This window comes from Microbacterium sp. LEMMJ01 (assembly GCF_002114135.1).
Lineage (GTDB): Bacteria > Actinomycetota > Actinomycetes > Actinomycetales > Microbacteriaceae > Microbacterium.
Window position 1 is genome coordinate 56,523 of sequence record NZ_NCTV01000024.1, and the last position, 111,843, is coordinate 168,365.

General features: G+C 71.4%; 110 protein-coding genes and 1 riboswitch (2 of these 111 running past the window's edge). Of the genes, 50 read left to right on the forward strand and 60 right to left on the reverse strand.

Annotated features, from left to right (window positions below; translation table 11 throughout):
• On the forward strand, positions 1-792 hold the 3' portion of the coding sequence (locus tag B7W94_RS06980) for a LacI family DNA-binding transcriptional regulator (protein WP_025105388.1). The gene continues 96 nt to the left of window position 1, outside the view; the window shows 792 of its 888 coding nt (coding positions 97-888); its start codon lies beyond the left edge, outside the window; it ends in the stop codon at positions 790-792.
• Between the two features lie 11 nt (positions 793-803).
• Here the strand turns inward: B7W94_RS06980 and B7W94_RS06985 are convergent, their stop codons facing one another.
• Complete coding sequence (locus B7W94_RS06985; RefSeq protein ID WP_025105387.1) at positions 804-1,613, reverse strand: DeoR/GlpR family DNA-binding transcription regulator; 810 nt, start codon at positions 1,611-1,613, stop codon at positions 804-806.
• Between the two features lie 80 nt (positions 1,614-1,693).
• Between B7W94_RS06985 and B7W94_RS06990 the strand changes: the two genes are divergently transcribed.
• From B7W94_RS06990 to B7W94_RS07020, 7 genes are all read left to right on the forward strand, one after another.
• The gene (locus B7W94_RS06990) at positions 1,694-2,668 is read left to right on the forward strand and encodes an acetylxylan esterase (RefSeq protein ID WP_025105386.1); all 975 of its coding nucleotides are present in this window, start codon (positions 1,694-1,696) and stop codon (positions 2,666-2,668) included.
• A gap of 123 nt (positions 2,669-2,791) precedes the next feature.
• Entirely contained in the window at positions 2,792-3,367 is a 576-nt protein-coding gene (locus tag B7W94_RS06995; protein ID WP_025105385.1) for a glucose-6-phosphate isomerase family protein, read from the forward strand.
• 9 nt (positions 3,368-3,376) lie between these two features.
• A complete protein-coding gene (xylB, locus tag B7W94_RS07000; RefSeq protein WP_085605523.1) occupies positions 3,377-4,867 on the forward strand; it encodes a xylulokinase in 1,491 nt (496 codons plus the stop codon).
• Positions 4,867-5,844: a phosphoglycerate dehydrogenase gene (locus B7W94_RS07005; RefSeq protein WP_238695653.1), complete on the forward strand. Its 978-nt coding sequence runs from the start codon at positions 4,867-4,869 to the stop codon at positions 5,842-5,844. Before xylB ends, B7W94_RS07005 begins: the two co-directional genes overlap by 1 nt.
• Positions 5,841-6,797: a shikimate dehydrogenase gene (locus tag B7W94_RS07010; protein WP_085605527.1), complete on the forward strand. Its 957-nt coding sequence runs from the start codon at positions 5,841-5,843 to the stop codon at positions 6,795-6,797. Before B7W94_RS07005 ends, B7W94_RS07010 begins: the two co-directional genes overlap by 4 nt.
• Positions 6,797-7,765, forward strand: coding sequence for a phosphotriesterase family protein (locus B7W94_RS07015; RefSeq protein ID WP_085605529.1), 969 nt, complete (start codon positions 6,797-6,799; stop codon positions 7,763-7,765). Before B7W94_RS07010 ends, B7W94_RS07015 begins: the two co-directional genes overlap by 1 nt.
• A gap of 23 nt (positions 7,766-7,788) precedes the next feature.
• Complete coding sequence (locus tag B7W94_RS07020; RefSeq protein WP_025105380.1) at positions 7,789-8,085, forward strand: putative quinol monooxygenase; 297 nt, start codon at positions 7,789-7,791, stop codon at positions 8,083-8,085.
• Positions 8,086-8,759: 674 nt separating this feature from the next.
• On the opposite strand, the gene B7W94_RS07025 is transcribed toward B7W94_RS07020, so the two are convergent.
• The 4 genes from B7W94_RS07025 to B7W94_RS07040 form a co-directional block, all read right to left on the reverse strand.
• Complete coding sequence (locus B7W94_RS07025) at positions 8,760-9,761, reverse strand: ABC transporter substrate-binding protein (RefSeq protein WP_071329175.1); 1,002 nt, start codon at positions 9,759-9,761, stop codon at positions 8,760-8,762.
• Between the two features lie 134 nt (positions 9,762-9,895).
• The gene (locus tag B7W94_RS07030; RefSeq protein ID WP_025105378.1) at positions 9,896-10,930 is read right to left on the reverse strand and encodes an ABC transporter permease; all 1,035 of its coding nucleotides are present in this window, start codon (positions 10,928-10,930) and stop codon (positions 9,896-9,898) included.
• Positions 10,930-12,432 carry a sugar ABC transporter ATP-binding protein gene (locus tag B7W94_RS07035; protein WP_025105377.1) on the reverse strand — a complete coding sequence of 501 codons (1,503 nt, stop codon included), beginning with the start codon at positions 12,430-12,432 and terminating at the stop codon, positions 10,930-10,932. Before B7W94_RS07035 ends, B7W94_RS07030 begins: the two co-directional genes overlap by 1 nt.
• Positions 12,433-12,611: 179 nt before the next feature.
• Positions 12,612-13,481 (reverse strand): sugar phosphate isomerase/epimerase family protein, encoded by an 870-nt coding sequence (locus B7W94_RS07040; RefSeq protein WP_085605531.1) that lies wholly within the window; start codon positions 13,479-13,481, stop codon positions 12,612-12,614.
• A 185-nt stretch (positions 13,482-13,666) separates the two neighbouring features.
• Here B7W94_RS07040 and B7W94_RS07045 point away from each other — a divergent pair, with 185 nt between their 5' ends.
• Positions 13,667-14,668 carry a LacI family DNA-binding transcriptional regulator gene (locus B7W94_RS07045; protein ID WP_085605532.1) on the forward strand — a complete coding sequence of 334 codons (1,002 nt, stop codon included), beginning with the start codon at positions 13,667-13,669 and terminating at the stop codon, positions 14,666-14,668.
• A 9-nt stretch (positions 14,669-14,677) separates the two neighbouring features.
• Here the strand turns inward: B7W94_RS07045 and B7W94_RS07050 are convergent, their stop codons facing one another.
• The 3 genes from B7W94_RS07050 to B7W94_RS07060 are packed head-to-tail and all read right to left on the reverse strand — an operon-like array spanning position 14,678 to position 17,373.
• Positions 14,678-15,097: an RbsD/FucU family protein gene (locus B7W94_RS07050; RefSeq protein ID WP_025105374.1), complete on the reverse strand. Its 420-nt coding sequence runs from the start codon at positions 15,095-15,097 to the stop codon at positions 14,678-14,680.
• A gap of 25 nt (positions 15,098-15,122) precedes the next feature.
• Positions 15,123-16,091 (reverse strand): aldo/keto reductase, encoded by a 969-nt coding sequence (locus B7W94_RS07055; RefSeq protein WP_085605534.1) that lies wholly within the window; start codon positions 16,089-16,091, stop codon positions 15,123-15,125.
• Positions 16,078-17,373 (reverse strand): L-fuconate dehydratase, encoded by a 1,296-nt coding sequence (locus B7W94_RS07060; protein WP_085605675.1) that lies wholly within the window; start codon positions 17,371-17,373, stop codon positions 16,078-16,080. Before B7W94_RS07060 ends, B7W94_RS07055 begins: the two co-directional genes overlap by 14 nt.
• Positions 17,374-17,496: 123 nt before the next feature.
• Here B7W94_RS07060 and B7W94_RS07065 point away from each other — a divergent pair, with 123 nt between their 5' ends.
• Positions 17,497-18,357: a fumarylacetoacetate hydrolase family protein gene (locus tag B7W94_RS07065; protein WP_085605536.1), complete on the forward strand. Its 861-nt coding sequence runs from the start codon at positions 17,497-17,499 to the stop codon at positions 18,355-18,357.
• A complete protein-coding gene (locus B7W94_RS07070) occupies positions 18,339-19,130 on the forward strand; it encodes an SDR family NAD(P)-dependent oxidoreductase (RefSeq protein ID WP_085605538.1) in 792 nt (263 codons plus the stop codon). The genes B7W94_RS07065 and B7W94_RS07070 overlap by 19 nt, the downstream gene beginning before the upstream one ends.
• A gap of 325 nt (positions 19,131-19,455) precedes the next feature.
• Here the strand turns inward: B7W94_RS07070 and B7W94_RS07075 are convergent, their stop codons facing one another.
• Positions 19,456-20,355: an amidohydrolase family protein gene (locus tag B7W94_RS07075; RefSeq protein WP_085605540.1), complete on the reverse strand. Its 900-nt coding sequence runs from the start codon at positions 20,353-20,355 to the stop codon at positions 19,456-19,458.
• A gap of 47 nt (positions 20,356-20,402) precedes the next feature.
• Between B7W94_RS07075 and B7W94_RS07080 the strand changes: the two genes are divergently transcribed.
• Complete coding sequence (locus B7W94_RS07080) at positions 20,403-21,080, forward strand: FadR/GntR family transcriptional regulator (protein ID WP_025105368.1); 678 nt, start codon at positions 20,403-20,405, stop codon at positions 21,078-21,080.
• 4 nt (positions 21,081-21,084) lie between these two features.
• Here B7W94_RS07080 and B7W94_RS07085 read toward each other — a convergent pair whose 3' ends face one another.
• Positions 21,085-21,747 carry a transaldolase family protein gene (locus tag B7W94_RS07085; protein WP_085605542.1) on the reverse strand — a complete coding sequence of 221 codons (663 nt, stop codon included), beginning with the start codon at positions 21,745-21,747 and terminating at the stop codon, positions 21,085-21,087.
• Between the two features lie 118 nt (positions 21,748-21,865).
• Between B7W94_RS07085 and B7W94_RS07090 the strand changes: the two genes are divergently transcribed.
• From B7W94_RS07090 to B7W94_RS07110, 5 genes are read left to right on the forward strand one after another with little or no spacing between them, the layout of a single operon-like run.
• Positions 21,866-22,828 carry a ribokinase gene (locus B7W94_RS07090; RefSeq protein WP_085605544.1) on the forward strand — a complete coding sequence of 321 codons (963 nt, stop codon included), beginning with the start codon at positions 21,866-21,868 and terminating at the stop codon, positions 22,826-22,828.
• A 14-nt stretch (positions 22,829-22,842) separates the two neighbouring features.
• Positions 22,843-23,247, forward strand: a complete 405-nt coding sequence (gene rbsD, locus B7W94_RS07095) for a D-ribose pyranase (RefSeq protein ID WP_025105365.1) — start codon at positions 22,843-22,845, stop codon at positions 23,245-23,247.
• Entirely contained in the window at positions 23,247-24,059 is an 813-nt protein-coding gene (locus B7W94_RS07100; RefSeq protein ID WP_025105364.1) for a GntR family transcriptional regulator, read from the forward strand. Before rbsD ends, B7W94_RS07100 begins: the two co-directional genes overlap by 1 nt.
• A gap of 23 nt (positions 24,060-24,082) precedes the next feature.
• The gene (locus tag B7W94_RS07105; protein WP_085605546.1) at positions 24,083-25,141 is read left to right on the forward strand and encodes a PLP-dependent cysteine synthase family protein; all 1,059 of its coding nucleotides are present in this window, start codon (positions 24,083-24,085) and stop codon (positions 25,139-25,141) included.
• Positions 25,142-25,162: 21 nt separating this feature from the next.
• A complete protein-coding gene (locus B7W94_RS07110) occupies positions 25,163-25,678 on the forward strand; it encodes a glycine cleavage system protein R (protein WP_085605548.1) in 516 nt (171 codons plus the stop codon).
• Positions 25,679-25,782: 104 nt separating this feature from the next.
• Here B7W94_RS07110 and B7W94_RS07115 read toward each other — a convergent pair whose 3' ends face one another.
• Positions 25,783-26,460, reverse strand: coding sequence for a FadR/GntR family transcriptional regulator (locus B7W94_RS07115; RefSeq protein WP_085605550.1), 678 nt, complete (start codon positions 26,458-26,460; stop codon positions 25,783-25,785).
• A gap of 166 nt (positions 26,461-26,626) precedes the next feature.
• Between B7W94_RS07115 and B7W94_RS07120 the strand changes: the two genes are divergently transcribed.
• The 4 genes from B7W94_RS07120 to B7W94_RS07135 are packed head-to-tail and all read left to right on the forward strand — an operon-like array spanning position 26,627 to position 31,104.
• Positions 26,627-27,862 carry an aminotransferase class V-fold PLP-dependent enzyme gene (locus tag B7W94_RS07120; RefSeq protein ID WP_085605551.1) on the forward strand — a complete coding sequence of 412 codons (1,236 nt, stop codon included), beginning with the start codon at positions 26,627-26,629 and terminating at the stop codon, positions 27,860-27,862.
• 60 nt (positions 27,863-27,922) lie between these two features.
• Positions 27,923-29,236 carry an ABC transporter substrate-binding protein gene (locus tag B7W94_RS07125; RefSeq protein WP_025105359.1) on the forward strand — a complete coding sequence of 438 codons (1,314 nt, stop codon included), beginning with the start codon at positions 27,923-27,925 and terminating at the stop codon, positions 29,234-29,236.
• Between the two features lie 3 nt (positions 29,237-29,239).
• Complete coding sequence (locus B7W94_RS07130; RefSeq protein WP_025105358.1) at positions 29,240-30,187, forward strand: carbohydrate ABC transporter permease; 948 nt, start codon at positions 29,240-29,242, stop codon at positions 30,185-30,187.
• Positions 30,184-31,104, forward strand: a complete 921-nt coding sequence (locus B7W94_RS07135; RefSeq protein WP_216353884.1) for a carbohydrate ABC transporter permease — start codon at positions 30,184-30,186, stop codon at positions 31,102-31,104. Before B7W94_RS07130 ends, B7W94_RS07135 begins: the two co-directional genes overlap by 4 nt.
• 66 nt (positions 31,105-31,170) lie before the next feature.
• On the opposite strand, the gene B7W94_RS07140 is transcribed toward B7W94_RS07135, so the two are convergent.
• From B7W94_RS07140 to yczR, 3 genes are read right to left on the reverse strand one after another with little or no spacing between them, the layout of a single operon-like run.
• Complete coding sequence (locus B7W94_RS07140; protein ID WP_085605553.1) at positions 31,171-32,184, reverse strand: aldo/keto reductase family protein; 1,014 nt, start codon at positions 32,182-32,184, stop codon at positions 31,171-31,173.
• A 53-nt stretch (positions 32,185-32,237) separates the two neighbouring features.
• Complete coding sequence (locus B7W94_RS07145) at positions 32,238-32,735, reverse strand: hypothetical protein (RefSeq protein WP_085605555.1); 498 nt, start codon at positions 32,733-32,735, stop codon at positions 32,238-32,240.
• Between the two features lie 9 nt (positions 32,736-32,744).
• A complete protein-coding gene (yczR, locus tag B7W94_RS07150) occupies positions 32,745-34,238 on the reverse strand; it encodes a MocR-like transcription factor YczR (protein WP_085605557.1) in 1,494 nt (497 codons plus the stop codon).
• A 19-nt stretch (positions 34,239-34,257) separates the two neighbouring features.
• Between yczR and B7W94_RS07155 the strand changes: the two genes are divergently transcribed.
• The gene (locus tag B7W94_RS07155) at positions 34,258-34,572 is read left to right on the forward strand and encodes a hypothetical protein (protein WP_085605559.1); all 315 of its coding nucleotides are present in this window, start codon (positions 34,258-34,260) and stop codon (positions 34,570-34,572) included.
• Here the strand turns inward: B7W94_RS07155 and B7W94_RS07160 are convergent.
• Together B7W94_RS07160 and rlmN are read right to left on the reverse strand one after the other, a co-directional pair.
• Entirely contained in the window at positions 34,560-36,038 is a 1,479-nt protein-coding gene (locus tag B7W94_RS07160) for a DUF4407 domain-containing protein (RefSeq protein WP_085605561.1), read from the reverse strand. The genes B7W94_RS07155 and B7W94_RS07160 overlap by 13 nt on opposite strands.
• Positions 36,039-36,160: 122 nt before the next feature.
• Positions 36,161-37,450, reverse strand: a complete 1,290-nt coding sequence (rlmN, locus tag B7W94_RS07165) for a 23S rRNA (adenine(2503)-C(2))-methyltransferase RlmN (RefSeq protein WP_253247402.1) — start codon at positions 37,448-37,450, stop codon at positions 36,161-36,163.
• A 133-nt stretch (positions 37,451-37,583) separates the two neighbouring features.
• On the opposite strand from rlmN, the gene B7W94_RS07170 reads away from it, so the two are divergent.
• The 3 genes from B7W94_RS07170 to B7W94_RS07180 all read left to right on the forward strand — a co-directional run bounded on the left by B7W94_RS07170 (position 37,584) and on the right by B7W94_RS07180 (position 39,707).
• Complete coding sequence (locus B7W94_RS07170; protein WP_085605563.1) at positions 37,584-38,222, forward strand: bifunctional 4-hydroxy-2-oxoglutarate aldolase/2-dehydro-3-deoxy-phosphogluconate aldolase; 639 nt, start codon at positions 37,584-37,586, stop codon at positions 38,220-38,222.
• Positions 38,223-38,373: 151 nt separating this feature from the next.
• On the forward strand, positions 38,374-38,961 hold the full coding sequence (locus tag B7W94_RS07175) for an ankyrin repeat domain-containing protein (RefSeq protein WP_139833281.1): 588 nt from the start codon (positions 38,374-38,376) through the stop codon (positions 38,959-38,961).
• On the forward strand, positions 38,958-39,707 hold the full coding sequence (locus tag B7W94_RS07180) for a sulfite exporter TauE/SafE family protein (protein WP_025104852.1): 750 nt from the start codon (positions 38,958-38,960) through the stop codon (positions 39,705-39,707). Before B7W94_RS07175 ends, B7W94_RS07180 begins: the two co-directional genes overlap by 4 nt.
• A gap of 71 nt (positions 39,708-39,778) precedes the next feature.
• Here the strand turns inward: B7W94_RS07180 and B7W94_RS07185 are convergent, their stop codons facing one another.
• Together B7W94_RS07185 and B7W94_RS07190 are read right to left on the reverse strand one after the other, a co-directional pair.
• On the reverse strand, positions 39,779-40,612 hold the full coding sequence (locus B7W94_RS07185; RefSeq protein ID WP_025104853.1) for an SDR family oxidoreductase: 834 nt from the start codon (positions 40,610-40,612) through the stop codon (positions 39,779-39,781).
• Positions 40,613-40,691: 79 nt separating this feature from the next.
• Complete coding sequence (locus B7W94_RS07190; RefSeq protein ID WP_062637106.1) at positions 40,692-41,450, reverse strand: SDR family NAD(P)-dependent oxidoreductase; 759 nt, start codon at positions 41,448-41,450, stop codon at positions 40,692-40,694.
• Between the two features lie 133 nt (positions 41,451-41,583).
• Here B7W94_RS07190 and B7W94_RS07195 point away from each other — a divergent pair, with 133 nt between their 5' ends.
• Positions 41,584-42,309: an aminoglycoside 3'-phosphotransferase gene (locus tag B7W94_RS07195; RefSeq protein WP_085605567.1), complete on the forward strand. Its 726-nt coding sequence runs from the start codon at positions 41,584-41,586 to the stop codon at positions 42,307-42,309.
• A gap of 7 nt (positions 42,310-42,316) precedes the next feature.
• Here the strand turns inward: B7W94_RS07195 and B7W94_RS07200 are convergent, their stop codons facing one another.
• From B7W94_RS07200 to B7W94_RS07220, 5 genes are all read right to left on the reverse strand, one after another.
• Complete coding sequence (locus tag B7W94_RS07200) at positions 42,317-43,789, reverse strand: amino acid permease (protein WP_085605569.1); 1,473 nt, start codon at positions 43,787-43,789, stop codon at positions 42,317-42,319.
• A 9-nt stretch (positions 43,790-43,798) separates the two neighbouring features.
• Positions 43,799-45,169 (reverse strand): glutamate decarboxylase, encoded by a 1,371-nt coding sequence (locus tag B7W94_RS07205; RefSeq protein ID WP_085605571.1) that lies wholly within the window; start codon positions 45,167-45,169, stop codon positions 43,799-43,801.
• Between the two features lie 100 nt (positions 45,170-45,269).
• Positions 45,270-46,061 carry an energy-coupling factor transporter transmembrane component T family protein gene (locus B7W94_RS07210; RefSeq protein WP_025104858.1) on the reverse strand — a complete coding sequence of 264 codons (792 nt, stop codon included), beginning with the start codon at positions 46,059-46,061 and terminating at the stop codon, positions 45,270-45,272.
• Positions 46,058-47,512, reverse strand: a complete 1,455-nt coding sequence (locus B7W94_RS07215) for an ABC transporter ATP-binding protein (protein ID WP_172400087.1) — start codon at positions 47,510-47,512, stop codon at positions 46,058-46,060. Before B7W94_RS07215 ends, B7W94_RS07210 begins: the two co-directional genes overlap by 4 nt.
• Positions 47,512-48,153, reverse strand: a complete 642-nt coding sequence (locus B7W94_RS07220; protein ID WP_085605573.1) for an ECF transporter S component — start codon at positions 48,151-48,153, stop codon at positions 47,512-47,514. Before B7W94_RS07220 ends, B7W94_RS07215 begins: the two co-directional genes overlap by 1 nt.
• Positions 48,144-48,255, reverse strand: a riboswitch (TPP riboswitch). Its footprint overlaps the gene before it by 10 nt.
• 77 nt (positions 48,256-48,332) lie before the next feature.
• On the opposite strand from B7W94_RS07220, the gene B7W94_RS07225 reads away from it, so the two are divergent.
• Positions 48,333-49,823 carry a D-alanyl-D-alanine carboxypeptidase family protein gene (locus tag B7W94_RS07225; protein ID WP_085605575.1) on the forward strand — a complete coding sequence of 497 codons (1,491 nt, stop codon included), beginning with the start codon at positions 48,333-48,335 and terminating at the stop codon, positions 49,821-49,823.
• Positions 49,824-49,873: 50 nt separating this feature from the next.
• On the opposite strand, the gene B7W94_RS07230 is transcribed toward B7W94_RS07225, so the two are convergent.
• The 3 genes from B7W94_RS07230 to B7W94_RS07240 all read right to left on the reverse strand — a co-directional run bounded on the left by B7W94_RS07230 (position 49,874) and on the right by B7W94_RS07240 (position 55,144).
• Positions 49,874-52,150 (reverse strand): ABC transporter ATP-binding protein, encoded by a 2,277-nt coding sequence (locus B7W94_RS07230; RefSeq protein WP_085605577.1) that lies wholly within the window; start codon positions 52,148-52,150, stop codon positions 49,874-49,876.
• Entirely contained in the window at positions 52,147-53,874 is a 1,728-nt protein-coding gene (locus B7W94_RS07235) for an ABC transporter ATP-binding protein (protein WP_025104863.1), read from the reverse strand. The genes B7W94_RS07230 and B7W94_RS07235 overlap by 4 nt, the downstream gene beginning before the upstream one ends.
• 208 nt (positions 53,875-54,082) lie before the next feature.
• A complete protein-coding gene (locus B7W94_RS07240) occupies positions 54,083-55,144 on the reverse strand; it encodes an enoyl-CoA hydratase/isomerase family protein (RefSeq protein WP_085605579.1) in 1,062 nt (353 codons plus the stop codon).
• Between the two features lie 110 nt (positions 55,145-55,254).
• Between B7W94_RS07240 and B7W94_RS18255 the strand changes: the two genes are divergently transcribed.
• Positions 55,255-57,204 (forward strand): ATP-binding cassette domain-containing protein, encoded by a 1,950-nt coding sequence (locus tag B7W94_RS18255; protein WP_085605581.1) that lies wholly within the window; start codon positions 55,255-55,257, stop codon positions 57,202-57,204.
• A 55-nt stretch (positions 57,205-57,259) separates the two neighbouring features.
• Here B7W94_RS18255 and B7W94_RS07250 read toward each other — a convergent pair whose 3' ends face one another.
• The 11 genes from B7W94_RS07250 to B7W94_RS07300 form a co-directional block, all read right to left on the reverse strand.
• On the reverse strand, positions 57,260-57,709 hold the full coding sequence (locus tag B7W94_RS07250; protein WP_025104866.1) for a hypothetical protein: 450 nt from the start codon (positions 57,707-57,709) through the stop codon (positions 57,260-57,262).
• Positions 57,710-58,010: 301 nt separating this feature from the next.
• Positions 58,011-59,333: a glutamate-1-semialdehyde 2,1-aminomutase gene (gene hemL, locus B7W94_RS07255; RefSeq protein WP_085605583.1), complete on the reverse strand. Its 1,323-nt coding sequence runs from the start codon at positions 59,331-59,333 to the stop codon at positions 58,011-58,013.
• 91 nt (positions 59,334-59,424) lie between these two features.
• On the reverse strand, positions 59,425-60,402 hold the full coding sequence (hemB, locus tag B7W94_RS07260) for a porphobilinogen synthase (RefSeq protein ID WP_085605585.1): 978 nt from the start codon (positions 60,400-60,402) through the stop codon (positions 59,425-59,427).
• Positions 60,399-61,196: a uroporphyrinogen-III synthase gene (locus B7W94_RS07265; protein WP_025104869.1), complete on the reverse strand. Its 798-nt coding sequence runs from the start codon at positions 61,194-61,196 to the stop codon at positions 60,399-60,401. Before B7W94_RS07265 ends, hemB begins: the two co-directional genes overlap by 4 nt.
• The gene (gene hemC, locus B7W94_RS07270; protein ID WP_085605587.1) at positions 61,193-62,194 is read right to left on the reverse strand and encodes a hydroxymethylbilane synthase; all 1,002 of its coding nucleotides are present in this window, start codon (positions 62,192-62,194) and stop codon (positions 61,193-61,195) included. Before hemC ends, B7W94_RS07265 begins: the two co-directional genes overlap by 4 nt.
• 5 nt (positions 62,195-62,199) lie before the next feature.
• Positions 62,200-62,880 carry a hydrogen peroxide-dependent heme synthase gene (hemQ, locus tag B7W94_RS07275; RefSeq protein WP_085605589.1) on the reverse strand — a complete coding sequence of 227 codons (681 nt, stop codon included), beginning with the start codon at positions 62,878-62,880 and terminating at the stop codon, positions 62,200-62,202.
• 77 nt (positions 62,881-62,957) lie between these two features.
• On the reverse strand, positions 62,958-63,230 hold the full coding sequence (locus B7W94_RS07280; RefSeq protein ID WP_025104872.1) for a hypothetical protein: 273 nt from the start codon (positions 63,228-63,230) through the stop codon (positions 62,958-62,960).
• Positions 63,217-63,624, reverse strand: coding sequence for a phage holin family protein (locus B7W94_RS07285; protein WP_025104873.1), 408 nt, complete (start codon positions 63,622-63,624; stop codon positions 63,217-63,219). The genes B7W94_RS07280 and B7W94_RS07285 overlap by 14 nt, the downstream gene beginning before the upstream one ends.
• A 1-nt stretch (position 63,625) precedes the next feature.
• A complete protein-coding gene (locus tag B7W94_RS07290; RefSeq protein WP_085605591.1) occupies positions 63,626-64,039 on the reverse strand; it encodes a hypothetical protein in 414 nt (137 codons plus the stop codon).
• 169 nt (positions 64,040-64,208) lie between these two features.
• Complete coding sequence (locus B7W94_RS07295) at positions 64,209-65,717, reverse strand: protoporphyrinogen/coproporphyrinogen oxidase (protein ID WP_085605593.1); 1,509 nt, start codon at positions 65,715-65,717, stop codon at positions 64,209-64,211.
• Positions 65,718-65,809: 92 nt separating this feature from the next.
• Positions 65,810-66,121: a metalloregulator ArsR/SmtB family transcription factor gene (locus B7W94_RS07300; RefSeq protein WP_029989796.1), complete on the reverse strand. Its 312-nt coding sequence runs from the start codon at positions 66,119-66,121 to the stop codon at positions 65,810-65,812.
• Positions 66,122-66,187: 66 nt separating this feature from the next.
• On the opposite strand from B7W94_RS07300, the gene B7W94_RS07305 reads away from it, so the two are divergent.
• Positions 66,188-67,081, forward strand: coding sequence for an NAD(P)H-binding protein (locus B7W94_RS07305; RefSeq protein ID WP_085605595.1), 894 nt, complete (start codon positions 66,188-66,190; stop codon positions 67,079-67,081).
• 51 nt (positions 67,082-67,132) lie between these two features.
• On the opposite strand, the gene hemE is transcribed toward B7W94_RS07305, so the two are convergent.
• The gene (hemE, locus tag B7W94_RS07310) at positions 67,133-68,155 is read right to left on the reverse strand and encodes a uroporphyrinogen decarboxylase (RefSeq protein WP_085605597.1); all 1,023 of its coding nucleotides are present in this window, start codon (positions 68,153-68,155) and stop codon (positions 67,133-67,135) included.
• Between the two features lie 72 nt (positions 68,156-68,227).
• On the opposite strand from hemE, the gene B7W94_RS07315 reads away from it, so the two are divergent.
• Genes B7W94_RS07315 through B7W94_RS07325 form a run of 3 tightly spaced genes read left to right on the forward strand, consistent with a single transcriptional unit; the run spans position 68,228 to position 70,585 of the window.
• On the forward strand, positions 68,228-69,544 hold the full coding sequence (locus B7W94_RS07315) for a glutamyl-tRNA reductase (protein ID WP_085605599.1): 1,317 nt from the start codon (positions 68,228-68,230) through the stop codon (positions 69,542-69,544).
• Positions 69,545-69,569: 25 nt separating this feature from the next.
• The gene (locus tag B7W94_RS07320) at positions 69,570-70,160 is read left to right on the forward strand and encodes an HhH-GPD-type base excision DNA repair protein (RefSeq protein ID WP_085605601.1); all 591 of its coding nucleotides are present in this window, start codon (positions 69,570-69,572) and stop codon (positions 70,158-70,160) included.
• Positions 70,160-70,585 (forward strand): DUF1801 domain-containing protein, encoded by a 426-nt coding sequence (locus B7W94_RS07325; RefSeq protein ID WP_085605603.1) that lies wholly within the window; start codon positions 70,160-70,162, stop codon positions 70,583-70,585. Before B7W94_RS07320 ends, B7W94_RS07325 begins: the two co-directional genes overlap by 1 nt.
• A 93-nt stretch (positions 70,586-70,678) precedes the next feature.
• Here B7W94_RS07325 and B7W94_RS07330 read toward each other — a convergent pair whose 3' ends face one another.
• From B7W94_RS07330 to B7W94_RS07340, 3 genes are all read right to left on the reverse strand, one after another.
• Positions 70,679-72,358 (reverse strand): ABC-F family ATP-binding cassette domain-containing protein, encoded by a 1,680-nt coding sequence (locus B7W94_RS07330; protein ID WP_085605605.1) that lies wholly within the window; start codon positions 72,356-72,358, stop codon positions 70,679-70,681.
• A gap of 278 nt (positions 72,359-72,636) precedes the next feature.
• On the reverse strand, positions 72,637-73,335 hold the full coding sequence (locus tag B7W94_RS07335) for a hypothetical protein (RefSeq protein WP_085605607.1): 699 nt from the start codon (positions 73,333-73,335) through the stop codon (positions 72,637-72,639).
• A 46-nt stretch (positions 73,336-73,381) separates the two neighbouring features.
• Entirely contained in the window at positions 73,382-74,767 is a 1,386-nt protein-coding gene (locus B7W94_RS07340; RefSeq protein WP_025104883.1) for a glycine--tRNA ligase, read from the reverse strand.
• A 116-nt stretch (positions 74,768-74,883) separates the two neighbouring features.
• Between B7W94_RS07340 and B7W94_RS07345 the strand changes: the two genes are divergently transcribed.
• Positions 74,884-76,353, forward strand: a complete 1,470-nt coding sequence (locus B7W94_RS07345; protein ID WP_025104884.1) for a peptide MFS transporter — start codon at positions 74,884-74,886, stop codon at positions 76,351-76,353.
• Between the two features lie 12 nt (positions 76,354-76,365).
• Here the strand turns inward: B7W94_RS07345 and B7W94_RS07350 are convergent, their stop codons facing one another.
• Both B7W94_RS07350 and B7W94_RS07355 read right to left on the reverse strand, forming a co-directional pair.
• A complete protein-coding gene (locus B7W94_RS07350; RefSeq protein ID WP_025104885.1) occupies positions 76,366-77,055 on the reverse strand; it encodes a GNAT family N-acetyltransferase in 690 nt (229 codons plus the stop codon).
• Positions 77,056-77,103: 48 nt separating this feature from the next.
• Positions 77,104-77,724 carry a hypothetical protein gene (locus B7W94_RS07355; protein WP_085605609.1) on the reverse strand — a complete coding sequence of 207 codons (621 nt, stop codon included), beginning with the start codon at positions 77,722-77,724 and terminating at the stop codon, positions 77,104-77,106.
• Positions 77,725-77,780: 56 nt separating this feature from the next.
• Here B7W94_RS07355 and B7W94_RS07360 point away from each other — a divergent pair, with 56 nt between their 5' ends.
• A complete protein-coding gene (locus tag B7W94_RS07360) occupies positions 77,781-79,220 on the forward strand; it encodes an MFS transporter (RefSeq protein WP_085605612.1) in 1,440 nt (479 codons plus the stop codon).
• A gap of 90 nt (positions 79,221-79,310) precedes the next feature.
• On the opposite strand, the gene B7W94_RS07365 is transcribed toward B7W94_RS07360, so the two are convergent.
• The 4 genes from B7W94_RS07365 to B7W94_RS07380 form a co-directional block, all read right to left on the reverse strand.
• The gene (locus B7W94_RS07365; RefSeq protein WP_025104888.1) at positions 79,311-79,709 is read right to left on the reverse strand and encodes a hypothetical protein; all 399 of its coding nucleotides are present in this window, start codon (positions 79,707-79,709) and stop codon (positions 79,311-79,313) included.
• A 361-nt stretch (positions 79,710-80,070) separates the two neighbouring features.
• Positions 80,071-81,036: a serine hydrolase gene (locus B7W94_RS07370; RefSeq protein WP_025104889.1), complete on the reverse strand. Its 966-nt coding sequence runs from the start codon at positions 81,034-81,036 to the stop codon at positions 80,071-80,073.
• Positions 81,037-81,147: 111 nt separating this feature from the next.
• Positions 81,148-83,133: a M13 family metallopeptidase gene (locus B7W94_RS07375; RefSeq protein ID WP_085605614.1), complete on the reverse strand. Its 1,986-nt coding sequence runs from the start codon at positions 83,131-83,133 to the stop codon at positions 81,148-81,150.
• A 45-nt stretch (positions 83,134-83,178) separates the two neighbouring features.
• Complete coding sequence (locus B7W94_RS07380) at positions 83,179-83,727, reverse strand: J-domain-containing protein (RefSeq protein WP_085605616.1); 549 nt, start codon at positions 83,725-83,727, stop codon at positions 83,179-83,181.
• 94 nt (positions 83,728-83,821) lie between these two features.
• Between B7W94_RS07380 and B7W94_RS07385 the strand changes: the two genes are divergently transcribed.
• A complete protein-coding gene (locus B7W94_RS07385) occupies positions 83,822-85,144 on the forward strand; it encodes an MATE family efflux transporter (protein WP_085605618.1) in 1,323 nt (440 codons plus the stop codon).
• A gap of 110 nt (positions 85,145-85,254) precedes the next feature.
• A complete protein-coding gene (locus B7W94_RS07390) occupies positions 85,255-85,623 on the forward strand; it encodes a hypothetical protein (RefSeq protein ID WP_025104893.1) in 369 nt (122 codons plus the stop codon).
• A 27-nt stretch (positions 85,624-85,650) separates the two neighbouring features.
• On the opposite strand, the gene B7W94_RS07395 is transcribed toward B7W94_RS07390, so the two are convergent.
• Positions 85,651-86,316, reverse strand: coding sequence for a TrmH family RNA methyltransferase (locus B7W94_RS07395; protein WP_085605620.1), 666 nt, complete (start codon positions 86,314-86,316; stop codon positions 85,651-85,653).
• A 128-nt stretch (positions 86,317-86,444) separates the two neighbouring features.
• On the opposite strand from B7W94_RS07395, the gene B7W94_RS07400 reads away from it, so the two are divergent.
• The 6 genes from B7W94_RS07400 (at position 86,445) to B7W94_RS18085 (ending at position 90,362) form a co-directional block, all read left to right on the forward strand.
• Positions 86,445-87,728, forward strand: coding sequence for an Nramp family divalent metal transporter (locus B7W94_RS07400; RefSeq protein WP_085605622.1), 1,284 nt, complete (start codon positions 86,445-86,447; stop codon positions 87,726-87,728).
• Positions 87,729-87,748: 20 nt separating this feature from the next.
• Positions 87,749-88,048: a hypothetical protein gene (locus B7W94_RS07405; protein WP_085605624.1), complete on the forward strand. Its 300-nt coding sequence runs from the start codon at positions 87,749-87,751 to the stop codon at positions 88,046-88,048.
• Positions 88,049-88,092: 44 nt separating this feature from the next.
• Positions 88,093-88,725: a metal-dependent transcriptional regulator gene (locus tag B7W94_RS07410; protein WP_085605626.1), complete on the forward strand. Its 633-nt coding sequence runs from the start codon at positions 88,093-88,095 to the stop codon at positions 88,723-88,725.
• Between the two features lie 95 nt (positions 88,726-88,820).
• Entirely contained in the window at positions 88,821-89,630 is an 810-nt protein-coding gene (locus tag B7W94_RS07415; RefSeq protein WP_025104898.1) for an HAD-IIA family hydrolase, read from the forward strand.
• A 1-nt stretch (position 89,631) separates the two neighbouring features.
• A complete protein-coding gene (locus tag B7W94_RS07420) occupies positions 89,632-90,201 on the forward strand; it encodes a YdeI/OmpD-associated family protein (RefSeq protein WP_085605628.1) in 570 nt (189 codons plus the stop codon).
• A complete protein-coding gene (locus B7W94_RS18085) occupies positions 90,198-90,362 on the forward strand; it encodes a hypothetical protein (RefSeq protein WP_164498178.1) in 165 nt (54 codons plus the stop codon). The genes B7W94_RS07420 and B7W94_RS18085 overlap by 4 nt, the downstream gene beginning before the upstream one ends.
• 21 nt (positions 90,363-90,383) lie before the next feature.
• On the opposite strand, the gene B7W94_RS07425 is transcribed toward B7W94_RS18085, so the two are convergent.
• From B7W94_RS07425 to B7W94_RS07460, 8 genes are all read right to left on the reverse strand, one after another.
• Complete coding sequence (locus B7W94_RS07425; protein WP_085605630.1) at positions 90,384-92,015, reverse strand: ABC transporter ATP-binding protein; 1,632 nt, start codon at positions 92,013-92,015, stop codon at positions 90,384-90,386.
• Positions 92,012-93,091 (reverse strand): serine hydrolase domain-containing protein, encoded by a 1,080-nt coding sequence (locus tag B7W94_RS07430; protein ID WP_085605632.1) that lies wholly within the window; start codon positions 93,089-93,091, stop codon positions 92,012-92,014. Before B7W94_RS07430 ends, B7W94_RS07425 begins: the two co-directional genes overlap by 4 nt.
• Entirely contained in the window at positions 93,088-94,215 is a 1,128-nt protein-coding gene (locus B7W94_RS07435; protein WP_139833282.1) for an enolase C-terminal domain-like protein, read from the reverse strand. Before B7W94_RS07435 ends, B7W94_RS07430 begins: the two co-directional genes overlap by 4 nt.
• Complete coding sequence (locus tag B7W94_RS07440) at positions 94,212-95,402, reverse strand: anhydro-N-acetylmuramic acid kinase (protein ID WP_085605634.1); 1,191 nt, start codon at positions 95,400-95,402, stop codon at positions 94,212-94,214. The genes B7W94_RS07435 and B7W94_RS07440 overlap by 4 nt, the downstream gene beginning before the upstream one ends.
• Positions 95,402-96,307, reverse strand: a complete 906-nt coding sequence (gene murQ / locus B7W94_RS07445) for an N-acetylmuramic acid 6-phosphate etherase (RefSeq protein ID WP_085605635.1) — start codon at positions 96,305-96,307, stop codon at positions 95,402-95,404. Before murQ ends, B7W94_RS07440 begins: the two co-directional genes overlap by 1 nt.
• Positions 96,304-97,191, reverse strand: a complete 888-nt coding sequence (locus tag B7W94_RS07450; protein WP_085605636.1) for an ABC transporter permease — start codon at positions 97,189-97,191, stop codon at positions 96,304-96,306. Before B7W94_RS07450 ends, murQ begins: the two co-directional genes overlap by 4 nt.
• Positions 97,188-98,159 carry an ABC transporter permease gene (locus tag B7W94_RS07455; protein WP_085605638.1) on the reverse strand — a complete coding sequence of 324 codons (972 nt, stop codon included), beginning with the start codon at positions 98,157-98,159 and terminating at the stop codon, positions 97,188-97,190. The genes B7W94_RS07450 and B7W94_RS07455 overlap by 4 nt, the downstream gene beginning before the upstream one ends.
• A gap of 67 nt (positions 98,160-98,226) precedes the next feature.
• A complete protein-coding gene (locus tag B7W94_RS07460; RefSeq protein ID WP_025104907.1) occupies positions 98,227-99,777 on the reverse strand; it encodes an ABC transporter substrate-binding protein in 1,551 nt (516 codons plus the stop codon).
• A gap of 165 nt (positions 99,778-99,942) precedes the next feature.
• On the opposite strand from B7W94_RS07460, the gene B7W94_RS07465 reads away from it, so the two are divergent.
• The 3 genes from B7W94_RS07465 (at position 99,943) to B7W94_RS07475 (ending at position 102,480) form a co-directional block, all read left to right on the forward strand.
• Positions 99,943-100,845, forward strand: coding sequence for a MurR/RpiR family transcriptional regulator (locus B7W94_RS07465; RefSeq protein ID WP_085605640.1), 903 nt, complete (start codon positions 99,943-99,945; stop codon positions 100,843-100,845).
• A gap of 1 nt (position 100,846) precedes the next feature.
• A complete protein-coding gene (locus tag B7W94_RS07470; protein ID WP_085605642.1) occupies positions 100,847-101,989 on the forward strand; it encodes an MFS transporter in 1,143 nt (380 codons plus the stop codon).
• Between the two features lie 122 nt (positions 101,990-102,111).
• A complete protein-coding gene (locus B7W94_RS07475; protein ID WP_085605644.1) occupies positions 102,112-102,480 on the forward strand; it encodes a hypothetical protein in 369 nt (122 codons plus the stop codon).
• Positions 102,481-102,488: 8 nt separating this feature from the next.
• Here B7W94_RS07475 and B7W94_RS07480 read toward each other — a convergent pair whose 3' ends face one another.
• The gene (locus tag B7W94_RS07480) at positions 102,489-103,391 is read right to left on the reverse strand and encodes an ROK family protein (protein ID WP_085605646.1); all 903 of its coding nucleotides are present in this window, start codon (positions 103,389-103,391) and stop codon (positions 102,489-102,491) included.
• Entirely contained in the window at positions 103,388-103,948 is a 561-nt protein-coding gene (pyrE, locus tag B7W94_RS07485; RefSeq protein WP_025104912.1) for an orotate phosphoribosyltransferase, read from the reverse strand. Before pyrE ends, B7W94_RS07480 begins: the two co-directional genes overlap by 4 nt.
• A 37-nt stretch (positions 103,949-103,985) precedes the next feature.
• Here pyrE and B7W94_RS07490 point away from each other — a divergent pair, with 37 nt between their 5' ends.
• Both B7W94_RS07490 and B7W94_RS07495 read left to right on the forward strand, forming a co-directional pair.
• Entirely contained in the window at positions 103,986-104,831 is an 846-nt protein-coding gene (locus B7W94_RS07490) for an exodeoxyribonuclease III (protein ID WP_085605648.1), read from the forward strand.
• A gap of 27 nt (positions 104,832-104,858) precedes the next feature.
• The gene (locus tag B7W94_RS07495; protein WP_085605650.1) at positions 104,859-105,665 is read left to right on the forward strand and encodes a Cof-type HAD-IIB family hydrolase; all 807 of its coding nucleotides are present in this window, start codon (positions 104,859-104,861) and stop codon (positions 105,663-105,665) included.
• Positions 105,666-105,680: 15 nt separating this feature from the next.
• Here the strand turns inward: B7W94_RS07495 and B7W94_RS07500 are convergent, their stop codons facing one another.
• Positions 105,681-106,868 carry an MFS transporter gene (locus B7W94_RS07500; RefSeq protein WP_253247404.1) on the reverse strand — a complete coding sequence of 396 codons (1,188 nt, stop codon included), beginning with the start codon at positions 106,866-106,868 and terminating at the stop codon, positions 105,681-105,683.
• A gap of 35 nt (positions 106,869-106,903) precedes the next feature.
• Positions 106,904-108,928 carry an MSCRAMM family protein gene (locus B7W94_RS07505; RefSeq protein WP_172400090.1) on the reverse strand — a complete coding sequence of 675 codons (2,025 nt, stop codon included), beginning with the start codon at positions 108,926-108,928 and terminating at the stop codon, positions 106,904-106,906.
• 191 nt (positions 108,929-109,119) lie between these two features.
• Here B7W94_RS07505 and B7W94_RS07510 point away from each other — a divergent pair, with 191 nt between their 5' ends.
• The 3 genes in view from B7W94_RS07510 to B7W94_RS07520 are tightly spaced (at most 38 nt apart) and all read left to right on the forward strand, a layout consistent with a single transcriptional unit that may run on beyond the window.
• Entirely contained in the window at positions 109,120-110,373 is a 1,254-nt protein-coding gene (locus B7W94_RS07510) for a sensor histidine kinase (RefSeq protein WP_085605656.1), read from the forward strand.
• A complete protein-coding gene (locus B7W94_RS07515; protein WP_085605658.1) occupies positions 110,370-111,059 on the forward strand; it encodes a response regulator in 690 nt (229 codons plus the stop codon). The genes B7W94_RS07510 and B7W94_RS07515 overlap by 4 nt, the downstream gene beginning before the upstream one ends.
• 38 nt (positions 111,060-111,097) lie before the next feature.
• A protein-coding gene (locus tag B7W94_RS07520; protein WP_085605660.1) for a benzoate/H(+) symporter BenE family transporter crosses the window boundary here: on the forward strand, positions 111,098-111,843 show its 5' portion. 436 nt of this gene lie beyond the right edge of the window; 746 of the gene's 1,182 nt are visible here — the first part of the coding sequence; it begins with the start codon at positions 111,098-111,100; the stop codon falls past the right edge of the window.

Consider the following 111,843-nt stretch of genomic DNA (forward strand, 5'->3'; position numbering starts at 1 on the left):
TTCGCGGAGCTCGGCTCGCGCATCGTCCGCGGCGCCGACGACCGGGGCCTGGCGGTGCTCATCGTGCAGACCGAGGGCGACCACAGCCGCGAGATCGATGTCGCCAACGGCGTCGGCCTGCCGCCCATCGACGGGCTCATCCACATCCCGCGCTCGCTCACGGTCGCCGACCTCACGCGCCGCACCTCCCCCGGGCCGCTCGTGCTGCTGGGCGAGCACATCCAGGTGAGCCCGTTCACGCACGTCACGATCGACAACCGCGCCGCCGCCTACACCGCCACCGAGCACCTGCTCGCGGTCGGCTGCCGCCGCATCGGCTTCGTCGGACGCCGCGACGCCCGCCCCTCGGACGCCGCCGACCGTCGGCACGCCGGGTACCTGGAGGCCCTGGCGGCCGCCGGGATCCCCGCCGACCCCGCCCTCACCGCGCAGGTCGACGCCTTCACGGCCGAGGAGGGCGAGCGCGTGGCGGGCGCCATGGCCGCCGCGATCCCCGATCTCGACGGCATCGTCTGCTCGAACGACTCGGTCGCCCTCGGTGCGCTGGCCGCTCTCCAGGCCCAGGGGCGGAGCGTGCCGGGAGACGTCGCCGTCGTCGGCATCGACGACATCCGGGCCGCACGCTTCGCCGTGCCCGCCCTCAGCACCATCGCCCCCGACCACGCCCGCCTGGTGGACGCGGCGTTCACGGAGCTCGAACGGCAGATCGCCGCGCCGCCGGGAGCCGATCTCCCGGTGCGGCACGTGACGGTCGGCGCCCGGCTGATCCCGCGGGCGAGCACGGCCCGATGACGGCGGCGGACTCAGTCCGCGAGGGCCGTCGCGAGCGCACGCTCGTCGCCGCCGTCGCGCGGCGCGACGTGCAGGGTGCCGACGTGGGCCGCGAGCAGCTCCCGGGCGCCGTCGTCGAGGCCGTCGTCGGTGACGAGGCGGTCGATGTCGCTGAGGTCGGCGACGGTCGTGAGTCCGACCACACCCCAGCGGGTGTGCTCGGCGAGGACGACGACCTCCCGGCCCGCAGCCATGAGCGCCCGGTTGGTCTCGGCCTCCAGCAGGTTCATGGTCGTGATGCCGGCCTGCTCGTCGAGGCCGTGGGCGTCGAGGAACACGAGATCGCAGTGCAGGTGCTCCAGGGCGCGGACCGCGACCGGCCCGACGAGGGCCTGCGAGGGCGTGCGCACGCCCCCGGTGAGCACGACCGTCTGCGTGTACGGAGCGTCGGCGCGATCCGGTGGCGAGAACAGGTCGGAGACCGGCAGGGCGTTCGTGACGATCGTGAGCTCGGGGACGCGCACGAGCTCCCGCGCGAGCGCCAGGGCCGTGGGTCCGCCGGAGATGCCGACCGCCATTCCGGGCTCCACGAGATCCGCGGCCGCCGCGACGATCGCGCGCCTTTCGGCCGAGGCTGCCGGAGCCGGAACCAGACGCTGGAGGCCCCGCGCCCGGACGCCGCCACGGATGCGCTCGACCGCGCCCTCCTCGGCCAGCTGATCGATGTCGCGCCGCACGGTCATCTCGCTGACCTGCAGCGTGGCCGCGAGCTCGCCGATGGAGGCGGTACCGCGATCGCGGGTCAGGGCGAGGATGCGCTCGCGTCGTTCCGTGACCAGCACGCGGTCTCCTTCCGATGGAGCCTCCAGTCTGCCACGCACCCCCGCCCGCCCCACTCCCGGAACAGGATCCCTCAGCCCGCATGACCTTCCCCGAGCCCTACGCCACCTGGTTCCCCGATGCCACGTTCGACGGCAGCTACGGCCGCACCGAAGCCGACCTCCGTGCCGTGCGCCCCGTGCCCGCGCCGCACGGGTTCGCCGACCGCTGGCGACGCTGGCGGCGGGAGGCCGCCGCGGTGGACGCCGCCCCCGTGGTCCTCTCCACCTCCGAGGAGCAGGGCCGTCGGGTGTCCGTCGTCGAGCATGCCGGCGTCGACGGTGTGCGGCTGCGGGCCTGGGTGGTCGAGCCCCTCGACGGCCCTCCCCGCGCGGGCGTCGTGCACGGCCACGGCTACGGGGGTCGCGACGCCGTCGATCTCGCCCGGGTGCCGGACGACGTCGCGGCGATCTATCCCGTGGCCCGCGGGCTCGGCGTGCTGAACGCGGGGATCGGAGCGCCCGAGCCGACCCCGGAGCACGTGCTCGCGGGCATCGACGATCCGGAGCGCTACGTGCTCGGCCTCTGCGCCCGTGACCTGTGGCTGGCGGCCGACGTCCTCGTCTCGGTCGTCGGCGCGCTTCCTCTCTACTACGTCGGGGAGAGCTTCGGCGGCGGCATCGGCGCGCTCGCCCTGCCGTGGGACGACCGGTTCGTGGGGGCCACCCTCATCGTGCCGAGCTTCGGCCAGTACGACGAACGGCTGGCGGTGCCATGCCTGGGGAGCGGGGAGACCGTGCGTCAGCACGTCCTGCGGCACCCCGAGGCCCGCGAGGTGCTGCGCTGGTTCGACTCCTCCACCGCGATCGGGTTCACGGAGGTGCCGGTCCGGGTGGAGGCGGCCCTGTGGGACCAGTACGTGCCGCCGCAAGGGCAGTTCGCGGTCGCCGCCGGGGCCCGCGACCTCGACCTGGCCGTCCTCCCCGCCGGTCACGCCGAGTACCCGGGGTCGGCGGAGGTGACGGCGGCCGCCATCCGCGGCGGGCGCGAGCACCTCGAGCGCGTACTCGCCGGCTGACGGCCGTCGGGCGCGCGTCCTCCTCCGCGCAGGAGAGCACTGGACGCAACCTGTCATAACAGGTACAGTGAGCTTGTCATTACAGGTTGCGCGACGACGCAGCACCCGTTTCGAGGAGCATGGATGCCCGAGTACCAGACCCCGCCGATCTCCCCGATGGCGATCGCCTTCGACGCCGAGAAGCTCACCCTCTCCCCTGAAGGCCCCACCCTGACCCGGCGGATGTCCGACCTCGAGGGCCTGTTCCGCGACCACGACGCCTGGGCGGCCGCCGCCGCGGGCGAGGACCCGATCGTCTACACGGTCGTCAGCTCGCCGGTCCCCGAGATCGAGCGGGAGCTGCCGCAGTCGATCACCACGATCATGCCCGGGGACACGGGCGGCGAGCTCTGGATGACGAAGGGCCACCAGCACCCCGACCACCAGGGCGAGATCTACCTCGCGCTGCACGGCCGCGGCGGACTGCTCATGTTCGACGGCGAGCGCACCGAGTGGCTCGACATGCTCCCCGGCACCATCGGCTACATCCCGCCGGGCTGGGCGCACCGCTCCGTGAACACCGGGGACGAGCCCTACTCCTTCCTCGCCGTGTACCCGGGAGGCGCCGGCCACGACTACGGCTGGGTGCTGGAGCACGGCATGGGCTCGCGGGCGTTCCGCGCGGAGTCCGGCGTCGACCTGCGCCCCTACGCGGAATAGGCTCCGGCCATGATCATCGCCCACGACCTCGGCACCACCGGGAACAAGGCGTCCCTGCACCACGACGACGGTCGTCTGATCGCCGCGGTCACCGTGCCGTACCCGGCCCACTTCGCGGCCGGCGGCGTCGCTGAGCAGGACCCGGCCGACTGGTGGCACGCGGTCGTCACGGCGACCCGCGACCTCCTCTCGCGCACCGGCACCGCCGCCGCCGAGGTCGCGGGCCTCGTGGTCAGCGGACAGATGATGGGCGCCGTGCTGCTCGACGCCGACGGCGAGCCCGCACGACCCGCGATCATCTGGGCCGACACCCGCGCCGGCGCCCAGCAGCGCGAGCTCGAGGCGGCGGTCGGTGCCGAGCGCGCCTACGGGATCCTCGGCCACCGCCTGAACCCCACCTACTCCCTCGAGAAGATCATGTGGGTGCGCGACAACGAACCCGAGGTGTGGCAGCGCGTGCGCCGGGTGTGCGTCGCCAAGGACTTCATCGTGCTGCGGCTGACCGGGCGGCTCGCCACGGACCGGTCGGACGCCTCGGGCACCAATGCGTACGACCAGGTCGCGGGCACGTGGTCGCCGGAGATCCTCGCCGCCGCGCGGCTCGACCCCGCCCTCTTCCCCGAGATCCTGGAGTCGACGCAGATCGCGGGCCCGCTCACGCCCGCCGCGGCCGAGGCGCTCGGGCTGCACATCGGCGTCCAGGTCGTGATGGGCGGGGGCGACGGACCGCTCGCCGCAGTCGGCTCCGGCGTCGTGGCCCCGGAGGACGGCGCCTACGTGTGCCTCGGCACCTCCTCCTGGATCTCCTTCGCGGCCGACGCCCCGCTGCACGACCCCGCGATGCGCACCTTCACGTTCGACAACGTCGTGCCCGCGTCGTTCGTGCCGACCGCGACCATGCAGGCCGGCGGCGCCTCGGTGCAGTGGATCGCCGAAGCCCTCTCCGTCGACCCCGCACACCCCGAGACGGGGCGCCTCGTCGCCGAAGCCGCGAGCGACATCGACACCGACGACCTCTACTTCCTCCCGTACCTGCTCGGCGAGCGCTCCCCGCTGTGGGACCCGGATGCGCGCGGGGCCTTCGTCGGTCTCGCCCGCCACCACGGGCGCGCCCACCTCGTGCGCGCGGTCCTCGAGGGGACGGCGTTCAACCTCCTCACCTGCATCCAGGCGTTCCGCGAGGCCGGCGCGACGATCGACCGCATCGACGCCGTCGGCGGCGTGGCGCAGAGCGACGTCTACCTCGCCGTCCTCGCCGACGTGTGGGGCGTGCCGGTGCGGCGCCGCACGATCGTGGAGGAGGCGAACAGCCTCGGTGCCGCGGTCACGGGAGCCGTCGGCCTCGGCCTCACCGACTTCTCCGCCGCCCGGGCGCTCAGCGAGGTCACCGCCGAGTTCACGCCCGACCCGTCCCGGCATGCGGTCTACGCCGAGCGCCACGCCCGCTTCACCGACGCGTACACGGCCCTCGCACCGTGGTTCGCGGGAAGGCCGCGCTGATGGGCGTCATCCTCGTCACGAGCCGCTCCTTCTCGGACGGCGACCTCGACTTGGTCGGGCGCGCCGCGCAGGCCGGACACCGTATCCTCCGCGGACCCGCCCATCACGACCTCGACGAGCTGCGCGTGCTGCTGCACGGTGCCGACGCCTGGATCGCCGGCACCGGACCGGTCACCGACGCGCACCTCGCTGCCGGCCCGAAGCTCAAGGTCGTGGCGCGCTACGGGGTCGGCACGGAGGCGGTGGACCTCGCGGCGGCGCGCAACCGCGGCATCCCGGTCACGAACACCCCCGGCGCGAACGCGGATGCGGTCGCCGACCACGCGGTCGGCCTCATGCTCGCCGCCCTGCGCACCATCCCGGACGGCGACCGCCGCGTGCGGACCGGCGACTGGAGCGTGCGCCGCGGACGGGAGCTCGGCGCCGCGACCGTCGGCATCGTCGGCTTCGGGCGGATCGGCCAAGGGGTCGCGCGGCGACTGAGCGGGTTCGGCCCGCGGCTGCTCGCCTCCGACCCGTTCCTCCCCGCCGACCTCGTGCGGGACCACGGCGCCGACCCCCTCGGCCTCGATGACCTGTTCCGCACCGCCGACGTGATCACCCTGCACGCCCCCGGCGGTCAGCGCCTCGTCGACGCCGAGCGCCTCGCCGTGATGCGACCCGGCACCGTACTCGTCAACACGGCCCGCGGCGACCTCGTGGATGAGCAGGCCGTGGCGGACGCGCTGCGTGACGGCACCCTCGCCGGGTACGCCGCCGACACTCTCGACGGCGACACCGCCGCGCACGACAGTCCCCTGCTCGACCCTGCTCTCGCCGACCGCGTCATCGTCACCCCGCACCTCGGTGCCCAGACCACCCAGGCCGTCGACAACATGGGAGAGCTGTCGCTCGCGGATGTGCTCGCCGTCCTCCGCGGCGCCGACCCCGCCCACCCCGTGCCCCTGCCCGCGTCCGCTCCCGAGGAGAACCGATGACCACCGCCGCGACGTCCGCCGCACCGTCAGCCCCCGCCACCGCCGACTACATGGGCTTCGTCGGCGTCACCACCGCCTCGTCGTCGATCATGAAGGTGTTCCCGCTGTGGGCCGACATCCTCGGCCTCCCCACCCGGACCCTCGTCGGCCACGACCTGCCGATGGACGCCGACCCCGCGCAGTACCGCGCCATGGTCGAGCAGATCCGCGATGACCCGCACCACCGCGGCGCGCTGGTCACCACGCACAAGATGAACGTGTACGCGGCGGCGTCCGACCTGTTCGACGACCTCGACCCGTTCGCCGTGTCCTGTGCCGAGATCTCCAGCATCGCCAAGCGCGGGTCCACGCTGTCCGGCCGCGCGAAGGACCCGATCACGGTCGACCTGGCGCTGGGCGACTTCCTCCCCGCCGACCACTTCGCGCGCACCGGGGCCGAGGTCGTCATCCTGGGTGCGGGCGGATCGGGCACCGCGCTGAGCTGGGCCCTCGCCGAGCGGGAGGATGCCCCGGCCCTCATCACCGTCACCGCGCGCACGCAGGACAAGCTCGACCACCTCCGCGAGGTGCACCGCCAGCACGGCACTCCCGAGGGACTGCTCCGCTACGTCGTCACCGAGACGCCGGAGGAGGCCGATGCCCTGGTCGCCGCCGCGCCCGCGGGATCGGTCATCGCGAACGCCACCGGGCTCGGCAAGGACCGCCCGGGCTCCCCGCTGACCGACGCCGTCGTGTTCCCCGAGGGCGCGTACGCGTGGGAGTTCAACTACCGCGGCTCCCTGGAGTTCCTGCACCAGGCCGAGGCACAGGAGGACGACCGCGCGCTGTATGTGGTCGACGGCTGGCGGTACTTCATCCACGGCTGGTCGCAGGTCGTGGCGGACGTGTTCGACCTCGACCTCACGCCGGAGACCGTCGAGCGCCTCGCGGAGGCCGCGGAGTCGGTGCGCTGATGCCCGCCGTGCGGACCGTCCTCGGCGACCTCGACCCGTCGCGGCTCGGGCGCGTGGACTACCACGAGCACCTCTTCCAGGTGTCGCCGCTGCTGGTCGGGGACGAGCTCGACGACGAGGCCGCGTCCGGCGAGGAGGCCGGTCTGCTGCGGGCGAGCGGCTTCGAGGCCATGGTCGACGCCACCCCGTTCGGCCTCGGTCGCGACCCGGCCGCCGTCGCCCGCATCAGCGCCGCGACCGGACTGCACGTGGTCGCCACGACGGGTCGGCACCGCGAGGCCCACTACGGCCCCGATCATCCGATGCAGGTGTGGGGCGCGGACCGCCTCGCCGCCCTGTTCGTGTCCGACCTCACGCGGGGGATGCCGGCGGACGACACCGCGGTGTTCGAGACCCCCGACGTGCCTCTCGCCGCGGGTCCCGACGGGCAGCCCGTCCGCGCCGGCATGCTCAAGGGCGGGGCCGACTACTGGCGCCTCAGTCCGTTCGAGCGGACGACCCTCGTCGCCGTCGCTCAGGCGCACCGGGAGACCGGAGCCCCCGTCATGGTGCATCTGGAGTTCGGCACCGCGGCCCACGAGGTCCTCGACCTGCTGGCGGCCGAGGGGGTGCCGGCGGATCGCGTCGTGCTGGCCCACGCCGACCGCGACCCCGATCCCGGTCTGCACGTCGCGTTGGCCGAGCGCGGCGCCCACCTCGGGTACGACGGCTTCGCCCGCCCGCGCACCCGCTCCGACGCCGAGCTGCTGGCGCTCACGGTCGCCGTGGTGGAGCGGGGAGCCGGCGACCGGATCCTGCTCGGAGGCGACGTCGCCCGGCGCACCCGGTACATCGCCTACGGCGGCATGCCGGGTCTCGCCTACCTCGGCGACCGCTACCTTCCCCGGCTCCGCGAGGCCGTGGGTGACGACGCCGTGCACCGGATGCTCGTGACGACCCCCGCGCGCTTCCTGGCCCTCCGCTCCTGACCACCCGAACCCGAGGAGTCGTCATGCCCGAACCCACCGTCCTCCACGCCGTCTTCACCGCGCAGCCCGGAGCCGCCGACCGGGTCGCCGCGCTGCTGCGGGACTTCGCCGAGGTCGTCCGCGCCGAGGAGGGCAACATCGTCTTCGACGCCCACCGCCTCGTCGACGACCCCGACCGCTTCTTCGTCTACGAGGTCTACCGCGACGAGGACGCCTTCCAGGCCCACCTCCACGCACCCGCCGGCGTCCCCTTCAACGCCGCCCTGCAGGAGCTCATCGTCGAGCCCACCTCGATCCTCACGTTCCTCCGCCCCCTCTGACCCCCTCCTCCCCTCCGTCTCCCCCTCCCCGTTTCACCTGCACGACCTCGCGACGCCCGCACGCCCGTTCCGGCCTCCCCGTCGTGCCCTCGTCCCCCCGTCGTGCATCCGTCCCTCGTCGTGCCCCGTCCCCCGGGGACGGTCCCCTCGGGCTGACCGTCCCCGGCCCGAACGACTCACTCGGCCACCCGGTTTCACCTGCACACCCCTGTCACGACTGCACGACCGAACTACCCATCCGGCCACACATCGGTCCCCACGTCGTGCATCCGTCTCACAGTCGTGGATCGGTCCCTCAGGCCGACCGTCCCCCGTGCCGAACGACGCCACTCGGCCCTCCGGTTTCGCCCGCACACCCCTGTCACGACTGCACGACCGAACCGCCCATCCGGCCACGCATCGGTCCCCGCGTCGTGCATTCGTCCCTCGTCGTGTCCCGTCCCAGACCCCAGACCCATCCCAGGCGCAGAGCTGGACCCCCATACCCACCCGACTCCGGACCCGGTTCGTCTGCACGACCCCGATACGGGTGCACGAGGAAACCGGGGATCCGGTCGTGCAGTCGCCCCGGGATCGTGCACCCGGACCCACGGACCACGGACCGGAACCGGAACCGAAGTCCCCCGGACACGACGAAGCCCCCCGCCCGAAGGCGAGGGGCTCCGTCGTGCGGGTCACTCGTAGAGGACCGCCGCGATCTTGTCGTCGTCGATGTTGTTCTTGTCGTACCAGTAGGAACCGGTGTCGTAGAACTCCTCGACGTCGTCCCCGTTGGCCGCGTCGTAGGCCGCCTGCACGACCTGGGCGCCGATGCCGATCGGGTCCTGCGTGATGGCGCCGGCCATGGTGCCGTCCTTGATGGCGTTGATCTGGGCCGCACCGGAGTCGAAGCCGACGATGGTGATCTTGCCCTTCTCGAGGCCGAGCTCGTTCACGGCGTTCACGACGCCGATGGCCGAGCCCTCGTTGGTGCCGTAGATGCCCTTGAGGTCGGGGTGGGCCGCGATGAGCGTCTTGGCGATGTCGGCCGACTTCAGGTGGTCGCCGTCACCGTACTGGATGTCGACGATCTCGATGTCGGGGTAGTCCGCCTCGATCTTCTCGACGAAGCCGTCGCGACGCTCGACACCGGTCGAGTTAATCTGCGAGTGGCCGACGATGGCGACCTCACCCTCGCCGCCGATCAGCTCGGCCATGTGCTCGGCCGCCAGCGCGCCGGCGACCTTGCTGTCCGTCGCGGAGAGGCTGAGTCCGACGTCGCCGTTGCACGGGGCGTCGAAGTAGACGACGGGGATGTCCTTCGACTTCGCCTGCTCGAGCGGGGCGACGCACGCCTCGGGGTCGAGGGCGGCGTAGGCGATGGCGTCCGGGTTCTTGTCGATCGCGGCGGTCAGCATCTCGAGCTGCTGTGCGATCTCGGTCTCGGCGGCCGGGCCCTCGAAGGTGATCTTGACGCCCAGCTCCTGGGCCTTCTCCTCCGCGCCCTTCTTGACGGCCTGCCAGAACTGGTGCTGGAAGCCCTTCGAGACCATGGCGATGTACATCTCGCCGTCGCTGCTGCCGGTGTCGCCGCCCGAGCCCTCTTCGATCACGTCGCCGCCGCCGGCACAGCCGGCGAACACGAGCGCGGATGCGGCCACGAGTGCCGCGAATGCGGTCTTCTTGCCGAATTTCATGGAAACTCCGTTGTTCTGTGTGGGTGCCGGCCAGGACCGGCGGGTGGACATTCGTGGTGCCTGTGCGGAGGGTTCCGCGGGGTCCGGCCGGAGCCGGGGACGGCGGCGGGCACGGGTTTCGCCGCCGCCGTGTCTCAGGTCCGCTGGCGGTTGCGCAGCGAGTCGAGGAAGACGGCCAGCAGGACGACGACGCCGACGACGATGTTCTGCCACTCGGGCTGGATCGACATGATCCGGAGGCCGTTGACGAGGACGCTCATGATGAGCGCACCGATCACGGTGCCGAGGATCGAGCCGCGGCCGCCGAGCAGCGAGGTGCCGCCGATGATCACGGCCGCGATGGCCTGCAGCTCGTAGCCGGTGCCGATCTGCGGCTGCGCCGAGTCGAGGCGGGCGGCGATCACGATGCCCGCGATGCCGGTGAAGGCGCCGGCGAACATGTAGATGAGGATCGTCCAGCGGCGGGTGTTGACGCCGGAGAGGCGCGTGGCCTCCTCGTTCGATCCGATCGCGAAGGTGTACCGGCCGAGCAGCGTCTTCGACAGCACGAGCCAGGCGACGATCGCGAGGGCCGCGGTGATGAGCACCGCGTTCGGGATGCCGGGGATGAGCACGCCGAGCGCGATCTTCTTGAAGTCGGGAGCCGAGGTCGAGAAGTAGATCGGCGCGACGTTCGAGATCACGAGGGCGAGGCCGCCCGCGATCATCATCATGGCCAGGGTCGCGATGAACGGAGGCAGTCGCAGGAACGTGATGTTGACGCCGTTCACCAGCCCCATGAGCACACCGGTCGCGATGCCGCCGAGCACGCCCACCCACACCGGCAGGCCGAGGTTGGTGATGAGGACACCGGTCATCACCGCGCAGAGCGCCATGCCGGTGCCGATCGACAGGTCGATGCCGCCCGTGATGATGACGAACGTCGTGCCGAGGGCGAGGATGCCGATGACCGCGGTGGACAGCAGCACCGTGGCGATGTTGCTGAAGGTGAAGAAGTTCGGGCTGGCGATCGAGAAGAAGATGACCAGGACGATCAGGGTGCCGAACGCGAGCGACTGCTGGAACTGCCGCTTGAGGAACCCGGCGACGTCGCGCTTGTCGGTGTCCTCGTTGACGGCCGTCTGGATGATCGTCGTCGTCGACGATCCGGACTGCTGTGGGGTGCTCATCAGTCTTCCTCCCCGTGGGCTGCGAGTTGCATGATCTTCTCCTGGCTGGCTTCCTCGTTGCGGAGCGTCCCGGTGATGCGACCGTTCGCGAACACGGCGATGCGGTTCGCGACCCGGAGGATCTCGGGGAGCTCCGACGAGATGACGATGATGGACTTGCCCGCGTCGGCGAGCTGCTGCATGAGGCGGTAGATCTCCTCCTTCGCGCCGACGTCGATGCCTCGCGTCGGCTCGTCGAAGATGAGGATGTCGCAGTCGCGCATCAGCCACCGGGCGATGACGACCTTCTGCTGGTTCCCTCCGGAGAGGAGCTTGACGACCTGGTTGACCGAGGGGGTCTTCACCCGCAGCTGCTGGACGTACTCCTTGGTGCGGTTCTTGGCCTTGCTGTCGCCCATCCACCCGATGCCGTTGGCGTAGGAGCCGAGCGACGCGAGCACGGTGTTGAAGGTGACGTCCTGCTCGAGCATGAGGCCGAGCAGCTTGCGGTCCTCGGAGAGGTAGCCGACGCCGTGCTTGACCGCGTCCGCGGGCTGCGCGATGCGGACGGTGCGCCCGCCGATCGTGATCGTGCCGCCGTCACGGTGGTCCGCGCCGATGACGGCACGGGCGGTCTCGGTGCGGCCGGCGCCCATGAGGCCGGCGAATCCGAGGATCTCGCCCTTGTGCAGCTGGAACGACACGTCCTTGAGGAGCTTCCGCGTGGAGAGCCCCTGCACGTCGAGCACGATCGGGTCGTTGAGGTGCTCCCGCGCCTGCGGGCGGGTGCCCTCGTCGATCACGCGGCCGACCATCATCTCGATGATCGTCGGAATCGTGATCTCGGACTTGTCGAGTGATCCGATGTATGTGCCGTCGCGGAGCACGGTCACCCGGTCCGCCAGGCGGCGCAGCTCGTCCATGCGGTGCGAGATGTACACGATGCCGGTGCCGCGCGCCTTGAGCTGCTCGATGAGGACGAAGAGGGTCTCGACCTCACTGTCGGTGAGGGCCGACGTCGGCTCGTCCATGATGAGGACCTTGGCGTTGAAGGACAGCGCCTTGGCGATCTCGACCATCTGCTGCTCGGCCACCGTCAGCTCGCCCACGCGCTGGCGCGGGTCGAGGTGGATGTCGAGGCGCTGCAGCAGCTCGGCCGTCTGCCGGTTGAGCTTCCGCTCCGACAGGAACGGGCCCGTCGTGGGCTCGCGGCCGACGTAGATGTTCTGCGCGACCGTGAGGTCGGGCATCAGGTTGAGCTCCTGGTGGATGATCGTGATCCCCAGCTCCTGCGCCTGCAGCGGGCTGGTGAGCTCGACCTCCTGCCCCTCGAACGTGATCGTGCCCTCGTCCTTGGTGTAGATCCCGGAGAGGATCTTCATCAGGGTGGACTTGCCGGCACCGTTCTCACCCACGAGCACGAGCACCTCGCCGGCGCGCACCTCGAGATGCACGTCCTTCAGCGCCTGGACACCGGGGAATCCCTTGCTGATCCCCTCGACCCTCAGGATGGGTCCACTCATGCGCTCACCTGCTTCCTTGAAGGTTCTGTCGCGATTGCGGCGGACCGTTCCGCCGTAAACATCGGATCAATTCTGCGACCTGCACCCGGGTCAGTGCAAGTTGTATCTAAATGTATCTAACGATCGGCGGCGAGGGAAGACCTGTAATAACATCTTGGTCTCGAACCGCCGCCCGGGCGTCAGTGGAGGCGGATCGAGTCCACCGCGACGAGCTTGTCGCGGATGTAGGCGTTCGCGTGCGCACCCAGCTCGTCGTTGTCGGTCCAGAGGTTGCGCCAGATGCCGAGCATGCGGCTGAGGTCGGGCGCCACCACCGCCGAGGAGAACGACTCGAACACGATGGGGCCGTCGTAGCCGATGCGCCCGAGCGCCTTGAAGAACGTGTCGAAGTCGACCGTCCCGGTGCCGAGATAGCCGCGGTGGCTCTCGCCGATGTGCACGTACCGCAGGGCGGGAGCCGCATCGAGCACCGGCGCGAACATATCCGACTCCTCGATGTTCATGTGATACGTGTCCAGGTGGATCCCGAGGTTCGGGCGGTCGACCTCGCCGAGGTACGCCTGCGCCTGCCGTGCGGTGTTCAGCACGTTGGTCTCGTAGCGGTTGACGACCTCGAGCGAGACCGAGACCCCCCGCTCGGCGGCGTGGTCGGCCACCCGGGCGATCGTGCGACGGCTCGATGCGAGACCCTCGGGCGTGACCGGATCCATGTACTTCTTCATGGCGCTGTAGATCACCCCGCAGAAGTGCGCACCGCCGAGGTCGGCGAGCACGTCGACCGCGCGGAGCAGGAGCGCCTCGCCCGCGGCGACCACGGCAGGGTCACCGCTCGTGATGTCGGTCTCATCGGAGAGCCCGAGCGAGGCGCTGACCGCGAGTCCGTGCTCCGCGAGGGCGGCCTGGGCGGCGGCGACGTCGAACGAGAACGGGTCCATCAAGGGGAACTCGATGAGGTCGAAGCCCGCCTGCTTCGTCTTCTCGACCGCGAGCCGGATGCCGTCCGCGTCGAAGGTCCCCGTCCAGACGAGTCCGTGGCAGCCGATGTTCATGAGCGCTCCTCCGGCGGGTGTCCGGCACCGTCGCCGCGCGGACTTGGCACGTTACAAGCCCGGTGTGCGAGTCACGCTACGTCGCCATCCGCCAGGGTGTCAAGAACTTTCTTGGCACGTTACAACTGGTCCGCTAGCCTGGGCCTCATCCGGCCGCGCCTGCGGTCCATCGCCGAAGGAGGCCCATGTCCGCGAGCGTGAAGGATGTCGCGGCTCTCGCGGGGGTGTCGGCATCGACCGTGTCGAACTACCTCAACCACCCGCACGTCCTCGGGGCCGCCAGCCGGGAGCGGGTGCGGGCGGCGATCGCCGAGCTCGGCTTCGTGCCGAACGAGTCGGCCCGCCAGCTCCGCGCAGGATCGAGCAAGGCCCTCGCCCTCATCCTCCTCGACGCCTGGCTGCCCTACTTCAACGACCTGTCCCGCGGCGTCGACGACGTGGCCCGTGAGGGCGGCTGGTCGCTCTTCTTCAGCGACAGCGCCCGCGATGCCGCTCGCGAAGAGCAGAACATCGACATGTTCGAGGCCCACCGGGTGCAGGGCATCGTGATCTACCCGCGCGGCGATGTCGTGCCACGGCTGGAACAGCTCGCGACTCGCGGGATCCGCTCGGTGGTCGTCGGCCCCATCCGGGATTCGCCTTCCGTCGCCGCGGTCACCTTCGACGACCGCGGCGGCGGACGCCTGGCCGGGGAGCACCTGCTCTCCCTCGGCCGTCGCCGCATCCTGTTCCTCGGAGCCCCGACGGTGAGCCAGTCGAACGATCGTCTCGCCGGGCTGCGCGACGCGGTGGCGGGGACCGACGCCCGCGTCTCCGTCCTCGACGTCGAGCATCTCACGACCGAAGACGGCCTCCGGGCCGGGGCGCACCTGACGGATCTCCCGGCGGAAGAGCGTCCCGACGCGGTCTTCGCCGCGAACGACGGGGTGGCCCTCGGCGTGCTGACACAGCTGCTCCGCCACGGCATCCGGGTGCCGGAGGAGATCGCCCTCGTCGGGTTCGACGACGTGGCCGCCGCACACCAGGGCGTGGTGCCGCTGACGAGCATCCGGCAGCCCGGCTACGAGATCGGTCGCGCCGCCGGGGCCGCGCTGCTGCAGCTCCTCGCCGATCCGACCGCCGCGCCTCCGGCACCCACGCCGTTCCCCGCCGAGCTCATCGTGCGGGAGTCGACCGTCGGGCGCTGAACCCCCGGGTCAGGCCGAGGGGTGGCCGACCACACCCTTCCGGAGTAGTGCGTTGCCGTACTTGCGCGTCTCTCCCGTGCGCACCATGAGGTACGCCTCCTTCGCCACCTCGTAGTACGCGAAGCGCTCGACGAAGCGCGTGGTGTCGAGTTCCGTGCCGGCGGCGGCCATGAGTTCGCGCTGCACGTCCAGCACCTCGCCGTCGGCAGAGGTCATCAGATCGATGCCGGGCGCGTCGTCGAGCGGCAGCACGCTGCGGATGGCCGCGACGACCTCGGGCGTGGTGGTGCCGGGAAGATCGACCACGCGCGCCCCGAGGCCCCAGGCCGGGAAGTGCGCGTCGGCGACGACCACGGCGTCGGAGTGCCCCATCCGGTCGAGATGCAGCAGCAGCTCCCCGGTCAGCAGCGGGTGGATTCCTTCGAGCACGGCGGCTCCTCTCGGTGGATGGAGGTCAGGAGGCGGGGATCAGGCCCTCGGCCGCGAGGTTGTCCCACAGGGCCGACGGGATCTCCCGGGCAGCGTACTCCGCGTTCTGCCGGAGCTGCGCCGGGCGACTGCCGCCGACCACCACGGAGCGCACCACGTCGGACTGGAGCGGGAACCGGATCGCCGCGGCCGGCAGGGGCACGTCGTGATCGGCACACACCGCGGCGATGCGCACGAGGCGGTCCCACAGCTCGTCGGGGAGCTGTCCGTACTCGTAGCGACCGTCCCGACGCGGCTCGTTCGCCGCGAGGAGTCCGGAGTTGAACACCGACGCCGCGACGATCCCCGTCCCGGTCTCGCGGCACGCGGGCAGCACGTCGACCGCGGCGGGCTGCTCCAGCAGCGTGTACCGACCGGCCACCATCACGAGGTCGAGGTCGGCGGAGCGCACGGATGCCGCGAGGGCGTCCGACACCATCGACCCGATGCCGATCGCGGTCACCTCGCCGTCCGCGCGCAGCTGCTCCAGGGCGGGAAGGGCCTCGGCGAGCGCGAGGTCGAGGTCGTGCCGCTCCGGGTCGTGCAGGTACAGGAGGTCGATGCGCTCGATGCCGAGCCGCTCGCGGGACTCGTCCAGGCTCGTCCGGATGCCGTCCGCCGAGAAGTCCCACACGCGCTGGAGATCGTCCGGCACGTGGAAATCGTTCGCGGTGTCGAGGCCGCCGGCGTGGTCGGGGTTCGGGCGCAGCAGTCGGCCGACCTTGGTCGAGAGCACGTACTCGTCCCGCGGCTTGGTCTGCAGAAAGGCTCCGAGGCGACGCTCGGACAGCCCGAGGCCGTAGTGCGGAGCGGTGTCGTAGAAGCGGATGCCGCTCTCCCACGCCGCATCCAGCACCGCCCACGCGTCGTCGTCGGACAGCTCACGGAAGAGGTTGCCGACGTTCGCGGCACCGTAGCCGAGGGTCGGGACGGTCAGGCGGTCAGGCGTGGACATGCGCACCCGTCCAGGTGTACTCCGCGATGCTGTCGGCCTTCATCTCCATGCCCGTGCCCGGTGCGGTGGGAGCCATGTAGGAGCCGCCCTGGATGTCGGTCGGCACGACGAAGTGCTCGTGCAGGTGGTCGACGAACTCGATCAGGCGGCCCTCGCGGGTGCCGGAGACGGCGACGAAATCGAACATCGACAGGTGCTGCACGGCCTCGCACAGCCCCACGCCTCCGGCGTGCGGGCACACCGGCACGTCGAACTTCGCCGCGAGCAGCAGGTTGGCGATGTTCTCGTTGACCCCCGCGACGCGGACGGCGTCGATCTGCATGACCGAGATCGCGTCGGCCTGCAGGAGCTGCTTGAAGATCATCCGGTTCTGCGCGTGCTCACCGGTGGCGACACGGATGGGCGCGACGCCGCGGGCGATCTCGGCGTGGCCGAGGATGTCGTCGGGGCTCGTGGGCTCCTCGATCCAGGCGGGGTCGAACTCGGCGAGCGCGTTCACCCATTCGATCGCCTCGGACACCTCCCAGCGCTGGTTCGCGTCGATCGCGATGGGGAAGTCCGGGCCGCACACCTCCCGCGCCTTGCGGAAGCGGCGGATGTCGTCGTCGAGGTCCGCGCCCACCTTGAGCTTGATCTGCGTGAAGCCGTCGGCCATGGCCTCGCGGGCGAGGCGCTCGAGCTTCTCGTCGGAGTAGCCGAGCCAGCCGGGGCTGGTCGTGTATCCGGGGTAGCCGGTGGCGAGGAGCTGCTGCTCGCGCTCGGCCCGGCCGGGCTCCGCCGCGCGCAGGATCTCCAGTGCCTCCTCGCGGGTGAGGGCGTTGGTGAGGTAGCGGAAGTCGATGAGGTCGACGAGCTCCTCCGGGGTCATCCGGGCGAGCAGCTGCCAGAGCGGCAGGCCCGCGCGCTTGGCCTTGATGTCCCACAGCGCGTTGACGACCGCGCCGATGGCCATGTGCATGACGCCCTTCTCCGGGCCCAGCCAGCGGAGCTGCGAGTCGCCGATGATCTCGCGGAAGGTGCCGCCCATGTCGTCGAGCAGCGGCTCGATCTCACGCCCGACGAGGTGCCCGGCGAGCGCGTCGATGGCGGCGACCTGCACGTCGTTGCCGCGGCCGATCGTGAAGACGAAGGCGTGCCCCTCGATGCCGTCGCCGGCGTCCGTGCGGACGATGACGTACGCGGCGGAGTAGTCGGGGTCCGGGTTCATCGCGTCGGAGCCGTCCAGGCTCAGCGACGTGGGGAAGCGGATGTCGGTGGTGTCGAGGGCGACGATACGGCTCACGGGGTTCCTCTCCATGCGCGGGTCGTTCTTCCGCGCGGATCTCTTGGAGTGTAAACATCCGATGTCTATACTGTCAACGAGACCGGCCGCTGAGCAGCGGCCTCCCGAACGATCAGGAGAATCATGAAGTTCGCGCGGCTCGGCACCCCGGGGGCGGAGATCCCCGTCCTCCTGGAGGGTGACCGCTACCTCGACCTCCGCCCGGTGACATCCGATGTCAACGGCGACTTCCTTGCGGGAGACTTCGTCGCCCGCGTCGCCGCCGCCCGCGACGCCGGGGAGCTCTCCGAGCTGCCGGACGCCGCGACGATGCGCATCGGCGCCCCGATCGCCCGCCCGAGCGCGGTGATCTGCATCGGGATGAACTACGCCGCCCATGCCGCGGAGTCGGGGTCGGAGCCGCCGACCATCCCCATCATCTTCCTCAAGACGCCCAACACGGTGGTCGGCCCGAACGACGCCGTGACGATCCCGCGGGGGAGCGAGAAGACCGACTGGGAGGTCGAGCTCGGCATCGTCATCGGCACCCGCACCGCGTACCTCGACTCCCCGGACGAGTCGATGGCGCACGTCGCCGGCTTCGTCGCCGCGAACGACGTGTCGGAGCGCGACTTCCAGATGGCGGTCTCCGGCGGGCAGTGGTCGAAGGGCAAGATCGCCTTCGGCTTCAACCCCACGGGTCCGTGGCTGGTCACGCCGGACGAGGTCGACCACCAGGCGCTCGGCCTCCGCAGCTTCGTGAACGGCGAGCCGCGACAGGACTCGAACACGAGCGACATGATCTTCACGGTCGAGCAGATCGTGCATCACCTGTCGCAGTATGTGACGCTCGAGCCCGGTGACCTGATCCTCACCGGCACCCCGCAGGGCGTGGCCCTGTCCGGCAAATACCCCTACCTCAGCGCGGGCGACGTGGTCGAGATCGAGATCGACGGCCTCGGCCGCCAGCGCCAGGACTTCATCGCATGGGAGGCAGAGAAGTGACCCTTCGACAGGCTCAGGGACCCGACGGCGGCACGGAAGGACTCGTGGCCATCGTCACCGGTGGCGCGTCCGGCATCGGCGCGGCGATCGCCGACCGTCTGCACGCGGACGGCGTCACCGTCGCGGTCCTCGACCGCGACACCACCCACGCCGACGAGCGCTTCGCCGCGTTCACCGCCGATGTCTCCGACCGCGCGAGCGTGGACGCCGCCGTCGCCGCCGTCGCCGAGCGCTTCGGCCGCATCGACATCGTCGTCAACAACGCCGGCATCGGCGCACAGGGCGACATCGCCGCGAACGACGACGACGAGTGGGCCCGCGTCCTCTCCATCAACGTCACCGGCATCGCACGGGTGACGTCGGCGGCACTGCCGTGGCTCCGGAAGTCCCCGGCCGCCGCGGTGTGCAACACGGCCTCGATCGCCTCGACCACCGGGCTCCCGCAGCGCGCCCTTTACTCCGCGTCGAAGGGCGCCGTGTCGGCGCTGACCCGCGCGATGGCCGCCGACCACCTGCGCGAGGGCATCCGCGTCAATGCGGTCAACCCCGGCACGGCGGACACGCCCTGGGTCGGACGACTGCTCGACTCCGCGGCCGACCCCGCCGCCGAGCGGGCCGCGTTGGAGGCACGACAGCCCCACGGACGCCTGGTGAGCCCCGACGAGGTCGCCGCCGCGGTGGCCTACCTCGTGAGTCCCGCCGCGGGCTCCACCACGGGCACCTTCATCGAGGTCGACGGGGGGATGGCGCAGCTCCGCCTCCGCCCCGAGTGACCCGATCTTCCCGACGGCCCGGTGTCTCCCGCGAGACCCCGGGCCGTCCCCGTCTCGTCCCGCCGTTCCGCCCCCAGCCGGGATCAATTCCGCTCCCCCACCCCGCCCCGCAGGCCCCTTTCTCGTCCCGCACGCCGCCTCGCCGCGCGGGCGGGATCAGAATCGCTCCCCGGTCCCGCTGCCGCGGGCCGTTTCCCATCCGGCACGCCCCGAGGCGCTCTGGAGGGACGACCGTGAGCGGCACGGCACCCATCCGGCCGGGATCAGAAACGGGCCCGGACGGGGCTCCGGAGGTGGCATATCGCACTCCCCCGCGTAAGGGGGGTTAGAGGGAGTAGACGGAGGTGGCGGTGACGTGGAAGAGGGCGTCGTGATCGATGCCGCGGGAGGAGGCCCACGTCGCCACGGCGTCGGCCCAGCGGCTGCGGGCGGACGGCTGATACACCGGCGCACCGTCGGCGGGAGCGTGCGGGCCGTCATGCTCGACGGGGCCGACCGCCGACACGGGCCAGTCGCTCCCCCACATCAGGCGCTCGGGACCGAAGACGTCGGCCGCGGTGTCGAGGAAGGGTTCGAGCTGCGCGAGGCTCCAGTCCCCTCCGGCCTCCGCGGGCAGTCCGGACACCTTGCAGAACACCCCGGGGTGTCGCGCGAGCTCGGCGAGGTCCCGCTCCCACTCCACCGAGGGCGTGCGCGGAGCAGAAGCCGTCCCGACCTCCGGCTTGCCCAGGTGGTCGAGCACGATCCGCAGCTCGGGGATCGCGCCCGACAGTCGTGCGAGGTCCGGGAGCTGCGCGGCACGCACGCACGCGTCGAAGGTCCACCCGTGCGCCGCGACCTCCCGGGCTCCGGTGATGAAGGCCGACGAGAGCATCACGCCGTCCGGCTCCCCCTGCAGGAGGTGACGCACCCCGACCACCAGGGGCTCCGCGGTGAGACTCTCCAGGTGCACCGTGGTGTCGGTACCGCGATCGAGCCGAGCGCCGGCGACGATGCCGACCACCCCGAGCCGCTCCGCCTGCCCGGCCACCCACCGCACCTCCGCGAGGAAGTCATCCTCGATGGTCTCGGCCTGCACGAACACGGCCCGCTCGTCCGTGGCCCGCTCCACCCGCGCACGCTCGAGCTCGTCGGCGCCGAAGCGCCCCGCGAGCGGTCCTTCGAGCCACGTGTACCCGAGGGCTTCCGGGTCCCACAGGTGCAGGTGCGAGTCGAGGATGCGCATGTCCCCATCCTGCCGCAGACATCGGATGTTGTGCGAGGATGAGCGCCATGGCAGTCACGGACGAGGCGATCGAGAAGATCAAGGCGATGATCGTGTCGGGCGAACTGGCCCCCGGCGATCGCCTGCCCCCGGAGAAGGAGCTGTCCGAGCGCCTCGGCCTCTCCCGCAACTCCATGCGCGAGGCGGTCAAGGCACTGGAGGTCATCCGCGTGCTCGACGTACGCCGCGGCGACGGCACCTACGTCACGAGCCTGGAGCCGCACCTGCTGCTGGAGGCGATCGCCTTCGTCGTGGACATGCACGACGACGACTCGATGCTGGAGATGTTCGCCGTCCGCCGGATGCTCGAATCGCAGGCCACCGGTCTCGCGGCGACCCTCGGCACGGACGAGGCGATCGCGGCCCTGCAGGAGGAGGTAGAGGCCGTCGACGCGTCCGTCGGGATCGAGGAGCTCGTCGACCACGACATCCGCTTCCACCGCGAGATCGTGGGCATGGCGGGCAACGCCTACCTCGCGAGCCTCATCGAGCACCTGAGCAGCCAGACGGTCCGGGCGCGCGTGTGGCGGGGTCTCACGGAGGGCGGCGCCGTGGAGCGCACCCTGTCGGAGCACCGCGCCATCGCCGATGCCATCGCCCAGCGCGACTCGGCGCTGGCGACCTCCCTCGCCACGGCCCACATCGCGGGTGTCGAACGGTGGCTGCGGCAGGCCGCGTCGGCTTGAGCCGTCAGGCCCCGAGGCGCTGCATCGCGGCGTCGAACTCCGCTGCCGAGCTGTCGCTCACCTCGTGGAACAGCAGCTGGTCGAGCACGTCGGGCGCGGCGGTGAAGTAGGGCACCCCGGCTGCGCGCAGCCCCGTGATGTCGTCGGCGGAGCGCAGGGAGGCGGCGAGGACGTTGGAGCCGCTGCCCGCGCACATCTCCTGCATCCGGGCGATGAGCGCGTCGCCGTCCATGCCCGCGTCGCGCATGCGTCCGAGGTAGGGCGCGATGTACTGGGCGCCGATCGAGGCGCACGCGAGCGCCTGCGCGACGGAGTAGACCGCCGTGACGAGGACCGTGGCCCCGTCGCGGACGAGGGCCGAGGCCGCCGCGAAACCCGCTGCGGTCGCGGGCACCTTGACCGCCACCCGGTCGCCGAGCGCGCGGATGCCCTCCGCGTTCCGGAGGAAGGAGTCCGTGTCGCCGCCCCACGTCTGGAAGAAGACCTCCCGTGCACCCTCGTCCACCCAGCGGGCATAGAGGTCGGGGATCTCCGCGGCCGTCCGCCCGCCGCGTTCGAGGATCGTGGGGTTCGTCGTGACGCCCTGCACCACCCCGGCGGAGAGCAGCCGCGAGACGCGGTCGGTGTCGGCGCTGTCGACGTATAGGCGGGGGGCGATCGCGGTCATCGGGGTCTCCTCGCGGGCAACCTGTCGTTACAGGTGGGGCTTCGGCTAATGTAATGACAGCTCCCGAACCTTGTCAAAGACCGGGAGCCCCGCGCTGTCGAGGAGGATCAGGAGCGAGATGACACCCGCACACCCCGGCGACCGCTCCGGCGTCGTCATCGTCGGCAGCGTGACGGCCGACGTCACGACCTTCTCCCAGCGGCTCCCCGCCCGCGGCGAGACCATCCTCGGCGACGAGTTCACGCTGATGCTCGGCGGCAAGGGCGCGAACCAGGCCGTCGCGGCCGGGCGCTCCGGAGCCCGCACGAGCTTCGTCGGCTGCGTCGGCGACGACCTGTTCCACGACCTCGTGGTGGACGGGCTCACCGCGGCCGGCGTCGACCTCGCGCACCTGCGTACCGTGCCGGGCCCCACCGGCATCGCGCACATCCGCGTCGACGCCTCCGCGCAGAACGACATCGTCATGGTGCCGCTCGCCAACGCCGCCCTCAGCACGGCGCAGATCGACGAGGCCCTCGCGGCTCTCGCCCCGACGACCTCCGTCCTGCTCACCCAGCTCGAAACCCCGTCCGCGCTGACCGCGCACATCACCGCGCGCGGTCGCGAGCACGGGATGACCGTGATCCTCGACCCGGCACCGGCGGCGGAGCTGGCACCGGAGATCTGGCGCAGCATCGACATCGTCACCCCGAACGAGACCGAGGCGTCGCTCATCAGCGGCATCGAGGTGACCGACGCCGCCTCCGCCGAGCGCGCCGGGCACTGGTTCCTGGAGCAGGGCGTGGGCGCCGCGGTCATCACCCTGGCCGGGCAGGGGTCGTGCGTCGTCACCACCGAAGGCGCCACCGTCGTCCCGCCGTTCCCCGTGGAGGCGGTCGACACCACCGCCGCGGGCGACGCCTACGCCGGCTACCTCGGTGCCGCGCTCGCGAGCGGAGCGGCCCTCACCGATGCGGTGCGGCTGGCGACCGCCGCGGGCGCCCTCACCGTCACGAAGCAGGGGGCGTCACCGAGCCTCCCCCACCGCGCCGACGTCGAGGCCTTCCTCGCCGCGCGCACCGCGGCCCCCGTCGCGAACTGAACCAGGAGCACACGATGCGCAAGACCTCGACCACGATCAACCCCGCGCTCTCCCGCGTCATCAGCGAGACCGGGCACACCGATCTGATCGTCGTGACGGACGCCGGGCTGCCGATCCCGCCGGGCTCCGAGCGCATCGACCTCGCCTACCGTCCCGGCGCTCCCGCGTTCCTCGACGTGCTCGACACGGTGCTCGCGGAGCTCGTGGTCGAGGGGGCGACGGTGTCGGCCGAGGTCGCCGAGAAGAGTCCGGAGGTGCTCGACGCCCTGCGCGAGCGCTTCGCCGACGCAGGCTTCGAGATCGAGCTCGTCCCGCACGTCGAGTTCAAGGAGCGCACGCACGCCGCCCGTGCCTTCGTGCGCTCGGGGGAGTTCACCCCGTATGCGAACGTGATCCTGCACGCGGGGGTGGCGTACTGATGTCTCTCATCGAGGATGCGATCGACCGCCACAGCGCGGCGCCGATGTACGACCAGCTCCGGCAGCTCATCATCGACGGCATCGCGCGCGACGGTCTGCAGCCGGGCGATCCCCTCCCCGGCGAGCACCGGCTGTGCGAGCGCTACGGCATCTCCCGCACGGTCGTGCGCCAGGCCCTCGCCCAGCTCGAGCACGAGGGACTCGTCGAGCGCGTGAAGGGCAAGGGCACGTTCGTCTCCCGCCCGCGCACGAGCGAGAGTCTCGTGCACACGCTGGTCGGGCTGTACGACGACGTCGAGCGGCGCGGCGGCCACGTGCACAGCGACGTCCTCCGGCACGAGCAGACCGTCGCGGACGAGGAGGTCGCCCTCGCCCTGGAGGTGCCGGTCGGATCGCCGGTGATCGTGCTGGAGCGGCTGCGGCACGTCGATGGTGAGCCCTGGTCGCTCTCGACCACGTGGATGCCGGAGGCGGTGGGGGCGGTGACGCTCGGCGCCGACCTCACCGAGGCGTCGCTGTACCGGCTGCTCGCCGACCACGGCATCATCGCCACGCACGGTGTCCGCTCCGCCGAGGCGACGGTCGCCACGCACGAGCAGGCTCAGCATCTCGGCGTGAGCGCCGGCTCCGCCCTCCTCCGCCTGCGCAGCATCAGCCGCAGTGAGGATGGCCTGCCGATCGAGTACTTCATCGCGTACCACCGGGGCGACCGCTCGCGCTTCGAGTTCCAGCTCCAGCAGGAGCAGTCCCAGGCGTCGCTGATGCACGTGGACGGATCGGGCGGCGCCTCCCCGGCGGGCACGGTGGGCTGACCCCGGCCGGTACGCTCGAGGGCATGAGTGACTGGACCAGCACCGCGATCGCCCTGCTGGAAGCCGATGCCAACCGCAGCGCCGACACGCACCTGCACCTGTTCCCGCTGCCGCCGGAGTGGGGCATCGACCTCTACCTCAAGGACGAGTCGGTGCACCCGACCGGCTCCCTCAAGCACCGCCTCGCGCGCTCCCTCCTCCTGTACGGACTCGTCAACGGGCGCATCCGCGAGGACACGACCCTCGTGGAGTCGTCGAGCGGGTCGACCGCGGTGTCGGAGGCCTACTTCGCCCGGATGCTGGGGCTGAAGTTCATCACGGTCGTGCCCCGATCGACGGTGCAGGAGAAGATCGACCTCATCGAGTTCTACGGCGGCACCTGCCATTTCGTGGATCGCGCGGAGGACATGTCACCCGAGGCGCAGCGCCTGGCGGCGGACTGCACCGGGCACTACCTCGACCAGTTCACCTACGCGGAGCGTGCGACCGACTGGCGCGGCAACAACAACATCGCCGACAGCGTGTTCGGCCAGCTCGCCCAGGAGCGGCATCCGATCCCCCGCTGGATAGTCACGGGTGCCGGCACCGGGGGCACCAGCGCCACGTTCGGCCGCTACGTGAAGTACCGCCGCCATGACACCCGGATCGCCGTCGTCGACCCCGAGGGCTCGGCCTTCTACGACGGCTGGGCGGGCACGGTCGACCCGCCGGCCGGACACCCGAGCCGCATCGAGGGCATCGGGCGGCCGCGGGTGGAGGCCTCCTTCGTGCCGTCCGTGATCGACGAGATGATCCAGGTGCCGGACGCGGGCTCCATCGCCGCGATCCGGCTCCTCCGCGAGCGCACCCTGCACTGGGCGGGCGGCTCCACCGGCACGAACCTCTACGGCGCGTTCCAGCTCATCGCCCGGATGCGTGCCGCGGGCGAGACCGGCAGCGTCGTGACCCTGATCTGCGACAGCGGTGTGCGGTACGCCGGCACGTACTACTCGGACGAGTGGGTCGCGCAGCAGGGGTGGGACCTCGCCCCGCACCGTGCGCGGCTGGAGCGATTCCTGGAGACCGGGGTCTGGGCGGAGTGATCCTCGGGTTACGCTGACCCCATGACCACACTCATCCTCACTGTCGCGGGTGCCGATCGTCCGGGCCTCGTGGCCGCCGTCGCCGATGTCGTCGATGCCCATGGCGGCAACTGGGAGAACAGCTCCCTCGCCGAGCTCGCCGGCACGTTCGCGGGTGTCATCGAGGTGTCCGTGCCGACGGAGCGCGCCGGGGAGCTCGAGACCGCGCTCCGGGGGATCCAGGGCCAGGGTCTGCTCACGCTCTCGGTGCTCACCGGCACGCCAGGGCCGTCCGAGGACGAGGAGCAGCTGCTCGTGATGCAGGTGCTCGGCAACGACCGCCCCGGCATCGTGCGCGAGGTCTCGGCGGTGCTGAATGCGCATGCCCTGAGCATCGAGGAGCTCACGACCGAGACCCGGGAGGCCGCGATGGCCGGCGGGCGGCTGTTCGAGGCCTCGGTGATCGCGAAGGTCCCGCCGACGGTCGACCTCGACGCCCTGCGTGCCGACCTGGAGCGCCTCGCGTCCGAGATCCAAGTCGACATCAACCTCGGCTGACCCCGTTCGCCGACCCACCCCCTTCGGTGCCGCCCACCCCCTTCCGGACGTCCGAATAGGGCCGGGGCGCACGAAAGAGGGTGGCTCGGCCGGGAAACCAGGAGTCAGAGGCCGGAGTACCGCCGCACCCAGTACTCGGTGTAGGCGACGTGGGCGGACGCGGCGGCCGAGGCGGCCACCGGATCCGCGGCGGCGAGGCCGCGCAGGATCGCGCGGTGGCCGGCGTCGGAGTGGATCTTGAGCTCCGCGGCATCCTCCGGGTCGGAGATCCGGTAGGCACGGGAGCGGGAGCGCAGCACGTCGATCAGGCTCGTCAGGGCCTCGTTGCCCGCGACCGACGAGATCGCCATGTGGAACTCGTGGTCGAGGCGGGACTGCGCCTCGAAGTCCGTCGTCGACTCGATCTCCGTGAGCACCTCGTCGAGCGCGGCGACCGTGTCCTCGTCGATCCGGGCCGCGGCGAGCGCCGCCGCGTGCGGCTCGAGCACCCGTCGGAGCTCCGTCAGCTCCAGCACCCCGGCCATCGGCAGCAGTCCGACCGTGAGGGAGAGACTGCCGATGAGGTCGGCCGCGCGGAGCTCGCTGACGTAGCTGCCGGAACCGTGCCGCGTCTCCAGCACGCCCAGTGCGGCGAGGGTCCGGATGGCTTCGCGCAGCGACCCGCGCGAGACACCGAGCCGTTCGCACAGCTCCCCCTCGCTCGGCAGCCGGTCACCGGGGCGCAGGGCGCCGTCGGCGATGAGAGCCCGCAGGCCGTGCAGCGCCGTGTCCAGTGCGCTCATCGTCATCCTCTCTGCCACTCCCCCACCCCTCGTGAAGTCTGTCGGACGCCCCCGGCGTCGCAAACTCGTATGACAACTATGTTTCATCTTCGCGGTTTCGTAGCCAAAACCGAAGGCGTGTGGCAAAGTTGTGCAACAACTCGCCCCCGCTCACCGATGAGGTCCGATGCCCGCTCCGCAGTTCCCCGCTCCGCTCACGCTGAACTCCGGCCTGCGAGCGCGCGATGCCTGGCCCCTCGACCCGACGGTGATCCACCTCAACCACGGATCCTTCGGGGCGGTGCCGTCGGTCGTGGTCGCCCATCAGGACGCCCTGCGCCGCCGTGCCGACCTGAGCCCCGTGGAGTGGTTCCCGCGGATCGCGGAGCGCGTGCAGGAGGCGAGGCAGCGGACGGCTCCGTTCGTCGGCGCCCGCGCGGAGGACAGCGTGTTCGTGCCCAACGCCTCCGCCGCGGCCACGGTCGTCTACAACGCCCTCCAGCTCGACAGCGGCGACGAGATCCTCGTGACCGACCAGGGCTACGGTGCCATCACCATGGGCGCCGAGCGTCTCGCCCGCCGGTTCGGCGCCGCCGTCCGCACGGTCGCCCTGCCCCTGCTCGCTGATGACGACGAGATCGTGCAGCTCTTCGCCGACGCCCTCACCCCGCGCACGCGGCTGCTCGTGGTGGACCAGATCACCTCGCCCACCGCCCGCCTGCTGCCCACCCGCCGCATCGCCGACCTCGCGGCCGAGCGCGGCGTGCGCACCCTCGTCGACGGCGCCCACGCCCCCGGCCTCATCCCGGACGCGGCGGCCGTCGCCGGCGGCGACTGGTGGTTCGGGAATCTGCACAAGTGGCCCTGCGCGCCTCGCGGCTCCGCCCTCCTCGTCACCACCGCCCCCGACCGCGACGAGCTCTGGCCGCTGATCGACTCCTGGGCCGCGCGCGAGCCGTACCCCGAGCGCTTCGACACGCAGGGCACGATCGACGCGACGACGTACCTCGCCACCCCCACCGCGATCGAGTTCATCGACGCGGAGTTCGGATGGGCGGCCGCCCGCGACGCCATGGCCGCACGGGCCGACGCCGGTGCCGAGCTCATCGCGGAAGCCCTGCGCCGCTTCAGCGACGAGGACCCGCTGACCCCCCTCCCCTCCCCAGTGCCGTCCATGCGACTCATCCGGCTGCCGCTCGGCCTCGGCGCCACCCGCGAGGAGGCCGACGCGCTGCGCATGGACCTCCTCGACGAGGTCGGCGTGGAGACCGCGTTCACGAGCTTCCGGGGCGTCGGCTATCTCCGCCTGTCCGCGCACCTGTACACGGAGGCGTCCGACATCGAGGCGTTCGTCGAGCGCTGCGTCCCCGCGATCCTGCGCCGCGCCGGCATCCGCCCCGCCGACGCCCTCATCCTCCCCTGACCCGCACCACCTCCCGCACGACCCACCCGAACACCACCCACCCCCACCGAGAGGCACATCGTGAAGAACAAGATCTTGACGACCGCAGCCGGAGTCGGCACCGTCGCCGTCCTCGCACTCACCGGCTGCTCCGGAGGCTCCGGCTCGTCCGGCGGCGACGGCAGCGTCACCCTCCAGATGGTCGAGAGCCTGACGAACCCGGCGCGTACCGAGCTGCTCCGCGGACTGCTCGACGAGTTCGAGAAGGACAACCCCGACATCACCGTCACCCTGGTCTCCCCGCCCACCGAGCAGGCCGACCAGAAGATCCAGCAGATGCTGCAGTCCGGCAAGGGCGTCGATGTGCTCGAGGTGCGCGACATCACCGTCGGGCCGTTCGCGAACAACGGCTGGCTCTACGACCTCGGTCCCGATCTGAAGAAGTGGGACGGCTGGGACGCCCTGACCGAGAACGCGCAGTCGGCCTCGGTCGCGGAGGACGGCAAGAGCTACTTCGTCCCCTACGGCTTCTACGGCCTGTCGCTGTTCTACCGCACCGACCTCGTCGAGCAGGCCGGCTTCGACGGCCCGCCGCACAGCTGGAAGGATCTGCTGGAGCAGGCGTCGGCGATCCAGGACCCGTCGAACAACATCTACGGGTACGCGTTCCGCGGCGGTCAGAACGCGAACAGCAACGTCGTCGCCGCGATCGAGGCCTACACGATCGATGGCCTCGACACGGAGGACGCGTTCCTCATGGAGGACGGCTCGACGATCTTCGCCGCCCCCGAGGCGCAGGAGGCGGTCGACGACTACTTCGATCTGTTCAAGGAGGCCTCGCCGCCCTCGGCCGTCTCGTGGGGCTACCCCGAGATGGTCGCCGGATTCACGAACGGCACCACGGCCTTCCTCCTGCAGGACCCGGAGGTCATCGCGACGGTGCAGGACTCCTCGCTGACAGAGGACCAGTGGGACACCGCGCCGCTGCTCGTCGGCCCGTCCGGCAAGGCCGCACAGCCCCTCGCCGTCGCCGGCTGGGGTGTCGCGGAGAACAGCGAGCACAAGGAGGCGGCGGTGAAGCTCGTCGAGTTCCTGTCGTCCGCCGAGCCCGCCACCGAGTTCGCGCAGGCGAACAGCCTCGTCCCGATCATCGCGGCCGCCGCGGACGACGAGTTCTACTCCACCGGCCCCTGGACCAGCTACGTCACCATGACCGAGGACCCGGAGACCTACGTCAACGTGCGGCAGCCGCGCGGCGTGAGCTGGTGGACCGAGTGGATCCAGAAGTCCGACCAGGACGTGCAGAGCGTGCTGCTGGGCAACATGTCCACCAAGGACCTCCTCGCCTCGTGGGACGCGTTCTGGACCGAGAAGTACGCCGCGGAGAAGGGTTGATCCGTGGCCCGCACCATCCGTGAAGGGGGCTCCGTCGGCACCGCCGGCGGGGCCTCCCCGGCATCGCGTCGTCGCCCCTTCCGGGGCCGCACCGCCCTCACGCTGCTGGCCTTCCTCGCGCCCGCGATCGTCTTCGTCTGCTGGTTCACCTACTGGCCGATGCTGCAGGGCGCCCGCATGGCCTTCCACGACTGGAACCTGTGGGACCTGACGTCGACGCCGTTCGTGGGTTTCGACAACTTCCTCGCCGTCTTCCGCGACCCGGCGTTCCCGACCGTGGCGTGGAACTCCGTGCTCTGGGTGGTCGGCTCGCTCGTGCCGCAGCTCGTGATCGGGTTCCTCATCGCGCTCGCCCTGCGCAAGCGGTTCCGCTTCCGCGGCCTCTACCAGGCGCTGGTGTTCTTCCCGTGGGCGGTGTCCGGCTTCCTCATCGGCATGCTGTTCCGCTGGATGTTCAACGCCGAGTTCGGCGTCGTCAACGACCTGCTCATGAAGGCCGGTCTGATCGACGCCCCGCTGCCGTGGCTGGCGGACCCGAAGCTCGCGATGTTCGCCGTGATCGTCGCGAACATCTGGTACGGCGTGACCTTCTTCGCGATCATGATCCTCGCCGCTCTCCAGTCGGTGCCGGACGAGATGCTGGAGGCGGCGAGCCTCGACGGCGCCGGCAAAGTGCGGCAGCTGTTCTCCATCATCATCCCGTACATCTCGATGACGCTGCTGCTGACGATCCTGCTGCGCGTGATCTGGATCTTCAACTTCCCCGACATCATCTACGCGATGACGAACGGCGGCCCGGCCAACCAGACCCACATCATCACGACGTGGATGATCAACTACACGCAGCAGGGCAACTACGGCATCGCGAGCGCCATCGGGCTCATCGTCGTGGCGTTCCTCATGGTGTTCTGCGCGTTCTACCTGATGGCGATGCGGAGAGTGCAGCGATGACCATCACCTCATCCGTCCGGACCGGATCCTCGGTCACGGAGACCCGTCGCATCACGGTGCCCGACCCGAAGGCCGCCCCGCGCTCCAAGCCCCGCGTCACGGTGGGCGGCGTGGTGCGTGTCGTCGGCCTGGGCCTGTGGCTGCTCATCACGCTGTTCCCGCTGTACTGGATCACGCTCACCGCGTTCAAGTCGCCGGGGACCATCAACCGCTTCCCGATCGAGTACTGGCCGAGCGAGCCCTCGCTGGACAACTTCACGAGCCTGTTCGAGAAGAGCTCGTTCGGGACGTTCCTGGCGAACTCGGCCATCGTGGCGGTGTCGGCCGGCGCGGTGGCGACGCTCATCGCCCTGCTCAGCGCCTACGTGCTGGCACGGTTCGAGTTCCGCGGCAAAGGCACGGTGCTCATCGCGTTCCTGTTGACGCAGATGATCCCGGCGTTCATCGCCCTCGGACCGCTGTACTCGATGATGACCGACCTGGGACTCGTCGACACCAAGCCCGGTCTCATCCTCGTCTACATCGCGATCTGCATCCCGTTCTCCACGGTCATGCTGCGGGGCTTCTTCGAGAACGTCCCCGACGCGCTGGAGGAGGCAGCGATGATCGACGGCTGCTCGCGCCTGGGCGCCCTGTTCCGGGTGCTCGTGCCGGTGATGACCCCTGGCATCATCGCCGCGTTCATCTTCAACTTCGTGAACTGCTGGAACGAGCTGTTCCTGTCGGTCGTGCTGATGAACACCGATGCGAACCGCACCGTGCCCTCGGCGCTGAACGGCTTCATCTCCACGTTCAACATCGACTGGGGCTCCATGAGCGCCGCGGCCGTGCTGACGATCCTCCCGACGATGGTGATGTTCGCCCTCGCCAGCCGCTGGATCGTCCAGGGCCTCACGGCCGGGGCCGTCAAGGAGTAACCCGCCCGAATCGCGCAAATGGTCCCATTCCTTGACGGAATGGGACCATTTGCGCGATTCGAAGGCCTAGACGAGCCGGGACTTCGGCGACACGGAGTACGTGTGCTCGGCGTCGCGGTTGACCGTGTCACCGAGGGCCTCGTCGATCGCGGCCATGGTGTCGGCGTCGAGCGTCACGCCGGAGGCCTTGACCGTGTCGGCGAGCTGCTCCGGACGGGAGGCGCCGACGAGGGCCGCCGCGACGTTCGGGTTCTGCAGCACCCACGCGATCGCGAGCTGCGGCATCGACAGCCCCGCCTGCTCCGCGATCGGCTTGAGGCGCTGCACCGCGGTGAGGATCTCGTCCTGCAGGAAGCTCTTGATGAAGCCCGCGCCCGAATTCTGATCCGTCGCCCGCGACCCCTCCGGCACCGGCTGGCCAGGGAGGTACTTCCCGCTCAGCACGCCCTGCGCCATCGGCGACCAGACGATCTGCGAGATGCCGAGCTCCTCCGACGCGGGGACCACCTTGCCCTCGATGACCCGCCACAGCATGGAGTACTGGGGCTGGTTGGAGATGAGCTGGATGCCGAGCTGCTTCGCCAGCGCGTGTCCTTCGCGGAGCTGCTCCGCGGTCCACTCCGAGACGCCGATGTAGAGCGCCTTGCCCTGACGGACCACGTCGGCGAAGGCCTGGAACGTCTCCTCCAGCGGGGTCTCGTAGTCGAAGCGGTGTGCCTGGTAGAGATCGACGTAGTCGGTGCCGAGGCGCTGCAGCGAGCCGTTGATCGACTCCATGATGTGCTTCCGGCTCAGGCCGGTGTCGTTCGGACCCTTGGGGCCGGTCGGGAAGTAGACCTTCGTGAAGATCTCGAGGCTCTCGCGACGCTGGCCTTCGAGAGCCTTGCCGAGCACGACCTCGGCGGCCGTGTTGGCGTAGGTGTCCGCGGTGTCGAACGTGGTGATGCCGGCGTCCAGGGCGGCGTGCACGGTCTTGACCGCGGCGTCGTCCTCGACCTGCGAGGCGTGCGTGACCCAGTTGCCGTACGTGATCTCCGAGACCTTGAGACCGCTGTTGCCGAGATAGCGATAGTTGACCATGGACCAACGCTAGTCCCGCCAAGGGGAGCAGCGGGCCGGATCGGCCGCGATCGTCAGACGGTGGCGGGCGCCGGTCCGCGGCGGCGGGACGTGAGCGCGGCCCCGACCAGCACCCCGACCGCGGCGAGCGCGCTGACCGCGTACAGGGGCAGCGCCCACGGGGAGGCATCGGCGCCGCTGATGCCGAAGGTGTCGGCGAGCCCCATGCCCGGGCCGAACGACGCGACGAAGTAGGCCGGAGCCCCGCCCATGAGCAGCGCGAGGAACGTCATGCCGGCCACCACCGCCGGAGCCCGCGTGAGGAGGCAGACGACGGCCGTCCCGACTCCCAGGCACACGCCCGCGCCGAGGATGCCGAGGACGGTCGGCGGCATGAGGCTCTCCCCGGCGTTGGACATCGCGGCCCGGACCTCGTCGAGCGAGAGGTCGCCCGGAGCCGCGGCCAGCGGGTTCAGCACGAGGATCTGCACCGCGGCGAGGGCGGCGTACGCGGTGACGGCGAGCACGCCCGCGACGCAGATCCAGAGGGTGGGACGCGGCACCGGTGTCATGCGGTCACCCTAGGCAGGGCTGCTGAGAGTCTCCCGGTATTCACGCCAGGCGTCGCCCAGCCGTCGCACCCCTTCGGTGAGCACGTCGTCCGGCGCGGTGAACGGCAGGCGCACGTGGTCGTCCGGCGCGGCGGCCGAGACCGCGAAGGCCCCGGTTCCCGCGATCGAGACCCCGTGCGCGGCGGCGACTCGCGCGAGAGCCGATGCGGAGCCCCGAGGCAGCGCCGCCCACAGCGCGAGTCCGCCCCGAGGGGCATCGGAGGTCCAGTCGGGGAGGTGCGCGGCCATCAGCTCCTGCAGCAGGAGGAGCCGCTGCTGGTGCACGCGGCTGTTGGCGCGGCGGAGCTCCGTCGCGTGCGCGATGAGGTCGAGTGCGAGGAGCTGGCCGGGCACGCTCGTGGACTGGTCGGCGAGCTGCCGGGCGCCGCGGAGCCGCCGGACCAGCACCGGGTCGGCCCGCAGCCACCCGATCCGCAGCCCGGCCCAGGCCCACTTCGACACGGATTCGACGACGAGCACCGGGGCGTCCGGCCGCTCCGAGGCGAGCGTGGGCGGGACGACCCCGTCGAACGAGATGCCGGCGACGACGCGATCCTCGATCACGGGAACCCCGTACTGCGCGGCGAGCTCGGCCACGCGGTGGCGCGCCGCCGCGGGCAGCCGCGTCCCCGTCGGGTTCTGGTGGTGCGGGTTGAGCGCGACGAGCACGGGACGCAGCCGGGCCATCGCCTGCTCCAGCGCGTCGACGTCGAGGCCGTCCGCGCCCATCGGCACGCCGTGCACGGTGCCGCCGCGCAGCCCCACGGAGTCGGTCACGCCCGGCCAGGTGATCTCCTCCGCGAGCACGACGTCGCCGGGCTCCACGAGCGCGTTGACGACGAGGCTGATGGCCTGCTGCGCGCCGTGGGTCACGAGGATCTGCTCGGGCGTGGTCGGCGTCCCCTCGGCGCGGTACATGTCGGCGATGAGTTCGCGGAGGGCGGGGAGCCCCGCGGGGTCGGTCTCCGGGAGCAGGGCGAGGTCGAGCCGCGGCTGGTGGTCGCGGATGAGCTGCACACCGAGGTCCGGGATCTGCGGCACCGTGCGGAGCAGGTCGATCGCGTTGGGGAGAGCCGAGAACAGGGCCTCGCCGCGGCCGGGACGGCGGTCCGCCGCGGGGGTCGTCCTCGCCCCCGTGACCGTGGTCCCGCTCCCCTGCCGGCGCTCGACGAGGCCCTGCTCGGCGAGGGACGCATAGGCCGACACGACCGTGCCCCGCGAGACCGCGACCGCCGCGGAGAGGGCGCGTTCGGCAGGCAGGCGGTCGGCGGGACGCAGCTCACCCCCGCCGATCAGGGCCGTGATCGCCGCGGCGAGGCGGGTGGAGAGGGTGCCGTCGCCGTGGGCCCAGCGGCCGAGGCGTGCGGCGAGAGCGCCCGCAGCGACCTCACCGCCCTGCACGAGGGGACCGGGGGCCGATCCGTGGGCCACCGGCGTCGCATTGGCCCTGTCGAGGGTGTCCATGAGAGCCGATTCTGGACCAATGACAGCTTCCACGACCATCTTCGGGCTCGATCTCGGTCCAATTCAGCAGGATTGGACCATCGGCGAGCTTCTCGCATGGCTCCAGGACGACGCCCGCACGCACGACCCGGCCCTCCGCGAACCGCTCGCCCGCATCGAGGCCGCCGTGACCGGCACCCCGTGGCCGAGCTCCCCGTCCACGGTGGCCTTGATCCGTTCTCTCGTGGCGGCGTCGCGGTCCGGAGGCCTCTCCCGCGTTCGAATCGCCCACTTTGCTCCAAATCCGGCCGGGATGGAGCACAGTGAGCGATTCGAAACGAGTCAGGTGGCCTGAGCCCCGGGAGTGGTGACGATGTCGGCGCGGTCGCGGAAGCCCTCCGCCGTGACCCTGTCCAGCGCGACCTGCTTGCGGATGGCCAGCGCCTTCTCGTACAGGCTCGGGTCGCCGTAGCTCGTGAGCACCTTCACCAGCACCGGCAGCAGCTCGATCATGAAGAACAGCGCCGCGATGAGGATGTGCGCCCAGAGGATCGCGGGCTCCTTCTCGCTCAGGCGGTTGAGGCCGCTGATCTGACTCAGCAGCCCCACCGCCCCGGCGTTGCCCTGCGCCACGGAATCCGCGCGGGCGTTGTAGGCCGCGAGCGCCTGCTCGTACGTGTCGCGCGCGGCGGGGAGCTCGTCCTGCGCCTGCTGACGGTTCTGCGACTCCGAGGCCGTGGTGTTCTCCTTGGCGGCGCTTCCGGCAGCGGCGAGCTCCTCGTTCGCGGTGCGGAGCTGGGCCGCGAGCGCGTCGTAGGTCTGCTGGGCCTCGGCGAGCTGGGCCTGGGCGGCCTGAGAGCTCGCGCCCTCGCCGTTCACGCCGGTGCAGCCGGGGACGGTGCCCGCACCCTCGCCCGTGAGCTCGCACTGGTACAGCGTCCGCGCCTGGTCGATCACCGCCTGCTGCTCGGTGAGCTTGGCCGTCAGGTCGTCGACCGTGGACTGGGCGGCGGACTCGGTCGCCGACGACGACTCGGTCCCCGCGACGATGCCCGTCGCCGCCTGGTTCTCGAGCGCCGCGACACGCTCGGACGCCGCATCCAGCGCCTTCTTCTCGGGGCCGGTCTCGAGCGCCTCCTGGTCGGCCTGCGCCTGGACGATGTTGGTCGCGGCGACCTCGCGCGAGATGTCGTTGTGGAAGATCTGCAGAACGAGTGGCTCCGCGACGACGAAACCGATGATCGCGGCCATGATGACGCGGGGGATCGCCAGACCGATGAGCTTCCAGACGTTGCGGGTCGACGTCATGGTCGAGGTCAGGAAGCGGTCGAGGTTGAAGATGATGAGCGCCCACACGATCGCGAGCGGGATGGCGAGCCAGACCGCCGCGCGCACGCCCGTGGTGAGGGCGAAGAGCATGGAGATCGCGCTGACGAGGGCGGTCCCGGCGAGCACGAAGAACATCTGCACGAAGCGCGGGGTCTCGCCGGGGACACGGTCGAGGATCTCGCCCTCGGCCCCGCCGAGGATCGCGAGAGCACGGAGGCGCTCGGCGGCGGTGCGACGACGACGCGGTTTCCGGACGCGCGGCGGACGCGCCTTCCGGTCGGGGACGGGCTCCGCGTCGACCGGGGCGTCGGGCGCCGTCACCGGCTCGGGCGTCGGGTCGTCGGACGCGACGTCGGACTGCGCGGGCGTGTCGCCGGTCGGCTCGTACTCGCGCAGGAAGTCGAGGTCATCCGTCTCGGCGTTCGGGTCGCCGTCGAGGATGATCCGACCCTGCGAGTCGAAGCGACCCGGGCGGTGGGCGGAATAGGGCATCCCGATAATCTACGAAACTCCGCCTGTGCATACCGTGGAAGATCCCTTGGACGGGCCTTCGAGTCGCGCGAATGGCGGCATCCGGGCCGGATGTGGAGCCAGGTAAGCGATTCGAACCGGGGTCAGGCCATCGCCGCGGCGGCAGCCTCGTCCTCGGTCGTCGCGACGAGCTGTCCGCAGGCGCCGTCGATCTCCTTGCCGCGGGTGTCGCGGAGGGTCGTCGGGATGCCGGCGTCGTTCAGCCGTCGCACGAACTCGTCCGTGACGTCCTTCTCCGACGAGGTCCAGATCGAGCCCGGCGTCGGGTTCAGCGGGATCGGGTTCACGTGCACCCATCCGCGACCGCGCTGGTTCAGCTTCTCCGCCAACATGTCGGCCCGCCAGGCGTGGTCGTTCATGTCCTTGATGAGGGCGTACTCGATGGACACGCGGCGCCCGGTCTTGGCGTAGTAGTCGTAGGCCGCGTCGAGCGCCTCGTCGACCTTCCACCGCGAGTTCACGGGGATGAGCTCGTCGCGCAGGTGGTCGTCGGGGGCGTGCAGCGACAGGGCGAACGTGACGGGGATGTTCTCGTCGGCCAGCTTCCTGATCGCGGGCACGAGCCCCACCGTCGACACCGTGATGCCGCGGGCGCTCATGCCGAGACCGTCGGGCTGCGGGGCGACCATGGTGCGCACCGCGTCCATGACGCGCTTGTAGTTGGCCAGCGGCTCCCCCATGCCCATGAAGACGATGTTGGAGACGCGCTCCATGCTGTGATCGTCGCGCTTCTTGCCGCCCAGCTCGCCGTTCGCGATGGCCCGGTTGGCCCGGACGATCTGCTCGATGATCTCGGCGGTGGACATGTTGCGCGTCAGCCCCGCCTGACCCGTGGCACAGAACGGGCAGTTCATGCCGCAGCCGGCCTGGCTCGACACGCACAGCGTGATGCGTCCGGGGTAGCGCATGAGGACCGACTCGACGAGCGCGCCGTCGTGCAGGCGCCAGAGGAACTTGATGGTGTCGCCGCGGTCGGTCTCCAGCCGCCGCACCTCGGTCATGAGGGGCGGGAGCATGCCGGCGACGAGCTCGTCGCGGATACCGGCGGGGAGGTCCGTCATCTCCGCGGGGTCGGACGTGTAGTGGCGGAAGTAGTGCGTGGCGAGCTGCTTGGCGCGGAACCCGGGGAGTCCGAGCTCCTTCACCTTCTCGATGCGCTCGGCCGGGGTGAGGTCGGCGAGGTGGACCGGCGGCTTGCCGCGCTTCGGGCTCGCGAACTGCAGCAGGGGGCGCCCCTCGGCGTCCTTCTTCTGGGTCCAGCCCTCGGTCGCGGGGCGCACCTGCGGGGCGCGGGTCTCGCGGATCGCCCCCGAACGGGACGACGCGGGCGCAGTCGCGGGGCGCGTCTCGGGTGTGCGGGGGTTCTCGGCCATCCCTCCAGGGTACCGGGATGCGGGTGGGAGGCGGCTGGGCACGATCCCTGTCGCGGAGCGGGGCCCGAGGCTACTTGTAATGACAAGTTGCGGTGCGGAAGAATGGGCGCATCCCCCTCGATCAAGGAGCAGCATGTCCGACCGTCTCGCCCGCGCCCGCACCACCGGCATCCTCGCCGTCCTCCGCGCCCCGTCGCCGGAGCTGGCTCTGGAGGCCTCGGAGGCGATCATCCGCGGCGGAGTCTCCGGTATCGAGGTGACCTTCTCGACCCCCGACGCGCCGGCCGTGATCCGCGAGCTCATCGCCCGCCATGGAGACGCCGCGTACATCGGCGCCGGCACCGTCACGACGGCGGAGCAGGCGACCCAGGCCGCCGACGCGGGTGCCGCGTTCCTCGTCAGCCCGGGAACCCTCCCCGACCTCACGCGCGCCATGCTCGACACCGGCCGCGTCGTGATGACCGGCGCGATGACCCCGACCGAGGTCATGGGCGCCCTCGAACTCGGGGTCGACGTCGTGAAGATCTTCCCCGCCTCCCTCGGCGGCCCCTCCTACCTCGGTGCGCTGCGCGGACCCTTCCCCGACGCCCCGCTGATGCCCACGGGCGGCGTGAAGCCCGACAACCTCGCCGACTGGTTCGCGGCCGGCGCGGTCGCCGTGGGGGCCGGTGGCGACCTCGCGAACGGCACCGCGATCGCGAACGCGGACTGGGCGGACATCGAGGAGCGCGCCGCGCGCTTCGCGGCCGCCCTCGCTGCCACGCGGAGCTGAGCCGCCGACCTCCGGGATCATTTGGTATACCGGATGCATGCGGATGCGACGGAGTGCGGCGGTCGGCGTGCTCGCGGGGGCACTGCTTCTCGCCCCAGCCTGCACCGCTGCACCCTCGTCGCCCCACACGGCACGGATCCCGGAGGTTCCCATGACCGACGCCACGTCCGACCTGCTCGCCGCGGCCGCCGCGGGGGACGCTGACGCCGTCCGCCGCGCGCTCGACGCGGGCGCCGACATCGAGGCCCGTGGCGACGGCGGCATGACCCCCCTGATCACGGCCACCAAGGCGAACCACGTCGACGCGGCACGGCTCCTGATCGAGGCCGGCGCCGACGTGAACGCGAAGGACGACATCCAGGACTCCGCCTACCTCTACGCCGGCGCCCGCGGGCATGACGGGATCCTGCGGATGACCCTGGCGCACGGAGCGGACCTCCGCAGCACGAACCGCTTCGGCGGCACCGCACTGATCCCCGCGTCCGAGCGCGGCCTGCTGCCGACGGTGGAGATCCTGCTGGAGGCGGGGGTCGATCCGGATCACATCAACAACCTCGGCTGGACCGCCCTGCACGAGGCGATCGTGCTCGGCGACGGCTCCGCCCGCTACGTCGAGGTGGTGCGCGCTCTCCTCGACGGCGGGGCCGACGCGACCATCCGCGACGGCGACGGGGTGCTGCCGGTCGACCTCGCGACCGACCGCGGGTACGACGCCATCGCCGCCGAGCTCCGGCGGTGACAGCGCTCGATCCCTGGGCCTGGGCGGCGCTCGGCGTGGCCGCGGTCGTCATCGGGATCTCGAAGACCGCTCTTCCGGGCGGCAGCATCCTCGCGATCGCCCTGTTCGCCGCCGTCCTCCCCGCACGCACCTCCACGGCCGCGACGCTCCTGCTGCTGATGGTGGGCGACGTGTTCGCGCTCCTCGCCTATCGACGGCACGCGCACTGGCCCACGCTGCTGCGCCTCGCACCCGCGGTCGTGGCGGGACTCCTCCTGGGCTTCGCCTTCCTCGCCCTGACCGGAGACGGAGTCGTGCGCCGCGCCATCGGCGTGATCCTGCTGCTCATGATCGCCGTGACGCTGTGGCGGCGATGGCGGCAGGCGCGGGCGGAGCAGGAGGCGGCGGCGCGGGGCGGCGCGCTGCTGGCCGGCGTCTACGGCACGCTCGGCGGTTTCACGACCATGGTGGCCAACGCGGGCGGGCCGGTCATGTCGATGTACTTCCTCGCCACGCGCACGCCCGTCCAGGTGTTCCTCGGCACCTCCGCCTGGTTCTTCGCGATCATCAACGTGATCAAGGTGCCGTTCCTCGCCGGCATCGGGCTGTTCACCGGGCCCGTGCTGCTCACCGATGCGATCCTCGCGCCGCTCGTGGTGCTCGGCGCGAGGCTCGGGCTGCGGGTGGCGCGGCGCCTGGACCAGCGGCTCTTCGACCGCATCGTGATCGTGCTGACGATCCTCGGCGCCGTGTATCTGCTGCTCTAGCCCTTCGACAGGCTCAGCCCCTTCGACAGGCTCAGGGACCCACCGTGGGTCGCTGAGCCTGTCGAAGCGCGTCAGTCCAGGAAGATGTCCGGGAACAGCGCGCTGTCCGGAGTCCCCGGCACCGCGGCGTAGCCCGAGAAGTCGGTGACGCCGTTCGCCTCGAGCACGTCCTCCACGATCAGCGACTGTCCCGTGTACGTGCGCGCCGGCTGGGTGAGCACGGCGTAGGCGGCGTCGGCGTAGATGTCAGCCGTCCGGCTCGCGGCCATCACCTTGTCGCCGCCGAGGAGGTTCTGCACCGCGGCGGTCGCGATCGTCGTGCGCGGCCACAGCGTGTTGGCGGCGATGCCGTCGGCCGCGAACTCCGCCGCGAGCCCGAGCGTGACCATCGTCATCCCGTACTTCGCGAGCGTGTACCCGGTGTGCGCGCCCAGCCACTTCGGGGTGGGATTCAGGGGCGGCGAGAGCGAGAGGATGTGCGGGTTCTCGGCGTCCTTGAGGATGGGCACCGCGGCCCGGGAGAGCATGAAGGTGCCGCGGACGTTCACATCCTGCATCAGGTCGTACTTCTTCGCGGAGAGGTCGAGCGATCGGGAGAGGTCGATGACGCTGGCGTTGTTGAGGACGATGTCGATCCCGCCGAACTCGCCCTGGGTCTTCATGACGGCCTCGGTGATGTGGTCGTCGTCCCGCACGTCGCCCACGATCGGCAGCGCCTGGCCGCCGGCGGCGCGGATCTGCTCGGCCGCGCTGTGCACGGTGCCCTCGAGCTTCGGGTGCGGGGAGTCGGTCTTGGCGAGCATCGCGATGTTCGCGCCGTCCGCGGCCGCGCGCAGGGCGATCGCGAGGCCGATCCCGCGGCTGCCGCCCGACATGAGGATGGTCTTTCCGGCGAGTGTGCTCATGGTTCTCGTTTCGAATCGCTTGATTGGCTGGATTTCCGGGTCGAATCGGGTCATTCAGGCGATTCGAAGCCGGGAGGGGTCACCGCGGGGCCATGCGGATGGCGCCGTCGAGGCGGATGGTCTCGCCGTTGAGGTAGCCGTTCTCGACGATCTGCTGCACGAGGGCGGCGTACTCGTCGGGGCGTCCGAGGCGAGCGGGGAACGGCACCTGCTGTCCGAGCGAGTCCTGCGCCTCCTGCGGCAGGCCCATGAGCATCGGGGTCTCCATGATGCCCGGGGCGATCGTGCACACGCGGATGGCGTGACGGGCGAGCTCGCGGGCGATCGGCAGGGTCATGGCGTGCACGCCGCCCTTGGACGCCGAGTACGCCGGCTGCCCGATCTGTCCGTCGAACGCGGCGACGCTCGCGGTGTTGACGATGACCCCCCGCTCCTCGTCGTGCAGCTCGTTCGCGGCGATGACGGCGGCGGCCTGGGAGATCACGTTGAATGTGCCGACGAGGTTGATGCGGACGATCCGCTCGAAGTCGGCGAGGACGGCGGGCGTGCCGTCCCGGTCGAGCACCTTGGCGGGCGGGGCGATGCCAGCGCAGTTCACGACCACCCGCAGCGGCGCGGCGGCCTGTGCCGCGGCGACGGCGGCCTTGACCTCGTCGACGCTCGTCACATCCGCGGGCACGAAGAGACCGCCGAGCTCTGCGGCGATCTCCTCCCCCTTCGACGAGGCGAGGTCGATGATCGTGACGTGCGCGCCTGCGGCCGTGAGCCGACGGGCGGTGGCCAGCCCGAGTCCGGAGGCGCCGCCGGTGACGAGGGCACCCTGTCCGCTGATCTGCATCTGATGTTCTCCTTCGAACGTCGTCGTGCGACATGCATGGAACGCAGTCCCAGCCTATGCGGTTCTTGGTGTCACCGCAGGCCCGCCGCGTCGACCCGAGCCTACGACACCGAGGTTCCGGCAGGATGGAGAGGTGAGCATCCCCGCCGCCTCCGTCGAGGTCCCCGCCCCGGTCCGCGAACTCGCCGCCGGGGCCGCGCTGACCCCCGCGTGGCGCAACGCGATCGGCGGCCTGACCTTCCGCACCGACGACGGCCGCTACATCAAATGGGGTCCCCACGATCCCGAGGCGAGCATGCGCGACGAGGCCGAGCGGATGCGCTGGGCCCGCACCTGGACCACCGTGCCCGAGGTGCTCTCCCAGGGCCAGGACGAGGCGCACGAATGGCTCGTGACGGCGGCCCTGCCCGGCAGCAGCGCCGTGGATCCGCGGTGGGCCGCCTCTCCCGAGTCCGCCGTGCGCGCGGTCGGGCTCGGCCTGCGCCTCCTGCACGATGCGCTCCCCGTCGCGGAGTGCCCGTGGACCTGGAGCCCTGAGGAGCGCATCGCGAACGCCGCCGCCCGTGGCACGCTGGTGCCGACGGACCTGCAGGAGCCCCCGTCGATCGACCGGCTCGTGGTCTGCCACGGCGACGCGTGCCTCCCCAACACCCTGCTCGACGACGACGGCCGTCCGGTGGCCCACGTCGACCTCGCCGCGCTCGGCGTCGCCGACCGGTGGGCCGACATCGCCGTGGCCGCCATGAGCACGCTGTGGAACTTCGGTCCCGGGTGGGAGGACACGCTCATCGCGGCCTACGGCGTCGACCCCGATCCCCCGCGGCTGGAGTACTACCGACGGCTCTGGAACGAGACCTGAGCCGCGCTCACGCCTCGGGATGCGCGTCGCTGAGGAGACTCCCGTCGGGCGGCCGCCGATCCCACGACGGTTTGCGCAGCGCATAGAACAGCAGCGGCGGCACGCCGAGCACGACGATCACCAGACCGACGATCCACGGGTACGCGGCGGCCGGGAAGGCGGTGAACCCCTGCGGCGGGATGAAGGCGAGCACGAACGCGGCGAGGCAGGCGACGAAACCGACCCCGGCGACGAACGGCAGGGCCTTCACGCGATAGGCCCGGTGGACGTCGGGCGCCTTCCGCCGCAGCACCATCGCCGAGGCGAACATGAGCATGTACATGATGAGGTACAGCGCGGCGGCCATGTCGATGAGGGCGACGAAGGCCGCGCTGACGTTCGGCACGATGATGAAGATCGCCGCGAGGATCGTGACGATCGTGCCCTGGAGCATGAGGATGCCCGACTGGACCCCGGCCTTGTTGCGCTTCTGCAGCAGCGGCGGGAGCAGACCCGTCTCCGCCGCCGCCAGCACGCCCTTGGACGGACCGGCGACCCAGGTCACCACCGAGGCGAGGGCCCCGGCGGCGATGAGCGCGGACACGACGGCCGTCGCCCACCCCATGTCCCAGTGGTCGAAGTACTCCCCGAACGCGAGCATGATGCCGTTCGTCAGCCCGAGCTCCTTCTCCGGCACCGCGACCGCGATCGCGATGGTGGGCAGGATGAAGACGAGCAGGATGAGGCCGGCGGCGAGGAACACCGAGCGCGGATAGCCCTTGCCGGGATCCTTCATCTGGTTCACGTGGACGGCGTTCACCTCCATACCGGCGTAGGCGAGCACGTTCGACACGATCAGCACGATGGAGGCCAGCCCCGTGAACGGCGGGATCATCGCCGAGGCATCCAGCGGCACCTGACTCTTCTCTCCGCTGAACACCCACACCGCCCCGAACACGATGAGCAGCACCGCCGGGAACAGGGTGCCGAGGATGCCGCCCCAGGAGCCGAGCTTCGCGAAGAGGTCGCCGCCGCGGAGGGTGACCAGGGTGGAGCCCCAGTAGAAGACGATGATGACGACCGCGGTGAAGAACCCGGAGCTGGACAGCGAGGGGTCGAGGAAGACGAAGGCGAGGGCGCCGGCCACGAACGCGAGCTGCGTCGGGAACCAGACCACGTTCTGGATCCACTGCAGCCACACCGCGGTGAACCCCCAGCGGTTGCCGAGGGCCTCGCGCACCCAGACGTACACGCCGCCCTTCCACCCCGTCGCGAGCTCGGCCGCGACGAGGGCCGTGGGGATGAGGAAGAGGATCGCCGGGATGATGTAGAGCGTGACGCTGCCGAGGCCGTAGATCGCCATCGCCGGAAGCGAGCGCAGGCTCGCCACGACCACGAGGGTGAGCAGGGCGAGCTGTCCGACGCCGAGGACGGCGACGGCGGGACGGGAGACGCGCGGCGTGGAGGCGGCGCCGGCGGCACCGGACTGCGGGGCGGACATATCGGCCCCCTAGTGGTGGAACGCCGAGTCGGGGTGGTCGGACGGCATCGGAGCCGTGAGCGCGTCGAGGTGTGCCACCTCGGCGGTGATGGCCTCGAGCAGTTCGGCGGCCAGGTCCATGCTGAGCCCGTTGCGCACGACGATCCGCTGCACCGTGAGGTCTTCGAGGTCCGCGGGCATGGGATAGGCGGGCACGAGCCAGCCGCGCATCCGGAGGCGGTCCTGGAGGTGGTAGAGCGTCCACTTGTCGGTGTGCCCGTCCTTCAGGCGCCAGGCGAAGACGGGGATGTCGCTGCCGTCGTTCCACAGCTCGAACGCATCGAGCTTCGCGATGCCCGCGGAGAGGAACTTCGCCACGTCCTGCGAGGCCTGCTGCACGGCCCGGTAGCCCTCGAACCCGAGGCGGAGGAACAGGTAGTACTGCAGCAGCACCTGAGCGCCAGGGCGGGAGAAGTTCAGGGCGAAGGTCGGCATCTCCCCGCCGAGATAGCTCACCTTGAACACCAGGTCCTCCGGCAGCCAGTGCGCGTCGCGCCAGACCACCCACCCGAGACCCGGGTAGACGAGACCGTACTTGTGTCCCGAGGTGCTGATGGAATGCACGCGCTCCAGCCGGAAGTCCCAGACCAGGTCGGGCTGGAGGAACGGGGCGATCATCGCGCCCGAGGCGCCGTCCACGTGGATCGGGATGTCGAGACCCGTCTTCTCCTGGATCGCGTCGAGCGCCGCGGCGATCTCGGCCACCGGCTCGTACATGCCGGTGTAGGTGACGCCCATGATGGCGACCACCCCGATGGTGTTCTCGTCCACGTACTTCTCGAGGTCATGGCCGTCGAGCGTCTTGTGCTCCTCGCTGATGGGCACGTAGCGCGGTTCGACGTCGAAGTAGTTGCAGAACTTCTCCCAGCACACCTGCACCGCGCTCGACATCACGAGGTTCGGCGTGGAGGCGTCCTTGCCGGCGGCACGGCGGGCCTGCTGCCAGCGACGCTTGAACGCGAGACCGCCGAGCATGCACGCCTCGGAGGAGCCGATGGTCGACGTGCCGATGCTGCGGGAGGCGTCCGGCGCCTTCCACAGGTTCGCGAGCATGTGCCAGCAGTTGTCCTCGATGGCGGCGGTCTGCGGATACTCGTCCTTGTCGATCATGTTCTTGTCGAAGGAGGCCATGTAGACCTGCTTCGCCTCGTCATCCATCCAGGTGCTGACGAAGGTGGCGAGGTTGAGGCGCGCGTTGCCGTCGAGGATGGTCTCGTCCTCGACGATCTGCTTCGCCGTCGCGGGAAGCGACTCGGAATCCGGGATGACGTGTCGCGGTGCGACGGTGGCCTCACCCGGCCGCGTGAACAGCGGCTGGTCGTCGGCGGAGGAGATGCTCATGGGACGTCCCTTTCGGTCGGTGTCGATTGGCACTGTCTCCAGCGGACGCTAGACCGGCCGTCGAGTCACCTCCAGGGGCCCTCGTCCGAAAGGGGTGAGGTCAGGACGGCCCGAGGATGAAGTTCCAGGCGCCGGTGGCGACCGCCGCGGCGATCGCGATCCCGGAGATCGCGGCCCCGACGGCCAGGAGGGCCCACTCGGGGGCGCCGAAGCGGGACTCGCGCGCCCAGGTGCGACGGCCGGGGGCACCGAAGCCCCTCGCCTCCATCGCGGTGGCGAGCTTCGCGCCGCGGCGGATCGACAGGACGAGCAGGGCGAAGGCCATCCCGAGGAAGCGCCGGATGCGGCCGCGGTCGGCCACGCCGCGGGCTCGACGCGCCAGTTCCAGAGCCCGCCAGTCGTCGAGGAACAGCCCCACCATGCGCAGTCCGGCGAGCGCGCCGAGCACGAATCGGGCGGGCAGGCGCAGGATCTGCCCGAGGCCGTCGGCGAGATCGGTCGGATCGACCGTGATGAAGAGCACCACCGAGGGCAGGGCGATCGCGAGCACCCGGAGCATCGTGGCGACGGCGAGCGCGAGCGACCCCTCGCTGATGCGCAGCACGAACCAGTCGACGTAGACCGTGCCGCTCGTCTCGCCGTACAGGGCGATGGTGAGCCCTGTGAGCGGCGCTGCGAGCCAGACCGGCCAGGTGCGCACCCAGAACTCCCGCCACCCGATGCCGGCGAACAGGAACAGCACCGCTTCGAGCACCAGGGCGACCGCCGCCGAGACGGGATCCAGCGTGAGGATCAACGGCACGGCGATGAGCGCGCTCACGCCGAGCTTCGCGACCGGGTTGATCCGGGCCACGACGCCGGCGCGGGCGCGGGTGTCGGCGAGATCCGTCATGCCGGCGCCTCCAGGGCGAAGCGGGTGGCGTGCAGGGCGCGCGCCACGTCGAGGTCGTGCGTGACGGTGACGATCGCGGAGCCCTCATCCCGGAGGGTGGCGAGCATCGCGACGAGCTCGGCCCAGGTGCGGGCGTCCTGTCCGAACGTCGGCTCGTCGAGGATCAGCACCCGGGGTCGCGTGGCGATCGCGGCCGCGACGGTGAGACGGCGCTTCTCCCCACCCGAGAGCGTGTACGGGTTCGCGGCTCCCAGCGCGGACAGGCGCAGGCGGGCGAGCAGCTCGTCGACGCGGGCCTCGACCTCGTCCTCGGGGACGCCCAGCGCGCGCGGGCCAATGGCGAGCTCGTCCCGCACAGTGGTGGCGAGGAGCTGGTGCTCCGGCTCCTGGAAGACCATGCCGATCCGGGTGAGGAGGTCGCGGGACGCCCAGCGGATCGGCGCGGGATCGGCACCCTGCGCGAGCATCGGCGCCGCGATCACGGCCCCCTCCGCGGGCGGGAGCAGGCCCGCTAGGGTCAGGCCCAGCGTGGACTTGCCCGCGCCGTTCGGACCGGTGATCGCGAGGGCCTCGCCCGCCCGCACGTCGAGGTCGATGCCGCGGGCCACCGGACGCCCCTTCACCCGCGCCACGGCGAGTGCTCGGGCCGACAGCAGCACCTCGCCGGGCACTGTCCTCGGTGCCGGGGGCTCGGCGGGAGGACGCCCGGGCACCCAGACGCCGTCCGCCGCCAGGCGCTCTCCCTGCGCACCGAGCACCGCGGCGGGAGGGCCGTCCGCGACCACCCCGCCGGCACCGAGCACGATGACCCGGGTGAGGAGCGGCAACCACACCTCGAGTCGATGCTCCACGACCACGAGGGTGGCGGGGTGCGCGGCGAGCATCCGCTCCACCGCCTCCCTGACCTCGCGCACCCCGTCCGGATCGAGGTTCGCCGTCGGCTCGTCGAGGAGGACGAGGCCGGGGCGCATCGCGAGCATGCCGGCGAGGGCGAGACGTTGCTTCTGGCCGCCCGACAGCGCCTTGGTCGGATGATCGAGCGGCACGTCGAGGCCGACGGCAGCGAGCGCCGCCTCGACACGCGGCCAGATCTCCGCACGCGGCACGCCGAGGTTCTCGCACCCGAACGCGACGTCGTCGCCCGCGCGGGCGAGGATCACCTGGGAGTCGGGGTCCTGGAGCACGAGCCCGGCGCGCCCGCGAGTCGCCACCGCCGGAGCGTCGTCGACGAGGAGCTCCCCCGCGCTCTCGCCCTCCTCCTCGCCGCCGAGCACGCCCGCGAGGCCGTGCAGCAGGGTCGACTTGCCCGCCCCGGACGCGCCGAGCACGAGAACCCGCTCGCCGGGCTCGATGCGGAACGAGACGTCGCGCAGCGCCCATGCCCGGCGGCTCGCATGCCGCCAGCCCCAGCCGCGCGCCTCGACGACCGCGGGAGCGACCTGCGCCGCCATCAGACGCGCACGCGCGCCTCGCGCCCGGAGCCGAAGCGGTCCAGCGCCCCCGTCGCCGCGATGCCGCGGGCGAGCACCCACGACAGGGCACCGGCGATGACGGCGCCGGAGATCACGGTGCTCACGAGGTAGATCACGGTGAACGCGGGACCGGAGCCGGCGTACCAGAGGATGAGGTTGTTGATGCCTCCCGCGAGCGCAGCGCCGGCACCGGCGAGGATCGCGACGGGCAGCGACCAGCGACGGTAGAAGAACAGCAGGAAGACGAGCTCGGCGCCGAGACCCTGCACGAGGCCCGCTTCGAGCGTGAGGAAGCCACCCCACTGGTTGCCGATGAGCGCCGAGACGACGGCGGCCAGCAGTTCGACGTAGATCGCCGCACCGGCCTTGCGGATGATGAGGCCGCCGAGCACTCCGGCGAACAGCCACGGTCCGTCCAGGAGCCCCTGGAGCCCGGGGAGCAGCGGCTCGAGCAGGGCCTTGGGGCCGAGGTACCCGACGTTCCAGGCCAGGAAGATCAGGCCGGCGGCGACGCCGAGCACGCTGGCGACGACGATGTCGACGATGCGCCACCGCAGATAGCCGCGCGCCGGAGCGCCGGTCGTCTTCGTGGACGAGGATGCGGACGTGGACGTACTCATGTGAACTCCTCCCTGCGCTGGCATGACCCAGATCAGGTTCGACGGTCGAAGCGCGATTCGCTCCCTCTCAGCCCGGCTCGCCGGACTCCCGTGGTTGTGCTGTCGATCCTAGCGTCTTCCGCCCGCGCGTCCCGAGCCGCGCACGGCGGATTCCTGGCGGCATTCGGTACCGTAAGCGAGTGACCGCTTCCGATCCCCCTGAAGAGGCGTCCGGCGGCGTCGGCGTCGACGCGCGGCCCGAGGACTCCACCCCCGCGTCCTCGCAAACCGTCGACACGCTGCCTGCGACCACGACGGAGACCGTCGCGTGGGCCGATGCCTCGACACCGGCGACCGCGCTGACCTGGGTCGACACGGACGTGGTCGAGTCCGGGTCGTCGACGCCGGAGTTCGACGCCACCCCGGAAGCCGAGGCCGCCCCCGGCCTGCTGCGCGAGGCGACGCTGCGTCCGGCGATCGCCGGCCCCGGCCTGCTCGTCCCGCTCGGGGTCCTCGCCGGGCTCGTCGCCTCCTACGCCGGAAGCACGCTGCTCTGGCCGTTGCACGAGGTCGCCCCCACCGTCCAGGCCGTGGAGGTCACCCCGGTGGCCGCCCCCACCGCCGCGCTCGCCTGGCCGGAGGTGGGCGACGGCGCCGTGGGCATCGCCGGGATGACCACGGCCGCGTCCACGACCGCCCCGGTCAGCATCGCGAGCATCACCAAGGTCGTCAGCACGCTCATGGTGCTCGACCGCCTGCCCCTCGCCCCCGGGGAGCAGGGCCCCGAGTTCTCCTTCACCTACGCCGACAGCATCCGGTACTGGGACTACCGGATCTCGAACCAGTCCGCGCTGGATGTCCCCGTGGGCGGGGTGCTGACCGAGTACCAGCTCCTGCAGGGCACCCTGCTCGGTTCGGCCAACAACTACATCGATCGGCTCGCCGCGGAGATCTGGGGCTCCAATCGGGAGTTCGCGGCCGCCGCCGAGGTCTGGCTCGGCGAGCGCGGGCTCTCCGGGATCACCGTGGTCACGCCGTCCGGGTTCGACGCGCGCAACGTCGCCACCCCGGAGGCGCTCGTGGCTCTCGGCGAGCTCGCGATGCAGAATCCCGTGTTCGCGGAGATCGTGGGCACCCGGTCGGTCGAGCTGCCGGGGGCCGGCACGGTGGAGAACACGAACGGCATGCTCGCGGACCCGGGGGTCGTCGGCATCAAGACCGGCACACTCGTCGGCTGGAACCTGCTGACGGCGAAGGACGTCTCCGTGGGGGACTCGACGGTCCGCCTCTACGCCGCGGCGCTGAACCAGGAGGACGACGAGGCGCGTCTCGCCCTCACCCGAGCCCTCTTCGCGCAGACCGAGGCGGCGCTGCAGGCGCAGGGCCCCGCCGTTCCCGCCGGGACGGTGGTCGGACGCGTCCGCACCGCCTGGGGCGAGGAGGTCGACGTCGTGACCGGTGAGGACGCGGATGTGGTGCTGTGGAACGGGGCGAGCGCGACCGCGTCGGCTGTGTTCGATCTCGGCGAGGAGCGCGAGGCGGACGGCGACGTCGGCACCCTCACCACGGCCGGCCCCATCGACACCACCGAGACCGCACTCGTCCTCGCCGAAGACGTGGACGGCCCGAGCCCGTGGTGGCGCCTCACCCATCCCCTCGAGCTGTTCGGCATCGACGCGGACCGCTCCTGACGACTGACGCCCCGCTCCGAGTCCGGAGCGGGGCGTCAGGGCGATGACGATCAGGGACGAGGCGACGCGCCGTCCGCCCCGTCGTCGAGGAGCGCCTGCGCGGCGGCCGCCTCCGCTCCGGGAAGCTGGGCACCGACGGCGGCACCCGCCACGGCATCGGCCGCCTGCTCCTCCGCGCGGACCTCGGCGTCGGCCTCTCCCGTCACCACGACCGGAGACGACCCGGTCAGGGCCGCTTCCGCGTCGAGGTCGGTCGCCGCCTGCTCGAACTGCGACTGGTACAGCCGCCAGTACGCGCCCTGGGCGGCGATGAGCTCGTCGTGCGTGCCCTTCTCGACGATGTCGCCGTGCTCCATCACGAGGATGAGGTCCGCGTCGCGGATGGTCGACAGCCGGTGCGCGATGACGAACGAGGTGCGCCCCTGCCGGAGAGCGGCCATGGCGTTCTGCAGCAGCAGCTCGGTGCGGGTATCGACCGCCGAGGTGGCCTCGTCAAGGATGAGGATCGACGGCTGCGCCACGAACGCCCGGGCGATCGTGATGAGCTGCCGCTCACCGGCCGAGACATTCGACGCGTCCTCGTCGAGCACGGTGTCGTACCCATCCGGAAGCGCGTGCACGAAGCGGTCGACGTAGGTCGCCCGCGCGGCGGCCAGCACCTCCTCGTCCGTCGCGGTCGAGCGTCCGTAGCGGATGTTCTCGCGGATGCTCCCGGCGAACAGCCAGGGGTCCTGGAGCACCATGCCGGTGCGGGACCGGAGGTCGTCACGCGTGATGGTCGAGATGTCCTGACCGTCCAGCGTGATCCGTCCGCCGCTGAGTTCGTAGAACCGCATGATGAGGTTCACGAGCGTCGTCTTGCCGGCACCCGTGGGTCCGACGATCGCGACGGTCTGCCCCGGCTCCACCCGGAACGACAGATCGGTGATGAGCGGACGCTCCGGCGAGTAGGAGAAGGAGACGTTCTCGAACTCGATCACGCCCTCCCCTTCGCGCAGAGCAGGGGCGTCGGGGGCGTCGGCGTCCTGCTCATCGGCGTCGAGCAGGTCGAACACCCGCTCCGCCGAGGCGGTGCCGGACTGCACGACCGCGGCCATGCCGCCCAGCTCGGACAGCGGCTGCGTGAACTGCTGCGAGTACTGGATGAACGCCTGCACGTCGCCGAGCCGGAGCTGCCCGCTCGCGACCATGAGCCCGCCGAGCACCGCGATGCCGACGTAGGTGAGGCTGCCGACGAAGGTCATCGCGGGCATGATGATGCCCGAGAGGAACTGCGCCTTGAAGCTCGCCTGGAAGAGCTCCTCGTTCTCGGCCTTGAACTTGTCCAGCGCGTCCTGCTCGCGGCCGAACACCTTGACCAGCGCGTGGCCGGAGAAGGCCTCCTCGACCCGGGCGTTGAGCCGGCCGACCTTGCGCCACTGCGTGCCGAAGGCCTTCTGCGACCGCGGTCCGATGACGCCGAAGATCACGCCCATGAGCGGAAGCGCCACGAGGGCGACGAGGGCGAGCTGCCACGAGATCGAGAACATCATCACGAGCACGCCGATCACCGTCAGCACGGCGGTCAGTGCTCCCGACAGCGACTGCTGCATGGTCTGGGTGATGTTGTCGATGTCGTTCGTCACCCGCGAGATCAGCTCGCCGCGCTGCACCCTGTCGAAGTACGCCAGCGGGAGCCGGTTGATCTTCGCCTCGACGGCCTCGCGCAGCCGCCACATGGTGCGCACCATGATGACGTTGATGACGTATCCCTGCAGCCAGCTGAGGAACGCGGCCACGACGTAGATCGCGAGAACCGCGGCGATCACCCAGCGCAGCGCGTCGAAGTCGATGCCGTCGCCGACCCGGAAGTCGCCGAGCGCGCCCACCTGGTTGGCGAAGTCGTTCTGCCCGGCGTCCCGCAGCGCGTCGACGACGACGTCCTGCGGGGTCCCGGCGGGGAAGCCCGGGAAGTCGCCGGTGGGCTGACCGAGCTGGATCGAGATGAAGCCGCGATAGACGATGTTCGTCGCCTCGGCGAGCACCTTCGGGGCGGCGACGGTCAGCACGACCCCGATCGCACCGAGGATCGACACGAAAACGAACCACACCGCAGAGGGCTTGAGCAGCCCGGTCATCCGCGCGAAGCTCGGGCCGAAGTTGTCGGCCTTGCCCGGCGCGACGCTGTCCCAGTCGCCGGAGTTCTGCCGCGCCTGCTCGGCGAGCTCCGCCTCGTACTGCGCCTCGGCGGTGAGCTCCCGCTCGACCGTGGGCGCGGCGGCCGAGCCCCGTCCGCGACGGCGCCGCCCCTGGGTCCCTGAGCTTGTCGAAGGGTCCTGCTCGCTCATGCGTCCACCCCCAGCTGCGACTCGACGATCTCGCGATAGGTCTCGCTGGTCTCCAGCAGCTCCTCATGGGTGCCGACGCCGACCATGGTGCCGCCCTCGAGGACCACGATGCGGTCCGCGTCGGTGATCGTCGAGACGCGCTGCGCGACCACGATCTTCGTCACGTGCGGGAGCTCGCGCCACAGCGCCTGCCGCAGCCGGGCATCCGTCGTGAGGTCGAGCGCGGAGAAGGAGTCGTCGAACACGAGCACCTGCGGCCGGTGCACGATGGCCCGCGCGATCGCCAGGCGCTGGCGCTGACCGCCGGACACGTTCGTGCCGCCCTGGGCGATGCGGGAGTCGAGACCGTCCGGCATCTCCTCCACGAAGTCGCGACCCTGGGCGATCTCCAGCGCGTGCCAGAGCTCCTCGTCGGTGGCGTCCTCGCGGCCGTAGCGCAGGTTGGACGCGACGGTGCCGGTGAAGAGGAAGGGACGCTGCGGCACCAGGCCGATGCTGTCCCACAGCGCCTCGACGTCGGCCTCGCGGACGTCTACGCCGCCGACGTGCACGGACCCGCCGGACACGTCGAACAGGCGCGGGATGAGCGAGACGAGCGTGGTCTTGCCCGACCCGGTGGAGCCGACGATCGCGACGGTCTCGCCCGGCTCCGCGGCGAAGCTGATGCCGGTGAGGACGGGGGCGTCGGCGCCGGGGTACGTGAACTCCACGTCGTCGAACGCGACGGCACCCGGGGTCGGGAAGACGGTGACGCCGTCCACCGGGCGGGTCATCGTGGACTCCGTGTTCAGCACCTCGCCGATGCGCTCGGCGGAGACCGCGGCGCGCGGGATCATCATCGCCATGAAGCTCGCCATGATGACGCCGCCCATGATCTGGCCGATGTACTGCATGAAGGCGAACAGGGTGCCCACCTGCACGGTGCCGTTGTTGACCTCGATGCCGCCGAACCAGATGACGGCGACGACCGTCACGTTGAGGATGAGCATGAAGAGCGGGAACAGCAGCACGAACAGCGAGCCGACCTTGCGGCCGACGACCATGATGTCGGTGTTCGCGCCGCGGAAGCGCTCCTCCTCGATGCGCTCCCGGACGAAGGCCCGCACCACGCGCACGCCGGTGAGCTGCTCGCGCATGATGCGGTTCACGTTGTCGAGCTTGCCCTGGTAGCTGCGGAAGAGCGGGACCATCCGGCCGATGACGAGCGCCGCGAGGACGAGGAGCACGGGGACGGCGACGGCGATCAGCCAGCTCAGCTCGGCGCTGGTGCGCACGGCGAAGATGATGCCGCCGATCGCGAGCAGCGGGGCGGTGACGAGCATGGTCGCGCCCATCATCGCCAGCATCTGCACCTGCTGCACGTCGTTCGTGTTGCGGGTGATGAGGGATCCGGCACCGAACTGCGAGACCTCGCGCTCGGAGAAGCCGCTCACCTTGCCGAACACGTCGGCGCGGATGTCACGGCCGGCGCCCATCGCGGCGCGGGCGGCGAAGAAGGTCGCGATGACCGAGGCCACGATCTGGCCGAACGACACGGCCAGCATGAACAGGCCGGTGCGCCAGATGTACGCGGTGTCGCCCTGCGCGACGCCCTTGTCGATGATGTCGGCGTTCAGGTACGGCAGGTAGAGGGTGGCGGCCGCGCTGGCGAACTGGAAGACCAGCACGGCGACGAGGAGCCACTTGTAGCGTGACAGATATCGGAGGAGGAGTTTTCCCAGCACAGGCGTACTTTCTCGGAAGGAGGAGGCGGCGGGTCTCCCGGCAGACGGATGCCGACCGACGACCGGCCATAGGACAGGGTGCCACGAAGCGGCGACATTCGGATCCCCCTCCGGGAGGACCTTCGCTCACAGCGAACCGGTGCCGTGTCACCCACGTCTTTCTGCACGCAGGCGATCAATGGCCGCCCCTAGAGAACTGAGGCGCGCGTCAGAACAGCGCGGGCTGTGGCACGTAGTCGCGGGCAGGCGCCCCGGCGTCGGGTCCGAGCTCGGCGAGGGTGGCGGGCTGCCACCGCGGATTGCGATCCTTGTCGACGAGCTGCGCGCGGATGCCCTCCACCAGGTCGGGGTGTTCGTTCACGAACCAGAGCACCCGGCGGTACTCGCCCTCCAGCGCGGCGCGGAGCCCGGTCATCTCCCGGGCCTCCCGCACGGCGTCGAGCGTCACGACGAGGCCCGTCGGAGCCAGATCGTCGAGCAGGTCGGCGACGGCCGCCGCGTCCTCGGTGCCGAGCGCGCGGAGCCGCTCGAGGATCTCGGGCACGGTCGGGGCGGCGAACGCCTCGTCGATCCACTCCCGCGCGGCGGGAAGCGAGGACGGCTCCGGCGTCTCGTCGAAGAGCAGGACGATCTCGCTGGGACTCGTCGGGTCGGCGCGATAGGCCAGAGCCTCGCGCAGCGCGTCGAGGCGGTCGGAGGGGACGAAGTGATCCGCGAAGCCCGCGTATACGGCATCGGCACCGTTCATCGTGGCCCCGGTGAGGCCGAGGTACTCGCCGAGCCGTCCGGGTGCCCGCCCCAGCAGCCAGGTGCCGCCGACGTCGGGCGTGAAGCCGATCCGGGTCTCCGGCATGGCGAGCTTCGAGCGTTCGGTGACCACGCGGATCGCGGCATGCCCTGCCAGACCGATACCGCCGCCCATCGTGATCCCGTCGGCGAGCGCGACCACGGGCTTCGGGTACTCCGCGATCATGGCGTTCATCGCGTACTCGCCTCGGAAGAACTCCGCAGACTGCTCCGGATGGCCGGACGTGATCTGGCCGTGCAGGCGACGCACGTCGCCGCCCGCGCACATGCCGCGCTCCCCCGCGCCGTCGATGAGGACGATCTGCACGTCGGAGTCGTCGCGCCAGGCCACCAGCGCCTCCGTGATGGTCGCGATCATGTCCTCATCGAGCGCATTGATCGCCTCGGGGCGGTTGAGCGTGAGCCGCCCGAGCGCTCCTTCGGTGCGGATGAGGACACGGGGCGCGGCGGGGGTATCGGTCACGGGTGCCAGGCTACCCCGTCGCGTGCGGCCGGATTCCGCACGAAATGCGGGTTCCGGGGCGGTTTTCCGGCAGGATAGGAGGAACTGTTCATCGCAACGAGAGGTCCCGGATGCCCGAAGGACAGGTGCTCGAGTTCACGAATGTGACGAAGCGCTTCAACGAGGTGACGGCCGTCTCGGATTTCTCCGCCCGTGTCGAGCCCGGCGCCGTCACCGCCTTCCTCGGCCCCAACGGTGCCGGCAAGACGACGACCCTGCGCATCCTGCTCGGCCAGGTGCGCGCCACGTCCGGCACCGCCACGATCGGCGGGGCCGCCTATGCCGAGCTGCGGCAGCCGCTGCGCACGATCGGCGCCGTGCTGGAGGAGACGGCCTATCGGCCGCGCCGCACGGCGAGCCGTCAGCTCACCATCGCCGCGAAGGCCAACGGCATCCGCCTGGCCCGCGTCGACGAGGTCATCTCCCTCGTCGGCCTGGAGGGCGAGGCGGACACGCGCATCGGCGGGTTCTCGCTCGGCATGCGCCAGCGCCTCAGCGTCGCCCACGCGCTCCTCGGCGACCCCGGCGCCCTCGTCTTCGACGAGCCGGCGAACGGCCTCGACCCGGAGGGCATCCGCTGGATGCGGCTGCTGATGCGTCGCCTCGCCGACGAAGGGCGCACGGTGCTGGTCTCCTCCCACGTGCTCAGCGAGATCGAGCAGGTCGCCGACCACGTGCTCGTGCTCTCCAAGGGACGCCTCGTGCTGTCGAGCGGCATCGAGACCCTGGCCGATCCGGCCGGCGGCTCCGTGGTCGTCGACTCAGCCGATCGCCCCGGCCTCACGACCGCGCTGGTCGCCGCCGGGTTCGACATCGAAGTGCTCCGCTCCGGGCTGACCGTGCGCGGGACCGACGCCAGCCGCGTCGGCGCCGTCGCTGCGGACGCCGGTATCGCTCTCAGCACGCTCGTGCAGCGCGGCCCGACGCTGGAGGACGTCTTCATCGACCTCATGCGGGGCGGCCGCTTCGATACCGCCCCGGCGCTCGATCAGACGGAGGCTCCCGCCGAGGAGGATCCCGAGTCCGCGACCGCCGCCGAGGCTCCGGCAGAGGAGTCTGCGACGGACGGCCCGTCGACGGATGAAGCCGCAGGGACCGCCGCTGCGGCTCTCGCAGCCGGCGGTACCGCCGCGCTCGCGGACGACCTGATGCCTCAGGCCACGGGCCCTGTCACCGCCGAGACGATCGCCGACGACACCGCTCCGACCGACGAGGCGGAGGCCACCGCGGACGAGGATGCGACCCGGGCCCTTCCCGTCGTCGCCGCCGACGACGACGCGACCCGGGTCCTGCCCGTGGTCGACGCGACCGCAGACGCGCAGCCCGCGGATGCGGATGCCGACGCGGAGGCCGAGGACTCGCCGTCGTTCGACGACATCCTCTTCGGTGCGCCCGCGCCCGTCGCCGAGTCTCCGCGGCGGTCCTTCGCCGCCCTGTTCGCAGCCGCCTCCGCAGACGCGGAGACCGAGTCATCCGCGCAGCCGGCGGCGACGGAGGCTCCGGGCGAGACCGAGACCGAGGGCGAGACCGGGACCGAGTCCGAGTCCGAGTCGCCGTCGACGACCGACGAGACCCCCGCCGAGGCCGTCGGCTCCGCTGCCGATGCACCGGCCGACAGCACGAGCACCGACGCGCCCGACAGCGCCTCCGGTGGCGAGGAGCCCGCGGGCGTGGAGTTCTTCACCGGTCTGGACGCCTCGTCGGCGGACGATGAGATCGCGCCGTCCGAGGACACCGCCGAGGCCGCAGCGCAGGGCGAGGACGCCTCTCCTGCGTCCGACGACGACCCGCGATCGGCCGCCGTGAGCTCGATGCTGGCCGCCGCCGCACGCGCCTACTACGAGGACGAGCCGCGCGACTACCCGCTCGCTCCGGCGGAGGAGACGTCGTCCGGCGACGGGGCTCCGCAGGACGAGATCGCGAGCGACGAGTCCGCAGTCGATACGGAGACTCCGGCGGAGCAGCACGCCCCCGCGGACGACCGTGGCGACGAGCACCACGACGACGAGCACCACGGCTGAGCCCCCGCAGCAGAACGCCCTCCCGGTCGACCGGGAGGGCGTTCTGCATCCGGGATCAGGCCGGACGTGGTCGGATGACCGGGCGCCGACTGCCCTTCGACACCGGGGTCGGAGCCGTGGCGACGATCTCCTCGACCGTCGTGGGCTCCTCGGACACCGGGAGGCGCAGCGCCTGCGTCAGCGCCAGGCCGTGCCGTGTGGTCAGGATCAGACGGTTGTACTGCGGATCGCCCTCGAGATCGACGACCACGCTCGGACGTCGACGGCGGATCAGCACGAAGTCGAGGCTCCCCGCGGCCTTCCAGCTCCCGGCGGCCAGCACGCCCGGGATGTGGGTACCCGGATTCGGGACGCCGCGGAGCCAGGTCCAGGCGTCGTCTGTCAGCTGGACCTTGGTGATCGTGTCGCGCACGATGCGGACGTTCTCGCGGTGGAAGGTGGCGGCACGTTCGATGGGCGAGAGCACGACCTCGAGTTGCGTCTGGTCCAGCAACAACGTCACCATGCCCCCAGTCTGCCAGCGCCGTCCTCCCGGTTGGCTGGAAGTTGCTCACAGGAACGCAACGATCCCTTGTCGGAATCCCTCAGTCCTGCCCTCACGACTCCTTCGCGAGGACAGGCTCCCACGCACGAACAGGCGCTGCCGTGGGCGTAAGCCTGGCTCCGCGCGAAGGCCTGTTGCCGACGACCTTCGGGCCTGCAGGCGTTCGCGGGAGATCAGGCAACGGTGTCCAAGGGTGCCTGCCCCCGCGCGGCTGCCTGTTCTCACGCGAACGAGTCACGCGAACGAACAGCGGGAGCAGCGATCAGGGGCGCGCGGTGTGGGCGGCCTGGGCGGCGTGCGGCAGGGCGGCCTCGATGCGCTGGAGCTCGTCCTCGCCGTGCGCGGCGGTGAGGAACCAGGCCTCGAAGACGCTCGGCGGCAGCGCGACGCCGTGCTCGCGCATCGCGTGGAAGAACGCCGCGTACCGGAACGACTCCTGCGCCTGCGCCTCGGCGTAGTCGCGCGGGGCGGAGGCGCGGAACGAGGCGCTGAAGAGGTTGCCGGCGGAGGCGAGGGCGTGGGTCACTCCGGCCTCGGCGAGTGCGCGGTCGAGAGCCGACGAGACCCGAGCGGCTGCGGCGTCGACGGTCGCGTAGACCTCCGGCGTCGCGAGGCGGAGCGTGGCCAGGCCCGCGGCCACGGACAGCGGGTTCCCGGAGAGCGTCCCCGCCTGGTAGACGGGGCCAAGGGGCGCCAGGAGGTCCATGACCTCGGCACGGCCACCGAGCGCCGCCAGCGGCATACCGCCGCCGACGACCTTGCCGAAGGTGAGGATGTCGGGAAGGTAGTCCTCCCCCGCCTGCGCCTGGAGGCCCCAGAAGCCGGCCGGGTGCACCCGGAAGCCGGTGAGGACCTCGTCGAGGATCATGAGGGCGCCGTGGGCGTGCGCGGTCTCCGCGATGAGGCGGTTGAAGCCCGGGAGCGGGGGCACCACGCCCATGTTCGCGGCCGAGGCCTCCACGATGACGGCCGCGATGCGGGGACCGTGCTCGGCGAAGACGGCGGCGAGCGCCTCGGGGTCGTTGTAGCGGATCACGAGCGTCTGCGCGGCGATCGGTGCGGGCACGCCGGCAGAACCGGGTAGCGCGAGCGTGGCGACCCCGGAGCCCGCCTCGGCGAGCAGGCCGTCGGAGTGGCCGTGATAGTGGCCGGCGAACTTCACGAGCAGATCGCGGCCGGTCGCACCGCGGGCGAGGCGGATCGCGGTCATGGTGGCCTCGGTGCCCGTCGAGACGAGACGGACGCGCTCCACGGGACGGATCTCGCCGAAGCGGACGCGGTCGGCGATGAGCGCGGCGAGCTCGACCTCCCCCTCGGTCGGAGCGCCGAAGGAGAGCCCGCGGGTGGCGGCCTCCTGCACGGCGGCGACGACCTCGGGCTGCGCGTGTCCGAGCAGTGCGGGACCCCAGGAGGCGACGAGGTCGACGTACTCGCGACCCGCGGCGTCGGTCACGGTGGCGCCGCGCGCCGAGGCGAGGAACCGCGGCGTCCCGCCGACCGACCCGTAGGCCCGCACCGGAGAGTTCACCCCGCCGGGGATCACCGCACGGGCGGCAGAGAAAAGGTCGTCATTGCGGTCGGTCATCGAGGCTCCTCCGTGATGCACGGAACTCTCCCGGCATCCCTTCCAGGCTAACCCGCCGCGTCTCCCCCGGAGGCCGCCGGCCGACGAAGGCTCAGCCGCGCAGCCAGCGGGCTGCTTCGGTGGCCCAGTACGTCAGCACCGCATCGGCGCCCGCCCGGCGGATCGACAGCAGCGACTCGAGGACCGCGGCGCGCCGATCGATCCAGCCGTTCGCGGCGGCGGCCTCGATCATCGCGTACTCGCCCGACACCTGGTACGCCCAGACCGGGACGGTCACGGCGTCGCGGACCTCGCGGAGCACGTCGAGGAAGGCCATCGCCGGCTTCACCATGACGATGTCCGCGCCCTCGTCCTCGTCGACCAGCGCCTCCCGCACGCCCTCGCGACGGTTGCCGGGGTCGAGCTGATACGTGCGGCGGTCGCCCTGGAGCTGCGAGTCCACGGCTTCGCGGAACGGGCCGTAGAACGCGCTCGCGTACTTCGCGGCATACGCCAGGATCAGGGTGTCGGTGAAGCCCTCGGCGTCGAGCGCCTGACGGATCACGGCGACCTGGCCGTCCATCATCCCGGACAGCCCCAGCAGCTGCGATCCCGCGTGCGCCTGGGCGAGGGCCATCGAGGCGTATCGCTCCAGGGTCGCGTCGTTGTCCACCGAGCCGTCGGCGGCGAGGACGCCGCAGTGCCCGTGATCGGTGAACTCGTCGAGGCAGAGGTCGGTCTGCACGACGAGCGCGTCGCCGACCTCGGCCGCCAGCGCCTCGGTGGCGACGTTCAGGATGCCCTGCGGGTCGTCCGCGCCGGAGCCCCGGGCGTCGCGCACCGCGGGAACGCCGAACAGCATGACCCCGCCGACCCCGGCCTCCGCGGCCTCCACGGCCGCGGAACGCAGCGAGTCGATCGAGTGCTGGGCGACGCCGGGCATCGACCCGATGGCGACCGGCTCGCTGATGCCCTCGCGGACGAAGAGCGGGAGCACGAGCTGACGCGGCTCGAGAGAGGTCTCGCGCACGAGGTCGCGGACGGCGCGCGACTGACGCAGTCGGCGCAGGCGGATGTCGGGGAAGCTCACGGCGCGAACTCGTCTGCCGCGTGCGGAAGGGTGAACTGCGACACGGCCTCGATCAGCGCATCGATGGTCTGCCGGTCGGCGACCACCGAGACGGGCAGGCCGGCGCGCTCGGCGTCCTTGGCCGTCCGCGGGCCGATCGCCGCGAGCAGCGTCTCGTCCGGGATCTCGGGGAACTGCTCCCGCACCTGCTCGGCCACCGAACCGCTGGTGATGAGGATCGCGTTGATCCGGCCGTTCTCGACGTCGCGGCGGATGCGCTCCGTCACCGGCACACCGACCGTGCGATAGGCGACGACGCCGTGCACGTCGTGTCCCGCCTCGGACAGCAGGATGCTCAGGACGGGCTTGGCGATCTCGCTGCGCAGCGCCAGGATGCGGCGCGGCTCGTGCTCCAGAGCGATGAGCTGCTGCGCCATGCCCTGCGCGGAGTTGTCCTGTTCGGGGACCAGGGCCACCTCGTAGCCCACGGCCTGCAGCGCCGCGGCCGTCGTCTCCCCCACGGCCGCGATCTTCGTGGTCTTCGGCACGACGGCGCGGTGGGCGAACAGCACGTCCACCGTGGTCGCGCTCGTGACGGTCAGCCAGTCGAACTCGCCGGCCGCGAGCTGCTCCAGCGCACGGTCGAGGGTCGCCTGATCCGTGGTCGGAGCGAAGTTGATGAGCGGGGCGACGACGGGGACGGCGCCGAGAGCGCGGAGGCTCGCGGCGACGCTGTCGCCCCAGGGGCCGCCACGGGGCACGAGGATGCGCCAGCCGTCCAGCGGTCGGTCCTGCTTGCTTTCAGAAGTGGTCATGACAATTCGGATTGCTCTTGAGGGACGAGGTCGGCCGCCCCTTGATCGAGCAGCCGACGGGCAACAGCGAGCCCGAGCTCACGCGCTGCGTGCATCGGGTCTGCACCATCGGCAGCATCCGCACCATTGCCACTGCCGTTCCGATGAATATACTCCCCGTTCAGGGCTTCCGTGACGTCCAGACCGATCCGCCGACCGCCGTCCAGGGCGTAGACGACCGTCCTGACGCGGATCTCGGAGTCCTGGACGACGGCGTGCGCCGCCATGGGGGCTTGACAACCGGCATCCAGTCCCTCCAAGATGGCGCGCTCGACGGTGATCGCGAGCCGCGTCTCCCGATGATCCAGCGCCGACAGCGCCGTGCGCAGCTCCTCCGGCGCGTCCGCCCGTGTCTCGACCGCCAGGGATCCCTGGCCGGGAGCGGTCGGCCATTCCGCGAGGCCGAGCTCCTCGCGCTGCAGCGGCGAATCCGTGCCGAGTCGGGAGAGGCCGGCGGCGGCGAGGATCACGGCGTCCAGCTCTCCGGAAGTGACGCGCGCGAGGCGGGAGTCGACGTTGCCGCGGATGTCCACGACGTGGGCGCGAGGCGCACGGCGGTGGACCTGGGCGATACGTCGCGGCGACCCGGTACCCACGGCGCTCCCCGCCGGGAGCTCGTGCAGCGGGATGCCGTGTCGGGTGAGCACGACGTCGCGGGCATCCTCCCGTCGGGGCGTCGCGGCGATGACGAGCGACTCCGGCACCGCGGTGGGGAGGTCCTTGAGGGAGTGCACGAGGAAGTCGCACTCGCCGGCGAGGAGGGCTTCGCGGAGACGGGTGGCGAAGATGCCGAGGCCGCCGATCTCCGACAGCGAGGCGCGATTGGTGTCGCCCTCGCTGGTGATCGGGACGAGCTCGACGCGGCGGCCGGTGACCTTCTCGAGCGCGGCGGCGACGTGACCCGACTGCGCCTGCGCGAGCGCGCTGCGGCGGGTGCCGAGACGGATGGGGGTGCTCATGGCGCTTACTGCAGCACGTCCGCGATCTCGTCGAAGCGCAGGCGGCGCCCCGTGTAGAAGGGCACCTCCTCCTTCACGAACATGCGGGCGTCGGTGTAGCGGAGGTCGCGCATCATGTCGACGAGGTCGGTCAGCTCGTCGGCTTCCAGCGGCAGCAGCCACTCGTAGTCGCCGAGGGCGAAGGAGGCCACCGTGTTCGCGATGACGCCGGTGAACGCCGCACCCTTGCGCCCGTGGTCGGCGAGCATCGCGCGACGCTCGCTCTCCGGCGCGAGATACCACTCCGGCGTGCGGACGAACGGGTAGAGGCAGAGCCAGTCCTTGGGCTCGATGCCGCGGAGGAAGCCGGGGACGTGCGCGCGGTTGAACTCCGCGTCACGGTGGACACCTAGGACGTTCCACACCGGGAGGAGCGAGCGCAGCATCTCGGTGCGGCGCAGGCGGCGGAGAGCCTTCTGCAGCTCCTCGGCGGTGGCGCCGTGCAGCCACACCATGAGATCGGCGTCGGCCTTGAGCCCGGAGACGTCGTAGAAGCCGCGGACGGTGACGCCGGAGTCCTCGACGTGCGAGACGATCGACTCGAGCTCGGTCGCATCGTTCTCGGTGACGGGGGCGTCAGGATTGCGTCGCCAGACGGCCCAGAGGGTGTAACCGGACGGGTTCTCTTCGCGCAGGTCGGACATGATCCCAGTCTGCCCCCTTTGCCGAGGCGCCGCTAATCAGGGGAATACTGCCCCCGCCCGAGGGCGGTGCGGGGGGTGGCTCAGCGCGCGATGGCGCGGGCGATGGCCCACACGGCCCCGCCGACGGCGGCGGCGATCCCGACCGTCGCGGCGATCGCGGCAGCGGGATTGCGGTCCGCGAACGCACGCGCCTTGACGGCGGCGCGCGCCGACGCCTTCTCGACGCGCCGCGGGATGTTCCCCTTGACCTCGATGGCGGCGAGGGCCGCCTTCAGCTCGGCGCGCGCGGAGGCGACGGGGTCGACGATTCCCGCGGGGACCGCGGTACGCGGCAGCGACTCAGGGGTGCTCATCGCCGGCCTCCTTCACGATTCGGATGTCTTCGGCCACGGCCTGTGCGGGGTTCTGGCGACGGAGCACCTTGCGGAACTTCAGGATGCCGAGCAGTGCGAACAGCAGCACGGCGATGATGAGGATGCCGAACACCGCCAGCGCGGACAGCCAGACCGGCCACCACGACGACAGTCCCGCGATCGCGAAGACGAGGATGACGGGCACGGCCCAGAACAGGAAGAACAGCGCGACGAGGAACCAGACGGAGCCGACCCCCGCGTCCTTCGCGGTGCGCGACACCCACGCCTTGGCCGCGTCGATCTCGGCCTTGACGAGATTGGTGACGAGCTCCGGCAGGTCGCCGAGCAGAGTCAGCAGACTGTCGTCGGCGCGATCCCGATATCCGCGGGGCATGTCAGTCGTCGGACTTCCGCGGGGCGGGCTTCTTCGCGGCCGGCTTCGCCACGGCGGGCTTCTGGGCCTCGGCGGCGCGCTCCTTGACCTCGTCGACCGCGTCCTCCGCGGCGTCCGAGATCTCCTCGGCCGCGTCCTTGCCGGAGGCGATGACGGCATCGAGCTTCTGCCCGGGCGTGCCGTCCCCGGTGACCGACTTCACGATCTTCACGGCACCGGTCCAGACGGCTCCCGGGACCGCGGCGGCCTTGTCGCCGACGAAGCCCTTGACCTTGTCGACGCGCTCCTGCACGGGGTCGGTGTTCCAGACCTTCAGCCACTGCGTCTTGATCTGCTCGTAGCGCTCGCGTCCTGCGCGGGTGCCGAGCACATAGCCGACGCCGAGTCCGACGACGAGTCCGATCTTCCCCTTCATGGGGTCTCCTCACGTTGTTCCGGCTGTGGTCCGTCCCGGGGGACGCCGATCGCCCGCGTCTCCACCGCGATCAGGTACCCAGCGTAACGCCGTATGCCGTTTTCGGCATCAATCGATCAGAGGGTTGACACAGAGGCGTCGAGCGCACTCGCGCGTGCTCGGCGGACGCTCAGTCCCAGAGGAGAGCGCGGCGCAGGCGGTCCGCCTCCTCCGCAGCGTCGGGCACGACCTGCGCGAGCCCCGTGCCCGCGAGCCAGGCGCCCACAGCGGCCAGTCCTGGCACGGCCTGCACGGCCTGACGCGCTGCGGCACGCCGCTCCCCCGAGCCGATGATCGACGCGGGCTGCGCCTGCACGAAGCGCCCACGATGACCCGCCACGACCTGGGCGGGCGACAGCGGGACGCCCAGGAGCGCCGAGGCCTCCCGACGGGCGAGGTCAATTGCGGCCTCGTCCTCCAGCGCCGCGGTGGCCGCCGGTTCCCCCTGCGCGCCGAAGGAGACGCGGACCACCTCGCGGTCGCCCGCGGCCTCCCGCACCCACGACCACTTCGCCGTGGAGTGTGTGAGCGCCTTCGCCGTGTGGCTGTGCGGAACGGTGAGCACGCCGGTGCCGCGGGGCGGGGTGCGCAGCGCCGGCGCGTCGAGCAGCAGACTGATGATCTCGATCTCGGGGGCGGGCGCGGCGTCGGCGGCCGCGAGGGCGGGTACGGCGCCCGCGAGCAGCTCCCGCGCGCCGTGCTCGGAGGTCGCGACGATCACGGCGTCGGCGACGAGCTCCGCCTCCTGGGTCGCCTCCTCCCCCTCGATCGGCTCGTCTGCGGCGGGCTCCTCGACCACGATGCGCCAGGTCGTGCCGTCGGTGGTGAGGCGACGGGCCCGGACGCGAGTACGCACGGTCGCACCGAGTTCGTCGAGGTCGGCCGCGAGGGCGTCGACGAGCACGCTCATGCCGCCGACGAGGCCCTCGACGGCGGCACCGGGGGTCTTCGCGCCGCGCGACGCACCCTCTCCGCGGAGGGCCAGCACCGCACCGGACAGCGATCCGACGCGGGTGAGGGCGGCGTTGAGCCCGGGGGCGGCGACATCGATGTCCACGTCGTCCGGGGATGCCGAGTAGACGCCCGTGGTGACGGGGGCGACGAGGCGGTCGCGCACCTTCTCCCCCATGCGCGAGGCGACGAGGCGGCCGAGGCTCAGCTGGTGCCCGATCGTGAGCGGCGGTCGCACCCGGTCGAGGTAGGCCCGCCAGGCGCCGGACCAGCCGATGATGCGGCGGACGTCGTCCTGGAACGGGTTGCCGGGGATGCCGAGGATGCCGCCGGCCGGAAGCGGAGCCGCGCCGCCGCCGGGGAGCCCGGCGAGCCACGCCCCTCCCGCCTGCGGCGTCACGACGCGGTCGGAGAGGCCGAGGTCGTCCACGAGGGCGCGGACGTGCCCGCCCTTCGTCGCGTAGCTCTCCGCCCCGGCGTCGACGACGACTCCGTCCAGGGCGACCCTGCGTATCACGCCGCCCAGGGCCTCGGACCCCTCGAGCAGCGTCACCCGCATGCCGACCTTCGCGCACTCACGGGCGGCCACCAGTCCGCCGACGCCGCCTCCCACCACGACGACGTGCTTCTGTGCGGCACGGGCGGCCAGGTCGGCCGGTTCGGCGGGTGCGGGGCGCTCAGGGCTCATGCCTCCATCCTTTCACCGCCCCTGTGCTTCGAATCGCCCGATTGGCCGGATAATCGCCGCGGATGCAGCCAGGTACGCGATTCGAGCGGAGGTCAGGCCCGACTACGCTTGCGGACCTCGCGGAGGACGATCTGCTCGGGGCAAACGGTGGAGAGGAAGTCGCCGACCGAGAGGGCCAGGCGTTCGCCGACGAGCGAGTAGAAGATGCGATTGGCGTCGCGACGCTCGGAGACGAGGCCCGCCTGCCGCAGCACGCTCAGGTGCCGGGAGATGGTCGGCCCGCTCGCGGAGAACCGCGACGCGATCTCCCCGGCGGCGAGCTCCCCCTCCTTGAGGTCCTGCAGGATCTGCCGCCGGGTGGGATGGGCGAGCGCCGCGAAGATGTCGGATGCGCTGTCGGCCATGCTTGCAATATAGCACCTTCGCTAGATACAGTTTCGCCAGATAGCTAATTAGCGAAGGAGAACACCATGAAGGTCGCCATCACCGGAGGCAGTGGATTCGTCGGCCGCGCCCTCGCCGATCGCCTGGAGGAGCCCGTGGTGATCTCCCGACGCTCCGGCACGGACATCACGGACGTCGATGCGCTGACCGCAGCCTTCGCCGGATGCGACGCCGTGGCCCACTGCGCCGGGATCAACCGGGAGATCGGCGACCAGACCTTCCGGCGTGTGCACGTGGAGGGGACGGCCGCCGTCGTCGAAGCCGCTCGCCGCGCCGGTGTCCGACGCCTCGTCATGGTGAGCTTCCTCCGCGCCCGTCCCGACTGCGGCTCCGGCTACCACGAGTCGAAGTGGGAGGCCGAGGAGATCGTCCGCGGCTCCGGGCTGCCGCACACGATCCTGAAGTCCGGGATGATCTACGGCCCCGGCGATCACATGGTCGATCACGTGACCCGCGCCGTCCGCACCCTCCCCTTCTTCTGGACGGTCGGCTACCGCGAACGCACCGCCCGCCCGGTCCCGGTCGAGGATGCCGCGGACGTGCTGGTGGCCGCGCTGGAGGGGCGGATCCCGGAGCCGACGGTCGCGGTGATGGGCGCGGACGAGGTGACGCTCGGAGAGGCCATCCGCCGGATCGCCCGTGTCGCCGGACGCCGCCCCGCCTTCCTCCCGGTGCCGACCTGGGTCGTGCGGGTGCTCGCGCAGCTCACGGAGTGGACCATGGTCGTGCCCCTGGTGGCGAAGGCGCAGGCGCGGATGCTCGCGGAGGGTGTGAGCGAGCCGGCGCCGTGGGCACCGGAGCCGCCGGAGGGTATCCGCCCCTCACGACCGTTCGACGACGACAGCATCCGCGCGGCACTGCCCACCGGGCGCTTCGGCCTGTCGGACCTGCGGATGGCGCGCGCGCTTCGAATCGCGTGAATGGCTGCATCTGGGCCGCAGATGCAGCAAAGCAGGCGATTCGAACGGAGGTCAGCCGGCGTGCACGAGCTCGACGATGCGCGTGAGCTGGTCGGGGTCGGTCTCCGGGGGCACGCCGTGGCCGAGGTTGAGGATGTGCCCGCGGGCCGCGCGACCGCGCTCGAGCACGTCGCGGACATGCGCCTCGAGCACCGGCCACGGCGCGCCGAGGAACGCGGGGTCGATGTTGCCCTGCACCGACACGTCGGGGCCGAGGATCGCGGCGGCCTCATCGAGGGGCAGCCGCCAGTCGACCCCCACGCCGTCCGCGATGCCGTCGAGCCGCATGTCGCCGAGGAAGGGCCCGGTGCCGACGCCGAAGTGGATGGTCGGGACGCCGATGCCGTCCAGAGCCGTGCGGGAGTGCGGCGCCACGAAGGTGCGGTAGTCGGCGGGGCTGAGGGAGCCCGCCCAGCTGTCGAAGAGCTGCACGACCGCGGCGCCGGCATCGCGCTGCGTCTCCAGGAACCGCCGCGAGATCTGCGCCAGCCAGCCCGCGAGACGGTGCCAGGCCTCGGGCTCCGCATGCATCATGCCGCGGGCGCGCAGGTGCTCCTTGGACGGACCGCCCTCGACGAGGTACGCGGCGAGGGTGAAGGGCGCCCCCGCGAAGCCGATGACCGGAGTGTCGCCGAGCTCCGCGACGACGATGCCGACGGCCTCCGCGATGGCGCTGCCGTCCAGGCTCTCCGGGTCGATGGCCGTGATGCGGTCGACGTCCGCGACCGTCCGCACCGGGTTCGCGAAGACGGGGCCGCGGCCGGGCTCGATCTCGACCTCCACGCCGGCGAGACGCAGCGGGATGACGATATCGCTGAAGAACACCGCCGCGTCGACGCCGTGCCGTCGCACCGGCTGGAGGGTGATCTCGGCGGCGAGGTCGGGGGTGAGGCAGGCGTCGAGCATCCTCGTGCCGACCCGCAGCTCCCGGTACTCGGGCAGGGAGCGGCCGGCCTGGCGCATGAACCAGACCGGAGCGGTGGCGGGGCGGTCGCCGGTGAGGGCGCGCAGCAGCGGGGCGTCGGAGAGTGCCATGCCCCCATCCTCCCATCCGGCGTATAGGGAGCAGCCGAGTCCCGGGTTCGGATGCTCGGGTACAATCGAAGGGTGCTGCTGTGTGTGACGGCGAGTCACAAGACCGCCTCCTTCGAACTGCTCGAACGCCTGAGCCGCACCCCCGACGACGTCGCTCCCACCATCGTGGGCATGGCGCCGTGCGTGCAGGGTGCCGTGGTCCTGGCGACGTGCAACCGCTTCGAGGCGTACGTGGAGATGGACGAGCCGGTGACCGCGGCCGGCGCCATCGGCGTGGAAGCCGTCATCGAGGCGGTCGAGTCCGCCACCGGAATCCCCGCTGCCGACCTCGACGGCGCCTACGCCGTGCACTCCGGTCGCCGCGTCGCCGAGCACCTCTTCTCCGTCGCCTCCGGCCTCGAGTCCGTCGTCTCCGGTGAGGGCGAGATCGCCGGCCAGGTCCGTCGGGCGCTGAAGTCCGCCCGGAAGGACGGCACCACCTCCCCCGAGCTCGAGCGGCTGTTCCAGCGCGCGAGCCAGGCGCAGCGCAAGGTCAAGAACGTCACCGCCCTCGGCCGCGCCGGTCGCTCGCTCGCTCGTCTCGCGCTGGAGCTCGCCGACAGCCGCATCGCCGACTGGTCCGCAGAGCGCGTGCTGCTGGTCGGCACGGGCGCCTACGCGGCCGTCACCCTCGCGACGCTGCGCGAGCGCGGCGCCGTCGACATCTCCGTCTACTCTCCCTCCGGCCGCGCGGAGATCTTCGCAGCCAAGCACGACATCCGCCCGGTGCCGGCCGAGGAGTACGCGCGCACGGCGGCGCACTCCACGCTGCTGATCACCTGCACCACCGCGACCGAGCCCGTGCTCGGCCCCGTGCACCTGCAACTCCCGGTCGGCCTCGCCGCCGCGGGCTGCCCCGTCGCCGCGACCAGCGGCACCACCGGTGTCCCGAGCCGGCTGGTGGTCGACCTCGGCATGCCGCGGAACGTCGACCCGGCCGTGGCTGCGCTGGAGGGCGTCGCGCTGCTCGACCTGGAGACCATCCGCCTGCACGCCCCGCTGGAGGAGCTGCAGGCGACGGACGCCGCCCGGAGCGTCGTCCGCGAGGCCGCGGAGACCTTCCACGTGGTCGGTGCCCGCCAGAGCGTGACCCCGTCGGTCGTCGCCTTCCGCTCGCACATCTTCGAGCTGCTGGAGCGCGAGATCGACCGCGCCCGCGCCCGTGGTGACGAGGACGGCAAGGTCGAGCAGGCGCTGCGGCACCTCTCGGGCGTGCTGCTGCACACGCCGACCGTGCGGGCTCATGAGCTCGCCGCCGCCGGTCGCGCGGACGAGTTCGCCGCCGCGCTCGCGACGCTGTACGGGATCACCCCTGCCGCGGACACGGTCGAGGACGCCGCAACAGCCTGATCCGGCGGGGTGGGAGACTGGAGGCATGGCCCTTCACATCACCGGAGACACCGCCGCCGACGCCCTGCTGACCGAGAACTCGACGGCTCTGCTCATCGGCATGCTGCTGGACCAGCAGATCCCCATGGAGACCGCGTTCACCGGACCGCTCAAGATCGAGCAGCGGACGGGAGCCGCGGATGCTGCGGCGATCGCGGGCATGGCACCCGAGGAGTTCCTGGAGGCCTTCCGCCAGACCCCCGCGGTGCACCGGTTCCCCGGCTCCATGGCGACGCGGGTGCAGACCCTGTGCCAGGCGCTCGTCGACGACTGGGACGGGGATGCCGCCGCCCTCTGGACGCGCCCGTCGACAGACTCAGGGACCCAGCCGAGCGGTGCCGAGGTACTCAGACGACTCAAGGCCCTTCCCGGCTTCGGCGAGCAGAAGGCGAAGATCTTCCTCGCCCTCCTCGGCAAGCAGTACGGGTTCACCGGCGAGGGCTGGCGGGAGGCTTCGGCGCCCTACGGCGAGGACGGGTCGTACCGCAGCGTCGCCGACATCGTGTCGCCGGAGTCGCTGACGAAGGTGCGCGAGTACAAGAAGGCGATGAAGGCCGCGGCGAAGGCGGCGAAGTAGTGCAGCCGACCGGGGACGACGTCGCGGGCCTGATCGCCCGCTCCTCCCCGGCCGTGCGTCGCCGTGATGCGGAGACGCTGACCGCTCTCCTGCAGGACATCACCGGGCGCGAGCCGCAGACCTGGGGGTCGATCATCGGGTTCGGCTCCTGCCATTACCGCTATCCCACCGGGACGGAGGGCGACAGCGGCATTCTGAGCTTCGCCCCCCGGAAGGCCGCGACCACGATCTACCTCCTCGACGGGGTGGACGCCCACGCGGAGGCTCTCGGCGCGCTCGGCCCGCACACGACGGGGGTGGGCTGCCTCTACCTCAAGGACCTCGACGAGGTCGACCTCGACGTGCTGCGCGGGATCCTCGAGCGTTCGCGCGCCTGGGTCGAGTCCGGCGGCGACGCGCGCATGCAGCTGACGGTCACGTCGTAGCTCCCCCTCTCCTGCCGCCGAGACCCCGGGTTCCCGCCGAAACCCCGGCGTGCGGACGTGCGGAGTCCGGGGTCTCGGCGGGAAGGCGGGGTCTCAGGTGGTAGCCACCCCCTCGTCAACCTGCACGCGCTGTGCGTCCGCCGCGTGACGACGCCACCGCCGATCGTGCGTCACCGTGACGACGGCGGCGGGGTGGTCCGCGAGAGCGTGCTCGAGCTGCTCCACGAACTCGGGATCGAGATGGTTCGTCGGCTCATCGAGCAGCAGCAGATCGAATGGCGACGACAGGGCGACCGCGAGATCCAGCCGCCGACGCTGCCCGACGGAGAGAGCCCGCACGTCGCGGTCCACCTCCGACCCGCGGAAGAGTCCATGAGCCAGGAGAGCGTCGTGCGCATCCGCCGGCGGCGTCCCGGTCCGAGCCGCGAAGACCTCGACGGCGGAACCCCGCGGGCGCGTATCGACCTCCTGCCGGAGGAACGCGATCCGCAGCCCGTCCCCGCGGACGAGCGTCCCGGATGCGGGGAGGAGCTCGCCGGCGAGGAGACGGAGGAGTGTCGTCTTCCCGGCTCCGTTCGGCCCGGTCACGAGCCACCGCGAACCGGCCTCGATCGTCCATTGCGACACGGCGAGCCGTCGTCCGGGTTCGCGGAGGGACACGGCATCGAGCGTCAGGAGCGGGTCGTCGAGCGGTGCGCGATCCTCTGCCGCGACCGTGAACCGCAGGGGCTCGGGCGGCGCCGGGCACGGGTTCTCCCGCAGCCGCGACAACCTCTCCTTCGCCATGCGGATGCGCCCGACGGCCCCGTGGTCGCGGCTCCGCGCCCGGAACGCGCCGTGACCGAAGCCGTCGAGCTCGAGCTTGCGCGGGATCGCCTGCAGCCGGAACGCGTTGGCGGCGAGCAGGGCGTCGGTGCGGGCGACCTCGGCCTTCCACTCCTCGTGGCGCGCGACCGCCGCCCGGCGTTCGGCCTCGCGCGCCCGCAGGAACCCGGCGTAACCATCGCCGTAGCGCCGGATCCGACCGTCCTCCACCTGCACGACAGCGGTCGCGAAACGGTCCAGGACGTCACGGTCGTGCGTCACGACCACCAGCGCTCCCCGGTGCGCCGCGAGACGGTCCTCGAGCCAGGTCAGCGCCCGGTCATCGAGGTCGTTCGTGGGCTCGTCCAGGAGCAGCAGCTCGGCTCCGGAAGAGAGGGCGACCGCGAGAGCGAGCCGCGCCCGCTCTCCGCCCGATAGCGTGGCCACCGATCGCCCGCGGTCCAGCCCGCCCACCCCGAGCTGTTCGAGGGCGGTGTCGATGCGACGGTCGACCTCGTATCCGCCGCGGGACTCGAAACGGTCCTGCAACAGGGCCACGGCGGCCATCTGCTGCGCACGCTCGGAAGGGGTCGCGGCGGCGAGGAGGTCGTACGCACGGGCGAGGTCGTGCTCCAGCGCGCGGAGGTCGCCGAGGAGCTCGTCGATGGCGTCGGCCACTGTCGCTCCGTCCGCGAACACCGGGTTCTGCCGGGCATGCGCGATCCCGCCGGGGAGGTCGAGCCGCACCTCCCCGGACGTCGGCGCGAGAACACCGGCGAGCAGATCGAGCAGCGTCGACTTCCCGGCGCCGTTGTCGCCGATGACGGCGAGGCGGTCGGCGGGGCCGACGACGAGGTCGATCCGGTCCAGGACGAGTCGGTCGGCGAACCGGACGGAGGCGGCCTGCAGCGCGCACTCGCGATGAGCGCGGGCCGAGGAGTCGGAAGGGGTCGAGAGTACAGGGAACATGAGGGATCCTCTCCAGCGGCGCACGCGCACCGCCGGGATCTGCGTCGATGACGCGGGGAACAGGAACCTCGACCGCACCCGGAGTCGGGCGCGTTCGCTCAGGACCCACCGCGGAGAAGAGCTCTCGACGCGGCGTCCCGATCTAGCGAATCAGAGTACCCACGAGGAGCGACCATAGCAGGGTCGCTCAGCGCCCGCCAGACCCCGCTTTCTCGGCGAGACCCCGACGTACCCCCGCACGCGCCCCGGGGTCTCGGCGAGAACCCGGGGTCTCGGCGTCAACGGCGACGGCGAGGGAGGGAGGAGAGGGAGGAGAGGCGGGAGTGGGCGGCGGGGACGGCGAAGAGGAGGACGATCGCGAGGACGATGCCGCGGACGATCCAGAGGCCGGGCTCCCAGATCACCTCGTAGTTCCCGGGAAGACCGAGGAACGCGGCGATGATCGATCCCCACGACGCGCGGCCGCTGCTGTCCGTGTCGATCGAGAGTCCGCCCACGATGCTCAGCACGCCGAGGCTCAGCAGCACGATCGGCATGATGAGGGCGCCGGGCTTCGCCTCCCCGCGCGCGATCAGGCGGATCACCGTCACGAGCGAGACGAGCGGAAACACGAAGAAGAACCAGACGAGGGCGCCGAGCAGCAGCCCCACGACGATGAAGACCGGCACCCAGAGGAGCATCCAAGGGCCTTCGTCGGCGACGAAGTAGTCCGGGTCGCGGAGGATCGCGACGACGAAGCCCGCCAGGGTCCCCAGCGGGAGCACCGCCAGCACCCACCAGAACACGGCCTTCGGCACGCGTTTCCGGTCCCCCAGCCGCGTCATCACGATCTGGATGATGACCGCGGCGGCGAGCGCCGGGAGGCCGAACATCGCGATGATGGGCCCGGCGCCGTCGTTCTCCCGCAGGTCGAGCACCGTGAGGATCATCCACGACACGGCGAGCGCCCCGAGCACGATGGCCGCGACCGGACGCACGGGGGAGGCTTCTCCCCGTGCGTCGGCTCCCCCCGGTGCCGACACGTCAGGCGCCGCGGAGGCGCTCCGCCAGGTAGGCGTGCAGCTCGTCGATCGGGACGCGCTCCTGCGCCATCGTGTCGCGGTCGCGCACGGTCACGGCACGGTCGTCGAGCGAGTCGAAGTCGACCGTGACGCAGAACGGCGTGCCGATCTCGTCCTGGCGGCGGTAGCGACGACCGATCGCACCGGCGTCGTCGAAGTCGACGGCCCACGAACCGCGGAGTGTGTCGGCCACCTCGCGGGCGAGCGGCGACAGGTTCTCGTTGCGCGACAGCGGGAGCACCGCCGCCTTGACCGGAGCCAGGCGCGGGTCGAGCTTGAGCACGGTGCGGGTGTCGGTGCCGCCCTTGGCGTTGGGCACCTGCTCCTCGACGTACGCGTCGACGAGGAAGGCCATCATCGCGCGGGTGAGTCCGAACGACGGCTCGATCACGTACGGCGTGTAGCGCTCGCCCGTGGCCTGGTCGAAGTACGTCAGGCTCTGGCCGGAGGCCTCGCTGTGGCTGGAGAGGTCGTAGTCGGTGCGGTTGGCGACGCCCATGAGCTCGCCCCACTCCTTGCCCGCGAAGCCGAAGCGGTACTCGACGTCGATGGTGCCGGCCGAGTAGTGCGCGCGGTCCTCCTCCGGCACGTCGAACTGCCGCATGTTCTCCGGGTCGATGCCGAGGTCGATGAACCAGTTCCAGCACGCCTCGACCCAGTGGTCGAACCACTGCGGCGCCTCGGCGGGCGGCGTGAAGAACTCGATCTCCATCTGCTCGAACTCGCGGGTGCGGAAGATGAAGTTGCCGGGGGTGATCTCGTTGCGGAACGCCTTGCCGACCTGGCCGATGCCGAACGGCGGCTTCTTGCGGCTCGCGGTGAGCACGTTCGAGAAGTTCACGAAGATGCCCTGCGCGGTCTCGGGGCGCAGGTAGTAGAGGCCGGACTCGTCGTCGACGACGCCGAGGTAGGTCTTCACCAGACCGGAGAAGGCCTTCGGCTCGGTGTACTGCCCCTTGGTGCCGCAGTTCGGGCAGGGGATGTCGGCGAGACCGTTCTCGGCCTTGCGACCCTTGCGCGCCTCGAAGTCCTCGATGAGGTTGTCGGCACGGAAGCGCTTGTGGCACTGCAGGCACTCGACGAGCGGGTCGGTGAAGGTCGCGACGTGACCCGAGGCCTCCCACACGCGCTTCGGCAGGATGATGCTGGAGTCGAGACCGACCATGTCGCCGCGGCCGCGCACGAAGGTCTGCCACCACTGCCGCCGGATGTTCTCCTTCAGCTCGGTGCCGAGGGGTCCGTAGTCCCAGGCCGACCGGGAACCGCCGTAGATCTCACCCGCCTGGAACACGAAACCGCGGTGGCGGGCGAGGGCGATGACCTTGTCGAGGCGGGACTGTTCGGCCACGGTGGCTCCAATGGTCGGATGCGGAGAATGCCCGTGAGCACGGGCACCCCCATTCTATCCGGGGCGGGAGCGCAACCCCTGGCTGCGGGACCCGCGGGAGGAGTACCGTCCCACGCATGAGCACCACCGCGCAGCCGCCCGCCTCCCGCGACGAGGACACCCGCTTCTTCGGACAGCCGTGGTCGCTCGTGCACATCTTCGGCGTGGAGATGTGGGAGCGCTTCAGCTTCTACGGCATGCAGGGCATCCTGCTCATCTACCTGTACTTCTCGGTGGCCGATGGCGGTCTCGGCCTTCCGGAGGCGGTGGCGGGCGGGATCGTCGGCGCGTACGGCGGCTCGGTGTACCTGTCCACCATCCTCGGGGCCTGGCTCGCCGATCGGCTGTTCGGCTCCGAGCGGGTGCTGTTCGTCAGCGCCATCGTCATCGTCTCGGGCCACCTCGCCCTCGCCCTCCTGCCGGGATTCGTCGGCGTGGGGGTCGGACTCGTGCTCGTGGCCCTCGGCTCGGGAGGCCTGAAGGCGAACGCGACGTCGGTCGTGGGGACGCTGTACCGTCCGGACGACGTGCGGCGCGACGCCGGGTTCTCGCTGTTCTACCTCGGCATCAACCTGGGCGCGTTCCTCGGTCCGATCCTCACCGGGCTGCTGCAGTCGACCCTGGGCTTCCACTGGGGATTCGGCCTCGCCGCCCTCGGCATGACCCTGGGTCTCGTGCAGTACTCGTTCGGCCGCCGCGGCCTGCCCGCCTCCGCGCGCGCGGTGCCGAACCCGCTCCCCCGCTCGCGCTATCCGCTGGTCGCCGGCATCGCCGTCGGCGCGGTCGTCGTCATCGCGGTGCTCGTGCTGACCGGGGTCATCCAGGCCGACAACCTCGCCACCATCGTGATCGTGGTCACGGTGGTCGCCGCCGTCGCCTACTTCGCGGTGATCCTCGGCAGTCGCCGTATCGACGCCACCGAGCGCTCGCGTGTCTGGGGCTTCCTGCCGCTGTTCCTCACCAGCGTCGCGTTCTGGTCGCTGTACCAGCAGCAGTTCACGGTGCTGACGATCTACTCCGACAAGCGCCTCGACCGCGACCTGTTCGGGTGGGAGATGCCGGTGTCGTGGGTGCAGTCGATCAACCCGGTGTTCATCATCATCCTGTCCGGGGTCTTCGCGGCCATCTGGACGAAGCTGGGGACGCGTCAGCCGTCGACCCCCGTCAAGTTCGGGCTGGCCGCGATCATCATGGGCTCCGCGTTCCTGCTGTTCCTGCCGTTCTCCGGCGGTGGTGCGAACTCGACGCCGCTGCTCGCGATCGTCGGCATCCTCTTCGTGTTCACGGTCGCCGAGCTGTTGCTCTCGCCCGTGGGGCTGTCGGTGACGACGAAGCTCGCCCCGGCCGTGTTCCACACGCAGATGGTCGCGCTGTTCTTCCTGTCGATTGCCCTCGGCACCGCCATCTCGGGCGAGCTCGTGAAGTTCTACGATCCGGAGAACGAGGTGCCGTACTTCTCGATCCTCGGCGGCATCGCGATCCTCGTCGGCATCGGCCTGCTGCTGAGCGTGAAGCCCGTGCTGCGGCTCATGCGGGGCGTGCGGTGACGGCCCCGGCGATCACGCGGTGAAGAGGTAGCCCCGGCCGGTCTCGAAGCCCGCGATGTGGAGGCCGCTGCCGAGCAGCCCCTCCATCTGCGCGCGCAGCCGCAGCCGCCACTCGTGCGCGGCCGCCGGGTCGGACTCCCGCATGCCCTCGATGTCGTCCGGGATCTCCAGCGTCTCGACGACGGCGTCCTCCGCCGGGGGCTTGGCGATGTCCGCGAGCGCCCACTCGACGTCGAGGCGGTCGCTCTCGTCGCCCGCGTCGCCGCCGCCGAAGATGCCGTACCGGTTCACCGAGTAGCCCGTGGCGCGCGCGCCGAGGACGGTGAGGAAGAAGTGCGCGTTCCGGGCGACCAGCGGGTCGAAGGTCCAGGTGATGCGGCCGACGTCGCGGGAGAACGCCCACTGCCGCTGGTGCTCCTTGAGCTCACGGCCCCATCCGCGCCCCCGGTACTCGGGCAGCAGAGCCGTGATGTGCGAGTGCATGGCGCGACGGGCCGGTTCGCCGAAGAAGGCGATCGAGGCGCCGACCATGCGCTCCTCGTCGCCCTCGCCGTCGAAGAAGCCGACGACGTAGTTGCCCGACTGCTGCAGGGCACGGAGGGTCCCGGCGTCCACCACGCGCTGCGGGCCCCGGATGGAGTCGAGCAGGCTCTGGGCGTCGAGGATGAGTTCAACGGTGTCGAGATCGCGGATGGTTCGCACGATCCCAGTCTGCCCCTCCTCCGCCCGTTCGCGGAAACCGACTCCGGCTCACCGGTACGGGAAGGCCTCGCCCCCACCCGCGGCGAGCGCCTCCGCGACGATGCGGAGGTGGTCCTCGGCCATGTCCGCCGGCAGCGGCGGCAGGATCCCGTCCCAGAACGCGAGCACCGCGCCGCGGCCCTGCATCATCCCGGCAGGACGACCCAGCGCCCACATGTGCATGTGCGCGGAGCCGTCGTTCCAGCGCCCGAAGTGACAGCGGGCGACGCCGGGGATGCTCTTCACCGCCTCGGACACGCGCTGCATCAGCGGCCCGAGCGCGGCGAGCACGTCCTGCGGGGCGTTCTCCAGGAGCCAGTGCTCGCGCGGTGCGACGCCGCCGATGAAGGGCAGACCGCCGACGTCCCACCCGGCGCGCACCTGCCAGAGGTCGTCGTGCCAGATGGTGTGCACGCTCGGACCGCAGTGGCCGCACGCGGCCGGATCGTGCTCGCCGGCGCGGGGCTTCTCCGGCACGAGCATCGGCTCGAGCGGCCGCATCGTGACGCTCTCGAACGCCCAGGGCAGACCCTCCGCGAGCGCCGAGGCGTCGAGCACCTCGCCGATCGGGAGCCGGCGGTGGTATGCGGTGTCGGCGGGGTGCTGCGCGGGCGCGGTGTCGTCGGTCATCCGGCCATGCAACCACATCGGCCCCTCCCCTCCGGGAACGCCGATAGCCTGAGCCGGTGGGTGCGAACGACGACAGAGCCAGGAAACGCCTCTCCCGTACCCCTCCGCGGTGGGCGATCATCGCGGTGCTGGCGTTCGCGGGCCTGTGCTCCTCGTTCATGTTCACGCTCGTCGTGCCCCTGCAGGCGGAGCTGCCGCAGCTGCTGAACTCCTCCCGCGAGGACACCACCTGGGTGGTGACGATCACCCTGCTCGTGGCCGCCGTCGCGACCCCGATCTCCGGCCGTCTCGGCGACATGTACGGCAAGCGGCGGGTGGTCGTCGCGCTCCTCGCGATCCTCATCGTGGGGTCGGTCATCGCCGCGCTCTCCGGATCGATCGTCGGCGTCATCATCGGCCGCGCCCTCCAGGGGGCCGTGACCGGCGTCGTACCCCTCGGCATCGCCATCATGCGCGACGTGCTGCCACCCGAGCGCCTCGGCACCGCGGTGGCCCTGATGAGCGCCACCATGGGCGTCGGCGGGGCGATCGGCATGCCCGTCGCCGCGCTGCTCGCCGAGAACGCCGACTGGCACATGCTGTTCTGGCTCGCCGCCGCCCTCGGAGTCCTCGGGCTGCTGCTGGTGCTCGCCGTGGTGCCGGAGGACGTGCTCCGCTCCCCCGGGCGCCTCGACGTGCTCGGGGCCATCGGACTCGCCATCGGCCTCACCGGTCTGCTGCTGTTCGTATCGCGCGGCGCCGAGTGGGGCTGGACGGCGCCGCTCACCCTCGTCTGCGTGATCGGCGGCGTGGCGGTGCTGCTGCTGTGGGGCTGGTACCAGCTGCGCACGGACGATCCGCTGCTCGACCTCCGGGTCGCGGCCCGGCCCGCCGTGCTCTTCACGAACATCGCCGCGATCGGCATGGGCTTCGCCCTGTTCGCCTCGAATGTCACGTTCCCGCAGCTGCTGGAGATGCCGGCGGTGGGCGGTGCCGGCTTCGGGCTCGACATGGTGGCCGCGTCGCTCGTGATCATGCCGGCGGGTCTGGTCATGATGGTGATCTCCCCGCTGTCCGGGTGGCTGGAGCGCACCGTGGGGCCGCGCCCGCTCTTCACCGTCGGGGCCATCGCGATCGTGCTCGCCTACGTCTTCGTGCTGCTGTGGTCGACCGAGGTGTGGCACATCTTCGTCGCCAACATCTTCATCGGCGTCGGCATCGGGTTCACCTTCGCCGCGATGCCCATGATCATCATGCGCTCCGTGCCCGCGAACGAGACCGGGGCGTCGAACGGCCTCAACGCGCTGTTCCGCTCCGTGGGCACCTCGACGGCCTCGGCCGTGATGGGCGGGGTGCTCGCGGCGATGAGTGTGGACGTCGGCGGGGTGGCCGTGCCGACGCGGGCCGCGTTCGAGGTCTGCTTCTGGCTCGCGATCGCCGCCGGCATCCTGGCCGTGGTCCTGTCCCTGTTCATTCCGCGACGGCGCGCCGAGGAGCCGCACCCCTCCCTGCGCTGACCCGTTCGGCGGTCGTGGATTCGCATCGAGGTCGCAGAGATTCCCGCAGAACGTGCGACCTACGGCGGATCTGCGACCTGCGGCGGAGGGTCAGCGGGAGATCGTGCGCGGATCCGGGTCGTCGGCACGCGGTGGCCGCAGCCGGGCGGGAAGCGGCCACGGCAGGGTGAACTGCGCGGTCGCGGGACGGGTCATGTCCCCGAAGTCGTCGACCTTCACGACGATGCGCCCCGGCGTGCCCTCTTCGTCCGGCGTCACCTCGAGGATGCGCACCCGCAGCGGGCGGTCACCCTCCCCCTCGAGCATCCACGGATCGGCGAGCCAGGCGATGCCGTGGTCCTCCAGCGCGGCCTCCGCGTCGAGCCACTCGCCCGGGCCGAAGACCCTGCGCCCGAGGACATCGACGGCGATCCAGTCCTCGCCCTCCGGATGGATCCAGCCGAGCAGCTCGCCGTCGTCGCGGCGGTGCGGGGTCCAGGCATGAGGCATGCCCCGATGCTAGCCCGTACGTCGCACGATCAGGCGCTCGCGCGACATCAGGCGAGCGCTCGACAGCAGGCGAACGCGCGACATCAGGCCGGGTGCGCCCCCGTCGCCTGACGCCATGCGGGTGCCTGCGCTCGCGTGCGAGATCCAGGCGACGTGGGAACAGGAGAACACGCGAGGTCAGGCGACCGCAGGAGGTCAGGCTCATTGCCACCCTGGACGCCTGACGCCACGCGGATGCCTGCGCTCGCGTGCGAGGTCCAGGCGACGTGGGAACAGGAGAACACGCGCGGTCAGGCGACCGCGGGAGGTCAGGCTCATTGCCACCCTGGAAGCCTGATGCGGCGCGGATGCCTGCGCGGGGTCAGTGCGTGTACTCCATGAGCTCGACGCCGAGCACGCGGAAGGCGTCGTGCGCGCGGAGGCGGTGGCTGATCGACAGGTCGTCGAAGCACACGATCATCGAGTAGGCGACACCGGCCCGCGGCCCCGCGAGCACCCCCGCCTCGGCGCGTACTCCCCGGTCGCGGCCGGTCTTGTTCACGAACAGCAGGCCGTGCGCGTCGTGCTCGTGCGCGAAGGGGTCGAGTCCGGTCGAGGCGGCCACGAGGCTGAGGTCCTGGTTGAGGCTGAGCCACTCCGACACCTGGGCGCTGACGGCGGCATCCACGACCTGGGAGTTCACGAGCGCGGAGAACAGTCCGGCCAGCTCGCGCGCCGACCCCACCGCGACCTGCGGGGCGTCGTCCGGGCCACGGCGGTCGCGGAACCGGTCGAGCAGGGCGGTGCGTCGCAGTCCCAAGCCCTCGATGCGCTCGCGCACCCGGTCGTGCCCCACCTTCTCCAGCAGGATGTTCACGGCGATCGGATCGCCGGCGGTCGCGGCCAGTACGGCGAGGTCTTCCAACGGCAGCGCCGGGGCCCGCAGGTGCCGCCACAGCCCGGAGCTCTCCACGGCCTCGACGCTCGTGCGCTCCACGATCTCGAGCGGGTCGAGGGCGCCGGACTCGAACGCCGCCGCCACCTCGATGAGCAGCGGGACCACCCCGAGGCCGGCGACGGGCATGGTCACGTGGTCGTCTCCCGCCAGCACGTGCACATGGGAGTCGAGGTCGACCACATGCACCGACACCTGCGCCCCGGAGTTCGCGAGGCCCTCGAGGGCCTTCAGCGTCGACGTGAACGATCGCCGGCCGACGGCCACGCGGCGCGGCAACCGACGGGCTCCCGGCCGCTGCGAACGGCGACCGCTGGACGACTCGGGCGCGCTCCCGGACGCTCCGGGAGCCGAGGGGTTCCGGAACGCGTCACCAGGGTCGGTCGCACCCACGCGTGGTCCTTCAGGAGGGGGAGGGATACTGCACATCCGGGAAGGGGCGCCCGGCGGCAGGGCTATCGTAACCCCACCGCCGGAGCGTGCCTCACAGAGTCCGGAGGTTCGTCACCAGATGGTCACACGGGACGACTCCGGCAGCCAGAGGGCATCCTTCTCGGTGACGCCGAAGGCGTCGTAGAACGCATCGATGTTGCGGACGATCTGGTTGCACCGGAACTCGTTGGGCGAGTGCGGGTCGATCGTCAGCAGGCGCAGCGTCTCGGCCTCACGGCTCTTCTGCTGCCAGACCTGTGCCCAGGACAGGAGCAGCCGCTGCACGCCGGTGTAGCCGTCGATGACCGGCCCTTCGACGGGCTCCGGCACCGACGGATCGGCCCGCAGCGACAGCTCGTACGCCTTCAGCGCGATCCCGAGGCCGCCCAGATCGCCGATGTTCTCACCGATGGTGAGGGCGCCGTTCACGTGATGCTCGGCGTCCAGCCCCTCCGGCACGAGGGCGTCGTACTGCGCGATGAGCGCCTTCGTGCGCTCCTCGAAGGCCGCGCGATCCGCGTCGGTCCACCAGTCCTGCAGGCGCCCCTCGCCGTCGTATCGGCTGCCCTGATCGTCGAAACCGTGGCCGATCTCATGCCCGATGACCGCGCCGATCCCGCCGTAGTTCGCGGCCGCGTCCCGTCCGGCGTCGAAGAACGGGTACTGGAGGATGGCTGCGGGGAAGACGATCTCGTTCATCGAGGGGTTGTAGTACGCGTTCACCATCTGCGGCGGCATGTGCCACTCGGTGCGGTCGATCGGCTTCCCGACTTTGTCGATGTTGCGGTCGTGCTCGAAGATCGCCGCGCGGCGCACGTTGCCGAGGAGATCGGTCCGGTCGATCACGAGGGCCGAGTAGTCACGCCACACCTCGGGGTGCCCGATCTTCGGGGTGAACGCGTCCAGCTTCGCCAGCGCCCGCTGCCGGGTCTCCGCGGTCATCCACTCCAGGGTCTCGATGCTCTGCCGATAGGCCTCGACGAGGTTCGCGACGAGCTCGTCCATGGCCGCCTTCGCCGTCGGCGGGTAGTGCCGCTCGACGTAGACCTTGCCGATCGCCTCGCCCAGGGCCCCTTCGGCGACGGAGACGCCGCGCTTCCAGCGCTCGCGGATCGTGGGGACGCCGGTGAGCTGGGTGCCGTAGAACGAGAAGTTCTCCTGCACGAGCTCGTCGGTGAGGTAGGGCGCCGCCGCGTGGACGACCTTCGCACGCAGCCAGGCCTTCCAGTCGTCCAGCCGCTCGGGAGTGAGCAGAGCGCCCAGCCCCTCGAAGAAGCTCGGCTGCGCGACGACGACCTCGTCGAACGCCTGCGGGTTCGTCGGCGTCACGGCTTCGCGCCACGGACTGAGGTCGACGCCGGCGAGCTCCTGCAGCTCGTCCCACGTCTTGAGGTTGTAGGTCGCCACCGCGTCACGGCTGCGCACGTTGTCCCAGTGGTGTCCGGCGAGCTCGGTCTCCAGCGCGATGGAGCGCTCGGCCTGCGCGGCGGCATCGGTCACGCCGGCGAGCGAGAGCAGGCGCTCCAGGTGCTCCCGGTACGCCGCGCGGGTCTCCGCGAAGGTGTCGAGACGGAAGTAGCTCTCGTCCGGCAGCGAGAGCCCGGCCTGCACGAGCACCGGGAGGTAGCGCTCCGGGTTCCCGGGGTCGCCGTCGACATAGAGGCCGATCACCGCCGCCCGGCCCTCCCGGTCGTAGGTGCCCACGGTGCGCAGGAAGGCCGGGATGCCGTCGATCGCGTCGATCTCGGCGAACGTCTCGGCCAGCGGGGTCACGCCGGCGGCGGCGATGCGGTCGGTGTCCATGAAGCTCGCGAAGAGGTCGCCGATCTTGCGGGCGAGGGTGCCCTCCTCCGCCTCCTGCGACTCCTCGACGATCGCACGGACGTCCTTCTCGGCCTGCTCGGCCAGCAGATGGAAGGAGCCCCAGCGCGCCTTGTCCCCGGGGATCTCGGTGCGAGCGATCCAGGCGCCGTTCACGTGGCGATACAGGTCGTCCTGCGGGCGGATGTCGGGGCTGAGGTCGTCGAGCGCGAGGCCCGCGGGAAGCACGTCGGTCATGCGCTCCAGCCTATGGCCGGGGTCCCCCACGGTGTCCAGAAGACCTCAGTCCCGGCGTCGGCGCCCGAAGCGTCGGCGCCGCGGCGACGTCTCGGGCAGCGGTGTCCGCGCGGCCCGGCGTTCCGCCCACGCGACGACCTCGGCGTCGACGTCGCGCAGCGGGGTCACGACGGGAGGTCCGCCCTGGAGCTGGCGTCGGGCCTCGCGCACACGCCGGTTGAAGTCCTCGAGCAGCTCGCGCACGTCGGACTCGCGACCGAGGAGGTCGAGCTGCCCGTCGAGCTCGCGGTCCTCCGTGCGCAGGAGGATGGCGGGAGGGCCGAGCCCGGTCAGGCCCTCGGTCTCGATCTTCCGGCGGATCCACCAGTCCGGGTCGTGGTGGTCGCCGAGACCTTCGAGCGGCTTCCCGGCTCCCGGCAGATCGTCGAAGTCGCCGCGACGGATGGCGACCTGGATGGCGGATTCGATGAAGGCGGCGCGGTCCACCGCGGCCGCGGCACCGGGCGGCGCGGCGGTGTCCGCCTCGTCGGGGGCAGCATCGCCCTGCTGCTGCCGCGCTCGATAGCGCGCGGCCGCCTCCCGGGGATCCGTCATGGTGCGCCTCCGTCCGCTGGGATCTCCTCCTTCACCCTACGTCCGGTCGAGGCCGGCGGTCTCGGGTGTCGACGACAGGTCATAGGCTCGGAGGATGGCCGCCCGCACCTCCCTGAACCGCGAGATCCTGCGCCTGGCGGTCCCCGCCCTCGGCGCGCTCATCGCGGAGCCGGCCTTCCTCATCGTCGACGCCGCCCTCGTCGGCCATCTCGGCACCGTCCCCCTCGCCGGGCTCGGCATCGCCGGAGCCGTGCTGCAGACGATCGTCGGCCTCATGGTGTTCCTCGCGTACTCCACGACCCCCGCGGTCGCGCGACGATTCGGGGCCGGGCGTCCGGGAGAGGCGGTCTCGGTCGGGATCAACGGCATGTGGCTCGCGCTCGGCCTTGGTGCCGTGCTCGCCGTCGTCGGCGCCGTCTCGTCGCCCTGGCTCGTCTCCCTGTTCGGCGCGAGCGCGGAGGTCGCGGCACAGGCGAACGAGTACCTCGTGATCTCGATGTGGGGGCTCCCGGCGATGCTCATCGTGTTCGCCGCCACCGGGCTGCTGCGCGGGATGCAGGACACCATGACCCCACTGTGGATCGCGGGGCTCGGCTTCGCGGCGAACGCCCTGCTGAACTGGCTCTTCATCTACGGCCTCGGCTGGGGCATCGCCGGCTCCGCGGCAGGTACGGTGACGGCGCAATGGGGCATGGTCGCGGCGTACGCGCTCGTAGTCCGGCGCCTGGCGACCCGGCACAGCGCCTCGTTGCGCGCCCAGCGGGAGGGCCTGCGCCACACCGCGACGTCGGGCGGCTGGCTGTTCCTCCGCACCGTGAGCCTGCGCGTCGCCCTGCTCGCGACCGTGGCCGTGGCGACCGGGATCGGCACCGAGGAGCTCGCCGGGTGGCAGATCGTGTTCACCATCTTCTCGGCGGCGGCCTTCGCCCTCGACGCGCTCGCGATCGCCGCGCAGGCGCTGATCGGCAAGGAGCTGGGCGCCGGTGACGAGGAGCAGGTGCGCCGAGTGCTGGCGCGGACGGTCGCGTGGGGAGCGTGGTTCGGCGTCGTGGTCGGCGCCGTCATCGCCGCCCTCTCCGGGGTGCTCGGCATCGTCTTCACCGGCGATCAGGGCGTGGCAGAGATGGTGCAGCCGGCCCTGCTCGTGCTCGCGGTGGCGCAGCCGGTCGCGGGCGTGGTGTTCGTGCTCGACGGAGTGCTCATGGGAGCGAACGACGCCCGGTACCTGGCGATCGCGGGCGGTCTGAACCTCGTCCCGTTCCTGCCCACTCTGGCGATCATCGCCGCGACGGGGGTCGACGGCACCGCCGGCCTCGTATGGCTCGCCGTCGCGTTCTTCGGGGTGTACCTGCTCGCACGGCTGGCGACGCTGGGGTGGCGAGTGCGCTCCGGGCGATGGCTCGCCGCGCCGGCGTAGCTCCTCCACAGGCGACCCGAAGAACGACTTATCCCCCGCCGCCGGGCACAGCGGAATACAGCGCCCCGCCACTCTGTCGCTCCGGTCCAGCATGGAGCGACACTGAAGGGATGCTGGGGATGAACGACGCGCAGGTATGGACGACGATCGGGGTTCTCGCCTCGGGCATGTACGCCACGATCACGCTCATGGCGACGATGTTCGTGAGGATCATCAAGACGGAGATCGGCACGGTCCGCACGGAGATCGGCGGGATCCACACGGAGATCGGCGGGATCAAGGGCGAGATCGGCGGGATCAAGGGCGAGATCGGCGGGATCAAGGGCGAGATCGTCGGGATCAGGGGCGAGATCGTCGGCGTGAAAGCCGAGATCGGGGATCTCCGGAAGGAGGTGCACGGTCTGAGCCGGCGCATGGACGGCCTCGACCGCGACGTCAGCGCGATCTCGCGGCACCTTTTCGGCATCGATCCGGCCTGACGAAGCAGGTACGACCGCTCGTCGTGCTCACTCCGCGTGGCGACGACACCACTCGTACATGATGACGGCGGCGGCGGCACTCGCGTTGATCGATCGGGTCGAGCCGTACTGCGTGATCTCGATGTGACCGGAGGCGGCAGCCAGTGCCTCCGGCGACAGCCCCGGCCCCTCCTGACCGAAGAGGAGCACGCACGAGCGCGGCAGGTCGGCGCGGTCCACCGGCACGGCCCCGTCGACGTTGTCGATCGCGATGACGGGCAGACCCTCTGCGGCCGCCCAGGCGGCGAAGGTCGCGATGTCCTCGTGGTGCACGACGTGCTGGTAGCGGTCGGTCACCATGGCGCCGCGCTTGTTCCAGCGACGGCGGCCGATGATGTGCACCGTATCGGCGAGGAACGCGTTGGCGCTGCGCACGATGGAACCGATGTTCATGTCGTGCTGCCAGTTCTCGATCGCGACGTGGAACGGATGACGCCGCGTATCGAGATCAGCGACGATCGCCTCCATGCGCCAGTAGCGATAGCGGTCGATGACGTTTCGCGTGTCGCCGTGCGCGAGGAGCTCGGGATCGTACTGCTCTCCCTCGGGCCAGGCCGACGGCCCTCCGGGCCAGGGGCCGACGCCGTATCCGGGCTGCGCCGAGGACCCCCCGGGGGCGGTCGGTTCCGTGCTCTCGGGGCGCTGCGCTTCCATCCCGCCAGGCTATCGCCGCCTCCGCCTGGTCGCCGTCGGGCGGAGGAGCCGGCACCCCATCGTCGAAGGAGTTCCGGCCATCACGACACGATATTTAGGTACACCGAAAAATACGCTACGGTTTCGGTGTGCCTAAAAATTCCGCCGCCTCCGTGATCCCTGCTCGCACCGCTTCGCCGCGCCTGCTGTGGCTGCTGGGACCGGCGCTGGTGGCGGGCGTGGCCTATCTCGACCCGGGCAACGTCGCCAGCAACATGACGGCGGGGGCGCAGTACGGCTATCTGCTCGTGTGGGTGGTCGTCGCCGGCAACGTGATGGCCTGGCTGATCCAGTACCTGTCCGCGAAGCTCGGCGTCGTCACCGGCCAGAGCCTCCCGGAGGTGCTGGGCCAGCGGCTGCGCCGCCCCTGGGCCCGCCGCGCCTACTGGCTCCAGGCGGAGCTGGTCGCGATGGCGACGGACCTCGCCGAGGTCATCGGCGGCGCCGTCGCCCTGAACCTTCTCTTCGGCGTGCCGCTGCTGTGGGGCGGCCTCATCACCGGGGCCGTGTCCATGGTCCTGCTCGCGGTGCAGAACCGTCGCGGCGCCCGACCGTTCGAGTTCGTGATCATCGGCCTCATGTTCGTGATCACGATCGGCTTCATGGCCGGCCTGTTCCTCGCGCCACCCGACCCGGCCGGCGTCGTGAGCGGCCTCGTGCCGCGCTTCGAGGACACGGGGTCCGTGCTCCTCGCCGCCTCGATCCTCGGCGCGACGATCATGCCGCACGCGATCTACGCGCACTCCTCTCTGGCCCGCGACCGGTTCGGTGCGACGAGTGCCGAGACAACCGAGGAGGCGGCCCGGATCGAGACCTCGCGGATCCGCCGCCTGCTCACGGCGACGCGCTGGGATGTGACGATCGCGATGGTCATCGCGGGCTCGGTGAACCTCGGCATCCTCCTGCTCGCGGCGGCGAACCTCGCGGGCGTCGCGGGCACCGACTCGCTGGAGGGGGCGCACGCCGCCCTCGCCGCAGGCCTCGGCCCGGTCGTGGCGACCTTCTTCGCCGTGGGACTGCTCGCCTCGGGTCTCGCCTCGACCTCCGTCGGCGCGTACGCGGGCGCCGAGATCATGCACGGCCTCCTGCACGTGCGCATCCCCCTGCTGGCCCGCCGACTGGTGACGCTCATCCCCGCGCTGGTGATCCTCGGCATCGGGGTGGACCCCACGCTCGCCCTCGTCCTCAGCCAAGTCGTGCTGTCGTTCGGCATCCCGTTCGCGCTGATCCCGCTCGTCGCCCTCACCGCGCAGCGCCGCACGCTCGGCGCCTGGGTCAACCGGCCGTGGACGACGGTCGCCGGGGTCGTGGCCTCCGTGCTCCTCATCGCCCTGAACGGCGCCCTGCTCTGGCTGGTGCTGACGGGGGCATGACGCCGGATAGGCTCGACATCATGTCTGCAGACTCCTCCCGTCGCACCGTCCGCCTCCTCACCTGGAGCGGCTTCGCGACCGGCGTCATCGGCGGTCTGCTCATCGCGTTCCCGAAGGTCATCGGCCCCGCCAGCCCGTGGGTCCAGCTCGCCCTCGGCGTCGCGACCCTGATCTTCGCCTTCCGTGCCCGCAAGGTGGGCATCGCCGAGGTGGAGGGCTTCGACGGGCGCCTCTCGCTCGCCGCCGCCCTCCTGGGATTCCTCGTGCTCTTCTTCGCGGGGCAGGCGACCGTGATCCTGCTCGGCTCCGCGGGCGCCTGACTCAGGCCGCGAGGCCGGCCGACCCGGACACGTAGAGTGGTGGGGTGGCATCCCCGGCAGCTGACGACTACCTGAAGACCGTCTACGCGCACACCGAGTGGCAGGATGCGCCGATCACCCCCTCGGTCCTGGCGGCCAAGCTCGGCATCGCCCCGTCGTCGGTCACGGAGATGGTGAAGAAGCTCGCCGCGGCGGGACTCGTGTCGCACGTGCCCTACGGAGCGGTCCGGCTGACGGACGCGGGGACCACCCGGGCCCTCGCGATGGTCCGCCGCCACCGCCTCATCGAGACCTGGCTCGTGCAGGAGTTCGGGTACGGATGGGATGAGGTGCACGACGAGGCCGAGGTCTTGGAGCACACCATCAGCGACCGGCTGCTCGAGGGCATCGACGAGCGCCTGGGGCGGCCGCGCTTCGACCCTCACGGAGACGCCATCCCGGACGCGGAGGGCCGCATCGAACGGGAGCCCTTCGTCCTGCTCGCCGACGCCCCGGACGGACACACCGGCCGCGTGCTGCGCGTCGACGACCGCGACCCGGAGCTCCTGCGGACCCTCGACTCCCACGGGGTCGTCGTCGGGACGACCGTGACGGTGACCCCGTCCGGCATCGCCCTCGACGGCACCGAGCCGCCGCTGCCCCCCGCCGCCCGCGACGTGGTGTGGTTGTCGGCCTGACCCCGGCTTCGAATCGCGCACTTTGCGGCACATCGGCCGGGGATGGGGCCAATCAGGCGATTCGAAAGGAAAGGTGGGGCCTCTAGGCTGAGCACATGGCACACCGTGACGACATCGAATGCTGGCTCACCGACATGGACGGCGTGCTCGTCCATGAGAACGACGCCATCCCCGGGGCCTCCGAACTCCTCGCCGGATGGGAGCGCAACGAGATCCCGTACCTCGTGCTCACGAACAACTCGATCTTCACCGCCCGCGACCTCTCGGCCCGCCTCCGTGCGAGCGGCCTGATCGTGCCGGAGGAGCGCATCTGGACCTCGGCGCTCGCGACCGCCGACTTCCTCGCGCAGCAGCTCCCGGGCGGCTCCGCCTTCGTCATCGGCGAGGCCGGCATCCTCACCGCGCTGCACGAGGCCGGCTTCATCATGACCGAGACGAACCCCGACTTCGTCGTCGTCGGCGAGACCCGCAACTACTCGTTCGAGGCCATCACGAAGGCCATCCGCCACATCATCAACGGCTCGCGCTTCATCGTGACCAACCCGGACGCCACCGGCCCGAGCGCCGACGGGGTGCTGCCGGCCACGGGTGCGATCGCCGCCCTCATCACCAAGGCCACCGGCAAGGAGCCCTACGTCGTCGGCAAGCCCAATCCGATGATGTTCCGTTCGGCCCTGAACAAGATCGGCGCGCACTCGAAGAAGACCGGCATGATCGGCGACCGGATGGACACGGACATCGTCGCCGGCATCGAGGCGGGTTTGCACACGGTGCTCGTGCTCACCGGCATCAGCGACCAGCGGATCATCGAGCAGTACCCCTTCCGCCCGGACGAGATCGTCGACTCGGTCGCCGACCTGCTGCCGACCATCACCGACTCGATCCCCACCCTCGACGAGGACTGACGTGGGCGCCCTCGACGACGGCGAGCGGGTCACGGCGGCGGACGCCGCGGCCTGGCGCGCCTGGCTCGAGGCGAACCACGAACGCACGGCCGGGGTGTGGCTGCTGAGCGTGCGCGGGCGATCCGCAACCGGAGTCGGCTACGAGGACGCCGTCCGGCAGGCGCTGTGCTTCGGATGGATCGACGGCCCGGTGCGCACGTTCGACGACGAGACCGGTGGCCAGTGGTTCTCCCCTCGACGCCCTGGTAGCGGCTGGGCGGCGACGAACAAGGCCCGCATCGCGGAGCTGGAGGCCGCGGGGCTCCTCGCTCCGGCCGGCATCCGGGCGCTGGAGACGGCGAAGGCGAACGGTTCGTGGACCGTGCTCGACGGCCCCGAGGCCGGCATCGAGCCTCCGGAGCTCGCGGCCGCCCTCGACGCGGTGCCCGCGGCGAGGGCGAGCTGGGATGCGTTCCCGAAGTCGGTGAAGAAGTTCGGCCTCACGCACATCGCGATGGCCAAGCGGCCGGAGACCAAGGCCGCGCGCATCGCGAAGATCGTGGCGGATGCCGCGGAGGGGAAGCGTCCATGAACCAGAGCGACCTGCTGTTCCTCGTCCTGTTCCTCATCATGCTCACGTCGCTGGTCGTGTTCGTGGTGCAGTTCGTGCGCTCCCGCCGCCGCGGCGGCGAGGACGACGGCCGTGCCGGCTGGTGGGAAGGCCCCTGGGACGACGACGACCGCCGGCGCTGAGCCGACGGCCGCCTGGAGGTCTCAGGAGGCGAGCGACGCCCCGGGGATCGCGGCGAGCAGCTCCCGGGTGTACGGATGCTGCGGCGTGTCGAAGATGCTCTCCGGGGTGCCGCTCTCGACCACGACGCCGCGCTGCATCACGTGCACCTCGTCGGAGATCATGCGCACGACGGCCAGGTCGTGGCTGATGAAGAGGTAGCTGAGCCCGAGGCGCTTCTGCAGGTCGGCGAGGAGGTCGAGGATCTGTGCCTGCACCAGCACGTCGAGCGCGGAGACCGCCTCGTCCAGCACGACGAGCTCGGGCTCCAGGGCCAGGGCGCGGGCGATCGCGACGCGCTGCCGCTGTCCGCCGGAGAGCTCGTGCGGCAGCCGCTCGGCCATGGCCGCGGGCAGGGCGACCTGCTCCAGGAGCTCCAGGACGCGGGCGTGCCGGGAAGCGGCGGTGCCGATCCGGTGCACGCGCAGCGGCTCGGCGATCGACTGCTCCACGGTGTACCGCGGGTCGAGCGAGGCGTAGGGGTTCTGGAACACGGGCTGCACGCGACGGCGCAGGGCGAAGAGCTCCGTGCGGCGGAGGGTCGTGAGGTCGGTGCCGTCGAAGAGGATGGACCCGGAGGTCGCGTCCTCCAGACCGAGCACCATGTTCGCCGTCGTGGACTTGCCCGAGCCCGACTCGCCCACGATGGACACGGTCGTGCCGCGGCGGATCGAGAAGCTCACGCCGTCGACCGCCGTGAAGGTCTGCGGCTCCCCGGCCTTCGCGTTCCGGAGGGGGAACTCCTTGCGCAGGTCCCGGATCTCGACGAAGGGCACGGCGTCGGCCGCGACCTCGCGCGCCGGCAGGGCGTCGCGGCGGGACGCGAGGCTCGGCGCGGCCGCGAGCAGCTGCCGGGTGTACTCGTGCTGCGGGTTCCCGAGAACCTCCGCCGATGTCCCCTCCTCGACGACGTGGCCACGGAACATCACGACGATCCGGTCGGCGCGCTCCGCGGCGAGGGCGAGGTCGTGGGTGATGAGGAACACCGCGGTGCCCAGTTCGTCGGTCAGCTGGTCGAGCTGGTCGAGGATCCGCCGCTGCACGGTGACGTCGAGCGCCGACGTGGGCTCGTCGGCGATGAGCAGCCGCGGCTTGCAGGCGAGCCCCATCGCGATGAGCACCCGCTGCCGCATGCCCCCGGAGAACTCGTGCGGGTACTGGGTCGCGCGGCGGGCGGCGTCGGGGATCCCGACCATCTCCAGCAGCTCGACCACACGGGCCTTCGTCGCCTCGCCGCTCGTGTACCCGTGGACCTCGAGCGCCTCCCCGATCTGCTCACCCACGCGCAGGAGGGGGTTGAGGTTCGACATCGGATCCTGCGGCACGAGGCCGATGCCGGCCCCGCGGAGCGACACCATCGCGTTCTCGGGGAGGTCGGTGAGCTCGCGTCCGTCGAAGCGGATGCTGCCCGCCGTGATGACGCCGTTCTCCGGCAGCAGGCGGTTGACCGCGGCCGCCGTGGTGGACTTCCCGGAGCCGGACTCGCCGACCACGGCGACCGTCTCCCCGGCGGCGATGTCGATCGAGATGTCGCTGATGGCGGTGACCAGCTCGGAGCCGGTCCGGAAGGCGACCGCGAGGCCGTCGATGCTCAGCACGGGCGGAGTGGTGCTCATGGGGTACTCGTTCCTTCGGGGTCCAGGAGTGCGGGCAGCGCTGCGCGCCACAGGGTCTCGGTGGGGGCGATCTCGTCGGCGAACAGCCGGTTCGCGAGGAGGACGACGGCGGTTCCGGTGGCGGGGACCACGCCCAGCGCGCATCCGGTGTAGCCGGGATGCCAGAGCACCCGGGTCGAGCGCCCGTCCGCCGTCACGGTGTCGCTGCGCCAGCCGAGGGCCTGCCCGGGGTCGGGGCCGTCGCGGAACAGCTCGGCCACGAGCGCCGGATCCCACAGCTCGGGGTGCGTCTCGGGGGCGGCGAGCGCGACGCCGAGGGTCAGCAGCTCGTCGACCGTGCCGAACAGGCCGGCGTGCCCGGAGACGCCGTGCAGGGCGTGGAAGCAGTTGCCGTCGTTGGCGACCCCGGTGATCTCCCCCTCACGCCAGGGGAAGTGCCGGCGAGAGGTGAGGATCGGGTAGGGCGTGCCGGTGGCGACCATGCGTCGCTCGGCGGCATCCCCGTCGCCCGCGGATGACGCGACCGGACCGGAGACGGGCCCGTAGCCCGTGCGCGTGAGACCGAGGGGCCCGGTCACGAGCTCGCGCACGGCGGCGTCGAGGGGGAGGCCGGTCGCGGCGGCGATGATCCGTCCGAGGATCAGGAAGCCCAGGTCGGAATAGTGCCGTCCTTCGTCCACGCCGTAGCGGAGCGGGAGAGTGTCGGCGGCGGCCGCGCCGTCGTTCGTACCGTCGAGGTAGAGCGGCTGCCACTCCCAGAGCCCCGCCCGGTGCAGGAGCAGGTGCCGCACGGTCGTCCCGGGGGCGCAGGCGGTTCCGGGGACGAAGCGGTCCACCGGATCGTCGAACCGGAGGTCGCCCCGGGAGACCAGCCGGAGGATCGCGGTGGTGGTGGCGGCGACCTTAGTGACCGAGGCGAGGTCGAACGCCGTGTCCGTCGTGACCGGCGTCCCCGCGAGATCGGCGAGGCCGCCGGCGGCCGTGTCCCGGCCCATGCGGGTGGCGACACCGGCGACGGCTCCGCGCGGCGCGGTCGGCCCGGCGAGGACTGCGGCGATCGCCTCGGCGGCGCTCATACGAGAGCTCCGGTCCGGGAGCGGTCGAGCAGCACCTCGGCATCGGGGGCGATCCCGGTGATCCCCAGTCCCGCCGCCGCGGCGAGGGTGAGCCACTCCGCGTCGGCGGTCAGCCCTCCGGTCACCGGCGACCGGCGCAGCCACGATGCCGCGTCGAGGTCGTGCACGACGTCCGGAGCGATGGCGGCGGCGAGGTGCGCGGCGGCGGCCACCCCGACGTGCGACTCCATCATGCAGCCGACGATGACGCCGAGTCCGGCGGAACGGGCGGCCTGCACGCACGCGAGCGCCTCGCGGAGCCCGCCGGTCTTGGCGAGCTTGACGTTCACGAGCCCGGCGGCTGCGCGCGCGGCGATGTCGCGGACATCCTGCGCGGTGCGGACCGACTCGTCCGCCATGATCGGCGTGTCGACGGCGGCGGTCACCACGGCCAGCGCATCGAGGTCGCGCGCGGCGACGGGCTGCTCGACGAGTTCGAGTCCGAGACCGGCGTCCTCCGCCGCCCGGATGACGCGGATCGCGGTCTCGGCGTCCCACGCCTGGTTCGCGTCCACGCGCAGGGTGATGTCGGCACCGACGGCGGAGCGGACGGCTAGGAGACCCGCGACCGTGTCGTGTTCGCGGGACGCCTTGATCTTGAGGCAGCGGAATCCCGCCGCCGCATGCTCGACCGCGGTCGCGGCCAGTGCGGCCGGCTCCGCCACCGACAGCGTCATGTCGGTACGGATGCGCGCGGGCGCGTCTGCGTGCGGGGCGAGCGTCTGCGCGAGCGGCTCGTCCCGGTGCTGCGCGGCGAGGTCGGCGACCCCGCAGGCCACCGCACTGCGGGCAGCGGCGTTGCCCCAGGCCGCCGCGGCGAGGGCGTCCGGCAGCCCGGGGTCGTCGACGGAGCGCCCGAGCACGGCGTCGGCGAAGGGACCGGCGACCACGGCCGTCACGCTCTCCGGGCTCTCCCCCGTGACGCGCCAGCTCGTCGCGGCCTCCCCGTATCCGCGGCGACCGTCGGCGTCGGTCACCTCCACGAGCACGACATCGAGGTGGTCCGTGCGACGGACGGCCGTGACGAAGGGACGCGCCAGGGGCGAAGGCACCCGCAGCACGCGCATCCGCTCGACGACGGTCACGATCCCGCCGCCTCCGTGAGGGCGAGGGAGTCGATGGCCGCCACCGGCTCTGGCATCTGCAGCGGACCGGCGCCGGGCGTGATCGTGCCGAGGATGCGCGGCTCGCGCGCCCCGGTCCCGCCGGGGACGATGGCGGGGACGCCGTGCAGGGTCGACCAGCCGATGAGCGCGAGGAGGATAGCCTCCTTGCTGTCGGCGGGGGCGCCGAGCTCGTCGGCCAGGACGACCTCGGTCTGCGGCAGCGCAGTCCGCAGCCCGTCCAGGATCAGCGGGTTGCGGCAGCCGCCGCCGGACACCGCGAGGAAGCCGATCCCGGCGGCCTCGACGTCGCGGGCGACCGTGCGGACCGTGAGCTCGGTGAGCGTGCGCACGACGTCGGCGACCGCGATCTCACGTCCCTGCGCCGCGAGGTGCTCCTGCACGTAGGCGAGGTGGAAGTGCTCCTTGCCCGTGCTCTTCGGCGGGGTGAGGGCGTAGTAGGGGTCTGCGAGCATGGCGTCCAGCAGCGCCTGGTCGATCCGTCCGGTCCGGGCGATCGCCGCATCGTCGTCATAGCCGAGCGGGTTGAGGTCGTGCGCGACGATGACCGCGTCGACCAGGGCGTTCGCGGGGCCAATGTCGTAGGCGACGAGGCCGTCCGGGCGGACGACGGTCATGTTGGAAATGCCGCCGAGGTTGAGCGCCGCCGAGACGCCGGCGCGGCCACGGAGCAGCAGCTCGTCGAGGAACGACACGAGCGGAGCGCCGTGGCCGCCCGCCGTGATGTCGCGGATGCGGATGTCGGAGACGACGGGCACACCGACCTTCTCGGCGATCCAGGCGGGCTGCCCGATCTGGAGGGTGCCGAGGGCGTGGGCGCCGTCGACCCAGTGGTAAACGGTCTGGCCGTGCGAGCACACCGCGTCGACGCCGCCGACCTCCGTCGCGATATCGGCCGCGACATCGGCGAACGCCTGCCCGATGAGGGTGTCGAGCTCGGCCACCTCGGCCAGGGTGGTCTGCGCCGGAGGGAGCGCGGCGATGAGGCGTGCCCGCAGCGCGGGATCGTAGGGGACGCTCGTGGACGCGAGCACCGTGCCCCGAAGGTCGACGCCGTGCGCCGTGAATCCCCCGTTGGTGGCGAAGTCGACGACGGCGGCGTCGATCCCGTCGTGCGAGGTGCCGGAGATCAGTCCCAGGACGCGCATCAGTTCTCCTCCAGTGCGGTGCGCAGACGGCCGTCGGCCGCCGCGAGTCGGTCGGTGGCCGCGGCGAGGTCCTCCCCGCGGCGGATCATGATCGTGGCGAGCTTCACATCCCACCCTGCGCTCTCCAGCGCGGCGGCCGCCGTGTCGCGATCGACGTCGGCGATCGTCCGCACCATGCGGATCGCGCGCTCGCGGAGCTTGTGGTTCGTGGCCTTCACGTCGACCATCAGGTTGCCGTAGGCCTTGCCGTTCCGGACCATCGCGATGGTCGAGAACATGTTCAGGACGAGCTTCTGCGCCGTGCCGGACTTGAGGCGCGTGGAGCCGGCGAGCACCTCGGGGCCGACCTCGACCTCGATGCCGTGCTCGGCGACCGCGCTCAGCGCGGTGCCGGTGTTGCAGGACAGGCCCACGCTGAGCGCCCCGCGCTCCCGCGCCCGTCGGACGGCGGCGACCACGTACGGCGTGCGGCCGCTGGAGGCGATGCCGATCACGGTGTCGAGCGGGCCGATGTCCGCGGCGTCGATGGCCGCGGCACCCGCCTCCGCGTCGTCCTCCGCGCCTTCGACGGGGTTCACGATCGCGCCGGGACCGCCGGCCATGATCGCGAACACCAGCTCCGGCGGGGTGCTGAACGTGGGCGGGCACTCGGAGGCGTCGAGCACGCCGATGCGTCCGGGGGTGCCTGCGCCGACGTAGACCAGACGTCCGCCCTGCGCCATGCGCGCGGCCGTCTGCTCGATCGCCGGGACGATCTGCGGGAGGGCGCGCTGCACGGCCGCGGGCACGGTGGCGTCGGCCTCGTTCATGGTCTGCGCGAGCTCGGCCACGCTCATCTGATCGAGGCGGGCGTACCGGGGGTCGCTCGCCTCGGTGGCGAGGGCGCCGAGGTCTTCCGCGATCATCGCTTGCCCCGGTTCCGCGGGTCGAGGCTGTCGCGCAGCCCGTCGCCCAGCAGGTTCAGGCCGACGACGAGGAGCACGACGACCACGCCGGGGGCGATCATCGTCCACGGGGCGATGGTCACGAGGGTCCGCGCCTCGAAGATCATGGAGCCGAGCGAGGGCGCGGGCGGCGGAGTCCCGAGTCCGAGGAAGCTCAGCGACGCCTCCGTGAGCACCGCCCACGAGAGGGAGAGCGTGACCTGCACGATGATGATCGAGGTGATGTTCGGCAGGACGTGGCGGAACATGGTCGCCATGCGGCTCTGCCCCGTGCTCTTGGCCGCCTTGACGTACTCCACCTCGCGCAGCGACAGCACGGGGCCGCGGGTCACGCGGATGAAGATCGGCACGTAGACGATCGCGATGGCCACGGCGATCGTGAACCAGTTGCGGTCGAACACCGAGGCGAGCGACAGGGCGAGCAGCAGCGGCGGGAACGCGAACAGCACGTTGGTGACCGCCGTGATCGCCCCGTCGGAGAAGCCGCGGTAGAAACCGGCGATGAGTCCGCAGACCGTGCCGACCACGGTCGCGAACGCCACGGCGACCACGGAGATGAGCGCCGAGTTGGCGACACCGGCTGCCACCCGCGAGAACACGTCGCGGCCGAACTGGTCGGTGCCGAACCAGTGCACCGCGGACGGCGGCTGCAGCCGGGACGGCGGGTCCTGCGCGAGCGGGTCGAACGGCAGCAGGCCGAACGCCGAGACGAGGCTCAGCACCGCGAGCAGGACGACGATGATGAGGCCGGCGAGACCGCTGCGGCTGCGCAGCAGGAGACGCACGCGCTCCATGGTGCGCCCGCCGCCGGGAGCGAGGGCCGGGGTCTGAGAGATGTCGGTCATGCGGCACGCACCCGGGGATCGATGACCCGGTAGAGCAGGTCGGTGAGCAGGTTGACGATGACGAAGGCGAGCGCGATCACCAGGACGGTGCTCTGCACGAGCGCGTACTCCTTCTGCTGGATGCCGAGCAGCACCTGGCGGCCGATGCCGGGGAGCGAGAAGATCTGCTCCACCACGACCGCGCCGCCCAGCAGGTAGCCGAACTGCAGACCGGTCATGGTGACGATGGGGACCAGCGCGTTGCCCAGCACATGGCGCACCTGGAGGCGGCGGGGCGGCACGCCCTTGGCTTTCGCGGTGCGGATGAAGTCGTTGGCACGGATCTCGAGGACCGCGGTGCGCGTGGTGCGCATGATCGGCGCGGCGATGCCGAAGCCGAGCACGATCGACGGCAGGAGCATCTGCTGGAGGTTCAGAGCGGGATCGTCGAAGAGCCGCGCGTAGCCCTGGCCGTTCGGGTTGAAGCCGAGGGACTGCGCGAGGATCGCCAGCAGCGCCGTGCCGAGCAGGAACGCGGGGATCGAGAGGCCGGCGAGGCCGACGACCTGACCGACGCCGTCACGGAGCGAGTCGGGCTTCGAGGCGGACAGCATGCCGAGCGGGATGCCGATGGCGAGCGCGATGACGATCGAGAAGATCGCGAGCTCGAAGGTGACCGGCAGCGCGGCGGCGGTGAGCTCGAGCACGCTGGTCTGCGCCCGGGAGGAGAAGCCGAGGTTGCCGGTGAAGATGTTGCCGAGCCAGGAGAAGAACTGCACGACGAGCGGCTGGTCGAGACCGTAGTACGCCTCGAGCGCGGCACGCTGCGCCGGAGTGAGCGCGGCCGCCTCGGTGCCGAGGCCGGAGCTGATCTGGTCGCCGGGGATGGCGCGCAGCATCAGGAAGACGAAGACGGCGACGCCGAAGAGGGTGCCGAGGGCTGCGAGGATGCGTCGCAGCACGCTGTTGCGGAGGAGCTGTCTGAACATGCGCGTGGGAGAGGTGCCTGTCGTCGGGGAGCCGAGGGGGCGCGGACGTCCGCGCCCCCTCGTTCCACTACTGGATGGAGGTGGTCCGCAGGTACTGCAGCGAGCCGTTCGCCATCGGGGTGAAGCCGTCGACGGTCGAGGCCGTCGCGGTGTAGGTGTAGCTGGTGAACAGCCAGATCCAGGCGGCGTTGTCCTCGAGGTTCTCGGAGACCTGCGCGTAGATGTCCTTGCGCTTCTCCGGGTCGGCCGTCTCGCGTCCCTCGGCGAAGAGCGCGTCGAGCTCGGGCGAGGAGTACCCCGCGACCTGGTTCAGGTTGCCGGTGCTGGTGAAGTAACGGCCGTACATGCCGTCCGGGTCCGGGCGTCCGCCGTTGAGGGCGACCGCGGCGTCGAAGTCGGCCGCGATCCAGCGGTCCACGAACGCGCCGGACTCGAGCACCTCGAGGTCGAGCGTGATGTTCGCGTCGGCGAGCTGCGCCTTGAGGTTCTGCGCCTCGTTGACGGAGGTGGCGTACTCGCCCTGGGACACGATCGTCTTGACGGTGACGCCGTCCTCCTTGCCGGCCTTCTTCAGGTACTCGGCCGCCTTGTCGAGGTCACGCTCGGGGCACGGGCGCGCGTCGGGGTCGGACTTGAACGCGGGAGAGGTGATCGGACCGGTGACCTCGCCCTCGCCGAGCGCGGCGGTGTCGAGCACCTCCTGACGGTCGATCGCGCACTGCATCGCGAGCCGCACGTTCACGTCGGCGAGGTCGCCGCGCTGCGCGTTCAGCTGCAGGGCGTGGTAGCTGAGCTGCGGGGTGGTGGCGACCTCGACGTTCGCGCCCTCGGCCGTCTGCGCGACGAGCGGGTCGTCGAACACGGCCAGCTGCACGTTGCCGGACTGCATCGCCGAGACGATGGACGACTCGTCGGGGATCACGCGGAACTCGACGGTGTCGAGCAGCGCGGTGTCGCCCCAGTAGTCCTCGTTCTTGGCGAGGGTGAGCGACTGGCTCGCCTTCCGGTCCTCCAGCACGAACGGGCCGGTGCCGTTCGGGGTGGTGTTGAGCGCCTCCTCGGTGTCGTCCGACGAGAGCATCGCCATGTTGATGACGGCGAGGTTCGCGGGCAGCGCGGCATCGGGGGCACTGAGGGTGAGGGTGACGGTGCTCTCGTCGGTGGCCTCGACGGCGGCGACCGAGGCGAGGGAGCTCGCGGCCACGGCAGCGGTCGCCTCATCGGCGATCGCGTCCAGCGAGTACTTCACGTCGGCGGAGTCGAAGGCGCTGCCGTCCGCGAACGTGACGCCCTCGCGGAGGTGGAGGGTGACCGTGAGGCCGTCCTCGGAGACGTCCCAGGACTCGGCGAGACCGGGGACGACGTTGAGCTCCTCGTCGAACTCGGTCAGCGTGCCGTACAGGTTCTGCAGGACGTTGACCGCCTGGAACTGGGTGGCCTTCCACGGGAAGAGGGTGTCGGGATCGCTCGTGACGCCGATGACCAGGTCGCCGCCGGCGGATCCGGATCCGGTGTCGGACGGGTTCGACGCCGGTGCGGAACACCCGGTGATGACGAGCGCCGCGGCGAGGCCCGTGGCGGTGAGGGCGCCGAGAGACGCCCACCGTGCTGTGCTCATTGCTGTTTCCTCCTGGCTGGGACCGCGTCGCCCTGGCTCGGATCAGGCGGTGCTGCCTGATGCCCCGCGAACATCGTCGGTCTGGGTAAGTACCAAAAGTACACGAAAGCATCTACGCATGTAACAGAAGTTCCTCTAGTGTTATGAACACCGATCGGAGACCCCATGCCCCACGATGCCGCTCGCGACGACGCCGGCACCCATCTCGTGCTCGTGCGGATGCGCGCCCTGCGCCCAGAACTCCGTCCGAGCGAGCAGCGCATCGCCGACCTGTTCCTCGCCGACCCCGCCGGAACCGCCGGGCTCTCCGTCGCCGAGCTCGCGCACCGCTGCGACACCTCGACCACGTCCGTCGTGCGGTTCTGCAAGCGTCTCGGGTACGAGCATGTGCGCGAGCTGCGCAACCACGTGCTGCGGGAGGTCGAACGCGAGACCTTCGACACCGCCGCGCTCCCCGCCGTGTCCGGCGACATCGACCGCAACGACACCCTCGCCGACATCGTCGCGAAGGTGTCGCTCGCCGAGACGCTCTCCCTCGCCGACACCGCCAAGGTGCTCGACACCGACGCGCTCCGCGCCACGGTCGAGGCGATCACCTCCTCCACCCGGGTGGACATCTTCGGCGTGGGGGCGAGCTCCATCGTCGGGCTCGACCTCCAGCGCAAGCTCACCCGGATCGGGCGGACGGCGTTGGAGTGGTCCGACCCGCACGCCGCCTGGACCTCGGCCGCCACCCTCGGGCCGGGGAACGTCGCGATCGCCGTCTCGCACACGGGCGCCACGACCGACACCATCGAGTTCCTCCTGCTCGCCCGGCAGGCGGGCGCGACGACCATCGCCATCACCAACCATGCCGGCTCCCCGCTCGCCGGTCAGGCCGACATCGTGCTGACCACCGCCGCGCGCGAGACGGGCTTCCGCTCCGGGGCCCTGGGCAGCCGGATCGCCCAGCTCATGGTCGTCGACTGCATCTTCATCGGGGTCGCGCAGTCCAACTACGATCGCTCGATGGAGGCCCTCCGCGACACCTTCGCCGCCGTGCATCACGTGCGCGCGGGCGGTGCCTGAGATGAGCGCGAGCCGACTCCGCGTCGGGCTGTTCACGGCGTTCGGCGGCCTCGGCGTGACCGCGGCGTTCGTCCCGGCCGTCCTTCCGTCCGCAGAGCACGCGACGGATGCCGACCTGAGTGCCGCCGTGCCCGTCCTCTTCGCGGGACTCCTCGTGGGCGTGCTGCTGTCGGGCCCGCTCCTGGTGCGCCGACCGCCCCGGACGACGCTCGTGCTGGGCAGCCTCCTCCAGGCGGCCGCCATCGTCGGTGTCGCCCTCGCGACGGATCCGGGCGTCTTCATCGCGGCCGCCGCGCTCGCGGGGCTCGGGTTCGGTCTCGTCGAGGCCGCGGGCTCCGTGGCAGCCAAGGCCGCCAGCACGGGGAGCGCGACCGGGGTGCTGAGCGCCCTGATGGGCACGGTCGCCGTGTGCGCCGCCGTCACACCGCTCGTGGTCGCGCTCGGGGCCGGCGCCCGTCCGGCCCTGGCGCTGCTCGCGACCGTACCCCTGGCGACCGTCGCGGTGCTCGCCGGCGCCAGCACTCTCGCCCGTGCGACCGAGGCCCCGGCGCGACGGGACGCACGCTCCCTGCTCGTCCTCCTCCCCTTCGCGCTGGCTCTGCCGCTCTACGTCGGCGTGGAGACCGTCCTGTCGGGCTGGTCGGCCGTGATCCCGGAGCGGGCGCTCGCGATCGAGCCCGCCACCGCCGCCCTCGGCACCTCCGCCTTCTGGGCGCTGATGGCCGTCGGCCGCTTCGGCGCCGCCGCTCTCCGGCGCGCGGCGGTTCCGCCGCTCGCGCTGCTGGCGACCGCCACTGGTGCTGCCGCCCTCCTCCTGGTGCTCGCCGGGGTGCTCCTCGGCGAGCAGCCGGTCGCGGCGCTGCTCATCCTGGCCGTCGTGGTGGTCCTGCTGGCCCCGAGCTACGGCCTCATCCTCGGACTCGCGCTCGACCGACTCGATCCGGCCCGCAGCGCCGCCGTCACCGGGGCGCTCGTGGCCTGCGGCGCGGTCGGCGGCACGTTCGTGCCCACGCTCGTCCTGCTGATCGGACGCGACCCGGCGTCGGGCGTCACGTTCCTCGTGTCCGCCGCCCTGTGCGCGGTCATCCCCGTGCTGATGCTCGTGGCGTCGCGCTCCGGGCGCGCCGTCCCGGCGTTGCGGTGACCGACTCTTCCTCCCCCATCGAGCCTGCACGCGACCTCTTCACAGATGCCGGAATTCCGACCGGCGCCCGCACGGCGACCACGTATCGTCGAAGCCACACCCGCACTGAGGAAGGGAGCACCGTGTCCGCGGACACCCTCACGATCATCGTCAGCGCGATCGGCGTCGTGCTCACCCTCGGCGCGAGCCTGTTCGCGGCAGGGGCGTGGATGATCCGTCGCATCGACGAGCGTCTCGGCACCGTCGACCACCGGCTCTCCACACGCATCGACTCCGTCGAAGAGAAGCTCACCACACGCATCGACACCGTCGAAGAGAAGCTCACCGCACGCATCGACACCGTCGAAGAGAAGCTCGGCGCACGCATCGACACCGTCGAAGAGAAGCTCACCGCACGCATCGATGCGGTGGCGGCGGACGTCACGGATCTGAAGATCGCCGTCGCCCGGCTCGAAGGGCCCCCGCGACACCTGCTCGTGTCAGGGGGCTGACACTCCCGTCAGCGCAGGACGAGGGCGGCGGCGCCGATCAGCGGCCCCTCGTCGCCCAGGCCCGAGCGGACGACGCGGGTGCGACGGGAGTACCCGTGCACGGCGCTGGCGGTGAGAGCCTGCTGGACGAGGTCGATGTAGTCCGCCGACACCCGCGAGAAGCCGCCGCCGATGGCGACGACGTCGAGGTCGACGAGGGTGGCGGCATCGGCCAGTGCCTCCCCGACGGCGCGGGCCGAGCGCTCGATCGCCGCGCGGGCGACGGCGACACCGGCCGCGGCGTCCCGGGCCAGGTCCTCCCCGGTCGCGCCGGACCAGCCCTGCTCCCGCGCCCAGGCGGCACTGGCAGGTCCGGAGGCGATCTCCTCAAGAGTGAGCCCGCCCTCGCGGCGCACCTGCCCGAGGTGCCCGGCGTTGCCGCTCGCCCCGGGCACATACGCACCGCCCACGACGAAACCGCCGCCGACGCCGGTGGACACGACGATCGACAGGGAGGCTCCCGCCTGCTGCGTCGCCCCCAGCCACGACTCCGCGAGCGCGAGCGCGCCGCCGTCGTGACCCAGGACCGCCGGGACGTCCCGTCCGAGTGCGGTCGAGGCCGCACGGGCGACCGCATCGACGAGGCCGAACCCCCGCGCGAGGGGCATGTTCACCGGCAGGATCTCCCCGCGGGTCCGATCCACGGGACCCGCGCTGCCGATCCCGGCGCCGACGAGCTCCGCGTCGGCGGGCAGGGCCGCGAGCGCATGCCGCACGATCGCGTCGACCGCCGCCGTCAACGACGCGGACGTCGCCTCGCGGCCGGTGGGCTGCCGGCTGCGGCTGCCGGGGATGAGCGTGCCGTCGTCGGCGACGAGGGCGGCCTCCATCTTCGTGCCGCCCACGTCGACGGCCAGCGCATAGCGGGTCACTGCGGGTCGAGTCCGAGGTCGTCGAGGTCGAAGGCCGCGCGCCACTCCAGGCCCTCGGCCTCGATGGCGGCCTGCGCGCCGGTCTTGCGGTCGACGATCACCGCGACCGCGACGACCTCCGCACCTTCCTTGCGCAGCGCCTCGACCGCCTTGAGCGCGGACTGCCCGGTGGTCGAGGTGTCCTCCAGCACGACCACGCGCTTGCCCTTCACGTCGGCGCCCTCGATCTGGCGACCGCGGCCGTGGTCCTTCGGCTCCTTCCGCACGACGAACGCGTCGAGCGGACGGTCGGTGCCGACCGAGGCATGCAGGACGGCGTTCGCGATCGGGTCGGCGCCGAGCGTCAGACCGCCGACGGCGACGACGTCGAGATCGGCGATCAGGTCGAGCATGATGCGGCCGATGGCCGGAGCGGCGCGGTGGTCGAGGGTGAGCTTGCGCATGTCGACGTAGTACGTCGCCTTCTTGCCGCTGGAGAGGGTGAAATCGCCGTGGAACACCGCCTCGTCCGTGATGAGGGCGAGGAGGGTCTGGCGGTCTGCGTCGAGTGCGGTCACGGCATCCAGTGTAGGAGGCACACCCTAGGCTGGACGCATGCGCTTGGCCACCTGGAACGTCAACTCCATCCGCACCCGCGTCACCCGCACCGTCGAGTTCGCCGTCCGTGAAGACATCGACGTGCTCGCGATGCAGGAGGTGAAGTGCAAGCCGGAGCAGTTCCCGTATGCGCCCTTCGAGGAGGCCGGCTACCACGTCGAGGTGCACGGCCTGAATCAGTGGAACGGCGTCGCCATCGCCAGCCGGCTGCCGATCACCGACGTCCGCACCGCCTTCGACGGCATGCCCGGGTTCGCGAAGGGCCACGAGGGCCCCGATGCCCCGCAGGAGGCGCGTGCTCTGGGCGTCATGGTCGACGGCGTGCGCGTCTGGAGTCTGTACGTGCCCAACGGCCGCTCGCTCGACGACCCGCACTACGTCTACAAGCTGCACTGGCTCGAGCAGCTCAAGCAGTCCACGGCGGCCGAGCTGTCGGCGAATCCCGACCTTCCGCTCGCCCTCGTCGGCGACTTCAACATCATCCCGTTCGACCATGACAACGGCGACCCCGACATCGTGGTCGGCCGCTCCACCCACGTCTCCCCCGCCGAGCGCGACGCGTTCTTCGCGCTGACCGACGCGGGCGTGACCGACGTCGTGCGCCCGCTGCTCCCCGAGGGTTACACCTACTGGGACTACCAGCGGCTGAAGTTCCCGCGCAACGAGGGCATCCGGATCGACTTCATCCTCGGCTCGAAGACGTTCGCCGATGCCGTCACCGGGGCGTCGATCCACCGCAACGAGCGCAAGGGCGAGCAGCCCAGCGACCACGTGCCCGTGGTGGTCGATCTGGACTTCGGCGGCGACGACGCCGACGACGACCTGCCGATGATCTTCTCCTGACCCTTCGACAGGCTCAGGGACCACCCCGTGCGGCTGATCGCGACCGACCTCGACGGCACCCTGCTCGACAGCTCGTCCGCGGTGTCTCCGCGCACCCGTGCCGCGCTCGACGTCGCGCGGGACGCGGGCGTCACGGTGGTGCCCGTCACCGCCCGCCAGCCGATCGGCTTGCGCGTGATCGCCGCCGACGCCGGCTTCGACGGGTGGGCGCTGTGCGGCAACGGTGCGTACGCGACACATCTCACCGAGGGCCGCATGCTGTTCGCCGAGGAGCTGCCGCCCGCGACGCTGCGCACTCTCGCCGACGCGCTGCGCGCCAGCGTCCCCGGCCTGCTCTTCGCGAGCGTGCGGGAGGGCGGCGAGACATTCGTCGCACAGCACGGGTACGCGGCGATCGCGCAGCTGTCCGATCACAAGCGTGACCCCGCGACGATGGGCGGCGTGCCGCTGGACGAGGTGCTGGCCGCGCCGACGCTCAAGCTCGTGATCCGGCACCCCGAGCTCGCGCCCGCCGCACTCTTCGAGACCCTGCGGTCCCTCGGGCTCACCGGCTTCGAGGCCACGCTGTCCGGCGCCCCGTTCGTCGAGGTCATGGCGCAGGGCGTCACGAAGGCCACGGGACTCGCGCGCCTCTGCACGCACCTCGGCATCGATCGCTCCGATGTCGTGGCGTTCGGAGACGCCCTCAACGACGTCGAGATGCTCCGCTGGGCCGGTCACGGCGTGGCCATGGCACACGCGGAACCGGTCGTGCAGGAGGCCGCGGACGAGACCACCGCGACCAACGACGACGACGGCGTGGCCCGCGTGATCGAGCGCCTGCTCGGCCCCTGAACCGGGCCGCCGCGGTCAGTCGGCCCCGGTCGGACGCACCTCGGCACTCGGCGGTCGCAGGCCGAGGAGAGCCAAGGCACCCGCCCCCGCCGTGAGCGCCGCGATCACGCCGATCCCGACCACCGGCACCGTCACCGTCGCCACGGCCCCCGCGACGAGCGGACCGCCCGCGTCGCCCAGCTCCCGGCCCAGCTCCGCACTGCCCATCGTGCGCCCCATCCGTTCGGCGGGCGTCGATGCCGCGAGGTGCGAGAACGCCACCGGCGTGGCCAGCCCCACCCCGGCACCGACCAGCACACCCGTGAGGCACAACACGACCGGGGTCACCCACAAGGCCGAGAGGCCTATGCCCACGCCGATGAGAAGCAGCCCGCCGACCGCGCCGAGGCGGACCGAGAGCCGGCCGCGGTCGTGCGCCGCCCCGACCAGGGGCTGCACGATGCTCGACACGACCGCGAGCACCGTGACGATCGCCATGCTGCCCACAGTGCCGAGTCCGGCCTCCCGCCCGAGCAGGGGCAGGAAGCCGACGGCCACGGCGAGCGCGCCGGTCGTGGCCGCCAGCACCAACGTCGGGACGAGAAACCCCGGGGCGAGGAGCTCCCGTCCGAGGTCGACGAGCGTCACCCGTTTCCGGGGCAGCACCGGCACGGCCGGGACGGCGACCAGCACCCATCCGGCCGCGGCCAGCCCGAGCACGGCGAGTGCCCAGAACAGTGCCGGGATCCCGCCCGCCACCACGAGCACCGCACCGAGCAGGGGGCCGAGCGCATATCCGAGACTCTTCCAGGAGCCGTAGCGGCCGAAGTACCGACCACGCGACGCCTCGTCCGTCAACCGCGCCACCGCGGCGGAGGAGGCCGGCGAGAACGCCGAAGCGGCCGCCCCCTGGCCGAAGCGCGCGATCACGAGGCCGATCATGCCGGGGGCCAGCGCTCCGACCACCGAGAACGCGGCGAAGGCCAGCAGACCGCCGAGGATCACGGGACGCACCCCGACCCGGTCGCTGAGCGCCCCGAAGAGCGGCTTGAGCAGCACCTCGGCGAGGTCGTACAGCGCGAGCGTGAAGCCGAAGGCCAGCAGCGTCCAGCCGATGTCCTCGGTCTCGGCGCCGAGGGCGGCAGCGATGCCGTGCGCGCCGAACGCGGTGGTGAAGCCGGCGAGGTAGAGCGGTGCCAGGCGCGGGCGCGTCGAGGAGGTCACACTCGATCCTGGCAGGCCCCCGCCCGGCATCCCCCTCAGCCGTGCCGACGACGGCGTCGGAGCAGTGCTCCTCCGCCGAGGAGGAGCACGACCGCCACCATCAGCGCGAAGGACGGGAACTCGCCGCCGGTCGCGGCGAGGTTCTCCTCGTTCCGCGGCGGTGCCACGGCTTCTCCCGACGTGCCTCCCGAGGCGCCGGGGACGATGTCGAGCCGCACGCTCGCCACCACATTCCGCTGCGCGTCCAGCGCGACCACGGTGTGCGTTCCGGCCGGGAACCCCGCGGGAATGCGGAAGTCGTCCGAGAACGCCCCGTCGATCCCCGCCACGGCCCGACCGAGTTCGGCCGGCTCCGACCGGATCTCCAGCGTGACCGCCTCACCGGGCGCGAAGCCCGATCCCGAGATCGTCAGCACTTCTCCGGCGAGGATCGAGGCCTGCGAGAGGGTGAGCGCGGGCGACACTGACGGCGCCGTGCACTCCGCGGACAGCATGACGTCCCGTCCCGACACGGTGGCACCGGGCTCCACCCGGAAGGTGTCGGCCCCGAGGAGCGACTGTGCGCCGCCGAAGTACCCGGTGCAGAAACCGGGCATCTCCACCCGCAGCGTATAGACCCCCGCGGGCAGCGACCCACCGGGAGCCTCGGGATCCGCTCTCCCACCCAGAGTGAATCGCCCCTCCGTGTCGAGCGTCGCCACGTCCCGCCAGCCGGACGCCGTCCAGAGCAGGGCCGTGACCGTCGCCCCGGAGACCGCGGCACCGCCCGCGGTCGACACCGTCCCGTCGATCGCGCCGCCCGGCGCGAGGTCGAAGTCCACTCCCGCGCGATCGCCGCCCGCGGCCAGCACGACAGGGGTCGCCTCGGCCCGGGTCGCGACACCGTCAAAGAACTGCGGCGCGAAGATCATGTCGTACACGTTCGCCGTGGCTCGCACGATGTAAGTCCCGGCGGGGACGGCCAGGCGGTACGAGCCGTCGGGCTGCGTGTAGGCCATGCTGACGAGGGTGTCCCCGATGTACGCCTCCACGATCGCGTCGCCGGACAGCGCGCCCGACGTGCGCACCACGCCGGTGATCATCCCGGTCGCGTCGAGAGTCGCATCGATGTCCGCGATGGCCTGCCCCGGGGCCACGGCGATCCTGGTCGCGTCCTTCTCCTGCCGCGCATCCTTCCAGTACTCGGGGATGCCGCGTCCGCCGTTGGGAACGAACGCCACCGCGTACTCCCCCGGCGGCACGGAGAGGGTGTACGACCCGTCCGGCGCGACGTCGGCCTGCGCCAAGGCTCCCGTCGCGTCGTCGGTCGCGGTTACCCACCCGGCCACGGGCGAGCCGTCGATCGCCAACGTCATCGACCCCTGGATGACGCCGAGCTCGGCGAGGAGGGCATCCACTCCCCCACGGTCCTCTCCCGCGGTCACGCGAACGGCCGTCGCCTTGCGGTCTCCGTACGCGTCGTCCCAGAACTCGCCGGCCAACGTCGGCTCGGCGGGATCGAAACGGACGCGATAATCGCCGGCAGGGAGACCGTCGATCCGATAGGTCCCGTCGGCGCCCGTCTGCGCGACATCCGACCGGGAGAAGTCGGCGGAGTCCACGCGCACGGTCACGCCTTCGAGCGGCGAGCCGTCGGCCTGCCGCATCACGGAGCCGGCGATCGCCCCACCGAGCGTGAGGGCGGCGTCGACACCGTGGACGGGTTCTCCCTCGGCGACGATGAGACGCTGCGCGGCCTCCCGCGACGACGCATCGTCCCAGAACTCGGAGATGAAGTCCGTCCCGGAGGCATCGAAGGCCACGACATACTCCCCCGCCGGAAGGTCCGGCACGAGGTACGCACCCGTGGCGTCCGTCATCGTGGACTCGAAGACCGACGCGTCGTCGGTCGACACCGAGACGGTGACGCCCGCGAGAGGCGAACCGTCCGCCGCCGCCGTCACCGTCCCCGCCAGGGATCCCCCTGACGCGGCATCGGCTGCGGTCGCGCCGCCCAGTGCGAGTGCGAGGGCCGCGGCCCCGCCCATGATCGACCGAAAGAACGCGCGTCGTCGCGCCATGTCCCCACCCTCCGGAGGAGGCCGGCGCAGCCCGGTGCTGTCGCGGTCGACCTCGAGCTCTGCCGATCCCGCGGCAACGCCTTCTCCGAAGGTAGACGATCGACGCATCGGAAAGGAATAGGCAGATCACAGGCGGCCGTCTCCGTCGCGCGGGGGATGCCGCACGACGGCCCCCGCCCTACGGTGGAGGGATGGCCTTCACCCGGACGCCGACCCTGCGCGACCAGCGCGGCGACCTCCTCCTCGCGCTCGTCCTCTTCGTCGGCGCGATCCTCAGCGCGGCGCTCTCCTCCATCGCCCAGGTCTACGGCGACGAACAGGCTCCGCTATGGACCGCCCTCGTCTACGCCGTCGTGGTGGCGGCGCCGCTCGGTTTCCGCCGGCGCTGGCCCGGCACCGTGGCCGTCGTGGTGTCGCTGGCCTACTTCACCGCGGTGACGATCCGGGTACCGGAGATCTACGTCGGCAACATCGCGATGTTCATCGCGCTCTACACGGTCGGCGCCTGGATGAACGACCGCCGGAAGGCCCTGGTCGTCCGTGTCGCGATCATCGTCGGCATGTTCGTGTGGCTCCTCATCACCATGTACCGCGACGCCATCAGCGAGGCGGACAAGGCGGACGTCGTCGCCGGTGCCATGTCGCCCTATGTGGCCTTCATGCTCATCCAGATCCTCCTCAACGTCCTGTACTTCGGCGGCGCCTACTACTTCGGCGAGCGCTCCTGGGCGGCGGCGGAGCAGCGCACCGTGCTGGAGGAGCGCACCCGAGAGCTGGAGCGCGAGCGCGAGGTCACCGCGGCGCAGGCGGTGGCCCTCGACCGGGTGCGGATCGCCCGAGAGCTGCACGACGTCGTCGCCCACCATGTATCGGTGATGGGCGTGCAGGCGGGTGCCGCGCGCCTCGTGCTCGAGAGCGATCCGGCGCAGTCGGCGCGCATCCTCTCCGGGATCGAGTCCTCCGCGCGGGACGCGATCCAGGAGCTGCGCCAGCTGCTGGAGACCCTGCGCACTCCCGGCGGCGACACGACCGAGCCGGCATCGACCGTCTCCCTCGACGACATCGCCGCCCTGGCGGAGGCATCGACCGAGGCCGGCCTCCCCACCGCGTACGCCGTGATCGGCGATCCGGTGCCGGTGCCCTCGCTCGTCGCGGTGAACCTGTACCGGATCGCGCAGGAGTCGCTGACCAACGCCCGTCGGCACGCCGGGCCCGGGGCGACTGCGGACGTGCGCGTGCGCTACGACGACGACGGCGTGGAGGTCGAGGTCGTGAACACCGGTCGCGCCATCGCCCAGCTGCGTCCCGGCCTCGGCCAGCTCGGGATGCGGGAGCGCGCCGCGGCCTCCGGCGGTACGTTCGAGATCGCTCCGCGCGCGCCCGGCGGGGTGCGGGTGCGAGCGCGAGTGCCGCTCGCCGCACCCGTGACGGAGGCCGCACGGTGACCGCGCCGATCCGGGTGCTCCTCGTCGACGACCACGCCCTCCTCCGCGCCGGCTTCCGCACGATCCTCGACACCCAGCCCGACATCACCGTCGTCGGCGAGGCCTCGACCGGGGCGGAGGCCGTCGCGCAAGCCGCCGACCTGCGCCCTGACGTGATCACGATGGACGTGCAGATGCCCGACATGGACGGGATCGAGGCGACGCGCCGCCTCGTGGCCGACCCCTCGGTGAGCGCCGCGATCGCGATCGTGACGACGTTCGATCGCGACGACTACCTCTATCAGGCGCTCGAAGCCGGCGCGAGCGGGTTCCTCCTCAAGAACGCGGGCGCCGAGGATCTCATCTCCGCGGTGCGCGCTCTCGCGGCCGGGGACGGCATGCTGGCACCCGAGGTGACGCGCCGCGTCCTCACCCGCTTCGCCGGAGCGACTCCGGAGACCGGCGCCGCTCCCGCCCGCGCGGTGACGAAGACGCCCACGACCCCCGTCCTCGCGGAACCGCTGACCGAGCGGGAGGCCGAGGTGCTGACCCTGCTCGCCGACGCCCGCAGCAACGCCGAGATCGCCCGCGCCCTGTTCATCGGGGAGGCCACCGTGAAGACCCACGTCTCCCGCATCCTGCAGAAGCTCGGCGCCAGGGACCGCGTGCAGGCCGTCGTGCTCGCGCATCGGATGGGGCTGGCCTGACCGGAGGCGGACCGCTCCCCCGCGATACTCTCGGAGCCATGCCCGCCGCCGCCCCCGTGTCCCGTCCGATCGTCGCCGGGATCGTCACGGCGCTGGTCGGGTTCACGAGCTCGTTCGCGGTGGTGCTCACGGGTCTCGATGCCGTCGGCGCGTCGGCGGCGCAGGCGGCCAGCGGACTCCTCGCCGTAAGCCTCGCGATGGGGCTCGCCTGCATCGTGCTGGCCTGGCGCTACCGGATGCCGATCACGGCCGCGTGGTCCACTCCTGGCGCCGCCCTGCTCGTGGCGACCGGCAGCGTCGAGGGCGGCTGGCCCGCCGCGGTCGGGGCCTTCCTCGTGACCGCGGCCCTCATCCTCCTCACGGCGCTCTGGCCCGCGCTCGGAGCTTTGATCGCCCGGATCCCTCCGTCGATCGCGCAGGCCATGCTGGCGGGAGTGCTGCTGCCGCTCTGCCTCGCGCCGATCACGGGGGTCGTCGCGAACCCCTGGGGCGTGGTCCCGGTGGTGCTGACCTGGCTGGTCTTCGCCCGACTGGCTCCCCGGTGGGCCGTGCCGCTGGCGTTCGTCGCCGCGGCCGCGGTCGTCGCCGTGTCGCTGGTCTCCGCGGGGACCCGGGTCGACCCGGCCGTCCTCCTGCCACGGTTCGAGCTGACGATGCCGGCCTTCACGGTCGGGGCCCTGGTCGGCATCGCCCTGCCGCTGTTCATCGTGACCATGGCGTCGCAGAACGTGCCGGGTATCGCGATCATGCGCAGCTTCGGCTACGAGGTCCCGTGGCGTCCGGC

Bases quoted from the DNA above. Each gene is read 5' to 3' on its own strand.
- B7W94_RS06990 (WP_025105386.1), top strand. From the start codon at position 1,694: ATGACCTTCCCCGAGCCCTACGCCACCTGGTTCCCCGATGCCACGTTC.
- B7W94_RS06995 (WP_025105385.1), top strand. From the start codon at position 2,792: ATGCCCGAGTACCAGACCCCGCCGATCTCCCCGATGGCGATCGCCTTC.
- xylB (WP_085605523.1), top strand. From the start codon at position 3,377: ATGATCATCGCCCACGACCTCGGCACCACCGGGAACAAGGCGTCCCTG.
- B7W94_RS07005 (WP_238695653.1), top strand. From the start codon at position 4,867: ATGGGCGTCATCCTCGTCACGAGCCGCTCCTTCTCGGACGGCGACCTC.
- B7W94_RS07010 (WP_085605527.1), top strand. From the start codon at position 5,841: ATGACCACCGCCGCGACGTCCGCCGCACCGTCAGCCCCCGCCACCGCC.
- B7W94_RS07015 (WP_085605529.1), top strand. From the start codon at position 6,797: ATGCCCGCCGTGCGGACCGTCCTCGGCGACCTCGACCCGTCGCGGCTC.
- B7W94_RS07020 (WP_025105380.1), top strand. From the start codon at position 7,789: ATGCCCGAACCCACCGTCCTCCACGCCGTCTTCACCGCGCAGCCCGGA.
- B7W94_RS07025 (WP_071329175.1), bottom strand. From the start codon at position 9,761: ATGAAATTCGGCAAGAAGACCGCATTCGCGGCACTCGTGGCCGCATCC.
- B7W94_RS07030 (WP_025105378.1), bottom strand. From the start codon at position 10,930: ATGAGCACCCCACAGCAGTCCGGATCGTCGACGACGACGATCATCCAG.
- B7W94_RS07035 (WP_025105377.1), bottom strand. From the start codon at position 12,432: ATGAGTGGACCCATCCTGAGGGTCGAGGGGATCAGCAAGGGATTCCCC.
- B7W94_RS07040 (WP_085605531.1), bottom strand. From the start codon at position 13,481: ATGAACATCGGCTGCCACGGACTCGTCTGGACGGGGACCTTCGACGCG.
- B7W94_RS07045 (WP_085605532.1), top strand. From the start codon at position 13,667: ATGTCCGCGAGCGTGAAGGATGTCGCGGCTCTCGCGGGGGTGTCGGCA.
- B7W94_RS07055 (WP_085605534.1), bottom strand. From the start codon at position 16,091: ATGTCCACGCCTGACCGCCTGACCGTCCCGACCCTCGGCTACGGTGCC.
- B7W94_RS07065 (WP_085605536.1), top strand. From the start codon at position 17,497: ATGAAGTTCGCGCGGCTCGGCACCCCGGGGGCGGAGATCCCCGTCCTC.
- B7W94_RS07070 (WP_085605538.1), top strand. From the start codon at position 18,339: ATGGGAGGCAGAGAAGTGACCCTTCGACAGGCTCAGGGACCCGACGGC.
- B7W94_RS07075 (WP_085605540.1), bottom strand. From the start codon at position 20,355: ATGCGCATCCTCGACTCGCACCTGCACCTGTGGGACCCGGAAGCCCTC.
- B7W94_RS07080 (WP_025105368.1), top strand. From the start codon at position 20,403: ATGGCAGTCACGGACGAGGCGATCGAGAAGATCAAGGCGATGATCGTG.
- B7W94_RS07085 (WP_085605542.1), bottom strand. From the start codon at position 21,747: ATGACCGCGATCGCCCCCCGCCTATACGTCGACAGCGCCGACACCGAC.
- B7W94_RS07090 (WP_085605544.1), top strand. From the start codon at position 21,866: ATGACACCCGCACACCCCGGCGACCGCTCCGGCGTCGTCATCGTCGGC.
- rbsD (WP_025105365.1), top strand. From the start codon at position 22,843: ATGCGCAAGACCTCGACCACGATCAACCCCGCGCTCTCCCGCGTCATC.
- B7W94_RS07100 (WP_025105364.1), top strand. From the start codon at position 23,247: ATGTCTCTCATCGAGGATGCGATCGACCGCCACAGCGCGGCGCCGATG.
- B7W94_RS07105 (WP_085605546.1), top strand. From the start codon at position 24,083: ATGAGTGACTGGACCAGCACCGCGATCGCCCTGCTGGAAGCCGATGCC.
- B7W94_RS07110 (WP_085605548.1), top strand. From the start codon at position 25,163: ATGACCACACTCATCCTCACTGTCGCGGGTGCCGATCGTCCGGGCCTC.
- B7W94_RS07115 (WP_085605550.1), bottom strand. From the start codon at position 26,460: ATGAGCGCACTGGACACGGCGCTGCACGGCCTGCGGGCTCTCATCGCC.
- B7W94_RS07120 (WP_085605551.1), top strand. From the start codon at position 26,627: ATGCCCGCTCCGCAGTTCCCCGCTCCGCTCACGCTGAACTCCGGCCTG.
- B7W94_RS07135 (WP_216353884.1), top strand. From the start codon at position 30,184: ATGACCATCACCTCATCCGTCCGGACCGGATCCTCGGTCACGGAGACC.
- B7W94_RS07140 (WP_085605553.1), bottom strand. From the start codon at position 32,184: ATGGTCAACTATCGCTATCTCGGCAACAGCGGTCTCAAGGTCTCGGAG.
- B7W94_RS07145 (WP_085605555.1), bottom strand. From the start codon at position 32,735: ATGACACCGGTGCCGCGTCCCACCCTCTGGATCTGCGTCGCGGGCGTG.
- yczR (WP_085605557.1), bottom strand. From the start codon at position 34,238: ATGGACACCCTCGACAGGGCCAATGCGACGCCGGTGGCCCACGGATCG.
- B7W94_RS07155 (WP_085605559.1), top strand. From the start codon at position 34,258: ATGACAGCTTCCACGACCATCTTCGGGCTCGATCTCGGTCCAATTCAG.
- B7W94_RS07160 (WP_085605561.1), bottom strand. From the start codon at position 36,038: ATGCCCTATTCCGCCCACCGCCCGGGTCGCTTCGACTCGCAGGGTCGG.
- rlmN (WP_253247402.1), bottom strand. From the start codon at position 37,450: ATGGCCGAGAACCCCCGCACACCCGAGACGCGCCCCGCGACTGCGCCC.
- B7W94_RS07170 (WP_085605563.1), top strand. From the start codon at position 37,584: ATGTCCGACCGTCTCGCCCGCGCCCGCACCACCGGCATCCTCGCCGTC.
- B7W94_RS07175 (WP_139833281.1), top strand. From the start codon at position 38,374: ATGACCGACGCCACGTCCGACCTGCTCGCCGCGGCCGCCGCGGGGGAC.
- B7W94_RS07185 (WP_025104853.1), bottom strand. From the start codon at position 40,612: ATGAGCACACTCGCCGGAAAGACCATCCTCATGTCGGGCGGCAGCCGC.
- B7W94_RS07190 (WP_062637106.1), bottom strand. From the start codon at position 41,450: ATGCAGATCAGCGGACAGGGTGCCCTCGTCACCGGCGGCGCCTCCGGA.
- B7W94_RS07200 (WP_085605569.1), bottom strand. From the start codon at position 43,789: ATGTCCGCCCCGCAGTCCGGTGCCGCCGGCGCCGCCTCCACGCCGCGC.
- B7W94_RS07205 (WP_085605571.1), bottom strand. From the start codon at position 45,169: ATGAGCATCTCCTCCGCCGACGACCAGCCGCTGTTCACGCGGCCGGGT.
- B7W94_RS07210 (WP_025104858.1), bottom strand. From the start codon at position 46,061: ATGACGGATCTCGCCGACACCCGCGCCCGCGCCGGCGTCGTGGCCCGG.
- B7W94_RS07215 (WP_172400087.1), bottom strand. From the start codon at position 47,512: ATGGCGGCGCAGGTCGCTCCCGCGGTCGTCGAGGCGCGCGGCTGGGGC.
- B7W94_RS07220 (WP_085605573.1), bottom strand. From the start codon at position 48,153: ATGAGTACGTCCACGTCCGCATCCTCGTCCACGAAGACGACCGGCGCT.
- B7W94_RS07230 (WP_085605577.1), bottom strand. From the start codon at position 52,150: ATGAGCGAGCAGGACCCTTCGACAAGCTCAGGGACCCAGGGGCGGCGC.
- B7W94_RS18255 (WP_085605581.1), top strand. From the start codon at position 55,255: ATGCCCGAAGGACAGGTGCTCGAGTTCACGAATGTGACGAAGCGCTTC.
- B7W94_RS07250 (WP_025104866.1), bottom strand. From the start codon at position 57,709: ATGGTGACGTTGTTGCTGGACCAGACGCAACTCGAGGTCGTGCTCTCG.
- hemL (WP_085605583.1), bottom strand. From the start codon at position 59,333: ATGACCGACCGCAATGACGACCTTTTCTCTGCCGCCCGTGCGGTGATC.
- B7W94_RS07265 (WP_025104869.1), bottom strand. From the start codon at position 61,196: ATGACCACTTCTGAAAGCAAGCAGGACCGACCGCTGGACGGCTGGCGC.
- hemC (WP_085605587.1), bottom strand. From the start codon at position 62,194: ATGAGCACCCCCATCCGTCTCGGCACCCGCCGCAGCGCGCTCGCGCAG.
- B7W94_RS07280 (WP_025104872.1), bottom strand. From the start codon at position 63,230: ATGAGCACCCCTGAGTCGCTGCCGCGTACCGCGGTCCCCGCGGGAATC.
- B7W94_RS07285 (WP_025104873.1), bottom strand. From the start codon at position 63,624: ATGCCCCGCGGATATCGGGATCGCGCCGACGACAGTCTGCTGACTCTG.
- B7W94_RS07290 (WP_085605591.1), bottom strand. From the start codon at position 64,039: ATGAAGGGGAAGATCGGACTCGTCGTCGGACTCGGCGTCGGCTATGTG.
- B7W94_RS07295 (WP_085605593.1), bottom strand. From the start codon at position 65,717: ATGAGCCCTGAGCGCCCCGCACCCGCCGAACCGGCCGACCTGGCCGCC.
- B7W94_RS07300 (WP_029989796.1), bottom strand. From the start codon at position 66,121: ATGGCCGACAGCGCATCCGACATCTTCGCGGCGCTCGCCCATCCCACC.
- B7W94_RS07305 (WP_085605595.1), top strand. From the start codon at position 66,188: ATGAAGGTCGCCATCACCGGAGGCAGTGGATTCGTCGGCCGCGCCCTC.
- hemE (WP_085605597.1), bottom strand. From the start codon at position 68,155: ATGGCACTCTCCGACGCCCCGCTGCTGCGCGCCCTCACCGGCGACCGC.
- B7W94_RS07320 (WP_085605601.1), top strand. From the start codon at position 69,570: ATGGCCCTTCACATCACCGGAGACACCGCCGCCGACGCCCTGCTGACC.
- B7W94_RS07330 (WP_085605605.1), bottom strand. From the start codon at position 72,358: ATGTTCCCTGTACTCTCGACCCCTTCCGACTCCTCGGCCCGCGCTCAT.
- B7W94_RS07345 (WP_025104884.1), top strand. From the start codon at position 74,884: ATGAGCACCACCGCGCAGCCGCCCGCCTCCCGCGACGAGGACACCCGC.
- B7W94_RS07355 (WP_085605609.1), bottom strand. From the start codon at position 77,724: ATGACCGACGACACCGCGCCCGCGCAGCACCCCGCCGACACCGCATAC.
- B7W94_RS07365 (WP_025104888.1), bottom strand. From the start codon at position 79,709: ATGCCTCATGCCTGGACCCCGCACCGCCGCGACGACGGCGAGCTGCTC.
- B7W94_RS07375 (WP_085605614.1), bottom strand. From the start codon at position 83,133: ATGACCGACGTGCTTCCCGCGGGCCTCGCGCTCGACGACCTCAGCCCC.
- B7W94_RS07380 (WP_085605616.1), bottom strand. From the start codon at position 83,727: ATGACGGATCCCCGGGAGGCGGCCGCGCGCTATCGAGCGCGGCAGCAG.
- B7W94_RS07385 (WP_085605618.1), top strand. From the start codon at position 83,822: ATGGCCGCCCGCACCTCCCTGAACCGCGAGATCCTGCGCCTGGCGGTC.
- B7W94_RS07390 (WP_025104893.1), top strand. From the start codon at position 85,255: ATGCTGGGGATGAACGACGCGCAGGTATGGACGACGATCGGGGTTCTC.
- B7W94_RS07395 (WP_085605620.1), bottom strand. From the start codon at position 86,316: ATGGAAGCGCAGCGCCCCGAGAGCACGGAACCGACCGCCCCCGGGGGG.
- B7W94_RS07405 (WP_085605624.1), top strand. From the start codon at position 87,749: ATGTCTGCAGACTCCTCCCGTCGCACCGTCCGCCTCCTCACCTGGAGC.
- B7W94_RS07415 (WP_025104898.1), top strand. From the start codon at position 88,821: ATGGCACACCGTGACGACATCGAATGCTGGCTCACCGACATGGACGGC.
- B7W94_RS18085 (WP_164498178.1), top strand. From the start codon at position 90,198: ATGAACCAGAGCGACCTGCTGTTCCTCGTCCTGTTCCTCATCATGCTC.
- B7W94_RS07425 (WP_085605630.1), bottom strand. From the start codon at position 92,015: ATGAGCACCACTCCGCCCGTGCTGAGCATCGACGGCCTCGCGGTCGCC.
- B7W94_RS07430 (WP_085605632.1), bottom strand. From the start codon at position 93,091: ATGAGCGCCGCCGAGGCGATCGCCGCAGTCCTCGCCGGGCCGACCGCG.
- B7W94_RS07440 (WP_085605634.1), bottom strand. From the start codon at position 95,402: ATGCGCGTCCTGGGACTGATCTCCGGCACCTCGCACGACGGGATCGAC.
- murQ (WP_085605635.1), bottom strand. From the start codon at position 96,307: ATGATCGCGGAAGACCTCGGCGCCCTCGCCACCGAGGCGAGCGACCCC.
- B7W94_RS07450 (WP_085605636.1), bottom strand. From the start codon at position 97,191: ATGACCGACATCTCTCAGACCCCGGCCCTCGCTCCCGGCGGCGGGCGC.
- B7W94_RS07455 (WP_085605638.1), bottom strand. From the start codon at position 98,159: ATGTTCAGACAGCTCCTCCGCAACAGCGTGCTGCGACGCATCCTCGCA.
- B7W94_RS07460 (WP_025104907.1), bottom strand. From the start codon at position 99,777: ATGAGCACAGCACGGTGGGCGTCTCTCGGCGCCCTCACCGCCACGGGC.
- B7W94_RS07465 (WP_085605640.1), top strand. From the start codon at position 99,943: ATGCCCCACGATGCCGCTCGCGACGACGCCGGCACCCATCTCGTGCTC.
- B7W94_RS07470 (WP_085605642.1), top strand. From the start codon at position 100,847: ATGAGCGCGAGCCGACTCCGCGTCGGGCTGTTCACGGCGTTCGGCGGC.
- B7W94_RS07490 (WP_085605648.1), top strand. From the start codon at position 103,986: ATGCGCTTGGCCACCTGGAACGTCAACTCCATCCGCACCCGCGTCACC.
- B7W94_RS07505 (WP_172400090.1), bottom strand. From the start codon at position 108,928: ATGGCGCGACGACGCGCGTTCTTTCGGTCGATCATGGGCGGGGCCGCG.
- B7W94_RS07510 (WP_085605656.1), top strand. From the start codon at position 109,120: ATGGCCTTCACCCGGACGCCGACCCTGCGCGACCAGCGCGGCGACCTC.